A 115,343-nucleotide genomic window follows, 5' to 3' on the forward strand; every position below is an offset into this window, starting at 1 on the left:
GAGCCGCGCGTGAAAGAGCGAGCCGTCCTTGCGGCGCACGCGCAGCTCGAAGCCCGAGCTCGGCGCCTTGCCGCGCAGCGTCATGTCGAGCTGGCGCTGCATTTCCGGATACGCGTCGCGCGGCCAGTACGGAAACGGCGCCGTCTTGCCGACGAGGTCGCTTTCGTCCCAGCCCGTCATGCGGCAGAACGCGGGGTTCACGTGCGTGATGCGGCCGTGCATGTCGAGCACGCGCATGCCGATCAGCACCGAGTTTTCCATCGCGCGGCGGAAGAACGCCTCGGCGTAGAGCGCCTGCTGCGCCTCGAAGCGCTGGCGCGTGTGCTTCCAGAGACTCCAGAGGCTCCACAGCACGAAGCACGACAGACCCGCCACCAGCCACACCAGCGTGTTGTTGGTGAAGTTGGTCATCTGCGGGTACGCGTACACCCGCACTGAGACGCCCTGGCCCGGCGGATCGAGCGGCAGGTCGTAGAACTGGTCGCGCGGCAGCCGCGGGCGCGTGGAGGTGGTGGCGAGCTCGCGGTTGTTGACGTCGATGATCGAGATCTTGTACTTCGCCGAAAGCTCGGGCGGGATGTCGTGCTTCAGGATGCCTTCGATCGAGAACACCGCGGCAATCGAGCCGAGGAAGTCGCGGTCGCGATACACCGGGGTCTGTAGTGTGATGTAGCCGTTGCCGAGGTCGTCGTAGATGAGCGGCGAGTACACCTGGCGGCGCGTGCTGCGCGCTTCGCCGAAGGCTGCCTTCACGGCCTCGTCCATCTGGTTGTCGTTGGGGCGCGCGAGCCGCTGGCCGAGTACGGGCAGCGCCGTGTCGGGCCAGCGCGGCGTCTGCGCGCTCGTGTACCAGTTCATGTAGAGGATCTCGGGATGCCCCTGCATGATGTCCGTGGTCGACACCTGAAACGAATGCGGATCGGCATGGCCCGCGGCGAGGTCGCGGGCAAGCGCCTGGAGCTGCTCCTGGGCGCCTGTCATCGAGAGGCGGATCTGCTGCTGCGCCCAGGCGACGTTGCGATACAGCGTGTCTTCCTGCTGTTGCTGCTCCCGGCGGTTGAGGCTCCACAAAATGAGGCTCATGACGATCAGAAACACGAGGATCGACAGGAGCGGCGTGAGCAGATAGGAATTGGACCACCACGGTCCGTGGTGCCAGCGGGTCGGCGAAGGCTCGCTCCGGTTGCCGGGCGGCCGCGCCGAGCGTGCGAAAAGCCGATCGGTCAACATGGCAGGATTGTAGCTCAGCGTATGTCACCTAAATGACGTGAAAAAAGCAGCAAATCAAGGGCAATTCGGCGCAGACTGGCCGACGTAACGGCGTCAGACCGGCAAATCTGGCGTGCGCTGCAGCAATTTTCCGCATTGTGAGAAACGATCTCGCGATCCAAAATTTTTGTTGCGCGGGCCCGAACGCAGTCATTACAATCGCCCGAAGCTGCGCGGCGGGGCTTGCGCCCGCGTCGTCCACTCATCAGCGACCGTTACATTCAGGAGACGAGCATGTCCGCTGTACCCGACGAAGTCCTCAAATATGTTGCCGCCGACAAGGACGACGATCCCCAGGAAACCGCAGAGTGGCTCGACGCGCTCGATGGCGTGATCTCCGCGGTCGGCCCCGACCGCGCCCACTACCTGATCGAGAAGCAGATCGAATTCGCCCGCGTGCACGGCGAACACCTGCCGTTCTCGGCCAACACCCCGTACATCAACACGATTCCGGTCGCGCGCCAGGCCAAGAACCCCGGCGACCAGGACATCGAACACCGCATCCGCTCGTACACCCGCTGGAACGCCATTGCCATGGTGCTGCGCGCCGGCAAACACACCAACGTGGGCGGCCACATCGCGTCGTTTGCCTCGGCGGCTACGCTCTATGACGTCGGCTTCAACCATTTCTGGCACGCACCCTCCGCCGAGCACGGCGGCGACCTGGTGTTCGTGCAGGGCCACTCGTCGCCGGGCGTCTACTCGCGCGCGTTCCTGCTTGGCCGTCTCACCGAAAAGCAGCTCGACAATTTCCGCCAGGAAGTGGGCGGCGAGGGCATCTCGTCGTACCCGCACCCGTGGCTGATGCCGGACTTCTGGCAGTTCCCGACCGTGTCGATGGGTCTGGGCCCGATCATGGCGATCTACCAGGCCCGCTTCATGAAGTACCTGCAGGCGCGCGGCATCGCGAAGACCGAAGGCCGCAAGGTCTGGGCGTTCCTCGGCGACGGCGAGACGGACGAGCCGGAATCGCTCGGCGCGATCGGCATGGCCGGCCGCGAACGCCTCGACAACCTCGTGTTCGTGATCAACTGCAACCTGCAGCGCCTCGACGGCCCGGTGCGCGGTAACGGCAAGATCATCCAGGAACTCGAAAGCGAGTTCCGCGGCGCGGGCTGGAACGTGATCAAGGTGATCTGGGGCAGCCGCTGGGACGCGCTCTTCGCGCGTGACAAGAGCGGCGCGCTGATGCGCCGCATGATGGAAGTCGTGGACGGCGAATACCAGACCTACAAATCCGAGTCCGGCGCCTACGTGCGCGAGCACTTTTTCAACACGCCGGAGCTGAAGGCGCTGGTCGCCGACTGGTCCGACGACGACATCTGGAATCTGAACCGCGGCGGCCACGATCCGCACAAGATCTACGCGGCGTTTCACGAGGCGACCCAGACGAAGGGCCAGCCGACCGTGATCCTGGCCAAGACCATCAAGGGCTACGGCATGGGTGAGGCCGGCCAGGCCATGAACATCACCCACCAGCAGAAGAAGATGCAGGTGGACCAGCTCAAGAAGTTCCGCGACCAGTTCCGCCTGCCGATCAGCGACGAACAGATCGTCGACGTGCCGTACCTCACGTTCGAGGAGGGCTCGAAGGAACTCGAGTACATGCGCTCGCACCGCCAGACGCTGGGCGGCTATCTGCCCGCGCGCCGCGAGAAGGCCGAGTCGCTGCCGGTGCCGGCGCTCGAAGCGTTCGAGCCGCTCTTGAAGGGCACGGGCGAAGGTCGCGAAATCTCCACGACGATGGCGTTCGTGCGGATTCTCAACATCCTTCTGAAGGACAAGGCGCTCGGCAAGCGCGTGGTGCCCATCGTGCCGGACGAGTCGCGCACGTTCGGCATGGAAGGGCTCTTCCGCCAGATCGGCATCTGGAACCAGGACGGCCAGAAGTACGTGCCGGAAGATTCCGACCAGCTGATGTTCTACAAGGAATCGGAAACCGGTCAGATCCTCCAGGAAGGCATCAACGAAGCCGGCGGCATGGCCGACTGGATCGCTGCCGCGACGTCGTACTCGACGCACGGCGAGATCATGGTGCCGTTCTACATCTTCTATTCGATGTTCGGCTTCCAGCGTATCGGCGACCTCGCTTGGGCGGCCGGCGACATGCGTTCGCGCGGCTTCCTGCTGGGCGGCACCGCGGGCCGCACGACGCTCAACGGCGAAGGACTGCAGCACGAAGACGGGCACTCGCTGCTGTGGGCGGCATCGGTGCCGAACTGTGTGAGCTACGACCCGACCTTCGGCTACGAGCTTGCCGTCATCATCCAGGACGGCCTGCGCCGCATGGTGCAGGAGCAGCAGGACGTGTACTACTACGTCACGGTGATGAACGAGAACTACGAGCACCCGGCCATTCCGCAGAGCGCGAGCCTGCAGGACGTGGCAGCGGACATCGTCAAGGGCATGTACGCGTTCCGCAAGGCCGAAGCCGACAGCAAGGCGCCGCGCGTGCAGCTGATGGGTGCGGGCACCATCTTCAATGAAGTGATCGCCGCGGCTGACCTGCTCAAGAACGACTGGGGCGTTGCCGCCGACCTCTGGAGCGTGCCGAGCTTCACGGAACTGGCCCGCGAAGGTCACGACATCGAGCGCTGGAACCTGCTGCATCCCACCGAGCCGCGCCGCGTCTCGCACGTCGAGAAGCTGCTCAAGGACACGCAGGGTCCGGTGATTGCTTCGACCGACTACGTGCGTGCGCTCGCCGACCAGATTCGCGGGCTCGTGCCGCGCCGCTACGTGGTGCTCGGCACCGACGGCTTTGGCCGTTCGGACACTCGCGAAAAGCTGCGCCACTTCTTCGAGGTGGACCGCTACTGGGTCACGGTCGCAGCGCTCAACGCGCTGGCCGACGAAGGCACGATCGATCGCAAGCTGGTCGCCGAGGCCATCGCGAAGTACGCGCTCGATCCCGCCAAACCCAACCCGATGACCGTCTAAAGCCATCACCCCCCGCGTGCCACGACGCGCGCCGCTTCCCGCGACCGGTTCGCGGCCCAGCGGCGCGCGCGGCCCAGGAGACACCAACAATGAGTCAATCGATTGAAGTAAAGGTGCCGGATATCGGCGATTACAAGGACGTGCCTGTAATCGAGATTCTGGTGAAGGCGGGCGATACCGTCGAGAAGGAACAGTCGCTCGTGACGCTCGAGTCGGACAAGGCGACCATGGACGTGCCGAGCCCGGCCTCCGGCACCGTCAAGGACGTGCGGGTGAAGGTGGGCGATGCCGTGTCCGAAGGCTCGCTCATCGTCGTGCTGGAAGGCGGCGATGGCGCGGCCGCCGCGCCGAAGGCGAACGGCGCCGCAGCGCCGGCGCCCGCAGCAGCGGCGCCTCAGGCGGCTCCCGCTCAAGCGGCGGCCGCCGCACCTGCTGCCGCTGCACCGGCCGCAACGGGCGGTGTGCAGGAAGTGAAGGTGCCCGATATCGGCGACTACAAGGACGTGCCGGTCATCGAGGTCGCCGTGAAGGTGGGCGATCGCGTGGAGAAAGAGCAGTCGCTCGTCACGCTCGAATCGGACAAGGCCACCATGGACGTGCCGAGCCCCGCGGCCGGCGTCGTCAAGGAACTCAAGGTCAAGGTGGGCGATGCGGTGTCCGAAGGCACGCTGATCCTGCTGCTCGAAGCCGAAGGCGCGGCCGCGGCTCCGCAAGCTGCGCCGGCTGCGGCGAAGGCGCCGGTCGAGGCGCCCTCGGATGCGCCGCAGGTGCCGCAACGCGCGCCGGTCGCGCAACCGTCGGCGCTCGCGCAGGCTCCGTTGATTCCCGCGGGCGAAGGCGGCGCGCGGCAGGCAAGCCATGCGTCGCCGTCCGTGCGCAAGTTCGCGCGCGAACTGGGCGTCGATGTCTCGCAGGTGCGCGGCACGGGTCCGAAGGGCCGCATCACCCAGGAAGACGTCACGGCCTTCGTGAAGGGTGTGATGACCGGCCAGCGCGCGCCGGCGGCAGCCGGTGCGCCGGCAGCGGCAGGCGGCGGCGAGCTGAATCTGCTGCCGTGGCCGAAGATCGATTTCGCGAAGTTCGGCCCGATCGATCCGAAGCCGCTCTCGCGCATCAAGAAGATTTCCGGCGCGAACCTGCACCGCAACTGGGTCATGATTCCGCACGTCACGAACAACGACGAGGCGGACATCACCGAGCTCGAGGCGCTGCGCGTCCAGCTGAACAAGGAAAACGAGAAGGCGGGCGTGAAGTTCACCATGCTCGCGTTCGTGATCAAGGCCTGCGTCGCGGCACTCAAGAAGTTCCCGACCTTCAATGCGAGCCTCGACGGCGACAACCTCGTCTTCAAGCAGTACTACCACGTCGGTTTTGCTGCCGACACGCCGAACGGTCTCGTCGTGCCCGTGATCCGCGACGCGGACAAGAAGGGCCTCGTCGATATCGCGAAGGAAATGAGCGAGCTCTCGAAGCTGGCGCGCGAAGGCAAGCTCAAGCCCGACCAGATGCAGGGCGGCTGCTTCTCGATCTCGTCGCTGGGCGGCATTGGCGGCACGAACTTTACGCCGATCATCAATGCGCCCGAAGTCGCCATTCTGGGACTCTCGCGTAGCGCGATGAAGCCGGTGTGGGACGGCAAGCAGTTCGTGCCGCGCCTCACGCTGCCGCTTTCGCTGTCGTACGACCACCGCGTGATCGACGGCGCCGAGGCAGCGCGCTTCAACGCGTATCTGGCATCCATCCTGGCCGATTTCCGGCGTGTGATTCTCTGATCGTCCGGCGGGGCGCCGTTGGGCCAGGGCGAGCGGGTCGTGTTGCGCGACCCGCTCGTCCCCCCAGGTTGCCCGGCTTGCTGATGCGCCTGCCGCTGTGTCGCGGGCCCATTGCCTGCCGTTCAACGGCATGACGGCCGCGGCTCCAGACCTCGTGCTGTATGTTGCACAAGCGGTTGCACAAGCGGTTGCGCAAGCGGTTTCGCACAGCGCACCGCCACCACGATCTGCAAAAAGAAGGGGACGTGAATGAGTCTCGTCGAAGTGAAAGTGCCGGATATCGGCGATTTCAAGGATGTCGACGTCATCGAAGTCAACATCAAGCCTGGTGACGTCATCGAGAAGGAGCAGTCGTTGCTCACGCTCGAGTCGGACAAGGCGTCCATGGAAGTGCCCAGCGACGTCGCGGGTACGGTCAAGGAAGTGCGTATCAAGCCGGGCGATAAGGTGTCCCAGGGCACCGTGGTCGCACTCGTGGAAGCAGGGGCCGCGGCAACTGCGGCACCGGCCGCTCCCGCACCGGCTGCGGCGCCTGCTCCGGCCGCCGCTACCCCGCCGGCAGCACCGAAGGTCGCTGCCGCTGCGCAGGCAGGCAGCTACAGCGGCAATGCCGACATCGAATGCGACATGCTCGTGCTGGGCGCGGGCCCCGGCGGCTATTCGGCCGCGTTCCGCGCGGCGGACCTCGGCATGAGGACGGTGCTGGTGGAGCGCTATTCGACGCTTGGCGGCGTGTGTCTGAACGTGGGCTGCATTCCCTCGAAGGCGCTGCTGCACACGGCGCTCGTGATGGACGAAGCCGAAGCGCTGGCCGGTCACGGCATCACGTTCGGCAAGCCGCAGATCGACCTCGACAAGCTGCGCGCGTTCAAGGCCGGCGTCGTGAAGAAGCTCACGGGTGGCCTTGCCGGCATGGCGAAGGCGCGCAAGGTCGAAGTGGTGACCGGCGTCGGCACGTTCGTCGATCCGAACCATTTGGAAGTGCAGGGCGAGGCCGGCAAGAAAGTGGTCCGCTTCAAGCAGGCGATCATCGCGGCGGGCTCGCAGGCCGTGAAGCTGCCGTTTCTGCCCGACGATCCGCGGATCGTCGACTCCACGGGCGCGCTTGAACTGCCGCAGATTCCGCAGCGCATGCTCGTGATCGGCGGCGGCATTATCGGTCTCGAAATGGCGACGGTCTATTCGACGCTCGGCGCGCAGATCGATGTGGTCGAAATGCTCGACGGCTTGATGATGGGCGCGGACCGCGATCTCGTGCGCGTCTGGGAGAAGTACAGCGGCAAGCGTTTCGCCAAGCTGATGCTGAAGACGAAAACCACGAAGGCCGAGGCGAAGCCCGACGGCATCTACGTGTCGTTCGAGGGCGAGGCGGCGCCGGACGGTCCGCAGCGCTACGACCTCGTGCTGGTGGCGGTGGGGCGCAGTCCGAACGGCAAGAAGATCGGTGCGGAGAAAGCGGGCGTCGCGGTGACCGATCGTGGCTTCATCGAAGTCGACAAGCAGATGCGCACCAACGTGCCGCACATCTTCGCGATCGGCGACGTCGTCGGTCAGCCGATGCTCGCGCACAAGGCCGTGCACGAAGGTCACGTCGCGGCGGAAGCGGCGCACGGCGAGAAAGCGTACTTCGACGCACTGCAGATTCCGTCGGTGGCTTACACGGATCCGGAAGTGGCGTGGGCCGGCAAGACCGAAGACCAGTGCAAGGCCGAGGGCATCAAGTACGGCAAGGCCGTGTTCCCGTGGGCCGCGTCGGGCCGCGCAATCGCCAATGGTCGCGACGAGGGTTTCACCAAGCTGATCTTCGACGAAGAGACGCATCGCGTGATTGGCGGCGGCATTGTCGGTCTGAATGCGGGCGACCTCATCAGCGAGGTATGCCTCGCAATCGAGATGGGCGCGGACGCGACGGACATTGGCCGGACGATCCATCCGCACCCGACGCTCGGCGAGTCCATCGGCATGGCGGCGGAGCTGTACGAAGGCGTCTGTACCGACCTGCCTCCGCAGAAAAAGAAGTAAGCGCGTGAGGTGCCGGCGCGAGGCCGGGCTCACTAATCCGTGAGCCCGCGTTTCCCAGGATGCGGTTCCCAGTTCGAACGCGGCTTTCCACGCAGTTCGGACGCCCCTTGAACGCAGGCAAATGAAAACGGCGCACCCTTTGCAGGGTGCGCCGTTCCTGTTTCAGCGGGCTTCCGGCAGGCCGACAGCGCTTACCGCGTTGCCTGGGCGGCTCAGGCGTCGCCGCGCTCTCGCGCGCACACGCCTGTTCCCATCTGTTCCTTAGACAGCCTTCTTGGCCGATGCCGAGCGCGAAGCTTGCGCGGCAGCCTTCGACGCAGCGGCCGTAGCGGCGTTGAAGTTGCTTTCGGCGATCTCGACAGCCTGCTTGGTAGCCTTGTGAACCGTTTCGTACGTCGTGTTCGCGGCGGTGATGGCCGACTTGATCACGGCGACGGCGGTTTCCGAACCGGCCGGAGCGTTCTTGGCGACGTTGTCGACGAGCGATTGGACCTTGCGGTTCTGGTCTTCGTACTGCGCTTCGGCGACACGTGCGAATTCGGCTTGCGTGGCCGAGGCGATTTCATACAGATGACGGCCGTACGACAGCACCTTTTCGGCTACCGGCTGCGTGAGGCTGGCTTGCAGTGCGAGCAGTTCCTGCGCGTCTTTTGCCGACAGCACGCGCTGGGCGTTTTCCTGGCCTTCCGCGATGGTCGACTTCACGACCTGGAGGTTCAGCTCGACGAGTTTCTCCATGCCCTCGAACGCCTTGCCGGTCAGGCCGAAGAGGGTTTCGAGGTTGGCCTTCTGCGCAGCGACGATTTGCTCGGGGGTCAGCAGATTCATGTTTTCGCTCCTGGGAACGGCCTGTCTGGCGCAGACCGTGTTGATAAGTGGCAAGACGGTGGGACTCCGCTGCGTCGCGTGTTCCATTTGTGCGTCGCAACATTGAACGTGATTTTAGGATACGTGCACCAAAAGTCAAGCGCTTTTTGTGCGGCGCACAACGTCGATAAATTCTCGATAAAACAGTTGGTTATGCCGGGCGCATGTCACTTCGGCGGGCTGGTGGGCAGTCCGGCTTGCACCAGTCGGGTGCGCGTGCATTCGCAATAGTCTGCCGCTGGCCAACGCGGGCGACGTGCGCAGCAACCAGCATTCCGAACGTCGACATCGACCCCCTGGGATATATCCGTAGGGCATCAGGTAAACCGAATGGGTCGCGGAACGTTAAAGTTAAATTACGGTCGAACGCGCGGTCTGTGTGGCGCGACCGTGACAGTCGAAAGGCGAATGCCACAAGATCTGTCCGCATTTTCGACACGCTCGTCCCGAGCGGCCAGGCGAGGCGCCACGAGGCGGCGCTCGCCAGAGCGATCGTATTTCCCCTGATCAAGAACATCCTCGAGTCTGCCGTTAATCCGGGAAAGTCTCTCATCGGAAGGTGAGAGGGCGCCGGACGCGCCGGGGAACGCTGCGCGATTGATTGCTTTTCTGCATCAATCGGATGGTCTTTATTGTGCTTATCAATAGGACCTTACGATTCGGTTTAAGGTGCACTGATAAGTGCTTAATATTGCTAATTTTTCGTGGTTTTACTACACTTGCGGAAAAATCCTGCCGCTCCTTCCAGAACACCAATGAAAACCGACTTGCTTTCGTCGCTAAAAGTGATCCACGGCGCGGCACTCAGCACCGCACTGTCGGTGGCTGCTTCCGTGGTCATTGGCGCGGCTTTCGCCGTGCCCGCTGACGCTTTCGCAGCGTCGAGCACCGCTCCTTCCCAATCGCACCAGGGCAAATCGGCGAAAAAGCCGGGCGCAAGCCATAAGACCGTGGCCCGGTCCTCGAAGGTCGTAGCCAAATCGGCTGCGGCGACTGCGGACGTCGCTCGTCCGGTCGCGAAGAAACGGCGCGTCACGTACACGATGGGCCGCCATCACGGCGTGCGCCGCGTCGCGTTCGAACCGCGTACGCCGTCAGCCGGCCAGGCGTTCGGCCTCCACGAAACGCCCGACGCGCTCATGCTGCGTTCGAGCGTCGCGTACGTGGTGGACCAGAACACGATGGAGCCGCTCTTCGACAAGAATTCGACCGCCGTCGTGCCTATCGCCTCGATCACGAAGCTGATGACCGCGATGGTCGTGCTCGACTCGAAAGAGTCGCTCGCGGAGCAGATCGAAGTCACCGACGAGGACCGCGACTACGAGAAGAACACGGGCTCGCGCCTGGCCGTGGGGTCGGTGCTCTCGCGCGAAGACATGCTACACATTGCGCTGATGGCGTCGGAAAACCGCGCGGCAGCCGCGCTGTCGCGTTACTACCCGGGCGGCCGTCCTGCTTTTATCGCCGCGATGAACGCGAAGGCGAAGCAACTCGGCATGACGGATACGCACTTCGAGAACTCGACGGGCCTGACGAGCCTCAACGTCTCGAGCGCCCGCGATCTCGTCAAGATGGTGAACGCCGCGTACCAGTATCCGCTGATCCGCCGGTTCTCGACCGATCGCAGCTATGAGGTGTACACGGGCCGTCGTTCGCTCGCCTACAACAGCACGAACGCGCTGGTGCGCGGCGCGAATTCGACGTGGGACATCGGCCTGCAGAAGACCGGCTTCATCAACGAAGCAGGCGAGTGCCTCGTGATGCAGGCGACCATCCACGGCCGCCCGATGATCATGGTGCTGCTCGATTCGTCGGGCAAGTATTCGCGCTTCGCCGACGCCACGCGTTTGCGCACGTGGCTCGACAATGGCGGCGATCAGCCGCACATCACGAGCGCGGACGCAGGCGGCGCCGGCACCTGATCGACGTCTCTGCCTGCCGGCGCGTATAACCGTGCCGGTCGCTGCAACAAAAAGCCCGCTTCATCAAGCGGGCTTTTTTCATGGCCGCTGCGATAGACGTGTCACACGTATATCGCAGCGGTCGAGGTTCTACGAGCTTGGGTGCTTACGCCGCTTGCGAACTGCCGTGCGTACTCGCCTCGGCTGCCTCGGGATGGTAGCCGAGCGCTTCCGAAATGCTCAGCGCCGTGCGGCTCAGATGGGCGAGCCACGAGTCCTGCAGCCGGTCGGCCGGTGCCGAGAGCGACAGGCCGGCCACCAGCTTGCCCGTATCGTCGTAGATGCCCGCGGCGATGCATCGCACCCCGAGCTCCAGTTCCTCGTTGTCGCGTGCGCATGCCTGCTGGCGCACGTGCATGAGCTCGCGTTCGAGCCGGGCGAGGTCCGTGATGCTGTTCTGCGTGTGGCCCGAGAGGCCCGTGCGTGTGGCATAGGCGCGCACACGGCTGGCCTCGTCGGCGGCGAGGAACAGCTTGCCGACGGACGTGAGGTGCAGCGGCGCGCGGCCGCCGATGGCGCGCACCACCTGCATGCCGGAGCGCTCGGAATAGGCGCGTTCGATGTAGACGATCTCGTCGCCCTGGCGCACGGACAGGTTCACGGTCTGGCCCGTGAGACGATGCAGCTCGCGCATGGGTTGCAGCGCAGCATCGCGCACGGAGAGGCGCGCCTTGACGAGATTGCCGAGTTCGAGCAGCCGCATGCCGAGACGGTACGTGCCCGGATCGGACCGGTCCACGAGCCGGCACGTCACCATGTCGTTGAGAATGCGGTGGGCGGTGGAGGGGTGAAGTTCGGTGCGCTGCGCTAGCTCTTTCAGGCTCACAGGGTCGCTGTGCGCGGCCAGTGCATCGAGCAGGCGCATCATGCGTTCGATCACCTGGATCGAAGTCTTGGGATCCGGATTGGTGTCGCTCATTGGAACCAGGGCGGTTGACGCGTCAAACAACGAAGCCACGATTGTATCTCGTATAGTGAAAAAATGGGCGTATCCCGGGCGCTCGGGGTGTTCGGGGTGAATTTTCCGCTGCGACGCGGCATGTGCCGGCGGTTTTTCAGGTCGCGCGCGAACGTTGGTCGTCGACGCCAAAAGCCGCATAATCGAGGGCGTTTTTTCGGAGGAGCGCCCATGCGAGTCGGATTGTTCGTCACCTGCCTGATCGACCTGATGCGTCCCGAGATCGGTTTTTCGGTCATCAAGCTGCTCGAGCAGGCGGGCTACGAAGTGGTCGTGCCGCCGGCCCAGACGTGTTGCGGTCAGCCTGCCTACAATTCCGGCGAACGCGGCGTGGCCCGCGACCTCGCCGAGAAGATGCTGCGCGAGTTCGAGCAGTTCGATTACGTCGTGGTGCCCTCGGGCTCGTGCGGCGGCATGATCCGCGTGCATTACGGCGACCTGCTGCGCGACGACCCGGAACTCATGAGCCGTTACGGGCGGCTGCGCGGCCGCGTATTCGAACTTACGGACTTTCTCGTCAACGTCGCGAAGGTGCAGCTGCAGCCGGGCGCGTTCAAGGGGCCCGTCACCTACCACGATTCGTGTTCCGGGCTGCGCGAGCTCGGCGTCAAGGCGCAGCCGCGCGCGCTGCTTGCGCAGGAGGGCGTCGAAGTGGTCGAGATGAAAGACTGCGAGCACTGCTGCGGCTTTGGCGGCACGTTTGCCGTGAAGTACGGCGATATCTCGACCGCGATCGTCGACGAGAAGTGCGCCAACGTGCACGCGAGCGGCACAAGCACCGTGGTGCTGGGCGACCTCGGCTGCATGCTGAACATCGAAGGCCGGCTGCGCCGCACGGGCGACACGTCGACGCGCGTGCTGCACATCGCACAGGTGCTGGCGGGCGACGCCGGCAAAGACTAAGGGGCACGCATGCAAGTCCAGTCGATGCAGTTCAAGGCGCGGGCGGGGCAGAAACTCGCTGACGTTCGCCTGCAGCAGAACCTCACGAAGCTCTCGACGAAGTTCGTGTCGGCGCGTGCCGTAGCCATGACCGATATCGACTTTCCCGCCACGCGGGCCGCGCTCAAAGAGCGCCGCAACCGCGCGCTGGAGAATCTCGACGTCTGGATCGAGACCTTCGAGCGCGAGGCCGCGCGCCGCGGCGTGACCGTCCTCTATGCCGAGACGACGCGGGACGCGGCGCAACTCGTGGCCGACATCGCCCGCCGGCACGACGTGAAGAAGGTGATCAAGACGAAGTCGATGGTCTCGGAGGAAATGCGCCTCAACGAGGTGCTGGGCCAGATGGGCGTGCAGTCCATCGAGACCGATCTCGGCGAGTACATCCTTCAGATCAATCACAACGAGCCGCCCAGCCACATCATTGCGCCCGTCGTGCACAAGGATAAGGAAGAGATCGCCGACCTGTTCGCGAAGACCCACGAGCGGCCTCGCCTGACCGAGATTCCGCAGATGACGCGCGAGGCGCGCGAGGTGCTGCGTCCGCATTTCCTCTCGGCGGACATGGGCGTGACGGGCGGCAACTTCCTGATCGCGGAGACGGGTTCGGTCGCGCTCGTGACCAACGAGGGCAACGAGGGCATGTGCACCGTCATGCCGCGCGTGCACGTGGCCGTGACCGGCATCGAAAAGATCCTGCCGACGCTCGAAGATCTCGCCACTGCAATGCGGCTATTGCCGCGCTCGGCGACCGGGCAGGCGATCTCGAACTATTTCTCGGTGCTGACGGGCCCGCGTGGCGCGGACGACCAGGACGGCCCCGAGCATATGTACGTCGTACTCGTGGACGGCGGTCGCACAGGGCTCATCGGCGGCGACTTCCAGGAGATGCTGCGCTGTATTCGCTGCGGCGCCTGCATGAACCATTGCCCCGTGTACCAGAAGGTGGGCGGGCACGCCTACGGTTGGGTCTATCCTGGGCCGATGGGGTCGGTGCTCACGCCGAGCTACGTGGGCCTCGACAAGGCGCTCGACCTGCCGCAGGCCGCGACGCTCTGCGGCGAGTGCAACAGCGTGTGTCCGGTGGGCATCCCGCTCTCCGACCTGCTCCGCAAGCTGCGCGAGAAGCAGGTGGAGCGGCATCTGCGTCCGTGGCGCGAGCGGGCGGGGCTTGCTGCCTGGGGCTGGCTCGCGTTGCATCCCGAGGCGTATTCGCTCTTCACGCGGCTTGCCGTTCGTGTGCTGGAGAAACTGGGCGGCAAGAATCGGGCGATCGCGCGCCTGCCGCTAGCCGGCGGATGGACGAATACGCGCGACATGCCGGCGCCTGTCGGGCGGACCTTCCGCGAACTCTACGCGGCGCAGCGCAGCCACGTCGGGTAGGGCGAAGCGGCGGTTCGAAACTGCGGTTCTGTCGGCCCGTGCCTCAACGTGGCGCGGACGTTGCCGTGCGTTCTGTCAAAGAGTTCCGCCGCTTCGCGAGCACTGTTTATCCCGAGACAACAGAGTGTTCACTTCGGGCGGGTTTTTCCCGATTGCCGGCGCTCTTATCATTTCGACTGCCGCCCGTGCGTGCCGCGGGCCACCCGTCGAGAGAGCGCATCATGAGAAAGAAAATATCGCTTTACTGGCCACTGGCCATCGCTACGCCGCTGCTCATAGCCGTCGCTGCCGCCAGTCTGGCTAGCCTCTATGGACCACGCGATTCCGAATCGCGTGCCTCGCAACTGCCGTCGGGCAACGACCAGTTCGCCGCCGAACTCGCGCGTACGGTGTCGTACGGCCTTGTCGACAGCGAGGCGCCTGTGGCTGCGAAGACGACCGAACGGGCGGGTGCGGCCCTGGGTTCGTCGCAGGCACTCTGAGTTCGTGGCCTGCTCGTCTTTCGTCATGCCGTTGTCCTCGCGCGCGGTCGCTCCGGTCCGGCGCGTGAGGCTGCGGGCGCGATCGAGCGGGCCTTTGTATAATCGCCGCTCAGCCTTTTTTCGCCGCTCGCCCGCGCCGCTTTTTCCGATGAACACGGTCTCGATCTGTTTCGTCTGCCTCGGGAACATCTGTCGTTCCCCGACCGCGGAGGGCGTGATGCGGCATCTGGTGAACGAGGCGGGGTTCGAGGAGCGCATCCATATCGACTCGGCCGGCACGGGCGACTGGCATATCGGCGAAGCGCCGGACCCACGCGCCCAGCATGCAGCCGGCGCACGCGGCTACGATCTCTCGGCGCTGCGCGGCCGCCAGATCGGGCGTGCGGATTTCGAGCGGTTCGACTTCCTACTCGCCATGGACGAGGCGAACGTGGCGGCGCTGCACAGCGTGTGCCCGCCGACGTTGCGCCACAAGATTCGGCTGCTGATGGAATTTGCGTCGCCCGGTGCGGCGCGCGAAGTATCCGACCCGTATTTCGGCGGGGCGGAGGGTTTCGAAGCCGTCCTGGATCAGTGCGAGGCGGCCTGCGCCGGCCTGTTGGCCGTGCTGCGCGAGCGTCTTGCGGCGTGACGCAAGACGGCCGGTTGCAGTTTTGTTCCTTTTTTGCCCCTTTCGGGGCGTTCCGATAACCCGAATCATGTCATGGATACTTGACTAAAAGAGTCATGTATTTATACTTGACGAAAATTGTCGAGAATTGCGGTTCCCCATACATCATGAGACTCACCACGAAAGGCCGTTTCGCCGTCACGGCGATGATCGACCTGGCTTTGCGCCAGGAGCAGGGCCCGGTGACGCTGGCCGGTATCAGCCAGCGCCAGCACATCTCGCTGTCCTATCTCGAACAGCTGTTCGGCAAGCTGCGCCGTCATGAAATCGTCGAGTCCGTGCGCGGACCGGGCGGCGGCTACAATCTTGCCCGCCGTGCCGAGGACGTGACGGTCGCCGACATCATCATCGCGGTCGACGAGCCGCTCGATGCCACCCAGTGCGGCGGCAAGGGCACGTGCGACGGCACGAAGCAGGTCGACGGCCACTGCATGACCCACGAGTTGTGGTCCACGCTGAACCAGAAAATGGTCGAGTACCTCGACTCGGTGTCGCTCAAGGATCTCGTCGACCAGCAGCGGGCGCGCGAAGGCGCGGCCGCGGCGGTGCTGCGCGATCGCCGCACCGAAGCCAAAGCGGTCGAGCCCGTGCGGGCCACGCCGAAGGGACCGAACTCCATCTTCAACATGGCCAGTTCCTGAGCCTCGCTGCGCGTCTCGTGCGAAGCGGCTGGCGTGTCGATTCCGCCAGTTTTGCCGCGAGGCGCCGCGGGCTGGAGCATGCAAGCAACACACCGATTTCCCGGAGCGATAGATGAATAACGATATTCCCCACCTGCCCATCTACATGGACTACAGCGCGACGACGCCGGTCGATCCGCGCGTGGTGGACAAGATGATCCCGTATCTGCGCGAGCAGTTCGGCAACCCCGCCTCGCGCAGCCACGCGTATGGCTGGGACGCCGAGCACGCCGTCGAGGAAGCGCGCGAAAACGTCGCGGCGCTCGTGAATGCCGATCCGCGCGAAATCATCTGGACCTCGGGCGCGACGGAGTCGGACAACCTCGCCATCAAGGGCGCGGCGCACTTCTACAAGAGCAAGGGCAAGCACATCGTCACGGTGAAGACCGAGCACAAGGCCGTGCTCGACACCTGCCGCGAACTCGAACGCGAAGGGTTCGAAGTCACGTATCTGGACGTGAAAGACGACGGCCTGATCGACCTCGACGTCTTCAAGGCCGCGCTGCGTCCCGACACGATCCTCGTTTCCGTCATGCACGTGAACAACGAAATCGGCGTGATTCAAGACATCGCGACGATCGGCGAGATCTGTCGCGAGAAGGGCATCATTTTTCACGTGGACGCCGCGCAGGCCACGGGCAAGGTCGAAATCGACCTGCAGAAACTGAAGGTCGACCTGATGTCGTTCTCGGCACACAAGACCTATGGCCCGAAGGGTATCGGCGCGCTTTACGTGCGTCGCAAGCCGCGCGTGCGCATCGAGGCGCAGATGCACGGCGGCGGCCACGAGCGCGGCATGCGCTCGGGTACGTTGGCCACGCACCAGATCGTCGGCATGGGCGAGGCGTTTCGCATTGCCCGCGAAGAAATGGCAACGGAAAACGAGCGCATCCGCATGTTGCGCGACCGCCTGTTCGCCGGCCTTTCGCAGATCGAGGAAGTCTATGTGAACGGCGACATGGAACAGCGTGTCCCACACAACCTGAACATCAGCTTCAACTTCGTGGAAGGCGAGTCGCTGATCATGGCAGTGAAGGACGTGGCGGTGTCGTCCGGGTCGGCGTGCACGTCGGCGTCGCTGGAACCGTCGTACGTGCTGCGCGCGCTTGGCCGCAACGACGAACTGGCGCACAGCTCCATTCGCTTCACGGTAGGCCGCTTCACGACGGAGCAGGAAGTCGACTACGTGATCAATCTGCTGAAGAACAAGATCGCCAAGCTGCGCGAGCTGTCGCCGCTTTGGGAAATGCACCAGGACGGCATCGACCTGTCCACCATCCAGTGGGCCGCGCACTGAGCGCGCCGATTTCGGCGGCGACAGGCGAGAGACCCGAAACGAATCAAGGAGTGAATCATGGCATATAGCGATAAGGTTCTGGATCATTACGAAAACCCGCGCAACGTCGGTTCGTTCGCGAAAGACGACGATGCGGTCGGCACCGGCATGGTGGGCGCTCCGGCCTGCGGCGACGTGATGAAGCTGCAGATTCGCGTGGGCGCAGACGGCGTGATCGAAGACGCGAAGTTCAAGACGTACGGCTGTGGCTCGGCGATCGCGTCGAGTTCGCTCGTGACGGAATGGGTGAAGGGCAAGACGCTCGACGAGGCGCTCTCGATCAAGAACACGCACATCGCCGAAGAACTCGCGCTGCCGCCGGTGAAGATCCACTGCTCGATTCTCGCGGAAGACGCGATCAAGGCCGCGGTGGCGGACTACCGTCAGCGTCATGGCGCGCAGACGCCCGCCACGGCCGAAGCCGCGGATGCCGAAGCGAAGCACGCAGCGGCTTGAGTGGCAAGCGAGCCGCTGCGAAGCGGCCAGCAAGAGCGGCAAGCAAGAGTGGTAACCAGGCGGCAACTGAGCAGCAAAACAGCCTGTCCGGCTGACGGGCAGGGTCAGTGGCAAGTGGTTTAACGAACGGATGCAGGCAGGGTTGCGCGGCGGCGCTGATGCTGGAAACGTTCCGGAGCATTCCGGGGCGCAGCAAGGCGGCGCTTCGTGCGACGAAGACGCTATGGCTATTACGTTGACGGAAAAGGCGGCACAACACGTGCAGAAGTATCTGTCCCGGCGCGGCAAAGGCATCGGGCTGCGGCTCGGCGTGCGTACGACGGGCTGTTCGGGTCTTGCGTACAAGCTCGAGTATGTCGACGAGTTGTCGGCGGAGGACCAGGTGTTCGAGAGCAACGGCGTGAAGGTCATAGTGGACCCGAAAAGCCTGGCCTATATCGACGGCACCGAGCTCGACTTCGCACGCGAGGGCCTGAACGAAGGCTTCAAGTTCAACAACCCGAACGTGAAGGACGAGTGCGGCTGCGGCGAGTCGTTTCGCGTATAAGCGGGCGCACGCACAAGAAAGGCGGCACGGGCCGCCTTTTTTTGATTCGCGTCCGGCATGCCGCCGGATAGCCGGCCTTTTCACGACCTTGTTTCCACCCACCTGTTCCTTTTGAGCATGGCCTCGCTGACCGATAGCCACTTCGCCCTGTTCGGCCTGCCCGAGCAATTCGCCATCGAGACGAACGCGCTCGACGAGGCCTATCGCACCGTGCAGTCGCAGGTGCATCCGGACCGCTTCGCGGCGGCCGGCGACGCGCAGAAGCGCATTGCGATGCAATGGGCGACGCGCGCCAACGAGGCCTACCAGACGCTGCGCAACCCGCTGCGCCGCGCGACGTACCTGCTGCATCTGCGCGGCATCGACGTCGGCGCCGAGAACAACACGGCGATGGAGCCGGCCTTTCTGATGCAGCAGATGGAATGGCGAGAGAGCATCGAAGACGCGGCCGCGGCGAAAAACGTCGGTGCGCTGGACGCGCTCCTGGCCGAACTGCGCGACGAAGAGCGTGCCCGCCTCGACAAGCTCGCGGCGCTGCTCGACAGCGGCGCCAACCAGGCGGCGGGCGAAGCGGTGCGTCAGCTCATGTTCATCGAGCGCGTGGCGGCGGACATCGATACGCAGATCGAGCGGCTTGAAGGCTAAGCGCGCGGCCACGACACGAACACACCTACATTGACGGGCCACGCGGCCCGCGAGAGATCAGAGACACACATCACAGATGGCCCTACTGCAAATCTCCGAACCCGGCATGGCGCCCGCGCCGCACCAGCGGCGGCTCGCCGTCGGCATCGACCTCGGCACCACGAACTCGCTCGTCGCGGCCGTGCGCAACGGCCTGCCCGACGTGCTGCCCGACGAGGAGGGCCACGTGCTGTTGCCGTCGGTCGTGCGTTACCTGGAAAAGGGCGGACGCCGCATCGGCCGCGTGGCGAAGGCTGAGGCGGTGCTCGATCCGCGCAATACGATCGTGTCCGTGAAGCGCTTCATGGGGCGCGGCAAGCATGAAGTGGAGGGCGCCGAAAACGCGCCCTACGATTTCGTGGACGCGCCCGGCATGGTGCAGATCCGTACCGTGGACGGCGTGAAGAGCCCGGTGGAAGTGTCCGCGGAAATTCTGGCGACGCTGCGGCAACGCGCGGAAGACACGCTCGGCGACGAACTGGTGGGTGCGGTGATCACGGTCCCCGCGTATTTCGACGACGCCCAGCGCCAGGCCACCAAGGACGCCGCGCGTCTTGCCGGCCTCAACGTGCTGCGCCTGCTCAACGAACCCACCGCGGCGGCGATTGCCTACGGTCTCGACAACGGCGCCGAAGGCCTCTACGCCGTGTACGACCTGGGCGGCGGCACGTTCGACCTCTCGATCCTGAAGCTCACGAAGGGCGTTTTCGAGGTGCTGGCGGCGGGCGGCGACTCGGCGCTCGGCGGCGACGATTTCGATCACGCGTTGTTCCGCCACGTGCTCGGCGAAGCGGGGCTCGACGCGAAGACGCTTAAGCCCGAAGACGTGCGCATGCTGCTCGACCACGTGCGCGTGGCGAAGGAAGCGCTCTCGGCCGCGCCTACGGCGAGAATCGAGGCGACGCTCGCCAACGGCACGAAGCTCGACCTCACCGTGGACGAAGCGACCTTCGAAACGTTCACGCGCGACCTCGTGCAGCGCACGCTCGGCCCGACGAGAAAGGCCCTGCGTGACGCAAAGGTGACGCCCGCCGACATCAAGGGCGTGGTGCTTGTCGGCGGCGCGACGCGCATGCCGGTGATCCGCCGTGCGGTAGAAGCGTTCTTCGGCCAGCCGCCGCTCACGAATCTCGATCCGGACCAGGTGGTCGCGCTCGGCGCGGCGATCCAGGCCGATCTGCTCGCCGGCAATCGCGGCGAAGACGACTGGCTGCTGCTCGATGTGATTCCGCTGTCGCTCGGCATCGAAACAATGGGTGGCCTCGCCGAGAAGATCATCCCGCGCAACTCCACCATTCCGGTGGCGCGCGCGCAGGATTTCACGACGTTCAAGGACGGTCAGACCGCCATGGCGATTCACGTGGTGCAGGGCGAGCGCGAACTCGTGTCCGACTGCCGCTCGCTTGCGCGTTTCGAGTTGCGCGGCATTCCGCCGATGGCCGCCGGCGCCGCGCGCATCCGCGTGACGTTCCAGGTGGACGCGGACGGCCTGCTGTCCGTGTTCGCGCGCGAGCAGTTGTCGGGCGTGGAGGCGTCGGTCGTGGTGAAGCCCTCGTACGGCCTTGCCGACGACGACATCGCGAAGATGCTCGAAGACAGCTACACGTCGGCCGAGACCGACATGCGGGCACGCGCGCTGCGCGAAGCGCAGGTCGAGGCGCAGCGCCTGATCGAAGCAACCGGCGCGGCGCTCGCGGCCGACGGCGAATTGCTCGATGCCGCCGAGCGTGCGGAGCTGGACCGCCTCGTGGTTGGCTTGCGCGAGGTCGCGGCAGGCGAAGATGCCGATGCCATCGAGGCCGCGACCCAAGCGCTCTCCGAAGGCACCGACGAATTCGCCGCGCGCCGCATGGACAAGGGCATCAAGCGCGCGCTGGCCGGGCGTCGGCTCGACGAGATCGGGTGAGCGGGGCCTTTCGTCATATCGCTTTCGGGTCGCAACGCTCGCTTCATCGCGGCGGTCTCGGCTCGTACGCTTTCGACGTCCACGAAGTCCACTCGGCGCTGCGCGCAAGGGGGCCCGCGAGGCGACCGCAATGCGGCTGTGTACGTGCGACAAGCCCACGCCGTCAGCGATTTCCCGATGCTGCGCCGCGCGCGCCCCAGGTAAAATGATGCGGAACCCGATCGTCGACGACCGGTGGCCGCGCCCGAACCGCTAATCAAACGGAATTGGTCATGCCTCAAATCGTTGTGCTGCCCCACGTCGAACTGTGCCCGGATGGCGCCGTCATCGAAGCTACGCCTGGCAAGAGCATCTGCGATACGCTGCTCGACGCCGGCATCGAGATCGAGCACGCGTGCGAGAAGTCCTGCGCGTGCACGACCTGCCATGTCGTCGTGCGCGAAGGTTTCGAAGCGCTCACGCCGTCCGAGGAAGACGAGGACGACCTGCTCGACAAGGCATGGGGCCTCGAACCCACTTCGCGTCTGTCGTGCCAGGCGATCGTGCCGCAGAGCGAGGACCTCGTGATCGAGATCCCGCGCTATTCGATCAACCACGCGAAAGAGAACCACTGACAGGAGCGAGCCGCCATGAAATGGACCGACACGCAAGACATTGCGATGGCCCTCACGGACACCCATCCGCAGGTCGATCCGCAGTACGTGCGTTTTACGGATCTGCACCGCTGGGTGACCGAACTCGAGGGCTTTGACGACGACCCGAACCGGTCGAACGAAAAGATTCTGGAGGCGATTCAGGCGGCGTGGATCGAAGACGCCGACTACTGACGGGAAGTGGATCGTTCGCGCGATTAGGAAACGAAAAAGGCGATTCGCACATTTTGCGAATCGCCTTTTTCGTATCGGGACATCGGAGTGCTGCCAGCGAGCGCCGGGGCCGCCAGCGAGGCGCTCTCGCAGTGGGTCAGTAAGCCACCAGCGTGCCGTTCTCAACGCGTACGCGCTGGCCTTGCTGGAACGGCGGCGCCTGGTGATACGTGAAGTAGCGGGTCTTGCCGTTCTCCATGTGCACGCGCACCGAGTAGCTGGTGGTGCTGCGCAGATGCTTTTCCACCGAATTGCCGGCGAGACCGCCACCCAGCGCGCCGAGCAGCGTCATGGCCGTGCGTCCGTTGCCCGAACCGAACTGGTTGCCGACCACGCCGCCCGCAACGGCACCGCCTACTGCGCCGATACCGGTTCCGTGGCCTTCGGTGCGTACGGCCGAGATCGCTTCCACGGTGCCGCAACTCTGGCAGTACGCGGGCTGTGCCGGTTCACGCTGCGCGTAGGGCTGTTGCTGGGCATATGTCTGCGGTTGCTGTCCCGGTGCGGCTTGTTGCGCGTACTGAGCTTCCTGGCCCGGCGCGGGCTGAGCAGGGGCCCGTTGAACGGGGACCGGTTGCTGCGTCTGCGTGGGTTGTTGCGTTTGGGCGTACGTGTTGGGGTTCGCCGGCTGCGAAGAATCGACCACGGGCTGCGACGCAATGGCCGCGGACTGAACCTGATTGTTCTCGGCGCTGCCGCTCGTGGCCTTCGGGAACAGGCCGGTAATGGCTGCGGTGGCAGCGAGGCTTGCCACGATGACAGTGCCTGCGGCGACGGCGATGAGCGGATGAAGGCGGCGCGTCTGTGTGGGTTGAACGTTGGTCGGGTTATTCATTTATGGCCTCCGTCGTGACAGAGTCGGTGTTTATCAGACCAAGTGTCGCCCACTTCGATCCATCGGACTTTTTCACTTTGTAACCAAATCCGGCGGGCAGCCGGCAAGGAAAGGCGAGGCTACGCTCCGGTCCGGCAAAACCGCGTCGGTGCGGCCTCTAGCCGCGGCACCACCAGGCGGCGCGAAAACGGGATCGAATCCATTTACCGATAGTTACAACCATCGGGAAAGCCCGGGAACGCATGCTGCGTGCGCCACGCGCGTTAGGCGCAGTACAAACAAAAAGCGCCGGGCGATATGCCCAGCGCTTTCTCAGATCAACCCACCGGCGGTTCCGCCTCAATACGCCGACGGCGCCACTCTGCGATCAGTCTTCGCGACGCAGGTGCGGGAAGAGGATCACGTCGCGGATGCTCGGGCTGTCCGTGAGCAGCATGACGAGCCGGTCGATGCCGATGCCGCAGCCACCGGTCGGCGGCATGCCGTATTCGAGGGCGCGAATGTAGTCGGCGTCGTAGTACATCGCTTCCTCGTCGCCGGCGTCCTTCTGCTCGACCTGTTTCTTGAAGCGTGCCGCCTGGTCTTCCGGATCGTTGAGTTCCGAGAAGCCGTTCGCGATTTCGCGCCCCGTGATGAACAGCTCGAAACGCTCGGTGATGCCCGCCACTTTGTCCGACGCACGTGCGAGCGGCGAGACTTCCACCGGGTAGTCGATGATGTAGGTGGGCTCCCACAACTGCGATTCCGCGGTTTCTTCGAAGAGCGCGAGTTGCAGCGCGCCGAGTCCCGAGTTCAGGAACTTGGGTTCGGTGGTGTCCACGCCGAACTTCTTCAGTTCGGTGCGCAGGAACGCGTCATCGCCCAGTTGGGCCGGCGTGTAGTCCGGCGCGTACTTCTGGATGGCCTGCGTGATCGTGAGCCGATGGAACGGCTTGCCGAGGTCCAACTCGCGGCCTTGGTAGACGAGGGTGGCCGTGCCGAGCGAATCGATGGCGGCCTGGCGGATCAGCCGCTCGGTGAAGTCCATGAGCCACGTGTAGTCGGTGTACGCGGCGTAGAACTCCATCATCGTGAATTCCGGGTTGTGGCGCGGCGAGACGCCCTCGTTGCGGAAATTCCGGTTGATCTCGAACACGCGCTCGAAGCCGCCCACGATCAGCCGCTTCAGATACAGCTCCGGCGCGATGCGCATGAACATTTCCATGTCGAGCGCGTTGTGGTGCGTGATGAACGGCTTGGCCGCCGCGCCGCCCGGAATGGGGTGCAGCATCGGCGTTTCCACTTCCATGAATTCGGCGTCGGACATGAAGCGGCGAATCGACGAGATCGCCTTCGTGCGCGCGACGAAAGTCTTGCGCGCCTCGGGCGTCACGATCAGGTCGACGTAGCGCTGGCGGTAGCGCATTTCCTGGTCTGCGAGGCCGTGGAACTTGTCCGGCAGCGGACGCAGCGCCTTCGAGAGCAGGCGCAGCTCCGTGCAGCGCACGGAAAGCTCGCCCTTGTTGGTGCGAAACAGCACGCCGCGCGCCGCGACGATGTCGCCCAGGTCCCACTTCTTGAACGCGTCGTAGGTGGCTTCGCCCACGTCGGCGGGCGTGACGAAGAACTGGATCTGGCCCGAGCCGTCTTGCACCGTCGCGAAGCTCGCCTTGCCCATCACGCGCTTGAGCATCATGCGGCCGGCCACGGCCACGTCGAGCGCTTCGGCTTCGAGCGTTTCCTTGGTGGCCTCGGCGTAGGCCGATTGCAGTGCCGCGGCCTGATGGGTGGGACGGAAGTCGTTGGGGTAGGCGACGCCTTGCTCGCGCAGCGCGCGCAGCTTTTCGCGGCGCTCGGCCATGATCTGGTTGTCGTCCAGTTCGGGGGCGGCGTTCGGCTGGGTGGGTTCGGTCATGATCGGTTGATGTTCGGTAGCGGGCCGGCGCGGCTTATACGCCCTGCTTGAGGCTCGCGCTGATGAAGTCGTCGAGGTCGCCGTCGAGCACCGCTTTCGTGTTGCTCATTTCGACGTTGGTGCGCAGGTCCTTCACGCGGCTCTGGTCGAGCACGTAGGAGCGGATCTGATGGCCCCAGCCCACGTCCGACTTGCTCGATTCGAGCTTGTCCTGCTCGGCCTGGCGCTTGCGCAGTTCAGCCTCGTAGAGGCGCGACTTCAGCATGGCCATTGCTTCGGCGCGGTTGCGGTGCTGCGAGCGGTCGTTCTGGCATTGCACGACGATGCCGGTCGGAATGTGCGTGATGCGCACGGCCGAGTCGGTCTTGTTGATGTGCTGACCGCCCGCGCCCGACGCGCGGAACGTGTCGATACGCAGATCGGCGGGATTGATGTCGATTTCGAACGACTCGTCCACCTCGGGATACACGAACACCGACGAGAACGAAGTGTGGCGCCCGCCCGACGAATCGAACGGCGACTTGCGCACGAGGCGGTGAATGCCGGTTTCGGTGCGCAAAAAGCCGTAGGCGTATTCGCCTTCTACCTTGATGGTCGCGCTCTTGATGCCGGCCACGTCGCCTTCGGACTCTTCGAGCACTTCGGCCTTGAAGCCCTTGCGTTCGCAGTAGCGCAGGTACTGGCGCAGCAGCATCGACGCCCAGTCGCACGCTTCGGTGCCGCCGGCGCCGGCCTGGATGTCGATGAAGGCGTTGTTCGGGTCCGCGGGGTTCGCGAACATGCGGCGGAATTCGAGGTCGGCGACGCGCTTCTCGATGGCGGCCGCGTCGGCTTCGCAGGCGACGAGCGTGTCTTCGTCGTTTTCCTCGCGGCCCATCTCGAACAGTTCCTGCGTGTCACGCAGGTCGTTGCTGATGCCGGTGAGGGAGGTGACCACGCCTTCGAGCAGCTTCTTTTCCTTGCCGAGTGCCTGGGCGTGCTTCGCATCGTCCCAGACGTTCGGGTCTTCGAGTTCCTTGTCGACTTCGGCTAGACGCGCAGATTTGGCGTCGTAGTCAAAGATACCCCCGAAGCTCGTCTGCGCGACGGCGCAGGTCGGCGAGAGAGCTTTCGATCGCGTTCAGACGTTCCGCTTCCATGTCGGTCCTGATTTGATGCTGTAAAAACGTGAAATTATAGCCGATCGCGCGGTCACGCCGCCGCGTGTTCCACGATCAGCTGCACCCGCGAAACGCCGTTCCAGGTGTCCGAGGCGAGCCGGTAGGCGAGCATGGTGCGCGCCGGCAGCAAGTCGGTGTGGTTGAACCAGATCGCGTTGTAGCGCTGGCGGCCGCGCAGCAGTTGCAGTTTGAGATGCCGGTCCTTCACGAGCGCCTGCGAGACCACGTCGAATTCGCCCGAAAAGACCGGCGCCGGGAAGCCCTGGCCCCAGACCGCGGCATCGAGCATCTCGACGAATTGCGGCGTGAAGTACGCGTCTTCGAGTTCGCCGTCGGTCTCCACGATGCGCGCGAGCGCGTCGTCGGACAGCCATTCGCGCCCCACGGACTCGAACGCGGCGGTGAAGCGCGCCACGTCGGCACAGGCGATCGTGAGGCCGGCCGCCATGGCGTGGCCCCCGAACTTCAGGATCAGCCCCGGCTCGCGCTTCGAGACGAGGTCGAGCGCGTCGCGCAGATGAAAGCCCGCAATCGAGCGGCCCGAGCCGCGCGCGAGCACGCCGCTTTCGTCGGCGGGCGCGAAGGTGAACACCGGACGGTGGAAACGTTCCTTGAGCCGCCCCGCGACGATGCCGATCACCCCCTGATGCCAGGCGGGGTTGAAGAGCGTGATGGTGGCGGCGCCTGCGGGGTCGACGAGCGCGAGGTCGTCGAGCGCCTGTTGCTGCATGCCGGCCTCGATCTCGCGGCGCTCGCGGTTCATCGCGTCGAGCTGCTGCGCGAGTTGCCAGGCGCGGCCCACGTCGTCGGTGGTGAGGCATTCGATGCCGAGCGACATGTCCGAGAGACGTCCCGCCGCGTTCAGCCGCGGGCCGAGCGCGAAGCCGAGGTCGAAGCCCGAAGCGCTGCGCGCGTCGCGTCCCGCGGCCCGAAAGAGCGCGGCGATGCCCGGCTGCATGCGGCCGTTGCGGATGCGCTGCAGGCCTTGCGCGACGAGCACGCGGTTGTTCGCGTCGAGCTTCACGACGTCGGCCACGGTGCCGAGCGCCACGAGATCGAGCAGGCCGTCGAGCCGCGGCTCGGCGCGTCCGTCGTTGAACGTTCCGCGCCGGCGCAGTTCCGCGCGCACGGCGAGCAGCACGTAGAACATCACGCCTACGCCCGCAATGCATTTGCTCGGAAAGCCGCAGCCCGGCTGGTTCGGGTTGACGATGGCGCGTGCGGCGGGCAGCGTGTCGCCGGGCAGGTGATGGTCGGTGACCAGTACCTCGATGCCGAGCGCGTTGGCCGCCTCCACGCCCTCGACGCTCGCAATGCCGTTGTCCACGGTGATGAGCAGATCGGGCTTGCCGCCCGGCCGGGCCGCCGCGAGTGCGACGATCTCCGGCGTGAGCCCGTAGCCGTACTCGAAGCGGTTCGGCACGAGGTAGTCCACCTCGCCGCCGAACATGCGCAGGCCGCGCACCGCGACGGCGCAGGCGGTGGCGCCGTCGCAGTCGTAGTCGGCCACCACCAGCATGCGGCGTTTTGCTTCGATGGCGTCGGCCAACAGCGCAGCGGCTTCGTCGCAGCCGCTCAGCATGGCGGGCGGCGTGAGGCGCGCGAGGCCGGTTTCGATCTGGGCGGGTTCGCACACGCCGCGTGAGGCATACAGGCGCGCGAGTACGGGATGCAGGCCGTGGCGGATCAGGACTTCGACGTCAGCCATGGACGCTGCGCGGGTAACGATTCGGGTCATGCTGTTCGGTGCGTGCTGCTGCGGTTGTGGCGGTGGTCGCGGCCGTTGTCGGGGCTTCGACGCACGGCGGCCGGCCGGTGCGAATGCCTGAGCGAATGCCTGAGCGCCGCGCTCATTCGATGAAAAGCGACGCGAAGATGCGCCGGCGCCAGAATTTGCGCAGGTCGCCGCGCGTGACGGCGAGCGTGACCGAGCCCGTGTCGCCGCACAGCGTGAGTTCGAGCGCGCGCAGTTCGCCCTTTTGCAGCGCGGCGAGGGCGGGCGCGAACCAGTCGCGCTCGAGCGCCGCGAATGCCGCGTTCCAGCGTGCCCAGTCCTGTTCGACGAACGGTACGGAGAACGGATCGAGTTCGACGAGCGTTGCGCCGTCGTCCGGGCGCGGTTGCGCTTCGCGCAACGCCGCGAACGCCGCGAACGTCGCGGGCGGTGTGTCGTGCGGCGTTTGTGCCGCGAGTGCGAGGCCACGCGTAGCGACGGCATCCGAGTACACGCGAGCGAACGGGCTCGTGACGGGCTGCGCCGCGCCCTGGCCGTGGAACCAGATCGAATTGACGGCCGGCAGGCCGCGCGCCTCGCGCGCCTCGTTCACGGGATGCTCGAACCAGGCCATCTGGATCTCGTTCTGCAACTTCATCCAGAGGCGCGAGCGTTCCCCGGTATGGGCCTCGTGCGGCAGCCAGATTTCGATGTTGCGGCCGCTCGCGCGCAGCGGCGAGGCGCCCGCGAGCGTGCCGAACGCGTCGCTCGAGAGGTACCAGCGTCTTGGCGTCGGCGCCTCCATGCGTACGCCCAGTTCTTCGATGAGCGGCCGCGCGAGGTCGTGGAGCACGGCGGCTTCTTCGTCGGTCAGTTCGAGCGCGGCCGGATCGACCAGCACGAGATGGTCGTGCGCAATGCGCACGTGCACGGGTTCCACGCATGCCCACGTGGCATCGCCCGGCTTGCCGCCGTCGGCGCGCAGCATGTACGGCGCGAGCGGCGCTTCGTCCGCCGCCGCGGCGCCGGCGGGCACGGCGCCGAAGCGGCGTGCCACCCAGCGCTCGTGCGGCAGCGTGCGCTGAAAGTCTTCGCCGATCACACGCTCCACGAGCGTCGCACGCGCCACCAACTGGTCGAGCGCGGGGTGGGCGAGATGGGCAAGCGCGGTGGAAGCGTCGGCTGCGGAGGGCAGCGCGAAAGGCAGGAGCAGGTGCAGACGGTGGAGGGGTTCGACGTGCATGATGGTGCGCATTGTATGGCAAACTTCGCGGTTGATTTGATCGCCACGGCGCGCCGGGACGGCTGCGGGACGGAACCATCGGCCGCCATCCGCGGCCCAACTCGACAATGGGCTGACTGGGCTGACGATGCACGGCCGGCTCGCCACACGTTGCAGGATGGTCCGCACTGCGTCCGCCCGGCGCGTCGCAGCGCAGTCGCACGACAGGCATCACCACAGGAATCACGCGCCGGGGGCGCAAACAAGGATTCGCTTGAAACTTCCCTACGAATATCAGATCGGCCTGCGCTACACGCGCGCAGGCAAACGCACGACCGGCAACGGCTTCATCTCGTTCATCGCGCTCGTTTCCATGTCGGGCATCGCGCTCGGCGTGGCGGCGCTCATCGTGGTGCTCTCGGTGATGAACGGCTTTCAGCGCGAAGTGCGCGACCGCATGCTCTCGGTGCTTGCGCACGTCGAAATTTTTTCGCCGACGGGATCGATGCCCGACTGGCAGCTCACTGCGAAAGAGGCGCGGCAGAACCCCTCGGTGATCGGCGCGGCGCCGTATGTGGATGCCCAGGCGCTTCTGACGCGCGGCGATACCGTGAGCGGCGTGGCGCTGCGCGGCGTGGAGCCGTCGCTGGAGCCGGAAGTCTCCGACATCGGCAAGGAAATGAAGGCGGGGCAACTGACCGATCTCACGCCGGGCAGCTTCGACATCGTGCTGGGCGCGGACCTCGCGGCCAACCTCGGCGTGCAGATGGGCGACAAGATCACGCTTGTCGCGCCCGAAGGCTCCATGACTCCCGCGGGCATCCTGCCGCGTCTCAAGCAGTTCACCGTGGCGGGCGTGTTCGAGTCGGGCCACTACGAATACGACAGCACGCTTGCGCTCGTGAACATCCGCGACGCTCAAGCGCTGTACCGGCTGCCGGCGCCCACCGGCGTGCGGCTGCGCCTGAAGGACATGCAGCGCGCACCCGAAGTTGCGCACCAACTGGCGCGCAAGCTTTCGGGCGACCTCTACATCCGTGACTGGACACAGCAGAACAAGACCTGGTTCTCGGCCGTGCAGATCGAAAAGCGCATGATGTTCATCATCCTCACGCTGATCATCGCGGTGGCCGCGTTCAATCTCGTCTCGTCGCTCGTGATGACGGTCACCAACAAGCAGGCCGACATCGCGATTCTGCGCACGCTCGGCGCGCAGCCGGGCTCCATCATGAAAATCTTCGTCGTGCAGGGCGTGACCATCGGCTTCGTCGGCACGGCAACGGGCGTCGCGCTGGGCTGCCTGATCGCCTGGAGCATCCCGTGGCTCGTGCCGATGATCGAACACCTGCTCGGCGTGCAGTTCCTGCCGCCGTCCGTCTACTTCATCAGCGAGCTGCCTTCCGAGCTGGTTGCCTCCGACGTGATTCGTATCGGCGGCATTGCCTTCCTGCTCTCGGCGCTCGCTACGCTCTATCCCAGCTGGCGCGGCGCGAAGGTTCGCCCGGCGGAGGCGCTGCGCTATGAATGATCTCTCTCTTGCTACCGCGAAGGCCGCAGGCCCGGCCGGCCACTCGCCTTACGTGCTCGAAGCGAGCGGCATCTCGAAGTCGTTCGTGCAGGGCGGCCTCGACGTGTCGGTGCTCACAGACGCGGAACTCGTCGTGAAGCGCGGCGAGAAGCTCGCCATCGTGGGGGCCTCGGGCTCGGGCAAGAGCACGCTGCTGCACGTGCTGGGCGGGCTCGACGAACCGAGCGCGGGCGCCGTGTCCGTGCTCGGCAAGCCGTTCACGCAGCTTTCCGAGCGCGAGCGCAACGATCTGCGCAACCGCGCGCTCGGCTTCGTCTATCAGTTTCACCACCTGCTGCCCGAGTTTTCCGCGCTCGATAACGTCGCGATGCCGCTGCGCATTCGCCGCATGGCGACCGAGGACGCGCGCCGCGAAGCGCTCGCGATGCTCGAGCGCGTAGGGCTGGGACATCGTGCGAAGCACCGGCCGGGCGAGCTGTCGGGGGGCGAACGGCAGCGCGTGGCGATTGCGCGGGCGCTGGTGACGAAGCCCGCCTGCGTGCTCGCCGACGAGCCTACCGGCAACCTCGACGGCACCACCGCCGACACGGTGTTCAACCTGATGCTCGAGCTCTCCGAAACGCTCGAAACGAGTTTCGTGATCGTCACGCACGATCCCGACCTGGCCGGCCGTTGCGACCGCATCCTGCGGCTGCGTGACGGCGCGCTGCACGAGGAGCCGGTGGCGCATCACGGCTGAACCTGCGGCGCGTTTCGATGGTTCGATCGCAGGATCGCCGGATCGAGCAGCGGACGCGCCGCAAGCCGGGCCCGCGCCTTGCGGCGGCCCGTCGCGAGGAGGGCATTGCCATGTGGATCGATACGCACTGTCATCTCGACGCGGCCGAGTTCGACGAAGACCGCGAGACGGTGGCGCGCGCGGCGCGGCAAGCGGGCGTGGGTCGCATCGTGATTCCGGCCGTGGGGCGCGAGAATTTTGCGACCGTGCGCGAGCTTGCGCATCGCGTGGAAGGCGGCACCTACGCGCTCGGCATTCATCCGCTCTTTACGCCGCACGCGGACGAAGCGGACCTCGACCGGCTACGCATGGAAATCGAAGCAAGCATGGACGACGAGCGCTTCGTCGGCATCGGCGAAATCGGGCTCGATTTTTTCGTGCCCGGGCTCGACGAGGAGCGCCAGCAGCACTTCTACCAGGCGCAACTCGAACTGGCGCGCGCGTTCGATCTGCCCGTGATCTGCCACGTGCGCAAATCTCAGGACCAGGTGCTGAAGGGGCTCCGACGGCACGGCGTGCATCGCGGCATCGCGCATGCGTTCAACGGCAGCTTCCAGCAGGCGCAGGCTTATCTCGATCACGGCATCCACCTCGGCTTCGGCGGCAATCTGACGTTCGAGCGTGCGCTGCAGATCCGGCGGCTCGCGCAGCAACTGCCGCTCGATGCGATCGTCGTCGAGACCGATGCACCCGACATTGCGCCCTCATGGATCTATCGCGGCCGCAACACGCCGGATCAGGTCTCGCGCATCGGCGCGGTGCTGGCCGAACTGCGCGGCATGAGTGAGGACGCACTCGCCCTCGGCACAACGGCTAACGCGCATGCCGCGCTGCCGCGGCTCGCACTTTCGTCTTCATAATCGTTTCCTGTTAGAGGTGGCCTCGCGCGGCTCGCCTTCGTCTTCGTTTGGCTTTTGCGCGACGAAGGGCGAGGCGGCCGCGCGGTTGGTTTTCGATGCGCTCGAAGCAACGCGTGGCCGGATGTCGTCCCGGCCGGGCGGCGTTCGTGCCGATACAGCTTCGCATCGGAAGGGGCCGCGCTGGATCGGGAGACGGCATGCGGGCAGTGTGGTGCGGGTTTGCGTTAGGCGTGGTGGGGTTGCAGCAGCAGGCGGCGTTGCCGGGCGGGCACGTTGTCATGGCGTGTTTGCTGGTTGCGGCGATGTCGGTGGGCGCGGCGGCTGCGATGTTGCGAGGCGGCCGCAGGCGATTCGTTCGTGCTGGTGGCTGGTGCGCCATCTGGATAGCCGCAGCCTGCATCGGATTCGTCTATGCGGCATGGCGCGCCGAGACGCGGCTCGCGTACGAGCTGCCCAAGACGTGGGAAGGGCGCGACATCGACGTGCAGGGCTATATCGAGAACCTGCCCGCCGTGGACGCCAACGGTGTGCGCTTTCAATTCGCAGTGGAATCCGCGGTGCTCGTGGGCGCGGCGACCGAAGCGACCGAAGTGGCCGAAGTGGCCGAAGCGCAGCGTCTTGCCGCGCCCAAACGCTTTGCGCGGCGCCTGCAGCTTTCGTGGATCGCACGTGACGCGCCGGTGCCGACGCTGGAACCCGGGCAGCGCTGGCGCCTCACGGTGCGGCTCAAACGTCCGCATGGCACGGCGAACTTCGGCGTGCGCGACGCGGAAGCTGCGCTCATTGCGCGCAACGTGCGAGCCACGGGCTACGTGAGCGCCACGCAGAACGCGCAGCGCCTCGCCGGCGACGAACGCGGCATGGGCATCGCGCTTGAACGCGCACGCATGGCGCTGCGCGAGCGCATCGTCGCAGCACTGGGCGACGCGCCGCATCGCGGCATCGTGGTTGCGCTTGCAAACGGGGCCCAGGATCTCATCGGCGACGACGACTGGCGGCTGATGCGGCGCACCGGCACGAGCCATCTGGTGGCGGTGTCCGGTCTGCATATCGGTCTGGTGGCCGGCATGGTGGGCTGGCTCGTTGCTGCCTTGTGGCGGCGCTCGTGTTTCGTCGGACGCGGCTGGCCGCTGATCGTGCCTGCTCAGAAAGTTGCCGTGGTCGGCGGTGCACTGGCGGCGGCCTTATATGCCGGGCTGGCCGGTTTCAACGTGCCGGCCCAGCGCGCGTTGTGGATGCTTGCCGTGATTGGGCTTGCGTTCGTGAGCGGCCGTCAGGTAGCCCGGTCCACGGCGCTCGCGTGGGCGCTCGGCATCGTGCTGGTGATCTACCCGTGGGCGGTGGTGTCGGCAGGGTTCTGGCTGTCGTTCGGCGCGGTCGCGGCCATCTTCTTCGCGATGTCGCGCACGGTACGGCGACGGGAAGCGGCGTCCGCGCACGGGCTCGATGACGTAGAGAGCGACGCGGATGGACTGCGCAGCCACGACCATCGCCCGCAACGAATGGCGCGACGAATGACGCAACGAATGGCGCAACTCGCAATACGCATTCGGCGAATGAGCGGCGCAGTCGGCGCATGGCTGCGCGAAGGCGCTCACGTGCAGTTCGCCGTGACCATCGCGCTCGCGCCGCTCACGGCCTTGTGGTTTGCGCAGATCCCGCTCATCGGACCGTTTGCGAATGCGTTCGCCATTCCCTGGGTGAGCGTCGTCGTGACGCCCATCGTGCTCGCCGGGTGCGTGCTGCCCGCGCCGCTCGATGCGCTGGCTTTTCGTGCCGCGCACGAATTGCTCGTGTGGCTCGCGGTGGCGCTGCAAGGGGTCTCGCGTCCTGCGTGGGCGCTGCTTCATGTGCCGACGCCCAGCGCCTGGGCGCTCGCCGCCGCGGCGGTGGGCGTGCTCTGGTGCCTCGCGCCGCGCGGCTGGCCGTTACGCTGGGCGGCGCCGCTCGCCTTGCTGCCGTTGCTCGTGCCGCCGCCGTCCGGGCCGGCCGAGGGCGCGTTTCGTCTGACCGCGCTCGACATCGGTCAGGGTTCCTCTGTGCTGATCGAAACGGCGCGGCACACCTTGCTGTTCGACGCTGGGCCCGGGCCCGAATCGACGCGCGCCGGCGAGCGCGTGGTCGTGCCGTACCTCGATGCGAGCGGCGTGCGGCGGCTCGATACGTTGGTGGTGAGCCACGACGACTCCGATCATTCGGGCGGCGCGGCGGCGGTGCTCGACGGTGTCGAGGTGGGGCAGATGCTGGCCGCTGTCGCGCCCTCGCACCCGCTGTGGGCGGCCGCGCGTGCGGCCGGCGCGCAGACCGTGCAGTGCGCGGCGGGGCAGCGCTGGCAGTGGGATGGCGTCGCCTTCGAGATGCTGTGGCCGGATCCCGGCCCGCTGCGCGGCAAGACCAACGAGCATTGCTGCGTGCTGCGCGTGACGGCCGCGGTGCCGGAAAGTTCGGCGATGGGCGCGGCAGCAGGCGCATCGGCGCGGGCCACTTCAAACGCTACGCCAGTGCCTGACCTGCCTGTGCCATCTGCACTCCTCAGCGCGGATGCAGACGCGCAAACCGAACGCGCGCTGATCGCCCGCAACCGCGCCGCCTTGCACGCCCAGGTGCTGGTCGTGCCGCATCACGGCAGCGCGACCTCGTCTACCGAGCCGTTCCTCGATTCCGTCGAGCCGCTCGTCGCGATATTTCAGGTAGGCTATCGCAACCGTTTCCACCACCCGAATCCGCGCGTGCTCGCCCGCTACGAGGCGCGCGACGCGACGCTCACGCGCAGCGACGTGGACGGCGCGGTCAGGCTCGATGTGGCGACGGTTCGGCGCGATGACGCGGGCGCGCAGGCGCAAAACGGGTCGTCGTCGCTCGTGCCTGAGCGCTATCGCGAGACGCATCGGCGCTACTGGATGGATCGCTAGCGCGAAGGCAGGAGCGAGCAGGTGGAACGGGCCTTCAGGCGCGGCACGGGCAACGCTTCCACGACCGGCGGCGAAGCGCAGCGGGACGCGAAGCATCCGCGAGCACCGTCGAGAACCATCAAGGAGACAACACGCATTTGAAGAACGTCATCCACTTCTCGCACGCGAACGGTTTTCCGGCGCCCACTTACCGGACGCTCTTCGCCGAACTCGCCGACGACTACGAGATCCGCTTCGTCGAGCGCATCGGTCATGACCCGCGGTATCCCGTCACGCGCGACTGGCCGCATCTCGTCGAGGAGCTGCTCGCGGACGTCGAACGTTCGTACGAGCAGCCGGTATGGCTCGTCGGTCATTCGCTGGGCGGGTATCTGTCGCTCATGGCGGCGTTGCGGCGCCCGCAGTGGGTGAGGGGCGTCGTGATGCTCGACTCGCCTGTGATCGCCGGCTGGCGCAGCAGCGTGCTGCGTGTCTCGCAGTGGACCGGGCTCGACGAGCGCCTCTCGCCCGCCGCGGCAACCCGCACGCGCCGCACGCACTGGGCGAGCCGCGACGAGGCGTGGCGGCACTTCCATGCGAAGCCGGCGTTCGCGCGCTGGGACGAGCGCGTGCTGTCCGACTACATCGACTTCGGTATTCCGCAAACGGCGCCCGACGGCGGCCGCTCGCTCGCGTTCGATCGGCGCATCGAATACCTGATCTACCGCACGTTGCCGCATACGCTCGGTGCACGGCTCGCGCATGGTGCGCCGGTGCCGGTCGGGTTCATCGCGGGCACGCGCTCGAAGGAGATTCGCCAGGTGGGACTCGCGGCGACGCAGCTCGCCGCGGGCGGCAACATCGAATGGATGGAAGGCAGCCATCTCTACCCGATGGAGCGGCCCATCGATACCGCGCGCGCGGTGCTCGGCATGCTGCGCCGGCTCGAACGCGAAGGGTAGCGGCGCGTTGCTTCGCGGCACCCTTCGCCGCACCCTCGCATGGTGATTTTTGCGGGGACGGATTCCAGGAAAGGCGAGCCTTTACGGTATAATCCGTTTTTCCCGCGAGCATCCAGCGATGACCAAATATGTTTTCGTCACCGGCGGCGTAGTTTCATCCCTCGGCAAGGGTATTGCCGCCGCCTCTCTCGCCGCGATCCTCGAATCGCGCGGTCTGAAAGTCACCCTCCTCAAGCTCGATCCCTACATCAACGTCGACCCCGGCACGATGAGCCCGTTTCAGCACGGCGAAGTGTTCGTGACGGAAGACGGAGCGGAAACCGACCTCGACCTCGGCCACTACGAGCGCTTCATCAGCACGAAGATGCGCAAGGCCAATAACTTCACCACGGGCCAGATCTACGAATCGGTGATCCGCAAGGAACGCCGCGGCGATTATCTCGGCAAGACGGTGCAGGTCATCCCGCACATCACCAACGAAATCCAGGCGTTCATCGAGCGCGGTGCGGCATCGGCCACGTGTGGCGAGCCGGACGTCGCGATCGTGGAAATCGGCGGCACGGTGGGCGACATCGAATCGCTGCCGTTCCTCGAAGCGGCGCGGCAGATGAGTCTGCGCATGGGCCGCAACAACGCGTGCTTCATCCACCTCACGCTGGTGCCGTTCATCGCGACGGCGGGCGAACTGAAGACCAAGCCCACGCAGCACAGCGTGCAGAAGCTGCGCGAGATCGGTATCTATCCGAATGTGCTGCTGTGCCGCGCCGACCGCCGCATTCCCGACGACGAACGCCAGAAGATTTCGCTCTTCTCGAACGTGCCGCAGGACGCCGTGATTTCGGTGTGGGACGTGGACAGCATCTACAAGATTCCGCAGATGCTGCGCGACCAGGGGCTCGACGCGATCGTGTGCGAGGAACTGAAGCTCTCGCCGAAGCCCGCGGACCTCTCCGTGTGGTCGGAGATGGTCGAGAAGCTCGAGCATCCGAAGCATGAAGTGACGATCGGCATGGTCGGCAAGTACGTCGATCTCACTGAGTCGTACAAGTCGCTCATCGAAGCGCTCAAGCACGCGTCGATCCATACGTCGACGAAGGTCAACATCGAGTACATCGACTCCGAGCAGATCGAGACCGAGGGCGTCGAAAACCTGAAGCACCTCGACGCGGTGCTCGTGCCGGGCGGCTTCGGCCGGCGCGGCACCGAAGGCAAGATCAAGGCGATCCAGTACGCCCGCGAGGCGAAGGTGCCGTACCTCGGCATCTGCCTCGGGATGCAGCTCGCCGTGATCGAGTTCGCGCGCCACGTGGTGGGCCTCAAGGACGCCAACAGCACCGAGTTCGATCCGGAAACGCCGAACCGCGTCGTCGCACTCATCACCGAGTGGTACGACCGCGAAGGCAAGGTCGAAAAGCGCGACGAGGAGTCGGATCTCGGCGGCACCATGCGCCTCGGCTCGCAACGTTGCCCGATCAAGCCGGGCACGATGGCCTCGGAGATCTACGGCAAGGACGTCAACGAGCGTCACCGCCACCGCTACGAGGTCAACAACCGCTTCGTGCCGCAACTGGAGACGGGCGGCCTCGTCATCAGCGCGCGCACGCCGAGCGAAGATCTGCCGGAAATGATGGAGTTGCCGCGCGATCTGCATCCGTGGTTCGTCGGCGTGCAGTTTCACCCCGAGTTCACGTCGACGCCGCGTGACGGCCATCCGCTCTTCAAGGCGTATGTCGAAGCGGCGCTCGCTTGCCAACAGTCGCGCGTCAAGGAGCAGGCATGAAGCTGTGCGGGTTCGAGGTCGGTCTCGACAAGCCGTTTTTCCTGATCGCGGGCACCTGCGTGGTCGAGTCGGAGCAGATGACGATCGACACGGCCGGTCGGCTCAAGGAAATTTGCGCGAAGCTCGGCGTGCCGTTTATCTACAAATCCTCGTACGACAAGGCCAATCGCAGCAGCGGTAAGTCGTTTCGCGGGCTCGGTATGGACGAAGGGCTGCGTATTCTCGGCGAAGTGAAGCGCCAGCTCGGCCTGCCGGTGCTGACCGACGTGCATAGCGAAGCGGAAATCGAACCGGTTGCTTCGGTGGTGGACGTGCTGCAGACGCCGGCGTTTCTGTGCCGTCAGACCGATTTCATCCACGCCTGTGCGCGTTCGGGCAAGCCGGTCAACATCAAGAAGGGCCAGTTCCTCGCGCCGCACGACATGAAGAACGTGATCGACAAGGCGCGCGAAGCGGCCCGCGAAGCGGGGCTCTCCGAAGACCGCTTCCTTGCCTGCGAACGCGGCGTTTCATTCGGTTACAACAATCTCGTGTCCGACATGCGTTCGCTTGCGATCATGCGCGAGACGGGCGCGCCGGTCGTGTTCGACGCCACGCACTCGGTGCAGTTGCCGGGCGGACAGGGCACGAGTTCGGGCGGTCAGCGTGAGTTCGTGCCGGTGCTGGCACGCGCGGCCGTCGCGACGGGCGTGGCGGGGCTCTTCATGGAAACCCACCCGCGCCCGGCCGAGGCGAAGTCGGACGGTCCCAACGCGGTGCCGCTCAACCGCATGGCGGACCTGCTCGAAACGCTGCTCACGCTCGACGAGGCCGTGAAGCGCAAGCCGTTCCTCGAGCACGATTTCAACTGATGCGCGTCCCGCGCGGGCGCGCGTCGTGTGGGGTGCCCGCCGCGAGCCGCGTGCGGCAGCGATGCCCGGACGATGCCCGGGCGGTTCGAACGCCGTCGTCGCCGTAAGAATTCAACGTCATTTCCTGAGGAAACCATGAGTGCAATCGTAGACATCATCGGTCGTGAGATTCTGGATTCGCGAGGCAATCCCACTGTCGAATGCGACGTGTTGCTCGAGTCGGGCACGATGGGGCGCGCGGCGGTGCCGTCGGGCGCGTCCACCGGCTCGCGCGAGGCGATCGAACTGCGCGACGGCGAAACCGGCCGCTACGGCGGCAAGGGCGTGCTGAAGGCGGTCGAGCACATCAACACCGAGATTTCCGAGGCAATCATGGGCCTCGACGCGTCGGAACAGGCGTTCCTCGACAAGACGCTGCTGGAGCTCGACGGTACCGACAACAAGTCGCGTCTGGGCGCGAACGCACTGCTCGCGGTGTCTATGGCCGTGGCGAAGGCCGCCGCAGAAGAAGCAGGGCTGCCGCTCTACCGCTATTTCGGTGGATCGGGCGCGATGCAACTGCCGGTTCCGATGATGAACATCGTCAACGGCGGCGCGCACGCGAACAACAGCCTCGACATCCAGGAATTCATGATCGTGCCGGTGAGCCAGCCGACCTTCCGCGAAGCGCTGCGTTGCGGCGCGGAAGTGTTCCACGCGCTCAAGAAGATTCTGTCGGACCGCGGCATGAGCACGGCCGTGGGCGACGAAGGCGGTTTCGCGCCGAACTTCGGCAGCAACGATGAATGCCTCTCCACGATTCTCCAGGCCATCGAGAAGGCCGGCTACCGTGCCGGTGAAGACGTGCTGCTCGCGCTCGATTGCGCAGCGAGCGAGTTCTATCACGACGGCAAGTATCAGCTCGCGGGCGAAGGCCTGCAGCTATCGTCAGCGGAGTTCACCGACTACCTCGCCACGCTGGCCGACAAGTTCCCGATCGTCTCGATCGAAGACGGCATGCACGAAGGCGACTGGGACGGCTGGAAGCTGCTGACCGAGCGCCTCGGCAAGAAGATCCAGCTCGTGGGCGACGACCTCTTCGTTACCAACACGCGCATCCTGAAGGAAGGCATCGAGAAGGGCATCGCGAACTCGATCCTCATCAAGATCAACCAGATCGGCACGCTGACCGAAACGTTCGCCGCCATCGAGATGGCCAAGCGCGCGGGTTACACGGCTGTGATCTCGCACCGCTCGGGCGAAACCGAAGATTCGACCATCGCCGACATCGCGGTGGGCCTGAACGCCGGTCAGATCAAGACCGGTTCGCTCTCGCGCAGCGACCGCATCTCGAAGTACAACCAGCTGCTGCGTATCGAAGAAGACCTCGGCGACATCGCGAGCTACCCGGGCAAGTCGACGTTCTACAATCTGCGTTGATGAACGTCAGCGCCGTTCCTGGTTTTTGATCCTTCCCCGTCGCCCTGCGTATAGCGCAGGGCGACTTGTATTGTCCGGCTCCTTTCATGCGGCTTGTCACTGTCGTTCTGATCATTCTGCTGGTGTTGATCCAGTACCCCCTCTGGTGGGGGCATGGCGGCTGGCTGCGTGTCCATGAACTGCAGCAGCAACTGGCCGAGCAGCAGAAGAAAAACGCAGACGAAAAGCTGCGCAACGAGCGCATTGCCGGCGAGGTGCAGGATCTGCAGAGCGGGACGTCCGCTGTCGAAGAGCGGGCACGCTACGAAATGGGCATGGTGAAGGACAGCGAGGTATTCGTGCAGTTCGTCTCGCCGAATGCGCCGCTGCCTGCATCGAACAACGTGGCGCCGAATACTTCGACGCGCGGGGAAGTTTCGGCGGCGCCCGTGCGTGTGGTGCCGAACCCGGAATCCCGTGCGAAGCCCGACAAGAAACATGCGCGCGCCGCAAAGGACGCGCACGGCAAGAACGTCAAGCCGAAGAGCACTGGCTGAACACCGGCATCGGTGACGCCATCCGTATTGTCACCATCCCCATCCCCAGCCCGGATAGCCGTATCCGATTCCCGTCCCCCAGCCGTGTCCCCACCCGCCGTCGTAGTAGCTGCCGTAGACCGTCATGGGCGCCGGCGGCGAGTAGTAGCGCGACCACGTTTCGGCCGCCTGTTCGGCGGCGATGGCGCGGTTCTGGTCGGCGAGCACCTGCTTGTCGATCGCGTCGTAACGTTGTCGTTCTTGTGGCGTCAATGCCTGGGCGCCTGTTGGCACGCCGGACTGGTCGGCGGGCAGGCGGCTATAGATGGGCGAGGGGCCCGGCGGGTCCATCATGCAGCCGCTCAAGGCGACTGCCACGCCCAGCGTCGACAGGGCGAAGCGCGTACGCAGCGCGAGCGAGGGACGGTTGTGAGCATTCATGGCGACCTCCATCGGTCGGACGCCTAAACAAGATCACCCCGCGAGGCGCCGCCGTTTAACACTTTCTGTTGCTTCCGCGGTGTCCTGACGGACTGAGCGGAAGCGATGCGCATTCGTGCCGGTTCAGCGCAGCAGTTCAGTGCCGCTGTCCGGCCGCGGGCGCGACTCCTTCTGAGAGACCGCTCGCGACGAAAAGTTGCGCGACGTCCACCGGGTCGAATTCATACCGCTGATTACAGAAGTCGCAATGAATTTCGACGTGGCCGCGTTCCTCGATCACGCTGTCCACTTCCGGGCGGCCCAGCATCTTGAGCATGGCGCCCACCTTTTCGCGAGAACACGAACACTCGAAGCGCGCCGGCGCCGGATCGAAATGGCGCACGTTCTCCTGCCAGAAGAGCCGGCGGAACACCGTCTGCGGCTCTTCCTTCAGCAGTTCTTCCTGCGAGAGCGTATTGCCGAGCGTGCACACGCGCTCCCACGTGTCGGCGTCGAGTTCGCCGGGATGCGGCACGATCCCGCCGTCGCCGGGCAGTTTCTGCAGCAGCATGCCGACCGCGCGTTCGGTGTTCGCTGCGAGCCACAGGCGTGTGTCCAACTGCTCGGAGTGGTGCATGTAGTGCTCGAGCACGGCCGCGACAGACTGCAGCGGACCGTCTTCGCCGTTGAGCGGCACGATGCCCTGATAAGGCTGCTGTCCTGGCACCTTGTTGTGCGGATCCAGCGTGATCACGCAACGGCCGTTGCCGTTGACGTTCACGAGATCGACAAGGCTTGCTTCTTCGCCGATTACATTTGGCGTGGCGTCTCCGTAGCGTGCCGTGGCACGCATCGACAACTCCGAATTGCACTGCACGACCAGCATCTTGACGGGCCCGTCGCCGAAGATCTGCATGATCAGCGTGCCGTCGAACTTCAGATTGGCGCACAGCAGCGCGCACGCGGCCATCATTTCGCCAAGCACGGTCTGCACGGGCGCAGGGTACGTCCGGCGCGTCAGTACTTCCTGCCACGTATTGCGCAGCGAGACGATCTCGCCGCGCACCGGGGCCGCACTGAACATGAATTTCTGCAACTGGTCGCTCACAATATTTCCTTCGCTGAATTACACGGCGTTGCGCTGCCTGCGCGCGGTGCCGTTGTCTTGCCTGTTCCTTGCCGGCGAGGCCTGCGGGATGCCCCGGACACGGATGATGTGTCGTGGTCAGGCGGCCCGCATCGGCACTAGCCGATCCGCACGAGGTTCGCCTTGAACCAGGCGCGGCGTTCCGCATAGTTGTCTGCGTTGCGGCGCAGCTTTGCGATGTCTTCCTCCGTTAGCTCGCGCACCACCTTGGCGGGCGCACCGAGGATGAGCGAGTTGTCGGGGAACACCTTGCCTTCCGTCACCACGGCCCCGGCACCCACCAGACAGTTGCGGCCGATCACCGCGCCATTCAAGACCACGGCCTGAATGCCGATCAGCGCGCCTTCCCTGATCGTGCAGCCGTGCAGCATGGCCTGGTGGCCGACCGTCACGCCGGCTTCGATCGAGAGCGGATAACCGGGGTCGGTATGCAGCACCGCGCCTTCCTGGACATTGCTGCCGCGGCCGATCGTGATCGGTTCGTTGTCGCCGCGGATAGCCGCGCCGAACCAGACGCTCGAATTTTCGTCCAGCGTGACTTTGCCGATGACGGTCGCCGTGTCCGCGACGAACACGCTTTCGTGGATGGTCGGGGCGGCGTCGCCAAGCTTGTAGATTGCCACGGGAAACTGTCTCCTTCAGATGGGATGGGGGCGCCGCTGGTTGGATGCGCGGGGCGCTGCAAGGTCAATCCCGTATTGTAAATGGATGCGTGAAGAGGCCGTCTGGCACAATGCCGCCGTGCGCCGCCGCGCCCGTTTTCCATCTTGCTGCCGTATGAATTCCGCCCGTCCCGACTCAAATTCCCCGGCCGTCGTCGCTGCGAGCCATGGCGAGGAAGCGGCTTTGCCGGCTGTTTCCCGCTCCGCCCCTTGCGCCAGCGGGCAGGGTGGGGCCGCCTGCTCGGCCGCCGCGAATGCTTTCGGCTCCGGGCTTCAGGTGACGTGCGCCCGCGCTGTTGCGCTGACTGTACTGACCGAGTGCGACCCGGCGACGAAGGCCCGGGCAGCAAGCGCGCTGTACGCAAGCGTGCTTGCCGGTACCGCCCAATGCGACCCGGCGCGAACGTTCGACGAACCGGCTGTGCTGCCGGGCCGCCCCGCACGGCCCGAACTGGTCGAACCGCGGTTACTCCAGCGGCGCAGCATGCGCACCGTAGAGGGGCGGGCGGCCCTGCTGCACGCGCTTGCGCATATCGAGTTCAACGCGATCAATCTTGCGCTCGATGCTGTCTGGCGCTTTGCCGGCATGCCCGAGCGCTTTTATCGCGACTGGCTGAAGGTTGCTGCCGAAGAGGCGCATCATTTTTCGCTGCTTGCCGCGCGGCTAGCCGACTTCGGTGCGACCTACGGCGACTTTCCCGCACACGACGGTCTGTGGGAAATGTGCGAACGCACGCGCGACGATGTGCTGGCCCGCATGGCGCTCGTGCCGCGCACGCTGGAGGCGCGCGGCCTCGACGCGTCGCCGCCCATTCGCGCGCGCCTCGTCCAGGCGGGCGACCATGCCTCCGCCGCCATCCTCGATGTGATCCTGCGCGACGAAGTGGGGCACGTTCTGATCGGAAACCATTGGTTCCGGCACCTGTGTGCGGAGCGGCGGCTCGATCCGCACGAGACCTGGCTCGCGCTGGCCGAGCGCTACAAGGCCCCGCGCCTGCGTGGTCCATTCAATTTCGACGCCCGGCGCGAGGCCGGATTCGACGAGGCGGAGCTGACCGCGCTGACAAAGCTCGCCGCCGGTGAAGACGCTGCTGGCGGAGATGGCTGAAAAAAGCGACGGGCAACCGGCGCAGCAGTACATCGAAGCCACAAAAAAGCGGTGCCCGGCGCCGGCTACTCGCTACCGCTATAATCGAACGATCATTCTTTTTTGCGGCAGGCGCACATGAATACTCCCCAGTCCGATTTCGTCATCGTCCGTGGCGTCCGTTTGCACACCTTGCGCTGGGGCCGCCCCGACGCCCCAACGCTGTTCATGTTGCACGGCTGGATGGACGTCGCCGCGTCGTTCCAGTTCGTCGTCGATGCCCTGGGCGGCGACTGGCAGGTCATCGCTCCCGACGCGCGCGGATTCGGTCTCTCCGACTGGCCGGTCGCCGAGCGCGGGGGCGGCACTTACTGGTTCCAGGAGTATCTCGCCGACCTTGACGCGTTGCTCGATCACTACGCGCCCGAGGGGCAGGTGAATCTCGTCGGGCACAGCATGGGCGCCAACGTGGTGTGTCTGTATGCGGGCGTGCGGCCCGAACGCGTGCGGCGCGTCGTGGATCTGGAAGGCTTCGGTCTCGCGCCGGCCCGTGCCGCGCAGTCGCCGGGACGGCTGCGGGCCTGGCTCGACGATCTGCGTGAGCCGTCAGCGCTGCGCCGCTACGCGTCGCTCGACGACGTCGCTGCGCGCCTCATCAAGACCAATCCGCGTCTGCACCCTGCGCGCGCGGGTTTTCTCGCGCGCCACTGGTCGAAGCCGGACGGCGAGGGCGGCTACATGCTGCTCGCCGACCCCGCCCACAAGCTGCGTGGGCCGCTGCTGTACCGGCTCGACGAAGTCACGGCGGTGTGGTCGAAGGTCGCCGCGAAGGTGCTTCATGTGGAGGCCGCTGCGTCGCCCACGCTCGCGCAATTGGCAGGCGACATTCCGCTCGACGAATTCAAGGCGCGTTTCCGCGCGTTTCCCGACTGGCGCGAGAAGATCATCGACGACGCCGGTCATATGGTTCATCACGATCAGCCCGAACAGGTCGCCGCGCTGATCGAAGCGTTCTGCGCGTGAGGCGGGGAATACGAGTTTGTGCGCATAAGGATTGCTTCTCGGACCGAGGTGGCACGATGGAGGCATATCGGGGCACCGCCCGCCTCGCGGCGGAGCCTGCCTTGCCTCAACCGCGCTTACTGCATTGCAGTAGAATGATTGCTTAACTTTTTTCCTTCCCAATGAACGCTGACCTGCACTGCCATTCGACCGTTTCAGACGGCCAGCTCGCGCCCGCCGTCGTGGCGCAGCGTGCGCACACGGGCGGTGTCACGCTGTGGTCGCTGACCGATCACGACGAGGTGGGCGGCCAGGCGCAGGCGCGCGAAGCTGCCGCGGCGCTCGGCATGCGGTATCTGTCTGGTGTGGAGATATCGGTCACCTGGGCATCGCGCACGGTGCACATCGTGGGGCTCAACATCGATCCGCAGAACGTTGATCTCGTGGCGGGCCTTGCGCGCACGCGCAACGGACGCGCGGCGCGTGCCGAAGCCATCGCCGAGCGGCTCGCCGAACTCGGCATACCGGACGCCTACGCGGGCGCACTCGAATTCGTCTCGAATCCCGATCTGATTTCGCGTACCCACTTCGCGCGCTTCATGGTCGAGAAGGGCTATGCCGCCTCGACTCAGGACGCGTTTACCCGCTTTCTCGGCGACGGCAAGCCCGGTTACGTACCGCATCGGTGGGCCAAACTCGAGGACGCCCTCCGGTGGATCAAAGGCGCGGGCGGTGAGGCCGTGATCGCGCACCCGGGCCGCTACGCCTATTCGCCGCTGGAGTTCGACGCGCTTTTCGGCGAATTCATCGACTTGGGCGGTAAGGCCATCGAAGTGGTGACCGGCAGCCACACGCCGGACCAGTACGCCGAATACGCCGCCGTGGCGCGTCGTTACGGTTTCGAAGCGTCGCGCGGGTCGGACTTCCACGCGCCGGGACCGGACAGCATCGAACTCGGCAGCCTGCCGCCGTTGCCCGACTACCTGACACCGGTCTGGGAACGCTGGCTGTGATGGCGCGCTGCGAACGGCGCGCCCGTTCGTCCGTCTTTGCCCATCGTTGCCTGTCTTCAGCCGGCGCGCTCGCCCATCGGTCCGGCCGACACCAGTCGGCACGGCTGGGGAGCGTCCCGCAGCGGACTTCCTGAACTCCGACCCATGTCCCAATACTTCCGGCTTCACCCCGACAATCCGCAGCCGCGGCTCGTCAAGCAGGCGGTGCAGATCATCAACGACGGCGGCCTCGTCGCGCTGCCTACCGATTCGAGCTACGCGCTCGCCTGCCATCTCGACGACAAGCAGGCCGTCGAGCGCCTGCGGCGCATTCGTGGACTCGACGAACGTCAGCTGCTTTCGCTGCTCGTGCGTGATCTCTCGGAACTCGCGAACTTCGCCATGGTGGACAACCGCCAGTACCGGCTGATCAAGTCGGTCACGCCGGGCCCGTATGTGTTCGTGCTGCAGGCGACGAAGGAAGTGCCGCGGCGGCTCTCGCATCCATCGCGCAAGACCATCGGCCTGCGCGTGCCCGATCACGCGATTACGCTCGCGATCCTCGAAGAATTGGGTCAGCCGCTCATCGGCTCCACGCTGATCGTGCCGCCCGACACCGCGCCGCTCAACGATCCCGAGGAAATCCGCGAGCGGCTCGAAAAGCAGATCGATCTCGTCATCGACGGCGGCGCGTGTCCGTGCGAGCCGTCCACGGTGATCGATCTGACGGGCGAAACGCCGGTGCTCGTGCGCGCGGGCCGCGGTAGTCTCGCGCCGTTCGGGCTCGAAGAGACGGCATGAGGGCGCCGCCCGGATACAATAGCCCGCTATGGATTCTTCCTTGATACAGACCATCGTCGTCTACGCGCTGCCCGTCATCTTCGCCATCACGCTGCACGAGGCGGCCCACGGCTACGTCGCGCGCCTGCTGGGCGACAACACCGCCTACATGATGGGCCGCGTGTCGTTCAACCCGATGCGGCACATCGATCCGCTCGGCACCATCGCGATCCCGCTCGTGCTGTATTTCCTGACCAGCGGCGCATTCATGTTCGGCTATGCCAAGCCCGTGCCCGTCACGTTCCGCAATCTGCGCGATCCGCGCTGGGGTAGCCTGTGGGTCGCACTCGCGGGGCCCGCGTGCAACTTCATCCAGGCGCTCATCTGGGGCGTGTTCGGCGTGGTGCTCGCGGTGCTGGCCGTCGACGAGCCGTTCTTCACGCGCATGGCCGCGGCCGGCGTGGGCGTCAATCTCGTGCTCGGCGTGCTGAACCTGTTTCCGCTGCCGCCGCTCGACGGCGGCCGCGTGCTCGCCGCGCTGCTGCCGGCGCGCTCGTCGATTGCGCTTTCGCGCCTTGAGCCTTATGGCTTTTTCATCGTGATGGCGCTCGTGGTCACCGGCGTGCTGACGAGGTTCTGGCTTCAGCCGCTCGTCGCGCTCGGCTACGCCGCGATCACCGCAATTCTGACTCCCCTTGTTTCGCTCTTTTCATAACACCATGTTCCCAGACCGTATCTTCTCCGGCATGCGACCCACGGGGTCGCTGCACCTCGGCCACTACCACGGCGTGCTGAAAAACTGGGTTCGGCTGCAGTCCGAGTACCCGTGCTTCTTTTGCGTGGTCGACTGGCACGCGCTCACCACGCACTACGAAACGCCGGAGGTGATCGAGGGGAACGTCTGGGAAGTGCTGATCGACTGGCTCGCTTCGGGCATCGATCCGGCCCAGGCCACGCTCTTCATCCAGAGCCGGGTGCCCGAACACGCGGAACTCGCGCTTCTGCTCGGCATGAGCACGCCGCTCGGCTGGCTCGAACGCGTGCCGACCTACAAGGAGCAGATGGAGAAGCTCAAGGACAAGGACCTCTCGACCTACGGCTTTCTCGGCTATCCGGTGCTGATGGCGGCGGACATTCTGCTGTACCGCGCCTCGCTCGTGCCCGTGGGCGAGGACCAGGTGCCGCACGTCGAGATGACGCGCGAGATCGCGCGCCGCTTCAACTACATGTACGGCCGCGAGCCGGGCTTCGAGGAGAAGGCGCTCGAAGCGGCGAAGAAGCTCGGCGGCAAGCGCGCCAAGCTCTACCACGAACTGCGCAACGCGTACCAGCAAGAGGGTGACGACGAGGCGCTCGAACAGGCGCGCGCCATGCTGCAGGAGTCGCAGAGCCTCTCGATGAACGACCGCGAGCGGCTGTTCGGCTATCTGGAAGGCGCACGCAAGATCATCCTGCCCGAGCCGCAGGCGCTGCTCACCGAAGCGTCGCGCATGCCGGGTCTCGACGGCCAGAAGATGTCGAAGTCGTACGGCAACACCATCGGCCTGCGTGAAGATGCCGAAACGATCACGAAGAAAGTGCGTACCATGCCGACCGACCCGGCGCGCGTGCGTCGCACCGACCCGGGCGATCCGGACAAGTGCCCGGTCTGGCAACTGCATCAGGTCTATACGGACGAGACGACGCACGAATGGGTGCAGAAGGGCTGTCGCTCAGCGGGCATCGGTTGCCTGGAGTGCAAGCAGCCGGTGATCGAAGGCATTCTGCGCGAGCAGCAGCCGATGCTCGAGCGCGCACAGAAGTACATGGACGACCCGTCGCTGCTGCGCGCGATTGTCGCCGACGGCTGCGACAAGGCCCGCAAGTTCGCCACCGAGACGATGCGCGACGTCCGCGAGGCCATGGGTCTCGCGTACAGCTGATAAATGGCTTCGATGTCCGGCTGTGGGGCGAATCCCGGTGGCGCGAGCGGCGGCCGCGCGTCTGGCGACGGCTCGCTGGCCGCAGCGCCCGAGCCATCGCGCTGGGTGCGCCGCTGGGCGCATCTCGTGAGCCCCGGTGGCCCGGTGCTCGACGTTGCATGCGGCAGCGGACGGCACGCGCGCTGGTTCGCCTCGCGCGGCCATCCTGTCGTCGCCATCGACCGCGACGCCGCGGCGCTCGCCGCCTTGCGCGATGAGGCCGGCATCGTGACCGTGCAGGCCGACATCGAGAACGGCCCATGGCCCCTCGACGATGGCCGGAAGTTTGCCGCCGTGATCGTCACGAATTATCTGCACCGGCCGCTCTTCGCGCGCTTGCTGGATTCGCTTGCGCCGGGCGGGGTGCTGCTCTACGAAACTTTCGCGCAGGGCAACGAGACGGTGGGCAAGCCGTCGAATCCCGCGTTTTTGCTCGCGCCGGGGGAACTGCTCGATGTGGTGCGGCCGCGTCTGCGCGTGGTCGCGTTTCAGGACGGTTTTCTCGCCACGCCTAGGCCGGCGTTCGTGCAGCGGATCTGCGCAGTTCTGGTGCCAGAACGGCACGCCGACTCCGCGGAATCCTTACCTCCCGCTCGTTACGATCTGGCTGGCTAATCCGTTACAATCCCGGTTTATCCGATTAATTTGACTGGCGTTTCATGGCTAACGGCACTCAGGACGGCATTATTTTCCGCGGCAGCATCCCCGCGATCGTCACCCCTATGCACGAAGACGGCAGCCTCGACCTGCCGGCGTTCCGCAAGCTGATCGACTGGCATGTGGAAGAGGGCACGGATGCGCTGGTAGTCGTGGGGACGAGCGGCGAATCCGCCACGCTGTCGGTCGAAGAACACATCCTGATGGTCAAGACCGCGGTGGAGCACACGGCGGGCCGCATTCCCGTGATCGCGGGCTCGGGCGGCAATTCGACGGCCGAGGCCATCGAGCTGACCGAGCGGGCCAAGGCCGTAGGCGCCGACGCCACGCTGCAGGTGGTGCCGTACTACAACAAGCCCACGCAGGAAGGCATCTATCGCCACTTCCGCAAGATTGCTGAGACGGTGGACCTGCCGGTCATCCTGTACAACGTGCCGGGGCGTACGGTGGCCGATATGTCGAACGAGACGATTCTGCGTCTCGCCGACGTGCCCGGCATCGTGGGCGTGAAGGACGCGACGGGCAATATCGACCGCGCGGCGCATCTCATCAAGGCCGCGCCGGCCGGTTTCTCGATTTTCAGTGGTGACGACCCCACCGCGATCGCGCTGATGCTGCTGGGCGGCCACGGCAATATTTCCGTGACGGCCAACGTGGCGCCGCGCGCCATGAGCGACCTGTGCAAGGCCGCGCTTGCCTGCGACGTCAAGACGGCACGCGCCATCCACCTGAAGCTGCTTTCGCTGCACAAGAACCTGTTCATCGAATCGAACCCGATTCCGGTGAAGTGGGCACTCGAGGCGCTCGGGCGCATCGAAGGCGGTATCCGGCTGCCGCTCACGCCGCTCGACGCCCGCTATCACGAGGTCGTGCGCGCCGCGCTGCGTGAGGCCGGACTTTCCGGCGTGTCCGGCGCATTGGCCTGAACCCGGCCGCAGGTAGCGTAGCCCAGGTTGCGTGGTATTCCCCGCCCGGCATTCCTCTAACCGACGTCGACACCGCTCTCGTTCCGTATCGAGCAAGGCACCGCGTTCCAGCATCACGAAGGACCCCATGAAACGTTCCGTATTTTCTCTGAACGCAGCCCGCATGGCGGCGCTGGCGCTCGCCCTTGGTTCGCTCGCCGGTTGCGAGTCGCTGAACGACTGGTTCGCGTCCGACCGCGTCAACTACAAGGACACGCCTAGCGCGCCCGCGCTCAGCGTGCCGAAGGACCTGTCGGCTGCGCAGCAGGATCAGCGCTACGTCGCGCCGCCCGCGAGCCTTGCGCTCGGCGGCGCACCGCAACGCGCCGTCACGGCGGCCGGCAACGCCACAGAAGGCACGCCGAACGCGCAGGATCCGCTCGGCATGCACGTGGAGCGCGACGGCGACCGCCGCTGGCTCGTGGTGGACGGGCGCACGCCGGAACAGCTGTGGCCGCAGCTTCAGGCGTTCTGGCAGGAGAACGGTTTCACGCTGACCACGGACGCGCCGGCCACCGGCATCATGTCGACCGACTGGGCGGAAAACCGCGCGAACATTCCCGACGACTGGTTCCGCCGCACGATTGGCCGCGTGATCGACTTCGCCTATTCGTCGGGCACGCGCGACCGTTTCCGCACCCTCGTGTCGCGCGGACCGAATGGCGCAACCGACATCTCCATTACGCACAGCTCGATGGAAGAAGTGCTGACGGGCCAGGACAAGACCTCGTCGCGCTGGGTGGAGCGTCCGCGGGATCCGGCACTCGAAGCCTCGTTCCTCTCGAAGCTGATGCAGAAGTTCGGTCTGACCGATGCACAGTCGAAGCAACTGCTGACGGACGCCCGCACCAGCACGGCGCCGGCGCAGCTCGACAAGAGCGCGGGTGCCGCGACGCTCGATCTGGCCGAATCGTTCGACCGCGCCTGGCTGCGCGTCGGCCTGGCGTTGGACCGCACCAATTTCACCGTGGACAACCGCGATCGCACGAAGGGCATCTACTACGTGCGCTACGCGGATTCGATGGAGGAACTCAAGGGCGAGGGTCTCCTTGGCAAGCTGTTCTACAGCGGATCGAAGTCGAGGAAGCCGGGCCAGGAGTTCATGGTCAACGTGCGAGCCAAGGGCGACGCGCTGACGCAAGTGGCCGTGGTGGACGCCAATGGCCAGGTCGACACGTCGTCGGAAGCGCAGCGCATCGTGTCGCTGCTTCACGCGCAACTCAATTAAGCCCGCCCGTGCGCTTCGCCAGTCTTGGAAGCGGCAGCGAGGGCAATGCACTGATCGTCGAGGCATCGAGCGGCGCGACCGTCACACGCGTGCTGCTCGATTGCGGTTTTTCGGCGCGCGAGATGGAGCGGCGCCTCGCGCGCGTCGGCTTCGAGGCCGGGCAGCTCGACGCCATTCTGATTACCCACGAGCATAGCGACCACATTGGCAGCGCCCTGACGCTTGCCCGCAAGTGGTCGATTCCGCTCTACACGAGTTGGGGCACCGCGCGCGCCGTGGGTGCCGACGAGGCCGACGTCGAGCTCAACGTGTTGTGGGGCGACGAGGCGGTGGCGATCGGCGACGTGCATGTCTTGCCATACACCGTTCCGCATGACGCGCGGGAGCCGTTGCAGTTCGTGTTTTCGGACGGTGCGAACCGGCTCGGTGTGCTCACCGACGTCGGCACATCGACGCCGCACATCGGCACGGTGCTCAGCGGCTGCGACGCCCTCGTGCTGGAGTGCAATCACGACTTGCAGATGCTGGCCGCGAGTCGCTATCCGCCTTCGCTGAAGGCCCGCATAGGCGGCGCCCATGGGCATTTGAACAACGAGGCGGCGGCCGGCATCCTCGCGTCGCTCGACCGTTCCCGGCTTCGTCATCTGGTGGCCGCGCATCTGAGCCAGGAGAACAATACGGCGGAACTCGCGCGGACAGCGATGGCGACGGTGCTCGGCAACGCGGCGACGGAAATAGGTATCGCGACGCAGGCCGACGGCTTCGACTGGCTGACGCTCTGAGGATCGCGTCCGCGCGACGCGTCGCCGCTTAAGCCCCAAATCAAAACGCCCATGACCGTCAGGCCATGGGCGTTTTGATTGTTGCTGAAGATTGCTTAATTGCGGTTGCCGCCGAAGATGCCCAGCAGTGCCAGCAGGTTCGTAAAAACGTTATAGAGATCCAGATAGATCGCGAGCGTGGCAGTGATGTAATTCGTTTCCCCGCCGTTCACGACACGCTGGACGTCGAACAGCATGTAGGCGGAGAAGATCACGATAGCCAGCACGGACACCGTCAGCATGAGCGCGGGCAGATGCAGGAACATGTTGGCGATGCCTGCCAGCAGGATCACGATGACGCCCATGAACAGCCACTTGCCGAGGCCCGAAAAGTCGCGCTTGCTGACCGTGGCGATGGTCGCCATGGCCGTGAAGATCACACCGGTGCCACCGAACGCGAGCATGATCAGCGACGGCCCGTTGGAAAAGCCGAGGATGAAGGCGAGTAGCCGCGACAGCATCAGGCCCATGAAGAAGGTGAAACCGAGCAGCACGAACACGCCGGCGGCGCTGTTCTTGGTGCGCTCGATGGCGAACATGAAGCCGAACGCGATTGCGAAGAATGCGAGCAGGCTCATGGCGGGGCTGGTGGCCGCGAACAGCGAGAAGCCGGTCGCCACGCCCACCCACGCGCCGAGTACGGTGGGCACCATCGACAGCGCGAGCAGCCAGTAGGTGTTGCGCAGTACGCGGTTGCGGGTTTCGGCCGCTACAACGGTACCGCTGCGGCCGAAATTGTAGGGATATTCGTTCATGGTTTCTCCTTGCGTCAGACGCGGATGTTGCGCGGTGGTCCCGGTGAAAGGGCGGCGGCGGGCGGTTTTTGTGCGCCGCACGCCAGGTCACATTCCTAAGATAAGCGCGGCGCCCCGGAGTTTCAACGCGCTGCCCGGGCGCTGCGTTTCTTTGCGGATTAAATCCCTGGATCCTTTCGGATATGTAAGGGTTCAATCGCAATCATACATGGGATCATGCTACAATTGCAGATTCGTTTGAATTTGTAACCTCTTAATTTTCTGGAGTTTTTATGGCGATCGAACGCACCCTGTCGATTATCAAGCCGGACGCAGTGGCCAAGAATGTGATCGGTCAGATCTACAGCCGCTTTGAAAATGCCGGCCTGAAGATCGTCGCTGCCCGTATGGTCCAGCTGTCGCGCGCCGACGCTGAGAAATTCTACGCCGTGCACGCTGGCCGCCCGTTCTTCAAGGACCTCGTCGACTTCATGGTGTCCGGTCCGGTGATGGTACAGGCTCTGGAAGGCGAAAACGCCATCGCGAAGAACCGCGAGCTGATGGGCGCCACCGACCCGAAGAAGGCCGAGAAGGGCACGATCCGTGCGGACTTTGCCGACAGCATCGACGCCAATGCCGTCCACGGTTCGGATGCGGCCGAAACGGCGCGCGTGGAAATCGCGTTTTTCTTCCCGGAAGTCAACGTCTACTCGCGCTAAGCTGGTAAACGTTCACCGGCAGCAATACGGTCGCGAACGGCGCGGTTTTCAGGCAGCACGGCAATGGTGTCGCCGGAAGGCCGCCTCGCACTGAAATGGCAGGATTCGACATGACGAGCAGTTCAACCGTCAACCTTCTCGATCTCGACGCCCAAGGCCTCGTCGCATACTGCGAGCGCCTCGGCGAGAAGCCGTTTCGCGCCAAACAGCTTCAACGCTGGATTCACCAGTACAACGCCGCCGACTTCGACGGCATGACGGATCTCGCCAAATCGTTGCGCGAGAAGCTGAAAGGCCGTGCCGTCATCAGCATGCCGCACATTCTGTCGGACCATGTTTCGGCCGACGGTACGAGAAAGTGGCTGATCGACGTCGGCAACGGCAATGCCGTCGAAACCGTGTACATCCCGGAAGAGACGCGCGGCACGCTCTGCGTGTCGTCGCAGGCAGGATGCGCGGTGAATTGCCGGTTCTGTTCCACTGGCAAGCAGGGTTTTTCGCGCAATCTCACCACGGGCGAGATCATTGGCCAGTTGCGCATGGCCGAGTTCGCGCTGCGCGCCTCGCGGGGCGCCGAAGCAGGCGGCCGCGCCGTGGGTGGCGAGGGCAAGGGCGAACGTGTCGTCACCAACGTGGTCATGATGGGCATGGGCGAGCCCTTGCTCAACTACGATGCGGTCGTGCCGGCCATGCGGCTGATGCTCGACGACAACGCCTACGGCCTGTCGCGCCGCCGCGTCACGTTGTCGACCTCGGGTGTCGTGCCGATGATGGATCGACTCGGCGCCGATCTGCCGGTCGCGCTCGCGGTGTCGCTTCATGCTCCGAACGATCCCTTGCGCGACGAACTCGTGCCGCTGAACCGCAAGTACCCCTTGCGCGAGCTGATGGCCGCCTGCGAGCGCTACCTGAAAGTGGCGCCGCGCGATTTCATCACGTTCGAATACTGCATGCTGGACGGCGTCAACGATACTGAAGCGCATGCACGCGAACTGCTGGCCGTGACGCGCGACGTGCCGTGCAAGTTCAACCTGATTCCGTTTAATCCGTTCCCCGAATCCGGGCTGATCCGTTCGAAGCCGGAACAGATCAAGCGGTTCGCTCAGGTGTTGATGGATGCGGGCGTCGTGACCACGGTGCGCAAAACGCGCGGCGACGATATCGACGCGGCCTGCGGCCAGCTCGCGGGCGCGGTGAAGGACCGCACGCGACTTGCGGAGCGCACAGGCCGCGGTGCTGGGAAAGTGATCGAGGTACGTGCGGTTTGAAGGAAGTGGTAAAAGGCGCGGCGACGCATGGCGTCGCGGCTGCCGATGTCGTCGGCCTGCGGGGAACGGGCCGGAGAGTTGCGGGAAAACAGGTGAAAAGCGGGGCGGCGAGTCGAACACGATCTGTCGCGACACGTCGCAATTGCGATCGGATGCGGCACACAGGCCGCGCATTTTGTTATAAACGGTCTGCACATCCGGTACGGCCGGGTGGCATAAACAAGAATCGACGCAAGGATTTGGGATGAGCGAGCCGCAGCAGCCATACGGGTCAGACAGGAACATGGCGCGTCCGCTACCAGGCGCGACGCCAGAGCCGGCTCCGGCGCAGCCTGCGGTGCAGCCGGTGCCCGATTCCCTCGCAGCACTGGGGGCAAGACTCGCGCAACTGCGCGAAGCGAAGGGCTGGACCATTGACGACGTGTCGGCCCGGCTCAAGGTTTCCGCGGCCAAGCTGCGAGCCCTGGAAGCCGGCGACGTCAGCCAGTTGCCCGATACGACCTTCGCGCTCGGCGTCGTGCGCAGCTACGCGAAGATGCTGGGGGCGGACCCCGCGCCATTCACCCAGGCGCTGCGGCGCGAAAAGGGCGTGCCGCAGCCTGATCTCAGCATGCCCGCGTCGGCAGGCGCTGATCTGCCGCGGGGACGCGTGTCGCTGTCGCTCGGCGGCAGCCAGTCGCGCCATCGTTCGTGGCTTTGGGGCATCGCGGCGCTGGTAGTCGCCGTGATTGCGCTCGCGATGTGGCACAACAACGGCGGTGAGTCGTCTGCGTGGCTCGCGCGGCTGAAGGCAAGCGCCAACGGCGCGACGGCAACCGGCCCGCAGGTGGCGTCGGCCACGGTCGCGCAAGGCGAAACGGCTGGGGCACAGCAGGCGTCCGGCGCGGAGGCGGCAGCGGCAGCGTCGAACGATCAATCCGCCGCTGCGGGCAGCGACGCGCAAGCCGGGCAATCGCCGGGCGGTGCGTCGGCAGCTTTGCCGGCGGTCGCGTCGCCGGGTGTCCAGCCCGGCACGGCCGCCAGCGCAGCGCCCAGCACCGCGGTAGTGCAGACGGCAAGCGCCCCTGCAGTTACGACGGCATCCGGCGCCTCCGCGGCGGCCTCTCCGGCGGCCGGGCAGTCCACCGTCGCTGTGCGCGTGACGCAGGACAGCTGGTTCAGCGTCCGGCAGAAAGACGGCAAGGAAGTGTTTTCCGGTATCGTTCGCGCTGGCGAATCGCGTGAGATCGCCGGCGAGCCGCCACTGAAGGTGACCATCGGCAACAAGGCCGGTCTCGAGTCGATCACGCTCGACGGCCAGCCGGTCGATACGGCCAAATATGCGGCGGCGCGGGGCAATGTGGCACGCTTCGTCCTGCCCTGATCCTGTCAAGGCATGCGCCGCGGTCGCTCGTGCCGCGACGCCTTTTCAATTCGCGCGTCCTGTCCATTGCGGGGCGCGTGCGGCGTAAATGGGTCTTTTGATGCAATCCGAACCGCAAGTCCAATCCTGCAGCCAGATTTCGTCGTCGGAACCGATCGTGGGCGGCCACGCGGCACGTCGTAAATCACAGGCCGTGCACGTGCGCTGGGGCGGCCAGCTCGTGACGATCGGCGGTGATGCGCCGGTGCGCGTGCAGTCGATGACGAACACCGACACCGCCGATGCCATCGGCACGGCCATCCAGATCAAGGAACTCGCCCAGGCCGGTTCCGAACTCGTGCGCATCACGGTCAACACGCCGGAAGCAGCGGCGGCCGTGCCGGCCATCCGCGAGCAGCTCGACCGCATGGGCGTGACTGTGCCGCTCGTGGGCGACTTCCATTACAACGGTCATCTGCTGCTGCGCGACTACCCCGGCTGCGCGGAGGCGCTGTCGAAGTACCGCATCAATCCGGGCAACGTCGGGCAGGGTGCCAAGCGCGACACCCAGTTCGCCCAGATGATCGAGGCAGCCGTCAAGTACGACAAGCCGGTGCGCATCGGCGTGAACTGGGGCAGCCTCGACCAGGATCTGCTCGCGCGAATGATGGACGAGAACGGCGCGCGCGCTGAGCCGTGGGACGCGCAGAGCGTGATGTACGAAGCGCTGATCCGGTCCGCCATCGGCTCGGCCGAGCGCGCAGTGGAACTCGGCTTGGGTCGCGACCGCATCGTGCTGTCGTGCAAGGTGAGCGGCGTGCAGGACCTGATCGCCGTGTACCAGGAACTCGCGCGCCGTTGCGATTTCGCGCTGCACCTCGGGCTCACCGAGGCGGGCATGGGTTCGAAGGGCATTGTGGCCTCCACGGCCGCGCTGTCGGTGCTGCTGCAACAGGGCATCGGCGACACGATCCGCATTTCGCTCACGCCGGAGCCGGGCGCCTCGCGCACGGGCGAAGTGGTGGTAGGTCAGGAAATCCTGCAGACCATGGGTCTGCGCTCGTTCACGCCGATGGTGATTGCATGCCCGGGCTGCGGTCGCACCACGAGCACGCTGTTCCAGGAACTGGCCTCGCAGATCCAGACGTACCTGCGCACGCAGATGCCGGTGTGGCGCGACAAGTACCCCGGTGTCGAAGAAATGCACGTGGCCGTGATGGGCTGCATCGTGAACGGACCGGGCGAATCGAAGCACGCGAACATCGGCATCAGCCTGCCGGGGTCGGGCGAGAACCCGGCCGCGCCGGTGTTCATCGACGGCGAGAAGGTCAAGACGCTGCGCGGCGAACACATCGCGCAGGAGTTCCAGCAGATCGTGAGCGATTACGTCGAGCGCACCTATGGTCGTGCCGCCGCGCTCAACTGAATAAACGTCTACGCAGACAGATGACAGAACAGAAAAGAAAGCTCGAGAAGCTGGCCGGTGTGAAAGGCATGAACGACGTCTTGCCGCAGGACGCCGGTCTGTGGGAATTTTTCGAATCGACCGTGAAGTCGATGCTCCGTTCGTACGGATACCAGAACATCCGCACGCCGATTGTCGAGCATACGCAGCTCTTCACGCGCGGTATTGGCGAAGTGACCGATATCGTCGAAAAGGAGATGTACAGCTTCACCGACGCGCTCAACGGCGAGAACCTCACGCTGCGTCCCGAGAACACGGCCGCGGTCGTGCGTTCGGCCATCGAGCATAACCTGCTGTACGACGGTCCGAAGCGGCTGTGGTACATCGGGCCGATGTTCCGCCACGAGCGTCCGCAGCGTGGCCGCTACCGGCAGTTTCATCAGGTGGGTATCGAAGCGCTTGGCTTCGCCGGCCCCGATGCCGACGCCGAAATCATCCTCATGTGCCAGCGGCTGTGGGATGACCTCGGCCTGACCGGCATTCGCCTGGAACTCAATTCGCTGGGCCTCGCGCACGAGCGGGCCGCCCATCGCGTCGAGTTGATCGCGTACCTCGAACAGCACAAGGACGTGCTCGACGAAGACGCGAAACGGCGTCTCTATACGAATCCGCTGCGCGTGCTGGACACGAAGAATCCGGCACTGCAGGAAATTGCGCAGAACGCGCCGAAGCTGATCGATTTTCTCGGCGAGGAGTCGCGCGCGCATTTCGATGGGTTACAGCGCATCCTCAAGGCGAACAACATTCCGTTCACGATCAATCCGCGTCTCGTGCGCGGGCTCGATTACTACAATCTCACGGTTTTCGAGTGGATCACCGACAAGCTGGGCGCCCAAGGCACGGTTGCCGCGGGCGGCCGCTACGACCCGCTGATCGAGCAACTGGGCGGCAAGCCGACCGGTGCATGCGGCTGGGCGATGGGCGTTGAACGGATTCTGGAGCTTCTCAAAGAAGAGGACCTCGTGCCCGAGGACGAAGGCTGTGACGTCTACGTCGTGCATCAGGGCGAACCGGCGCGCGCGCAGGCGTTCGTCATTGCGGAGCGTCTGCGCGACACGGGTCTCGACGTCATCCTGCATTGCAGCGCCGACGGCCAGTCCGCGAGCTTCAAGTCGCAGATGAAACGGGCGGATGCCAGCGGTGCGGCGTTCGCCGTGATTCTCGGCGAAGACGAGATCGCAAACGGTACAGCCGGTGTCAAAGCGCTGCGCGCCGCGGCTCAGCAAGACGGTAAGGGAGAGCAGCAAACGGTGCCGGTCGAAGACTTGACCGAATTTCTAATCGGTGCCATGGTTGCAACCGCCGAAGACGGCGAGGACTGATCGCGGGATCGCGCGACAACAAAAGCACGCACGCAATAAAGAGGAAATCGCTTCGCGATGAGTTATCACGACGAACAGGAATCGATCGAAAGCCTGAAGGCATGGTGGGCGCAATGGGGTAATGCGACCACGTGGGTGGTGCTGGTGGTGCTGCTCGCCGCTGCGGCCTGGAACGGCTGGAATTTCTGGCAGCGTCGCCAGGCGGCTCAGGCCGCCGTGCTGTACGACCAGGTGCAGCAGGCGGTTCAGTCGGGCGACAAGGCGACGGTCGGCCGCATCGCCTCCGACATGGAGGACCGCTACGGCAGCACGGCCTACGCGCAGATGACAGCGCTGGAAGCAGCCAGGGCGCTCTACACGGCAGGCGACACAGCGGGCGCGAAGGCACAACTCCAGTGGACCATCGACCACGCGAAGGACGACGAATTCCGCCAGATCGCGAAGCTGCGTCTCGCGTCGCTGCTGCTCGACGAGAAAGCCTACGATCAGGGCCTCGCGTTGCTCGCAACACCGGAATCCGACGCATTCAAGGGCGTGGTGGCCGACGGCCGGGGCGACCTGCTCGCTGCCGCCGGCAAGCGTGACGATGCGCGGGCGGCGTACAAGCTCGCGCTCGACTCGCTGCCCCAGAGCGATACCTCGTCGCGTCAGCTGATCCAGTTCAAGCTGGACGCGCTTGGCGGCTGAGTCCGTCACACGAGAGCGGCGGTCAGAACCGCTTCATTTGATTAATTTCCATACATGTTTCGTCCACCGATGAATCTGCTGAAACGATACGCTGTGCCCGTTGCCTGCGCGATGACTGTCCTTACGATGGCGGCCTGCTCATCGACGAAAGACGAGCGCCGCGTGCCCACGCCACTCACGGACTTCAAGCCCGTGCTCGAAGTGCAACAGGCGTGGAAGGCAAGCGTCGGCAAGAGCGGACGTTACCTGTTCTCGCCGGTCGCGGTGGGTGACGCGGTCTATGCCGCGGGCACGAATGGCTCGGTTGCCAAGTTCGATGGCAAGACCGGCAAAGAAATCTGGCACACGAAGGTGGACAGCAACCTGTCCGCAGGCGTGGGCAGCGACGGCACGCTGACGGCTGTGGGCGCGCTGAAGGGCCAGGTCTACGTGCTCGGAGCAGAGGGCAAGCTGCTCTGGAAGGCGACCGCGCCGGGCGAAATCATTTCGCCGCCGCTCGTCGGCAACGGTTTCGTCGTGGTGCGCACGGTCGACGGCCAGATCACCGCGTTCAATGCCGAAACGGGCGAGCAGAAGTGGGTGTATCGCAACCGTGCCGTGCCGCTTAACCTGCGCGTGTCGGCCGGCATGACGTTCGCGGGCAATGCCGCGGTGCTGGCGGGCTTCCCGGGCGGCACGTTTGCGGCCATTAACCTGCAGACGGGCGACGCCTTCTGGGAAACGCCGGTTTCGTATCCGAAGGGCGTGACGGAAGTCGAACGCATCAACGATGTGACGGGCGCGCCGACGCTCGTGGGCGCGGCGACCTGCGCCGTGACGTTCCAGGGCCAGCTTGGTTGCTTCGATGCGAACTCCGGCCATCCAATCTGGGAAAAGCCGTTCTCGAGCACGAGCGGCATCGCGCAGGACGACCGCGTGGTCGTGGGCGGCGACGACTGGTCGGTGGTGGACGCGTTCGACGCATCGAGCGGCGCACTGCTGTGGCGCAGCGACAAGCTCAAGAACCGCGAGGTCAGCGTGCCGTACCTGCTCGGCCATGCGGCGGTGGTGGGCGACTACCAGGGTTACGTGCACTTCCTGTCGCGTGACGACGGCAGCCTGATCGCCCGCGTGAAGACGGACGGCAGCCCGATCACGGCGGCCCCGGTTCTAGCCGGCGACACGCTAGTCGTCCAGACGCACGACGGCGACCTGTACGGGTTCCGTCCGCGCTGATTCTCGAGTCTTTCGTGTCTTGCGCCCGCCCGCAACACACGTCTCTTCTCTTCAAGGCCGGCGGCCGACGAAGGCTGGAAACAAGAGCGGGGCGAGCGGTATCGACGAGACGATTGCCCTCGTCCTCAGGCGCCCCGACGTAAGCCGCGGTTTGCCTACATCGAAATGCGAACATGCGGGCCGGTCTCATACCGGCCCGGCGTGTTTTTCGTACTGCACGATCGGCGGTTTGCCGGGCAACGCCCGATCGCGCCCGGATCGTGATAATTTGCATCAAGTGCGGCCGCGCGGCTGCACAGCGTGACCTTGCCGTGCCGGTTCGGCGGCCGGTGCAGCGCTTCACCGTGAACGACATCAGATGAAACCCGTAATCGCCCTCGTTGGGCGCCCCAATGTGGGGAAATCCACCCTGTTCAACCGGCTCACGCGTTCGCGCGACGCACTTGTCGCGGACCTGCCGGGCCTCACGCGCGACCGTCACTACGGCGAAGGGCGGGCGGGCGATCGTCCGTACCTGGTCGTGGACACGGGCGGCTTCGAGCCGATCGCCAAGGACGGCATTCTCCACGAGATGGCCCGGCAAACGCGCCAGGCCGTGGAAGAGGCCGACGTCGTCGTGTTCATCGTGGACGGCCGCAATGGTCTCGCGCCGCAGGACAAGAACATCGCCGACTATTTGCGCAAGACCGGCCGGCCGATTTTCCTCGTCATCAACAAGGCCGAGGGCATGAAGTACAGCGCGGTGGCTGCTGACTTCTACGAACTGGGGCTCGGCGACCCGCGTGCCATCTCGGCGGCGCATGGCGACGGCGTGACGGAAATGATCAACGAGGCGCTCGGCGTCGCGTACGCGGGATACCCCGAAGAAACGGAAGAAGAGAAGGAAGCGCACGGCGTCAAGATCGCGATCGTGGGGCGCCCGAATGTGGGCAAGTCCACGCTCGTCAACACGCTGATCGGCGAAGATCGCGTGATTGCGTTCGACATGCCAGGCACGACACGCGACTCCATCTACGTCGACTTCGAACGGCAGGGCAAGAAGTACACGCTCATCGACACCGCTGGTTTGCGCCGTCGCGGCAAGGTGTTCGAGGCCATCGAAAAATTCTCGGTGGTGAAGACGTTGCAGTCCATCGCCGACGCCAACGTTGTGATCCTGTTGCTGGACGCGCGCCAGGACATCTCGGACCAGGACGCGCACATCGCGGGCTTCGTTGTGGAGCAGGGTCGCGCGCTCGTGGTGGGCGTGAACAAGTGGGACGGGCTCGACGAGCATGTGCGAGAGCGCACGAAGCACACCTTGCAGCGCAAGCTAAAATTTCTCGAGTTTGCGAAGTTCCACTTCATTTCGGCTACCGAGAATTTCGGCATCGGCGCATTGATGCGTTCTGTGGATGCTGCCTACGCGGCCGCGATGTCGAAGCTGCCCACACCGAAACTCACGCGTGCTCTCATCGACGCCGTGGAGTTCCAGCAGCCGCGCCGCCGCGGGCCGGTGCGTCCGAAACTGCGCTACGCACACCAGGGGGGACAGAACCCGCCCATCATCGTGATTCACGGCAACGCCCTCGACGCGGTCACCGATACGTACAAGCGGTACCTCGAAAATCGCTTCCGGGAAACTTTCGCGCTAACCGGGACTCCATTGCGCATAGAGTTCCGATCGTCCAAGAACCCGTACACCGACAAAGGCTGAGACCCATGTGTGGCACGGGTTTGGCCGGATGGCCGGGACTCGCGCCGAAATGAAAATCGGCTATAGTGTAGCGATTGGCGGCGAATTTCTTTTTCCTCGCCGTCAATCTGGACAACCTGCAAAAAAATACGGAGTTTGCTATGAGCAACAAAGGGCAATTGTTACAAGACCCGTTTTTGAACGCACTGCGTAAAGAGCATGTGCCGGTTTCGATCTATCTCGTCAACGGCATCAAGCTTCAAGGGAACATCGAATCGTTCGACCAGTACGTTGTGTTGCTCCGGAACACGGTGACCCAGATGGTGTACAAGCACGCCATCTCGACGGTCGTGCCTGCGCGCCCCGTGAATTTCCACCCGGATACCGAATCCACCTGATCCCCGTCGCGGCCGGCGCAGCGTCGCCAGTCGGCGACACGAACCGGCCGTTTCTATTTTGACATCCTCCAATTTGATCAACGCAGCGCTCGTCGGCATCGACTTCGGCAAGATCGATTTCGAAGCCAGCCTCGAAGAACTCAGCCTGCTCGCGCAAAGCGCGGGCGCCCATCCCGCCGTTACACTCACCGGTCGCCGTTCCAGTCCCGATGCCGCCATGTTCGTCGGCAGCGGTAAGGCGGAAGAGTTGCGCCTCGCGTGCGAGGCGAACGACGTCGAAATCGTCATCTTCAATCACGCGCTCGCGCCTGCGCAGCAGCGTAATCTGGAGCGAACGCTTAACCGGCGTGTGGTGGACCGCACGAGCCTCATTCTCGACATCTTCGCGCAACGCGCCCGCAGCCACGAAGGCAAGCTGCAGGTCGAACTTGCACAGTTGCAGTATCTGTCTACGCGGCTCATTCGAGCGTGGACCCACCTCGAGCGCCAGAAGGGCGGTATCGGTCTGCGCGGCCCCGGTGAGACGCAGCTCGAAACCGACCGTCGCCTCATCGGCGAGCGCATCAAGATGTTGCAGTCGCGTCTTGCGAAGCTGCGCCGTCAGCATGGCACGCAACGCCGGCAGCGAGAGCGCAACCGCACCATGTCGGTATCGCTCGTGGGCTACACGAACGCGGGCAAGTCGACGTTGTTCAATGCGCTGACGAAGGCACAGGCCTACGCGGCAAACCAGCTCTTTGCCACGCTCGACACCACCTCGCGCCGCGTCTATTTGGGCGACGAGGTGGGGCAGGTGGTGGTTTCCGACACGGTAGGGTTCATTCGCGAACTGCCTCACCAGCTCGTGGCGGCGTTTCGCGCCACGCTCGAAGAAACGGTTCACGCTGACTTGCTGCTTCACGTCGTCGACGCGTCGAGTGCTGTGCGGCTCGACCAGATCGAACAGGTGAACGGCGTGCTGCACGACATCGGTGCGGACTCCATCCGCCAGGTGCTCGTGTTCAACAAGATCGACGCGGTGCCTGAGCTGGCGGCCCGCGGCAGTGCTGTCGAGCGTGATGAGTATGGTAATATTTCGCGCGTCTTTTTGAGCGCGCGCACGGGCCAGGGGCTCGATGCATTGCGCGCCGCCATCGCAGAAATCGCTACTGCCGAATATCTTTCGGACGAAGTGCGTGACGTACGAGGCGTACATGACGTACTTGACGTACGTAATGAGCCACAAGACGGGCCGCAACACGAGTGGCCCGTGGCACCGCACGATTCCCGCAAGGTCCCGGAACACGGGCACTGACTCGCTCCCGTCCGCATGAACACGCAACGACCCGCTGTCTACACTGGCGAACGAACACAGGTGAACGATTACAAGAAGCGGATTGGCTGGCTGCGATCACGTGGCATTTTTTCGCTGAACGATCCCCGCTGGGGACGCGGCGAGGGCAATGGTGGCGGTCAGCGTTCGGACGAATCGCGCCGTCCGCAGAATGGCAAGAACGGCGGTGACGGCCCTCCCGATCTCGACGAAATGTGGCGCGACTTCAACCGGCGTCTGTCGGGGCTGTTCGGCCGTAAAGGATCCGGCGGGCCTGGGCTGGGCGAGCGTCGGCCCGATAACGGCCGCGGTGCGCGCATTGGCGTGGGCATCGTCATCGGCGTGCTGCTTGCGGTGTACCTTGGCAGCGGCGTGTTCGTCGTGCAGGAAGGGCAGGCCGCCGTGGTGCTCCAGTTCGGCCAGTATCGCTACACGGCGCAGCAGGGCGTGCACTGGCGGCTTCCGTATCCGTTCGAAACGCACGAGACCGTCAACGTCGGGCAGATCCGTTCGGTCGAGATCGGCCGCAGCAATGTGGTGCGTCAGGCCAACGTCAAGGACGCGTCCATGCTTACCCGTGACGGCGACATCCTCGACTTGCGCTTCGTCGTCCAGTATCAGATCCGCCAACCCAACGACTATCTCTTCCAGAGCGCTGATCCCGATCTGAGCGTGACGCAGGCGGCGCAGGCGGCCGTGCGCGAAATCGTGGGTGCGCGCAGCACCAGCGACGTGCTCTATCAGGATCGCGAAGCGATTCGCCAGCAGCTGACCGATTCCATCCAGCGGTCGCTGGATGCGTACAAGACCGGTCTGGCAGTGGTCGGCGTGACGATCCAGGGTGTTCAGCCGCCGGAGCAGGTGCAGTCCGCGTTCGACGACGCCGCGAAGGCCCGTCAGGACCGCGAGCGCGCGAAGCGCGACGCGAAGGCCTACGCTGACCAGCTGCTCCCGCGTGCCCAGGCTGACGCTGCACGCATGATCGACGATGCGAAGGCTTACAGCGACCGCGTCGTTGCCGAAGCGCAAGGCGACGCCGACCGCTTCACGCAGGTCTACGAACAGTACGCGAAGGCGCCTGCGGTGATTCGCGAACGTCTGTATCTGGACACCATGCAGCACATCTACTCGAACACGACGAAGGTGTTCGTCGACAGCAAATCGGGCAACAACGTGATCTATTTGCCGCTCGACAAGATCGTCGACGAAACGCGCCGCCGGGCGGCGGAAGCCGCGTCGGCTTCGTCCGGAGCCGCGGCGATGCAGGCCGCGCCGGCCCCTGCCGCGTCGGCTGCCTCTTCGGCCTCTGCACCTGCGCCGGCCAGCGCCGCCAGTCCGGCGGCCGCGTCGGACGACGCACTGCGCTCGCGCGACGCGTTCCGCAGCCGCGGCCGCGAAGACGATCTGCAGTAAGGAGCGCCGACATGAATCGAATCATTGCGCTCGTCATCGCTATCGTCGTTGTATTGCTCGTGGCGTCGTCCACGGTATTCGTGGTCGATCCGCGCCACGTGGTCGTGGTCTCGGGCCGTGGCGGCGGCGTGCCGGCCGTCGTCGGCGCGGGGCTGCACGTGAAGTTGCCACCTCCGTTGCAGACGGCGACGTGGATCGATACGCGCGTGCGCAGTTTCGATGCGCCCGATGCCGACAAATACACGACGTCCGACAAGACCGACCTGCTCGTGAATCCCGTCATCAGGTATCGCGTGAGCGAGCCGCTCAAGCTGTTCGCCGCGACGAAGGGCGACACGCAGACGCTCACGGACCGTCTCGCTTCGCTGTCACGTGACGTGCTGGGCGACACGTTCTCGAAATACACGTTGACCGATGCACTCGCGAAGCAGCAGGACATCGCCGCCACGGCGCGCGACGAATTGCAGAAGGCGGCCGCGCCGCTGGGCGTCGATGTGCTCGACATCACGCTCACGCGCGTCGACTTTCCAGCTGCCATGGCCGACACCGTCTATAAGCGCATGATCGCGGCGCGCGAGCAGCAGGCGAGCGACGAGCGCGCACAAGGTGCATCTGAGGCCGAGCAGATCAAGGCTGACGCCGAGCGTCAGCAACAGGCGGTCGTGGCCGACGCATATCGCGAGGCGCAGTCGATCAAGGGCGAGGGGGACGGCAAGGCTGCGGCGATTGCGGCACAGGCATTCAGCCGCGACCCGCAGTTCTATCAGTTCTATCAGAGCATGCAGGCGTACCGGGCGAGCTTCAAGCCGAACGACGTCGTGGTCGTCGATTCGTCGAGCGAGTTTTTCCGCTTCATGCGTGGTCCCGGTGGTACCAGCCCTTCGGATACCCCCGCTCCCCCGCGCAAACACTAACGAACGCCGCGCATTGCACGCGGCGCCTTGCCCCCATGGACATAGCCGGCTCGTTGTTGCTCGCGATCGCCCTCATGCTGATCATCGAGGGCATGTTCCCGTTCGTGTTTCCGTCGGCGTGGCGTGACACGTTTCGTAGAATAGCGGAGCGTCCGGTGCATCACATTCGCATCGGCGGCCTGATCGTGATGGGGCTCGGGCTCGTGCTGCTGCTGATCGCCACGTAGGCTGTGCGGCAGTCGGAACGAACGCCCGAAGGCACGCCCAACGCACGCGATACGTGCCGTGATGCCGGCAAGGCGCCAGAGTGCTATCACTCCATTGCGCTGCCGTTTTAGCGGTACGCAAGCGCCGTTTTCAATGTTGTAGGACTCAACCGATGTCGACCTGGTTACTTCCCGAGAATATCGCCGACGTGCTGCCCGCCGAGGCGCGCAAGATCGAAGAGTTGCGGCGCCGCCTGCTGGACCGCTTCCGCTCGTATGGCTACGAGATGGTCATGCCGCCGCTGCTCGAATATATCGAGTCGCTTCTGACGGGCGCCGGCAGCGATCTGAACCTGCGCACGTTCAAGCTCGTGGACCAGTTGTCGGGCCGCACGCTGGGTCTGCGTGCCGACATGACGCCGCAGGTGGCACGCATCGATGCCCATTTGCTCAATCGCCAGGGCGTGACGCGGCTGTGCTACGCCGGAAACGTGCTGCATACGCGTCCCCGTGGGCTGCACGCGACGCGTGAGCAGATTCAGATCGGCGCGGAAATCTACGGTCATGGCGGCCTCGAGGCCGACGTCGAGATCCAGCAATTGATGCTGGACGCGCTGCGGCTTGCGGGCCTTGCGAAAGTGCGGCTCGACCTGTGCCATGCCGGTGTGCTCGCTGCACTGATGGACGGCCAACCGGCCGTGACGGCACTCGGCGAGACTTTGTATGAAGCGCTTGCGGGCAAAGACGTCCCGCGGCTTGCGGAACTCACCGCGTCGCTGGAGCCCGTGATGCGCGACGCACTGCGCGCATTGCCCATGCTGTACGGTGACGCATCGGTGCTCGCCGAAGCCCGCGCACGGCTGCCGCAGCGGCCCGAGATCGGGCGCGCGCTCGACGACCTCGAGTTCCTCGCGGGCCAGGTCGAAGGCGCCGAAGTCATGATCGATCTCGCTGACCTGCGCGGCTACGCGTATCACAGCGGCGTGATGTTCTCCGCGTATGTCGATGGTGTGCCGAATGCGGTGGCTCGCGGTGGCCGCTACGACCAGATCGGTCAGGCCTACGGGCGTGCCCGCGCCGCAACCGGTTTTTCGCTGGACCTGCGCGAAGTCGCGCGTGTCTCGCCAGTGGAGGCGCGCAGCAGTGCGATTCTCGCGCCGTGGCAGCACGGCGATGCGCTGCGGGCGAGTGTCGCCGCGCTGCGCGACGCAGGCGAAGTCGTGATTCAGGCGCTGCCCGGACACGAGCACGATCTCGACGAGTTCGCGTGCGACCGCGTGTTGGTCGAGCGCAACGGCGCCTGGGTCGTTGAAGCACGACCCTGAAGCACGGCCCTGAGGCGCGGCTCCGAACATTGTCTTCACGATCGGCGAAAGCTGGCGCTCGAAGTGGCGCGGGACGCTTTTGTCAGCGTCGAAGCGGGTTGTCCAATGGGCAGTCGGATCGCGCCATATCGTTGAGCGCAAAAGGAAAATTCGGGAAAAAACTCGGAACCCTGCGCGAACCCAGGTAAAATACGTTTTTAACCAGCTTACGAAACACCATGTCTGCCAGCGCAGTGAATGTGAATCCCGGGCGCAACGTCGTTGTCGTAGGGACCCAGTGGGGAGATGAGGGCAAAGGCAAGATCGTCGACTGGCTGACGGACCACGCTCAGGGCGTCGTGCGTTTCCAGGGCGGCCACAACGCGGGCCACACGCTCATCATCGGCGGCAAGAAAACCATCCTGCGTCTGATCCCGTCGGGCATCATGCGTCCCGGCGTGGCGTGCTACATCGGCAATGGTGTCGTGCTGTCGCCCGAAGCCCTGTTCAAGGAAATCGACGAACTCGAAAGCGCTGGCATCGACGTCGTAAAGCGTCTCTTCATTTCCGAAGCGGCCACGCTGATTCTCCCGTATCACATCGCAATCGACCAGGCACGTGAAGCGCGCCGCGGCGCCGGCAAGATCGGCACGACGGGGCGCGGCATCGGGCCGGCCTACGAAGACAAGGTGGGCCGCCGGGGGCTGCGCGTGCAAGACCTGTTCGAGCCCAAGGCCTTCGCGGATCGTCTGCGCGAAAACCTCGACTTCCACAATTTCGTGTTGACCCAGTACCTGGGTGCGCCCGCAGTCGACTTCCAGCAGACGCTCGATACGATGCTGAGCTATGCCGACCGTCTCGCGCCTATGGTGACGGACGTATCGCGCCGCCTCTACGACGAAAACCACGAAGGGCGCAATCTGCTGTTCGAAGGTGCGCAGGGTACGCTGCTCGACATCGATCACGGCACCTATCCGTTCGTCACTTCGAGCAACTGCGTGGCCGGTGCGGCCACTGCGGGTGCGGGCGTGGGTCCGCAAAAGCTGAACTACATTCTCGGCATCACGAAGGCGTATTGCACGCGTGTGGGTTCGGGCCCGTTCCCGAGCGAACTGTACGACGCCGACAATCCGGAGCGTCAGGAACAGGTGGGCGTGACGCTCGCCAACGTGGGCAAGGAATTCGGCTCGGTGACGGGTCGTCCGCGCCGTACGGGCTGGCTGGATGCCGCCGCGCTGCGCCGCTCCATCCAGATCAACGGCGTGTCCGGCCTGTGCATCACGAAGCTCGACGTGCTCGACGGCCTCGACGAGGTCAAGCTGTGCGTCGGCTACAAGATGGACGGTAAGGACGCGGACATCCTGCCGCGCGGCGCGTCCGAAGTCGCGCGTTGCGAACCGGTCTACGAAACCTTCGGCGGCTGGAAGGAAAGCACGATCGGCATTACGGAGTGGAACAAGCTGCCGGCCAACGCGCAGGCTTATCTGCAGCGCGTGCAGGAGGTGGCGGGCGTGCCAATCGACATGGTGTCCACCGGTCCCGATCGCGACGAAACGATCCTGCTGCGCCATCCGTTCAAGGTCTGACTGGCGAGGTACGGACATGATTCAGATGACGGATCCGCGCAACGACGACCGGAACCTGTGGGTCAACTGGGATGAGTACCACCGCCTGATCGAACTGCTGGCGCTCGCCGTCCATGACTCAGGCTGGAAGTTCGACAAGATCCTGTGTCTTGCGCGAGGCGGACTGCGCGTGGGTGATCAGCTGTCGCGCATCTACGATCTACCGCTCGCGATCCTCGCCACGAGTTCGTATCGCGAGGCGGCGGGCACACAGCAGGGCGACCTGGATATCGCCCAGTACATCACGATGACGCGTGGTGAGCTGTCGGGCAACGTGCTGCTGGTCGACGACCTCGTGGACTCCGGCGTGACGCTGGCACGCGTGCAGCAGCATCTGAAAGATCGCTATCCGGCGGTCGAGACGGTGCGTTCGGCGGTGCTCTGGTACAAGGCCTGCTCGAAGGTGAAGCCCGATTATTACGTGCAGCACCTGCCCACCAATCCGTGGATTCATCAGCCGTTCGAAGAGTGGGACACGGTCAGGCCGCACAACCTCGGCGCATGGATCAAGCGCGGCACGGGCAAGCAGCCGTAACGCCGCAAGTAGAGCGACACGTGAGCAACGGTCGCCAGGCTGACGATCGGCATGGCCGGCAAACTGCACGTGTCGCGAATCGAAACGGAGCCACTATCGGCTCCGTTTTTCATGCAAGCTACGCGTTCGTGCGAAACGCAGGCGTCGGCTGACGCCACCAGACTGCGAACGACCGGTCGTTTCGATGACGAACTAACCCATCGGGAAGTCGGCATGCCGCCACTGCCGTGGCGTCTGTAACAGTGCGGCGCCAGACTGTCCAGTCTGACTACGTGGTGCTGCCACAACGAGCACGGGGCCAGATTTGGAGGCCCGGTTTAGAATAGCGCACGTTTTTCGCCCCGACACGCAAACCGCTTATGAACGATAGCAATCACGCGGGCAAGCATTCGTTGCCGTCTCTCGCGCTCGCCGCCATCGGCGTCGTCTTCGGTGACATCGGCACCAGCCCGCTGTATGCGCTGAAAGAGGCGTTCAGTCCCTCCCACGGCATTCCGCTGAACGAAACGTCGATTCTCGGCGTCGCCTCGCTGCTGTTCTGGGCAATCATCATCGTGGTCAGCATCAAGTACGTGCTGTTCGTGATGCGGGCCGACAACAACGGCGAAGGCGGCGTACTCGCGTTGATGGCGCTCTCGCTGCGTCCGTTCGGCACGAAGACCAAAGCGGCGGGGGTGCTGATGATGCTCGGCATCTTCGGTTCCTGCATGTTCTATGGCGACGCGGTCATCACGCCGGCCATTTCGGTGATCTCGGCCGTCGAGGGTCTGGAAGTCGCCGCGCCCAAGCTGGCGCATCTGGTGGTGCCGCTCACCATCGTCATCCTTATCGCGCTGTTCTGGATCCAGCGACACGGCACGGCCGTGGTCGGCCGTCTTTTCGGGCCCATCATGCTGGTGTGGTTCGCCACCATTGGCGCGCTCGGCGTCTGGCACGTCGCGCAGTCGCCTGGCATCATCGCCGCGCTCAATCCGTGGTATGCCGTCGCGTTCATGTCTGCGCACATGCTGCAGGCCTACGTGGTGCTCGGTTCTGTTGTGCTGGTGCTCACGGGCGCCGAAGCGCTTTACGCAGACATGGGTCACTTCGGCGCGAAGCCGATTCGCGTGGCCTGGTATGTGCTCGTGATGCCGTCGCTCGTGCTCAATTACTTCGGGCAAGGTGCACTGCTCATGCACAACCCGAAGGCCATCGAGAATCCGTTTTTCCTGCTCGCGCCCGAATGGGCATTGCTGCCGCTCGTCGTGCTCTCGACGGTCGCCACGGTGATTGCGTCGCAGGCCGTGATTTCAGGCGCGTATTCGCTGACGAGCCAGGCGATCCAGCTCGGCTACGTGCCGCGCATGAAGGTTCTCCATACGTCCGAGCTTGCCATCGGGCAGATCTATGTGCCCGTCGTGAACTGGCTGCTGCTGGCCGTGATCCTGTGCATCGTCATCGGATTCAAGAGTTCGGACAATCTCGCTGCCGCATACGGCATTGCCGTGACCGCCACGATGGTCATTACCACCGTGCTCGCCTGTGTCGTCATGGTCAATGTGTGGAACTGGAACAAGGTGCTGGTCGCTGTCATCATCGCGGTCTTCATGACAGTGGACCTCGGCTTCTTCGGCGCCAATCTGCTGAAGGTCGAGGAGGGCGGCTGGCTGCCGCTTGGTGTCGGGGCACTGCTGTTCTTCCTGCTGATGACCTGGTACAAGGGGCGCATGATCGTCAAGGAACGCACGGCGGCCGACGGTATTCCGCTCATGCCGTTCCTGCAGGGCCTGCTCGCGCATCCGCCGCATCGCGTGTCGGGTACCGCGATCTATCTGACGGGCAGCGCGGCGCTCGTGCCGGTCAGCCTGCTGCACAACCTCAAGCACAACAAGGTGCTGCACGAGCGCACCATCTTCCTCACGTTCGTCACGCGCGATATTCCTTACGTGAAGGACGAGGAGCGCATGACGGTCAAAGACATTGGCGGCGGACTTTTTCTCGTGAAGGCGGACTATGGCTTCAACGAGACGCCTGACGTGAAGGCCGTGTTGCTCCATATGGGCGAGCAGCACAACATGACCTTCGACATGATGGACACGTCGTTCTTCCTCGCGCGCGAAACCGTGGTGCCGACACAGTTGCCCGGCATGTCGCTGTGGCGCGAGCGTGTGTTCGCCTGGATGCATCAGAACGCTGCGAAGCCGACCGACTTCTTTGCGATTCCCGCCAACCGCGTGGTCGAACTGGGTACGAAGATCGAGATCTGATCGGCGCAGGCTGCGTCATAGAAAAACGGGGATCCCTTGGATCCCCGTTTTTGTTTTGGCCTGTGCGTGCCCTTCTGCGCCAACACACGAACGCGCACGATGTGCACGACGCGCGGCACTCTCGCATGCCGTCTGCGCCGTGTCTCCGGGTGATTAGCCGCGCTGCTTCAGCTTCGCGAAGGCGGCCGCCATGGCGCCCGCTGCTTCGGGCTCGCGCGAGCGCGGCTGAGGTCTTGCGCCGCCGCCATTGCGTCCCTGCGTGGCGCGGTCGTCCCGAGCGCCGCTGCGCTGCCCTGAGGCCGTGCCAGGAGCGACGTCGTCGTCCATCCGCATGGTGAGCGAGATGCGTTGGCGTTTCACGTCGACCTCGAGCACCTTGACCTTGACGATCTGGCCGGCTTTGACCACCTCGTGCGGGTCCTTGATGAACTTCGTCGACATGGCCGACACGTGCACGAGACCGTCCTGATGCACGCCGACGTCCACGAACGCGCCGAACGCCGCGACGTTGGTGACCACGCCTTCCAGCACCATGCCCGGCGAAAGATCGGAGATCTTCTCGACGCCTTCGCGGAACGTCGCCGTCTTGAATTCGGGACGCGGGTCGCGGCCGGGCTTTTCCAGCTCGGTGAGGATGTCGCGCACGGTGGGCAGGCCGAACCGGTCATCGACGAACTCGGTGGGCGAGAGTCCGGACAGCGCGTCGCGGTTACCCAGCACTTCGCCGATGCCGCGGCGAATCTTCGCCAGAATCCGTTCGACGACGGGATACGCTTCCGGGTGCACCGACGACCGGTCGAGCGGATTCTCGCCGCCATTGATGCGCAGGAAGCCGGCGGCCTGCTCGAAGGTCTTGTCGCCAAGGCGCGGCACCTTGCGCAGATGCTCGCGCGAGGGGAACGGACCGTTCGAGTCGCGGTAGTCGACGATATTGCGTGCAAGCGTAGCGTTGAGACCGGACACGCGCGCGAGCAGCGCGACCGACGCCGTGTTCGCATCCACGCCCACGGCGTTCACGCAGTCTTCGACCACCGCGTCGAGCGAGCGTGCCAGTTCGCGCTGATTTACGTCGTGCTGATACTGTCCCACGCCGATCGCCTTCGGCTCGATCTTGACGAGTTCGGCGAGCGGGTCCTGCAGGCGTCGTGCGATCGATACCGCGCCGCGCAGCGAAACGTCCAGATCGGGGAATTCCTTCGCGGCGAGTTCCGAAGCCGAGTACACCGAGGCACCCGCTTCGGAGACCACGATCTTCTGCAACTTCAGTTCGGGATGGCGCGCGATCAGCTCGGCCGCGAGTCTGTCGGTTTCGCGCGAGGCCGTGCCATTGCCGATGCTGACCAACTCTGCCTGCGTCTCGCGGGCAATGCGTGCGAGTTTCGCGAGCGAGCCATCCCAGTCGCGGCGCGGCTCGTGCGGGTAGATTGTGTCGGTGGCGAGCAGCTTGCCCGTGCGATCCACCACGGCGACCTTCACGCCGGTGCGCAGCCCCGGGTCAAGACCGATCACGGCGCGCGGACCCGCAGGCGCCGCGAGCAGCAGATCCTTGAGGTTGCGCGCGAACACGCGGATCGCCTCCGTTTCGGCCTGCTCGCGCAGGTTCGTGAGCAACTCGTTTTCGATGTGCGGCTGCACCTTCACGCGCCAGCACCAGCGGCAGACATCGGCGAGCCATTTGTCGGCGGGACGGCCCTGATTCGCGATACCGAAGTGCCGCGCGATCATCGCCTCGCCGGGATGCGGCACCTGCGCGTCGAGTTCTTCGCCCAAGCCGAGCTTTACCAGCAGCACGCCGGCGTTGCGGCCGCGGAAGAGGGCGAGCGCGCGGTGCGACGGCACGGTTTTGATCGGTTCGTCGTAGTCGTAGTAGTCGCGGAATTTCTCGCCTTCTTCGCCTTCCTTCCCTTCGATCACGCTGGACGAGACCACGCCCTGGTTATAGAGGTAGTCGCGCAGCTTGCCGAGCAGCTCGGCGGTTTCGCCGAATTGCTCGGAGAGGATGTCGCGCGCGCCGTCGAGCGCAGCCTTCACATCGGCCACGCCCTTTTCGGCATCGACGTACTTCGCCGCTTCGGTCTGCGGATCGAGCTGCGGATCGAGCTGCGGATCGGCGAGCAGTGCGTCTGCGAGCGGTTGCAGTCCTGCTTCGCGCGCGATCTGGGCGCGTGTGCGGCGTTTCGGCTTATAGGGCAGATAAAGGTCTTCGAGCACCTGTTTGCTATCGGCGCCTTCGATCGCTGCACGCAGTTCGTCCGTGAGCTTGCCCTGTTCGTCGATGCTGGCGATGATCGCCGCACGGCGCTCTTCGAGCTCGCGCAGATAAAGGAGCCGCTCTTCGAGCGTACGTAGCTGCGTATCGTCCAGGTTCCCCGTCACTTCCTTGCGGTAGCGGGCGATGAACGGAACGGTCGATCCCTCGTCGAGGAGTTGTACGGCGGCCGCCACCTGACGTGGCTGGACCGACAGTTCGTTGGCGATGCGCTGTACGATCTTGAGTGCTACGGTGTCCGTCATAAGCTGTTCGATGCTCCTGCGAGGCCCGCGCCGCGGCGCGGAAAGCCGCGCGCCGGCGGGCTGGGCGCCTTGCGCGGCGGATTGCTGAAGCGGGGCATTTTGCCATAAATGCCCGAGCGCTCAAGCTCAGGGTGATAGAATTTCGGGCATGTTCCGTTGCCCTGTGATGACGTTGACAAACTTGCGTTTTTTCCCCGTTTTGCCCGGTATGGGCAGGGCTACCGCGGCACGGGATGTCGCGCCTGGCGCTGCACTTGTGATGGCTGCGTCGATCGCGATTTTTTTCGCGTCACCTGTTGCTGCGCAGACGCAGCCGGCGGGGCCTGCGGCCGGTGCCTTCGCTCCTGTTTCCAACGGTTCCGATACCGCCCCCGCGGCGCAAAGCGACTTCGACGTGCGGCAAAAGGAGCTCGACCGGCGTGGGGCGGAGAACAACTATCGTTATGCCGTGGCGCAGCACAATTGCTACAGCACCTTCTTCGTCAATCACTGCCTTGGCAAGGCGCGCGATCAGATGCGCGCGGTCCAGGCGGATATCCGCAAGGAACAGCTCGCGCTCGACGACGAACAGCGTGCCGTGCGGGCGCAGCAGCGCGACCAGCAGGCGGCGCTCAGGCGTGCTCAGGACGAAGCCGACGCGCCGCAGCGGGCCGCAGACGAAGCACGCAATCAAGAGACCTACGAGGAAAAGCAGCGCCAGCATGCGCTGGACGAAGCCCAGCGCGCCGCCGAAGCGCCGCAGCGCGCGGCGAATGCCGCAGCGTTCGAGCAGAAGCAGCAGCAACACGCAGTCGATCAGGCGCGCCGTGGTCCGGACGCGGCACAAAAGGCGGCAAACCAGGCCGCGTACGACCAGAAGCAGGCCGACTTCCAGCGGCAACTCGACGAGGCGCGTCGCGAAGGCCAGCAGAAGGCCGTGGAGCGGCAGGAGAAGGCTCAGCGTTTCGAGCAGAAACAGGAAGACGCAACAAAGCATAAGGCTGACGTGGAAGAGCGCCAGCGCCAGGCTGCCGAAAAGGCGCAGCAGAAGCAGCAGGACCAGTTGAAGCAACAGCAGGGCCAGCAGCAGTCGCAGTAAGGCAGGAAGAGCGGCAGCAGCACCTGCGCTGCCGCTTGTCAGTCGGACGGCAACCTCAGGCGGAACCGCGCACGCGGCGCGGCGTTCGCCGCATCGGTGAGGAGGCGAGCATGCGCGATCAACATCATGTCAAGACCGAGGTCATTCGCGACCGCATTCTGCAACTGGAATCGGAGCACGGTGATCTGGACCGTTTGATCGAGAGGATGTCGGACGACCCCGGCTCCGATGACCTGGAGCTGCAGCGTCTCAAGAAGCGCAAGCTGAAGGTCAAGGACAACATCATCCTGTTGCAGCTGCAACTGGAACCCGATTCATTGAGTACATCCGACAGGCGCGTGTAACCGCGCCCTGGCAGGCGCCGGGGCCTATGCGCACGCCGGACTTTGCAGGAAACCGCTTGCCTTGAATTCATCGCCTGTTTCTCTTTCCGGTGCAGCGCCCGACGGCGACGCACCGGTGTCCGCGTTGCGCGCCAACGCCGGCGCGCCTGTGCTGAACGCCCGGCGCGTGTCGGAGCTCGACGCCATCTTCGCGGCCGACGGCGTGCTTGCGCGCGAAATCGAGGGCTACCGGCCACGTGCCTCGCAGATCGAGATGGCGCGGGCCGTAGCGGCTGCCATGGAAGCCTCGGGGCGTGCCATGCCCGATCCGGCCATGTTCGAGACGCAGAAGCGCCCGGCGCGGCGCCTGCAAGGCGCGAGCACGTCCGGTGCGGATAACGGCACGGCCAGCTCCGGTGACGGCGAGCAGGCGGGTATCGACGGCGGCGAGAACACGCTGATCGTGGAAGCCGGCACGGGCACGGGCAAGACGTACGCCTACCTCGTGCCCGCCATGCTCTGGGGCGGCAAGGTGGTCGTGTCGACCGGCACCAAGCATCTTCAGGACCAGCTGTTTCAGCGCGACATTCCGACCGTGCGCGATGCGTTGGCCGTGCCGGTTTCGGTCGCGATGCTCAAGGGGCGCGCGAACTACCTTTGCCACTACTACCTGCAGCGCACCGCCGACAACGGACGCCTGCCGTCGCGCCAGGAAACGGCGTGGCTTCAGGAGATCGTGCGGTTCGCGAAAATAACGAAGTCGGGCGACAAGGCTGAACTCGCGAGCGTGCCGGAAACAGCTGCCGTATGGTCGATGGTGACCTCGACGCGCGAGAACTGCCTCGGCCAGGAATGTCCGAATTACAAGGACTGCTTCGTGATGCAGGCGCGCCGCGAAGCACAGCAGGCCGACATCGTGGTGGTCAATCACCATCTCTTCTTCGCTGACATCATGCTGCGCGACACGGGCATGGCGGAGTTGCTGCCCACGGCCAACACGATCATCTTCGACGAAGCGCACCAGTTGCCCGAGACCGCGACGCTTTTCTTCGGCGAGACGCTTTCCACCGCGCAACTGCTCGAACTGGCACGAGACTGTGTTGCCGAAGGGCTCAGTCATGCGCGTGATGCTGTCGAATGGGTGAAGCTCGGCGCGGCGCTCGAGCGCGCAGCGCGCGATGTGCGGCTGGCGTTCAAGGAAGACTCGGTGCGACTGTCGGTGGCGCAACTGCCGGAGGACCATCCGCTTTTCCCTGCGCTCGTTGCGGTCGAAACAGAACTTGCGGCACTCGCCACCGCCCTGGCCGGTCAAGCCGAACGAGCGGAGTCATTGGGTGCCTGCCTGCGCCGCGCACGCGAGTTGCAGGACACGCTTGCAGGATGGACGGTGCCCGAACCCGCGAACGCATCTTCGAAGCCGCAGGAGACGGCGCAGAACCCATCGGGTACGCAGGCCGCAACGGATCCTGAAGAGAAGGTCCGCTGGGTCGAGGTGTTTTCGCACACGGTTCAACTGCACGAGACGCCGTTGTCGGTGGCGCCTATCTTCGCGAAGCAGCGCGCCGGCGTACCGCGTGCGTGGGTTTTCACATCGGCAACACTGTCGGTGCGCGGCGATTTCACGCACTATGCTGCGCAGATGGGGCTGAACGCGCGCCGCTCGATGACGCTGCCCAGTCCGTTCGATTATCCGACGCAAGGCTTGTTATACGTGCCGCGCAATTTGCCGCAGCCATCGTCGCCGGCATTCACGGACGCGGTGTTCGACGCGGCGCTGCCCGCCATCGAAGCTTCCGGCGGTGGCGTGTTCATGCTCTGTACGACGCTGCGTGCCGTGGACCGCATCGCGGCGAAATTGCGCGACACCATTGACGCTCGTGGATGGAATACACCGTTGCTCGTGCAAGGCGATGCGAGCCGCACGGAACTGCTGGAGCGATTCCGCGCCTACGGCAACGCCATTCTCGTGGGCAGCCAGAGCTTCTGGGAAGGGGTGGACGTGCGCGGCGATGCGCTGTCGCTCGTCGTCATCGACAAGCTGCCGTTCGCGCCGCCCGACGATCCGGTTCTGGCTGCGCGCCTCGACGCACTAGCAAAGAAAGGGCTGAGCCCGTTTGCTGTCCATCAGTTACCGCAGGCTGTCATCACGCTCAAGCAGGGGGCGGGGCGGCTCATTCGCGCAGAGACGGACCGCGGCGTGCTGATGATCTGCGACACACGACTCGTGGATAAGCCATATGGACGTCGGATCTGGCAGAGCTTGCCGCCGTTCAAGCGCACACGCGAGATCGAAGTCGTTCGGGAGTTTTTCGACGAAGGAAAGCAGACCGGCTGATTGCCGGCATCAGAGACACCGTGCAAAACAAAACGCCACGAAGCGAACTTCGTGGCGTTTTGTTTTTGCCTGCCGGAAGCCGGACTTGCGTGTAGCGCATCTGGCTTCTGGCAGACGTTCGCCCGAAGGCGAACTCGCGCAACAACGACTTACTGGCTTGCGCCCGAAGCCGGAGCAGCAGCCGAAGCGGCAGCGCCTGCGTCCGAAGCACCCGTCGTAGCCGAAGCAGCACCCGTGTCGCTCGCAGCGGCGGCGCTCGAAGCAGCACCCGTGTCGCTTGCAGCAGCAGCCGGTGCCGAAGCAGCCGACGTGTCGCTAGCGGCCGGGGCAGCGGCTTGATCGCTGCTCTTGTTGCAAGCAGCCAGTGCAACGGCTGCCAACAGGGATGCTACGAGGAGGGATTTCTTCATGATCACGTCCTTTTATGGTTAAAGGTAAGCAACAGCGCAAAATAATACCGGTAATGTGCTCCAACACCGACCCGGGCCGCTGGTGGAGACGCACTTCATGAGCGTGAATCTTCCCTACGGCTTGGGCGGAAATTATATGCACTTTCGTACCGACCGTCGACAAATGCGGGGTCAATACGTTGTCTTTCTCATACAGACGTTTCCGTAACGGTATAGCAGCTGGAAGGGCTTATGCAAGCCCGCCCAACTCTATCCAGCCCGCACAATACCACTCGTGCAGTAGTGCTGTCACCGACGAATCGTGTGAGAGTGTTACAAAGCGTTTCGCACTCAGCGTGCGACAATTCGCGAGATCGAGCAGCCACTTTTTGCTCGATGGAAGAGAGTTTTCCTCGCCATTCAGGAAATATGAGTGAATATCGTATAGCAGAACTGTTTTGCGGTGCAGGCGTACGCCGTCGTGTGAAGCGCGGTTCACAAACGCGGCTTCGTTGAGCGGACGCGCGGGCGGCTCGAACACCACATTTGACTTCGGTTCGCTTAGCCAGGCACCGAGAAATCCGGACACGTCGGCCTGGTTCCAGCGGATCTTCGTAAGGATCGCGCCGACTCGTTCCACCAGCGCTGCCGGCAATTGGGCAGGCTCGCCCACGGCGGGCTGTTTCGGATCGCTGTAGAGCGCGTCCTGCCCGCGGTGGGCGCCACCGCGTTCGGCCAGGTAGTAGAGGAACTGCGCGGCGAGTTCGCTTGCCGACGGTGCCCTGAAGCCGACCGAGCAAGTCATGCATTCACCGATCGCGATGCCGTCGTGTGCAATATGCGGCGGCAAATAAAGCATGTCGCCTGGTTCCAGGATCCATTCCTCTTCGGGTTCGAAGTGCGCGAGTACTTTCAATGGCAGGTCTTCGCGCAACGACAGATCGCGTTGTGCGCCGATACGCCAATGTCGCTTGCCATGTACCTGCAGCAAAAACACGTCGTATGAATCAAAGTGTGGCCCGACACCGCCGCCATCAGTCGCGTAGGAGATCATCAGATCGTCGAGCCGGGCGTCCGGCACGAAGCGGAACCTGTCGAGCAGCGCTCGGGCACGGTCGTCGTGCAGGTCCACGCCCTGGACGAGTAGCGTCCAGTCGCGTTGAGCGGTGCGCGGCAACGCAGTAGTGTCGAAGGGACCGTGGTCCAGTTTCCAGCGCCGCCGAAAATGCGTGACGAGACGGGACTCGACGTCGTCGTTCCCGGCCAGCTTGAACAGCTCATCGCGTGTAACCGGCGACGCAATGCCGGGCACTGCCTGACGGATCAGGAACGGCTTTTTCTGCCAGTACCGGCGCATGAATTGCGTCGGAGTGAGGCCGCCGAGCAATGGCGTGGGCTGGTCGGGGGAGGGCAGGCCGGAAGCCGGGGCTGGCATGCGCGATGGGGTCGCGCGTTGGCCGGCCGGATGGTCGGAGGGCCGCTTGGGCATCGTATAATGTGATTTGTATTCTGGAGAATCGAATGAAAATCGCAAAGGACACTGTCGTTTCGGTCGCTTATAAGCTGTCGGATGCGCAGGGCAATCTGATTGAGGAAAGCGACGAGCCGATGGTCTATCTGCACGGCGGCTATGATGGCACGTTCCCCAAGATCGAGGAAGTGCTTGATGGGCAGGAGCCTGGCTTCGAAACCCAGATTCAACTTGAGCCGCAAGACGCGTTCGGCGAGTACGATCCCGACTTGGTGAAGATCGAACCGCGCAACCGCTTTCCCGAGCCGCTCGAAGTCGGCATGCAATTCGAGGGCACCCCCGAAGAGGGCGACGAAGACCTCGACACGCTCATCTACACAGTGACAGATGTTGCCGAAGACAAGGTCGTCCTCGATGGCAATCACCCGCTCGCTGGCATGGCCTTGCGGTTCGCGCTGACCGTCACGGAAGTGCGTCAGGCCACGGACGACGAGATCCAGCACGAGCACGCGCACGGCGCGAATGGCCTCGAAGTTGTCGACGAAGATGAAGACGATGACGAGGGCGAAGGGGATTCAAAACCCACGTTGCACTGAGCCCTGCGGTATGCCGGCGTCGCCTGACGCCGGCTCAAGGCTCAAGGCTCAAGAAGGCTCAAGGCGCGGTGCCCGTGCCACCCGGCGCCGGAACGGCATAACCTGGATGAGTCGTATTGTTGCCGTTACCTGTGCCGGAGTCGGGCGGCTGACTCGCAGGCTCGGCGAATGCCGACGAAGGAGCAGGTACATCGGGCGCGGACGATACTTCGGGCACAGTGGGCATGGCCGGAACCGGCGGCGCGCTGTCCCCTCCGGGTACGAGGGCCGGCGGCTGCGGCAGGGGCAAATCTTTCGGTACATCACGCACGCTGACGCGAAACGGCGGGTGGCGTGCCATGTCCGCATCGACCTCTATCCACTGCATAAGCTTGTTTCGCGGCGCAAATGCGATGCGCGTCAGATTGGCGACTCGCGCGCCTTTGTCGTTGCGTAGCGGCTGGTCGATCTGAAAACCGCCGGCTGGCCGGCCGTCGTCTTCGTGGATCACCACAACGGGGCCGCGAAATGTTTCGGCAAGTTTGACCAGACTCCGCTTGAACTCCAGATACCCGTCGCGCCGTTCGTGGCGTGCAAAGCGCAGCCATGCGAAGCGGTCCGGCCGCTCGTAGCGCTCAGGGTCCGGGTCGCCTTGAATGAATATCACGATTGCGCGCGCGCCATGGCGCCGCGCGTACTCGCCTGCATGTTCGAGCCAGAAGGCATTGGCGATCGTGCGATCCTCGAATTCACCATTGCGGCCGCCGGCGGTCAGGTAATGATTGTTGCCACCCGGCACGTTGAGTCCGATGAAGATGGTGTCATCCACCTGCCAGCGCACGTTTTCCCGGTATGGCCTGAAGCGCGACACCTCGCTTTCACGAGTGAGTGGTAGGCGCGTCTGTCCCATCGAGGTGGGGTCCGCGAACAGCGTTTGCCGCAACCGGTCGAGCCGCTCCACCGGATCGAAGTCACCCGCGTCGTGCGCTGAGCAGCCGACCCAGTCGTATTGGCCGGGTACGAATATCAGCGCCGGCCGCGCGGTTTCCAGCACCGCCTCGCGACGCTCGTAAAGCGCATCGCTGCAGGCTTCAGTGGGACCCTTGAGATTGCCGTCATAGACGATGAACGCCACGTTCCTGTTCAGTCCAGCGGCTTCGATCAGTCGCTGTGTAGCGGCTTCGTCGGCCGGGCCTCGTATTGCCCCTGAAACGACGGCAAACGAATAGCGCTGCCCCGCTGCTTGAGCCGGGACGCAGACAAGCCCAAGCACCGTGGCGACGAAGGCCACCGCTGCGAGTGCTCTACGACACGCACGCCCGTATCGCACAGCGTGCGCAGAACACTCAGCGTTTCTCATGCGGCGCCATCGCGAGCCCGTGCAATTCATAGAGCAGATCGAGTGCCTCGCGTGGCCGCAGTTCATCCGGGTCGATGGAACGAAGCCGTTCAGCAAGCGCTTCTGAGGCCGGATCGATCGATGATGCTTCGCGATACTGATCGTCTTCGTCCCGCACTTCATGGAGTGGCGCCGTTTCGTCGTCGACTTCTGTCATTGGTGGCGGAGCAAACAGATCGAGCTGTGGCGTTGGCTGTGCTGCCGACTGTTGCTCCAGCAGCGCGAGGTGCTTGCGTGCCGCACGGATGACGGCAGACGGCACGCCGGCAAGCTGCGCCACCTGAAGGCCGTAACTCTGGCTCGCCGGACCTTCGTTGACCGCGTGCAGGAACACGATCACATGCCCGTGCTCCACGGCCGACAGATGAACGTTGGCGGCCTGGGGGAACTCCGCTGGCAACTGCGTGAGTTCGAAGTAATGGGTGGCAAAGAGCGTATAGCAACTGTTGTGCGACAGCAGATGACGGGCAATGGCCCACGCGAGCGCCAGTCCATCGAAAGTCGAAGTGCCGCGACCGATTTCGTCCATCAGCACGAGACTTTGCGACGTCGCGTCGTTGAGGATCGCGGCGGCCTCGGTCATTTCCACCATGAACGTGGAGCGGCCGCCCGCGAGGTCGTCGGCGGCGCCGATGCGCGTGAAGATACGGTCGATCGGACCGAAGCGCGCGCGTCGCGCCGGCACGTAGCTGCCCACGTAAGCCAGCAGCGCGATGAGCGCCGTCTGGCGCATGAATGTCGACTTGCCGCCCATGTTCGGGCCCGTGATGAGCAGCAGCTTGCGTTCGGCGTCGAGCCGGCAGTCGTTCGCGATGAACTGCTCGACCTGGGCTTCGACGACGGGATGCCGTCCCTGTTCGATCTCGATGCCCGCGCTTTGGTCGAACGCAGGCGCGACCCAATCGAGCGCTCGCGCGCGTTCCGCGAAGGTGGCGAGTACGTCCAGTTCCGCGAGCGCGGCCGCAACACGCTGGCAGTCGGGAATGAACGGGAGCAGCGATTGCAGGAGCGCGTCGTAGAGCGCGCGCTCGCGCGCGAGCGCACGTTCCTGGGCCGACAGTGCCTTGTCTTCGAATGTCTTCAGCTCGGGCGTGATGTAGCGCTCGGCATTCTTGAGTGTTTGACGCCGCCGATAGTCGTCGGGCACCTTGTCGGTTTGCCCGCGCGTCACTTCGATATAGAACCCGTGAACCTTGTTGTACTCGACCCGCAGATTGTTGATGCCGGTGCGCTCGCGTTCGCGCGTTTCGAGTTCGAGCAGAAACTGGCCGCAGTTTTCCGAGATGTCGCGCAACTCGTCGAGTTCGGCGTCGTAGCCGCGCGCGATGACGCCGCCGTCGCGCACCATGGCTGCGGGCTCCGGCGCGACCGCGCGAGTCAACAACTCCACGCAGGGAGCAGGCGGCTCCAGCATCGCTTCGATGTGGGAAAGCATAGGTGAGGCGCTGCTGACAGCAGCCATCTGCTCGCGCAGCGACGGCAATGCGATGAACGTGTCGCGCAAGCTCGAAAGGTCACGCGGACGTGCCGAGAGCAGGGCAAGCCGCCCCGTAATCCGCTCGACATCCGCGATCTGGCGCAGTGCGGTACGCAGGGCATCCAGACTGGCTGGCGGCGGCGCCTCCAGGAGCGCGCCGATGGCCTGCTGGCGCGCGCCGGCAATCGACGCGTCGCGCGGCGGATGATGCAGCCAGTGACGCAGCAGCCGGCTTCCCATCGTCGTACTGCACGTGTCGAGCAACGAGCACAGCGTCGGCGATTCGGTGCCGCGCAGCGTTTCCGTGAGTTCGAGATTACGACGCGTGGCGGGATCGAGCCCGATGTACTCGGACTCGTATTCGACCTTGAGACTGCGCACGTGCCGCAATTGCTGGCCTTGCGTAGCGGCAGCGTAAAGCAGCAGGGCGCCCGCGGCGCCGCATGCGCTCGTCATCGTCTGAGCACTGAAGCCGTCCAGACTGGCCACTTCCATTTGTTCGCAGAGCCGCTGCGTGCCAGCTGCCACATCGAAGTGCCACGCCGGAACACGCGTCAACGCACCGGAGCCGGGTGGCGGCGACCACGCGTTTGCGTCAGCGGGAGCATCGGCGACCAGGATTTCGGCGGGACGAATGCGCTCGAAGGCAGCCGCCACCTGGTCGGGTGCCACTTCCGCAAGGCGCAGTGCACCGCTCGCGAGATTGAGCCACGCGAGCCCCACGTTGACGACCACGCCGCGCCGGTTGTGTCCGGCGCACACGGCCATCAGGTAGACGTCGCTCTTGTCGGCGAGCAGTGCCGCGTCGGTGAGCGTCCCGGGAGTAACCACGCGAACCACCTTGCGCTCCACCGGTCCTTTCGAGGTAGCCGGGTCGCCGATCTGTTCGCAAATGGCCACGGACTCGCCGAGCTTCACGAGCTTCGCGAGATATTGCTCGACAGCGTGATGCGGCACGCCAGCCATCTTGATGGGGATGCCGGCCGAAGCGCCACGCTGCGTCAGCGTGAGATCGAGCAGGCGTGCGGCTTTTTCGGCGTCGTCGTAGAAGAGCTCGTAGAAGTCACCCATCCGGTAGAACACGAGTGTGCCGGGATGCTCGGCCTTGATGCGCAAGTACTGCTGCATGTAGGGCGTGTGCTTCGCGAGGGTCTGGTCGGGCGCGGCTGCGACGCTGGATTCTGTTTTCATTCAAAGAGTTGCTGAAGAACGTGTTCGGACATTTGCGGACATTCGCTCCCATTTTTCGCCATGTTCCCCGCTGTCAAGGGGGAGCAAACGGGGACCTTTAGCGGTCGTTCGTTGACTATACTTCGAGCGCGGTCCCCCGGGGATCGGCCGAACGGCCAAATCCATATGCAGCAGGGGATTGACGGTGATTCGCCAGTCCCCCTTGCTCGACGGCGTTCATACACTCGAAGCGAGCAACAACCGTGAAAGCAGACCTGAATTTGGCGCTGATAAAGCGCTTGAAGATCAGCGAGAGGCCGGTCGGGCTCGACGCCAAGGGCGCGCTGGTCTTCGAAGCGAACGTCGGAAACAAGCCCTACATTCTATGGGATTCGAACCGCGACGCGCCGCCCGGATTTGGGGTCCGTGTCGCCGGGAAGAAGACCTACATCGTTCGCCGGAAGGTGAACGGCGTGTCCATCATGCCCACGGTGGGCAACGTCAGTGACTTTCTCGACTTGGGGCTGGCGCGCAAGAAGGCCGCAGAGCTCGCGAGGGCGATGGGCGAGACGGGTAGAACCCGAACAAATCAAGGCGGGAGGCCAGCGCCTTGGAGCCCACCTTGGGCGATGTCATCGCGGCTTACCGCAACCACCTTGCGACGCGCGTGAAGCGTCGCGCGAGCGCGGAGACGCTTCGCGCTGTTGACCGCGCGGCCAACAAGTTCAAGGAATGGAATTGGGCGCCGCGCAAGCTCAAAGAGCTCAGGACCGACGAGATCATTGAGCAGTTCCAGAGCGGCGCGGCGACGCCCACAGCGACGGAGCAAACGTTTCGCTTGGCGTCGACCGCGACGAAATGGGCGATTGGCAAGGAGATGCTAGACGCGACACACGAGGGGCGTGCGCCGGCTTTGACGGTCAATCTGTTCACGATTTTGACGTTGAACGGAGTGTATCGTTCGCGCGCGCAGATCGCGCGCGAACGCGAGGAGCGCGGCGCTCGGCCTTTTCCTCGAAGCAGCCTGGAGCAAAAGGCTCGAGAACGATAACCGCACCGGCGTCGACTTCCTCATCACCATGCTCTTGCTCGGCTGTCGGAAGTCAGAGCACTCGAAGTGCAAATGGGCCGAACTGTTACCGTATGGCCCATGTCGAGCACTGCGCCGAGCGCATGCATCCGTTCCTGACTGCCTTCGAATTTCGGCACGAGAGCTGGTTCAACGAGAAGCACCGCGAGTCGACTCTCGCGATGGAGCGCGAGCGCGGCATTGTGCACGTGATCGTTGATGCGCCAGAAGGCGTAACGGGGCGCGCGCATACCGTACGGGAGGTCACGTCCCCTGAGCTGGCGATAGTGCGTCTGCATGGGCGCAACGCGGAGACGTGGAGCGGCGCGGAGTCGGCCGCAGAGCGATTCAATTACGAGTACAGCGACGAAGAACTGCGAGAGCTTGCTGCCCCCATTCAGGCGATTGCGAAGCGCGCAGGCCGCACGCATGTCCTTTTCAACAATTGCTGGCGCGACGTCGCGCAGCGCAACGCCCAGACCTTTTTGTCATTGACTGTTCCCGCTGTGCACGCGGATTGACTCTACCGGGCAGCGAGGCATCCTCCCGACCGGCGGTGGGCACTGTAGTGGAGATTGGGTGTCGCGGCTGACACGGTGACGTTTACCGTCGCCTCTGTGACTGCCAACCCCACAGCCCACAGCGCCGCGATCAATCCTTTGCTCGCGGCTTGAGAGGTCGATAGTGTTCGCCGTCGTAGGCGGTCGTGACCGTATAGCCGTCGCGCTTGCGGATCTTCAGGAAGAACAATGTGGGTGAAACGCCTGCGGCGCCGCCACAGGCGTCCGTATGGTTCTCACGCACGCGCACGAGAAGGTACGTTCCCTTGTCGGCGGTGTCGAACAGCAGACACTCGGTCTTGTCCTTCGACAGACCGTAGTTCTGCGTGATTTCGGCCGCCTTCGTCGCGGCATCGTCGCCGGTGGTGACTGCGGGACCGCCAGCCCATGCGCAGCTGCAGACCACAAACGTGGCCGCGACAATTGCCCGTCGCATCATCGATCCGCCCGCTGGTTGTCGTACTGGTCGAGCTTGTGGCTGCGAATGATCGCGTTGAGCTTCGCGAAGTAGGCGGGGTCGGTGGCGTAACCATTTTGCGCCAGCGCCACGGCGAACTTCGCGCTGCTGGTATAGAGAAAGCAGGAACGGAACCGCGGTCCGTTCCGCAACATCTGGGCGTCGTCCTCGGCCGAGTCGTCTTAACTGCTGTATGCCCGGAACCCGTCCTGAATCGTGATGGCCTTGCTGCTGATGACTTCGTGCGTCGTGAACGTCGTGCTGTCGCCCTATGACCGACCGCCCGCGCTTTTCTACTTGGACCCGCCACGCTGGAAAAAGGGTGATAATCACTTTACCCGAAACATTTTATGCTGACTTCCGCTGGATGACTGGGGGCGGTGAGAACGGCAGCCCACCCGACATGGACAATCAAATTGTAAAATTTGTAAGAAAAAAGGACTTCGTCTTGGAGAAGCGCTTAGGGCAAGGCGCGACTGGCAATACAGTATTGCTGTTTGACAGTACCATCAATGAGCGCTTTGCGTGCAAAAAATATGCACCGGCTAATCCGGCACATGCTGATAGGTTTTTTGATGCCTTCCTGAAGGAAATAAAATTACTTCATCTAATGAACCATACAAACGTGGTTCGTGTATTCAACTACTATCTATTTCCGGAGAGGAAAACTGGTTACATACTGATGGAGTATGTGGATGGCGAGGATATTGGCTTTCATTTGCTTATTAATTCCGATAAAATCAATAATATTTTCTCTCAGGTAATTAGTGGGTTCTCTTATCTGGAGGAAAATGAAATTCTGCATCGTGACATCCGTGAGAGCAATATTCTTGTGAATGACAAGGGTGTTGTCAAGATTATAGATTTCGGTTTTGGGAAGCAAGCTCAGCAACCAAAGGATTACGCGAATAGCATTTTTTTGAACTGGTGGTGTCCGCTCCCGAATGAGTTGAGGCAATCAATTTATGATTTTCGGACCGAAGTCTACTTTGTCGGGAAGCTTTTTGAGAAACTCATTGCGGATCACGGAATTGAGAATTTTGAGCACTCGCAACTGCTGGAGCGTATGTGTGCAATCGATCCAGAAGATCGAATCACGTCCTTCTCGGAGGTGCGTGGGGTCCTATTGCAAGCCGGATTTGGCGGCGTAGATTTTTCGTGGGAAGAGAAGCACGTCTATCAAGAGTTCGCCTCGGCTCTGTCTGAGATCGTTAGTTCCATTGACAAAGGGGCGAAATATCACGCGGACGCGGCAACCTTGCTATCTAGGCTTGAAGAACGTTATCGCAGCGTAATGCTGGAGGATAGGATTCCAAATCCGAATATGATTGCGCAATGTTTCATCAATGGCGCTTACAGGTACCTCAAGCGGCCCACAATTCGCGTCGAGACACTGAAGGAATTCATTGACATGTTCAGGAGGGTTTCCACGGAAAAGCAAAACATCATCTTGGCGAACCTGCATGCTCGCTTGGATAGCAAGGATCGTTACCAGGTCGACATGGATGATGACATACCATTCTGACGCTCTTGTAAATTAGTGCAATAGAGATCAAATTCACATTTGAGTTGAGTTCTTTTTCCGTAAGCGATATTCGGCGATTTTTCTTACCGGCAGTATATTGCCAATGGACGCGAGCTCTCGTCGGACGTTAACTTTCCCGACATGGTGCGAGGGATTGCCTGTTAGTCAAGGTGAGTGCAAGACTGGGGGCGAAAGACGTACGGAATCTAATCAACGAGCTTACAGTCTCTATCGATCGCGATTGCTTTCGGTATGATGGCAGTATAGTCTTCCGACCGCCATTTGATAATCGGCTTCGGGATGTGATGTTGAACGGCGTTAGCGTCGTTACGCGGGGTGCCAGAGAAGGCGAATACGATTGCCTGCTCGCGGTCATCACTCCGGAACACGACCTTCTTCGTTTTGTTGTCAGGTAGTCCGGTGCACGCAGACTCTGGAAGAAGATCGGTTTCGAACGCCACTCGCGCGATAGTAGCGCTGACGGGCTGGCTGTTAAAGGCCAGAACTGAGGCAGCATTAAGTGAAAATGCTGCGGACAGCATAACCGCAAATGTGTTGAAGAGGGCAATCCATCCTTGAGCACGTGACGTTTCATTTTCGGGCAAGGATTTCCCGAAAATTCTTTCGAAGCCAAGGTACAGGAGGACGGCGGACCCTTCAGCAAGAAGCATAACGACGGCCATAGCCAGCGATACATGCCCAAAGGCCCTCAGGAAGACGCCGACGTTGTAAGCAGAGGGTAGCTTGTCTGACACCGCGCCGAATGTAACCGCAAGGTCTGTTTGGGTGCGGGCCCGGCCAAACCATATTGCAATTAGGATAAGGAGTCCCCACAGCCACTGGCATCCCGGGCAGGCGATGATCGAACTATGGGAAAGCACACGGCAACCGAAGTAAAGGGACGCGGCAACTCCCACGAATGATACGATGAACAACCATTGAACACCGTCCTCGACAGTGGTCGCATGGCGCCAATTGATGGATCCTGCAACTTGCAGAAGCGTCGCGGCTACGACGGCCACCGTGATTCTTCCGGACGATGCATTGGTCGCATGCTCGCGTAGACGGGCGATTGCCTTTTCTTTCGCCTTTACTGTTGCTCCCCACTTCGGAAGCCCAGACACCGCGAACCACGATGCGATGATGGGAATCGCCATAACAAGTACAGCCGCCCAGAATATCTTGAAAATCAGGTACATATGATTAGACAGTATGCGATGTATGTCCGGGGAAGCTTGAGATTGAAGGTTGCCGTTAGAGGTTATCAGAGTACGTGGGATACGGCGAACGGTTCAATGCAATTACGAAGAAGGGGTGTTTCGGGATGCGTATTTTGACAATTTTAGGACAGAACCGTTCTAGCGCGCTGAGTCCATTCTTCGCGCTTTTTCCAAGCTGTCAATGCGACCTGTCAAGGCATCAATGAGGAAATCGAAAGTGTGAATCTCAATATTCGCCTCGCGACTAATCTGGCGACGCATGCGTCTCGTGTCTGCCATTTCGGTAGCACGGCGTCCCATGAGGATTAGCCCCGGCACCTCCGCGTCGATATCGGTAAGGCCCAAACCGGCTTCGCTGCGCAGGCGCGCTGCGTAGTTTTGGTTAAGGGATAGCCATATACGCCAGTCGCGAATTTGCCGTATAGCATGATTCAGTGCGGCGGACGGATCGCCCGCTTTCGTAAACATCTTTGACAGCGGGCTTTCGAGTTCAACGGCAGTCCAGCGGAAGCCCATCGAATCGGCTTCCCCGATCATGAAGTCGGTCACGTGCTCGCTACCAAGCCGCTGCTTCGGAATGATCCATCGACCATGACCACCTCCGAGGTGTTGAATTAGAAATTTGGGGTTATCTTGCAGAAATTGTTGAACGTGTTCCTCGCGTTTCGCGCTGTCCAGCATTCCGCGGAGTGCGTCGATGTCGGAGCGGGCAACGCAATCCCAATTACTGAAATAATCGTTTAAGGGATCGCGGCGCCGGAGTTCTGCGTACCAATCACACGCTGGTCTGAGTTCCATCGTCGGGAATCGCTGAGTTGGGTGTGGTGATTTTAACCATTCGCTATCGCGAATGGCGCATGCTGAAGCAACCCTCTGAAACTCGTACACCGCCTCTCACTTAAACTAGCGGGTAGGCATGACACTGTGTTTTGACTAACATCAGGCAGAAAGTGATAGATGTGTTAACGGGCAAGGAGCGTCGGCGGCGCTGGACGGCAGAGCAAAAGCTGGCGATGGTGCGAGAAAGCTTCGAACGCGAGACCGCGCACGTCATTGGCCTTGTGCGATTGTTGGTTCCTTCGCAACTCGCCGTACAGGTGCGAATCCGCTAGTTTTTGGATCTCGGCGAAATGGGCGGGGGCTAGTGGGGCACGATCGTGCATATGAACCGGGGCGGAAAAATACTGTGTAAACGTACAGTTTCCGTTCGACCGTATCGGCGCGGGCAGCAGCTTGAAAAGTTTAATTCAATCCCAAATCTACCGCAGGCCGTTACCGTCGACGGGGCTTCGGGGAAATCGAATGAACCTTTACTGTATTACTGCGGTGAAACACGACGATCCTAACAATCAGGTTGCGTCAAAGTTCAAGTTGTGGATGTTCAACGACAAAGACAAAACGTGGAATCCACAGACTACGGTGGTGTCCAAAAAAGCGATCGTGGATCTAATCCAGAAGGGTCACAAGGTGATAACGGCTCAACAGGAAGACAACGGCATACGCCGAGGTGAAGCGGTTGAAATCGTTCTTCGCGTGGCTAAGAACGACAAAAACTTCCCCATCAGCGAGATGCCGGAGTTTTGATCGGGTCGCCAGCGACGCCCTGCCGCAACCCAAGCTCGAGGCGTCGCTGGCAGGGCGTCGCTGGTTTGCCTATCGAACTACTTTGTGATTCGATAGGCAAAGATGTCTGGTAGGCGTTCGCCCATCACCCAGTTGCCGATCAACTTTAGTCGGTTTATCCCAGGCGCTTGGATGGTTCGAGACAGCCTTGTGTAACTCGGGTCGTCCTTGTCTACCAGCGAGATATCGGTTAACAGCATTCCCGCGATGTGGTGCCGCCTGATTGCACCCAAGATGTGGCGATACGCTAATCTTGGGCCATCGCGCCTGATGTTCGGCATGGCGAGGCAGAGCACCCACTTATCTCGTTCCGGTTGCAGTTGCCAAAACGCGCCGTTCACTGGACGGCGTGCCTTGAATCGCTTGTTATCCGAGTCCAGCGCCGCGAGGAGCTTTTCGCCGCGTTCGATGTCCTCGGTCGTCAAGGTTGCCGCTGCGTTGCTCATGCTCACCAAAACTGTTTGATCCACTTCAACACTCCGTGCTGGCGAGCTGTCGTCGCTGTGTAAAGGTCGCGCGCTTGAGGCCTTCCGATCGTTAGCTCGTAACGGCGCGTCTCAGCCCAGTCCTTCGCGATCGCCCAGTTGGTGGCAAATTGCGGGTTCTTGCTGACCTGCGCATTTAGCTGCGATTGCAGTCCAGCAACCTTTACCAGTTGTACGAGATCATGGGAATAGGCGCTTGTGGCGAGCGCTTTGTCCGGGAAGTCGTACTTCGCTGTTTTCGCTGCTATGCATGCTTTGATTGCGCATTCGATCGAATAGCCGCAAAGGTAATAAGCGGCAGCATAGCGCCGCACGGTGAGTAGCGCTCGCGCGTCGCGAACCCTCTCTCGCGAGAGGACCATCAAGTCGTCTCGATTCATGTTGGAGTTTAGATGTCCGGCACCAGTAGAGTAGGTTGCGACAGACAGAGTTGATTAGTCTACTGGATCGTCTGGACGAGCGGGGAGCAGTTTGCTTATGGAGCGTAACTCTTGGCGTAGGTCAGTCTACAGGACACCATTCTAAGGCGCAGGCACTGCTGCATCATCGGCGTATGGGCAGCGAAGCTCTGCTCGGGCACGGTTTCGACGCTGGTTTCTGTTTTCATTCAATCGATTGCTGAAAGGCGTGTTCGGACATTTGCAGACATTCGCTTCCGTTTAGGCCGTGTCCTCATTGTTGACAGGGCGCGAACGGGGACCTGCAGCTTCGGTTCGACGACTATACTTCGCGCCCCATCGCCGGGCTATAGGCCAGCCGGCCAAAGCGTTCCGCACTGAGGGGCCGACGGTTGATCGCGCGTCCCGCCTGCCGGAGGCCTGCACCCGCTTCGGTGAACGGCAGCCGTATGGCCGAACCTCGACCCGGCGGCAGTCGGACGGGCAGTCGCCTGAAACGCAGCGAAAGGCCGTCGAGGTCAATGCGAAGCAGGCTCGGTTAGCTAAGGCGAATGTCGAAAACAAGCCCTACATTCTAGGGGATTCGTAGCGTGGCACATGTGTCCCGCTACGATGCAGCGGCGCGCCCGCCTCATTCCTCCACCAGTGCCCGCATGTCGACTTCGCGGCTGTTCGCCGCGCTGCGTCGTTTCGCAAGCCAGATCAGCAACGTGACGAATGATCCAAACACGACGATGATCCATTGCACCGGCAACTTCGCAATGAGCAGCAGGGCATAGGCGCCCAGCATCAGCAGCACCGCCAGGTTCTGGTTGAAGTTCTGTACGGCGATGGAGTGGCCCGCCGAGAGCAAAGCGGCGCCCCGGTGCTGGAGGACGGCGTTCATCGGCACGATGAAAAAGCCCGCCAATGCGCCGAGCCCGATCATCAGCGGCCACGCGAAGAGCATGTAGAGCGGCACCGTGAAATTCGCGAAGCGGATGCCGGCGCCCGCTGGAAAAAGTCCCTTGCTGTAGAACGCCATGGCGACTGTGACGATGCCGGTCAGCATGCCGATCGGCAGTACGCGAAGGGACGTGCGCAGCGAAATCCACGCAGCCGCAGCAGCGGCACCCAACGCGACGCCAAGTCCTGTCACGCCCTGCATGATGGCGGCCTTCGAAAGCGATAGCCCAAGGTTCGCATCGGCCCACTTGAGTACGAGCAATTGCAGCGTCACCGCAGCGCCCCACATCAACGTGGTCACCCACAGCGCGATCTGCGCGAGCTTGTCGGCCCACAGCACGTGGAAGCAGTGCAGAAAATCGCCGGTCAGCTTTGCCGGCTGCATGAGCCGATTGGGATAGCGCGCGCCGGTATCCGGTATGCCGATGTTGATGATCGCCGCGGCCGCGTAGACCAGCATCACGGCGAACATGGCGAGGTCTGCGGCGGTGCGGATGACCGGCAGATCAAGGTGTGCCACCAGTTTCCCCGCATAGGCGCTCACGAGCGCGCCGCCCAGCATCGTGCCGACGATGGTCGAGAGCACTGTGGCCGACTCGAGCCACGCGTTCGCCGCGACGAGCCGCTCGGCCGGCAGCAGTTCGGTGAGAATGCCGTACTTGGCGGGCGAATAGGCCGCCGCGCCGAAGCCGACCACGCCATAAGCAACGATGGGATGCACGCCCACGAGCATCAGCAGACAGCCGCCGGCCTTGAGCGCGTTGGAGATGAACATCACGTGGCGCTTTTGCAGCGCATCCGCGAAGGCGCCGACGAACGGCGCGAGCAGCACGTACGAAATCGTGAAGAATATCTGCAGCAGCGGCGTGATCCACGACGGCGAACGGATGACCGCGAGAAGCGCGATGGCGGCGATGAGCAGCGCATTGTCCGCAAGCGACGAAACGAACTGCGCGGCAATGATCGTGTAGAAGCCTTTTTTCATGGAGCGGGCGGAGAAACCGTCGGATACGTGCACTGCTGGCAAGCCATCACGTGGCTAGCGCGAGAACGCCAGAACATTGGGCTCGCGAGACAGGGCGCGGCTCGCGAGCTTGCAGGCGGGCCATGCAATCGCCGCGCCAAACAAAAAAAGCGGCCGAAGCCGCTTTGCGATCATAGCGCGTGCGCGAAAGGCGCGTCACGAAGCGCCCCGCACGCAGCGCGGCGCGGCGCGGTGTGCCGCGCCGGCGTGTGCGTCCGGTCAGGCCGTTTTGGTGCGGCTGTACTTCGAAAGGATCGGCACCATCTGCGCGTAGATCTTCGGGTTGGCCGCCACGATCTCGCCGAGATTCAGGAAGTTCGAGTCGCCCGTGTAGTTGCCCACCAGTCCGCCCGCTTCGGTCACGAGCAGGCTGCCCGCGGCCATGTCCCACGCGCTGATGCCTTGCTCGAAGAAACCGTCGACGCGGCCCGCAGCAACGTTGGCGAGGTCGAGCGCGGCGGCGCCGGGCCGGCGCAGGCCGGCGCAGGCGTTCGTCATTTCGGCGAACAGGCGGCAGTAAGCGTCGAGCGTGTCCTTTTCGCGGAACGGGAAGCCGGTGCCGATCAGGCCGTCTGCCAGGCGGTCGCGCCGGCCAACGCGAATGCGGCGGTCGTTGAGGAACGCGCCGCGTCCGCGCGACGCCGTGAAGAGGTCGTTGCGCGTCGGATCGTAGACCACGGCCTGGGTGACGATGCCGCGATGCGCGAGCGCAATCGACACGCAGTAGTACTGGAAGCCGTGAATGAAGTTGGTGGTGCCGTCGAGCGGATCGATGATCCACTGGTACTCCGACTCGTTTTCCGAACGGCCGGACTCTTCGGCGAGGATCGCGTGATCGGGATAGGCGGTTTTCAGCGTGTCGATGATGGCGGCTTCGGAGGCCTTGTCGACTTCGGTGACGAAGTCGTTGTGCTGCTTCTTGCTCACCTGGATGAGGTCCAGATCGAGCGATGCGCGGTTGATGATCTGTCCGGCGCGGCGAGCGGCCTTGACAGCGATGTTGAGCATGGGATGCATGAGACAGGATCCTTATGCCGGCGCCACGGGAGCGGTCCGCCGGATGTAACGAAAGTGGGCGATACAGCTTGAAGCGGCCGGCCCGGCGCGCCTCGCAGCCGTCCTGCCAACGACACACGAATTGAAGAAGAGCGATGCGCACCGGCAATGGCGCGCGCGAAACAGCGTGATTTTACCCGAGTCGGCGTGCGTGTTGGAGGATGGAGCGTTTGAGGTCTGCCGCGGATGGCTGTGCGAGGAGTTTGCGGGACGGTCGTCGCTGTTGGCCACCTGGCCAGGGCACGTCCCGCGCGGCCTCGCGCTACCATACCCTTTTTCGCATGGTAGGTAGCCAGCCGATCGTGGTCTCGTCTCGAACATCTTCTTCTGTAGCAACGCCGGAGGCCGCAGCCGAAGGCATCAGTCCCGTGCGCGGCGGTTTTACCTCGACACGCTTCGTGCTTGTGGAGCCCAGCCATCCGGGCAATGTCGGTGCGGCGGCGCGCGCGCTCAAGACCATGGGTTTTTCGCGCCTCGTGCTGGTCGCGCCGCGCGTCGCGCAGGTGCAGACCGATCCGGAAGCCATTGCCATGGCGAGCGGGGCCGACGACGTGCTTGCCAGCGCGCATGTCGTGCCGACACTTGCCGAGGCGCTGGCCGGCGTGCATTGGTCGCTTGCGCTTACCGCTCGGTCGCGCGAATACGGTCCACCGCCCGGGGCGCCGCGCGCCATGGCCGGCGAGGCCTGCCGGCTGGCCGCCACGGGCGACATCGCGCTGGTTTTCGGCAACGAGCGAACGGGGCTGTCGAACGAAGACGTCGAACGCTGCACCGCGTTGGCGCACATTCCTGCCAATCCGGCCTACAGTTCGCTCAACCTGGCTCAGGCGGTCCAGGTGCTGTCGTACGAATTGAGGATGGCCTACCTCGATGCGGGCGGCGAGGCTGCGTCAGCGCCGGGGCGACCGGCGCAAACCGTGGGGACGCTCGCCGCGAACGATGAAATCGAGCGGATGTACGTGCACCTGGAGAACGCGCTCATCGCGCTCGAGTTCCTCGATCCCGCGAACCCCAAGAAACTGATGTCACGCCTGCGGCGCCTCTTCAGCCGCTCGGGGCTGGAGCGCGAAGAGGTCAATATCATTCGAGGTATCGCGAAGCGCATCCTGTTGCTCAAGTCGCGGGAACCGGGCGAAGGGCCGTCGTGACCGTGTTGTGACGGGCAACCCCGCAGCGAAAGGGGTTACCCGACGGGCGGCGGCCGATCGCCTACAATCCATGAACCGTTAGAAGTAAAGCAGGAAAAATGCGTTGGCGGCAGTCGTTGCTGCGGTTGCCGCCCGCGGTTGTCGTTGCAGCTGTCCTTGCTGTCATCGAATCCGTTGTTGTCGCCGTTCGCCGCTGCGCGTTGCCCGCCGTGCGCAGCCGTTGCCCACCTGTCCGAGCGTCACTGCCATGTTCACGAGACTTCGCGAAGATATCGCCACGATCCGCGAGCGCGATCCCGCTGCACGCAGCGCCTGGGAAGTGCTCACGTGCTATCCGGGACTCCACGCGCTCGTATTGCATCGTGTCGCGCACGCATGCTGGCGCGCAAAGCGCCGTTGGATGGCCCGTTTCGTTTCACAGATGGCGCGCTTTCTGACCGGCATCGAGATTCATCCGGGCGCGACTATCGGCCGGCGCGTGTTCATCGACCACGGCATGGGCGTTGTGATCGGCGAAACGGCCGAGGTCGGTGACGACTGCACGATCTACCAGGGCGTGACGCTCGGCGGCACGTCGCTTACGCGTGGTGCGAAGCGCCATCCCACGCTCGAGCGCGGCGTGATCGTGGGCGCGGGGGCAAAGGTGCTTGGCGGCTTCACCATCGGCGCGGAAGCCAAGATCGGCTCGAACGCGGTCGTGATCAAGCCCGTACCGGCGGGCGGTACGGCCGTGGGCAATCCCGCGCGCGTGATCCTGCCGGCGAAAACCGAGCCCGCGCGCGGTAAACCCCAAGGCCAGACCGGGGCACGCCCGGGCTTTTGCGCCTACGGCATTACACCCAACGCAGACGATCCGGTCTCGCTCGCCATTCACGGACTCATTGACCACGCGGCGACGCAGACGCAGCGCGTCGACGAAATCGTCGCGGCGCTGGAACGGCTCGGCGCAAAGCTGGAGGCCCTGCATGGTGCCGATGCGGCGCTCGTGGACCTGCGGCGGCTGTCCGCCGTGATCGAAGGAAGCGAAAGTGGCGAGCGTGCGAAGCGCAGCAGTCAGCAGGCCGATCAGGCCGATAGCACTGCAGCCGAATATGCCGAAGTTGCGGCAACGGCGCCCCGCGACTGACGGTGGGCTCGCCCGGCTCCGGGCGAGCGGAGCAAGCTGACCGCCGGCGAACCCTTCGTCAATCGAGCGGCATCATCTTGAAGCCTTCGGCGTCGACGCGCAGGTAGCCGCCACGCGGTGCGCCGTGGTCGAGTTCCCAGTCGGGCAGCACCCAGCGTGTACCCGCCGACTCGCGATGTTTCGCGGGCCGGTGTGTGTGCCCGTGAATGAGCACGGCCGCGCTGCTCAGCTTGAAGAGCGCATCCACACCTTTTTTCGTGACGTCATAGCGCGGCAACGGCGGACGTTCGCGTCCCGCCTCGCTCGACCTGCGCATGCGTTCGGCCAGTGCCTGACGCCAGCTGAACGGCCACGCGAGGAACAGTAGTTGCAGCAGACGGTTGCGTGCGAAGCGCCTGAAAATCTGATAGCCGCGGTCGGCCGTGCATAAGGCGTCGCCGTGCGCGAGCGCGATGCGTGTGCCGAAGGCGGTAATGGCGATGGGGTCCGGCAGCCAGATCGCGCCGGCCGCCTTCATGAAACGCTTGCCCAGCAGGAAATCGCGATTGCCGTGCATCACGTAAAGCGCGATGCCGCGCTCGGAGAGGGTGTGCATCAGTTCGACCATGCGCTTCACGAACGGGTCGGCGAGCATGTCGTCGCCCACCCAGTACTCGAACAGATCCCCGAGGATGAACACGGAGTCGGCCTGATCCGCGGTGACGCGGATGAAATGCTCGAAGGCGGCGACCGTGCGCGGAATCGCGTCGCTCAGATGCAGATCCGAGACGAACAGAAAGGGGCGTGCCGCGTGTGGGCGTTTGCCCTCGCCGGGCACGCCCGCAGCGGCGTTTCGTAATGATTTTTCCTGCAGCATGGGGCGTCAGTCGGTACCCGGTTGGCGCCTCATCGAATGCGGGTCGACGAGGCGCTATCGACACGCGTTGAACGCTTATTCGACAATGACGGCCTTTTCGATCACGACGTCGTCGACCGGCACGTCCTGGTGAAAGCCCTTCGAGCCGGTCTTCACCTTCCTGATCTTCTCGACCACGTCGAGCCCGTCCACCACCTTGCCGAACACGGCGTAGCCCCAGCCTTGCGGCGTCGGCGACGAGTGGTTCAGGAAGTCGTTGTCGTTCACGTTGATGAAGAACTGGGCCGTGGCCGAGTGCGGATCGTTCGTGCGCGCCATCGCGATGGAGCCGTTCACGTTCTTCAGGCCGTTGTTGGCTTCGTTGTCGATCGGCGCGTCGGTGGGCTTTTGCTTCATGCCGGGCTCGAAGCCGCCGCCCTGGATCATGAAGCCGTCGATCACGCGGTGAAAGATCGTGTTGTCGTATTGACCCTTGCGGACATAGTTCAGGAAATTCTCGACCGTCTTCGGCGCCTTTTCGGCGTCCAGTTCGAGCTTGATGACGCCGTGGTTCGTATGCAGTTCGACCATGATGGGATCCTTGCGAGGGGAGGGGTGAAAGAGCGGTGCGGCACCGCGGCGTGAAAGCTGCCGGGCAGTGCCACACCGGGTGCGGGGGTGGTCTGGATGGCGCAGGCCGTTTGCTCTGGTGAAGAGCGGGCGGCCTGCCGCTTCCTGCGTGCTGCTTGCTCGCTTCTTACTTGCCGACGACCGTGGCCGATTCGATCACGATGGGCTTTTGCGGCACGTCGCCCATCGGACCGCGCGTGGTGGTGGGCGAGGCTTCGATCTTCTTCACGACGTCCATGCCCGACGTCACCTTGCCGAATACAGCATAGCCGTTGCCATCCGGATTCGGATAGTCGAGACCGGCGTTGTCCACGGTGTTGATGAAGAACTGCGCGGTGGCCGAGTTCGGGTCGCTCGTGCGTGCCATCGCGATCGTGCCCGTCACGTTCTTCAGGCCGTTCTGGCTTTCGAGCGGGATGGGTGCGCGGGTCGGCTTCTCAGCAAAGCTCGTCGTGTAGCCGCCGCCCTGGATCATGAAGCCGCGAATCACGCGATGGAAAATCGTGCCGCTGTACTGGCCGGACTTCACGTAGTCGAGAAAGTTCGCGACCGTTTTCGGCGCCTTCTCGGGATAGAGTTCGACGCGGATGTCGCCGTCAGACGTGTGCAGCAGGACCTGCGGATGGGCCGCCGTCTGCGCGGATTGCGCGAAGGCGGGAGCGTTCGCAATCAGGGCGGCGCTGCCGAGCGCCAGCATCAACCATTTCATGAAGATCCTCGGAGGGGGATGCGTTGAAAAAAACAGGTTGGAAAAAGCGGGTTGGAAAAGCGCGTCACGGACGTTGGCGTGGTGCGCCGCTCATTGCGACGGCGCCATGTACGGCGGCACGGCGAGCGAACCGGTAGGCCCGCCGAAGGTGAAGGCGGGATTGTTCGTCAGATCGGACGACGCGCGGTTCGTATAGTCTTCGACGGGAGTCTTCTTCGCACGCCGCGGCGCGGCAGGCGGCGAGACGATCTTCTGCAGGTCGGCAAGACGCTGCTGTGTCACCGCGCTCGCACGTCCCAGCGATTGCGCGCGGCGATACGATGCGTCGGCAAGACGCAGGTACAGGTCGCCGAGATTTTCGTAGGCGAGGCCATAGGACGGATTGGTCTTCACCGCCGTTTCGAGCGCGACACGCGCCTCGTCGTAACGACCGTGCTTCGCGTAAAGCGCCGCGAGATTGTTGTACGGCTCGGGCAGCTCGGGGTACATCTGCGTGAGTTCGGTGAAGGCGGTGATGGCTTCGTCGTCGCGATTCAGACGCGCGAGCACGGTGGCTCGCTTGAATCGTGCCTGCGCATCGCGAGGATTCGATGCAATGCGCGCGTCGAGATCTTTGAGCGCGCCCGCCCAGTCTTTCTGCGCGATGGCCGCGTCGATCTGCGGCGTACCGTCGGTCACGGCCCTCGTCTGTGCATGGATGGGCGTGCTGCCAAGCGCGAACGCGAAGCCCGCGAAGGCCGTCGCGGCGAGGGTTGCAGCGTATCGCGCGCGGCCGCTGGAAGATTTCATAGGGAGAGGTCGGGGTGTTATACTCCGAGCCATTCTAACAAAAGGTCTGCGCGTTTTCGCCTAACCGCAGACTCATTGTTCGTCACCCTCGGTCGTCTCCGCCTGATCGCAATCCCGCACAACACCGGCTGTACCAGTTTGCGGTGTTTGTCCCCGGCGCCGTCGCACGGCCCGCGGCTTGCATGATTTGCCACGCGGACGTCTTTCGGCCCACGCATCGTCTCTATGGAATCACTGCGCATCTACAACACGCTTGCCCGTGACAAGCAACCTTTCGTGCCGCTTCAGGAAGGCTCCGTGCGGATGTACGTCTGCGGCATGACGGTGTACGACTATTGTCATGTGGGTCACGCGCGCGTAATGGTGGTGTTCGATATCGTCCAGCGGTGGCTGCGTACGCTCGGCTACAAGGTCACGTATGTGCGCAACATCACCGACATCGACGACAAGATCATTCGTCGCGCCGTCGAAAACGGCGAGACGATCAAGTCGCTCACGAGCCGCTTCATCGATGCGATGCACGAAGACGCCGACGCGCTCGGCGTCGCGCGGCCCGACATCGAACCGCGCGCAACCGACTTTATCCCGCAGATGCTCGGCATGATCGAGACGCTCGAAGCGAACGGCTACGCGTATCGCGCCGCGGACGGCGACGTGAATTACGCGGTGCGGCGTTTTGCGGGCTACGGCAAGCTCTCGGGCAAATCACTTGAAGACCTGCGCGCGGGCGAGCGCGTAGCTGCGAACGACGCGAAGCAGGATCCGCTCGACTTCGTGCTCTGGAAGCAGTCGAAGCCCGACGAGCCCGCCGACACCGGATGGGATTCGAAGTACGGGCGCGGGCGTCCCGGCTGGCATATCGAATGCTCGGCGATGGGTTGCACGCTGCTCGGCGAACACTTCGACATTCACGGCGGCGGACAGGACCTGCAGTTTCCGCACCACGAGAACGAAATCGCGCAGAGCGAGGGCGCAACGGGCCAAACGTTCGTCAATTACTGGATGCACAACGGCTACGTGCAGATCGACAACGAGAAGATGTCGAAGTCGCTCGGCAACTTCTTCACGATCCGCGAGGTGCTCGCGAAGTACGACGCCGAAGTCGTGCGTTTTTTCATCGCGCGTGCGCACTATCGCTCGCCGCTCAACTACAGTGACGTTCATATCGACGACGCGCGCAATGCGCTCACGCGTCTTTACACGGCGTTGAAAGACGTGGCGCCGGACGCGGGCGAACTCGACTGGAACGAAGCGTATGCCGCGCGTTTTCGTGCGGCGATGAACGACGACTTCAATACGCCGGTGGCGGTCGCGGTGCTGTTCGAACTGGCCACCGAGGTGAACCGCACGCGCGACGCAGCGCTTGCGCGGCAGCTCAAGCAGCTTGCTGCCATCGTCGGTCTGCTGGGTCGCGATCCGCGTGCGTATCTGCAGCAGGCAGCGGGCGCGTTGGAGGCTGGCGGTCTCGATGCAGCCGCGATCGAAGCAAAGATCGCCGAGCGTGCGGCAGCCAAGAAGGCGAAGCATTACGCCGAAGCGGACCGGATCCGGGCGGAACTGCTCGAAGCCGGTGTCGCACTCGAAGACAAACCGGGCGGGTTGACCGAGTGGCGCCGCGTTTAAGCGCCGTCGACTACCCATTGATCGACTCGCCAGGCAGGAGGCAGGATGGCAACGGCCACGAAGGCGGCGGCTAAACGAGCCGCGTCGCAGAGCGCTCAGGCCGCAGGGAAGGCGGCGCGGGCAACGCGTGCAGCGCGCACGGCAGGCAGTACCGCCGCGAAGACCTCGATGAAGGCCGCGGCGAAGGTCGCATTGAAAAAGACCGCAAAAACGGCTGCGGGCGCGGCGAACGGCGAGGCGCCAGGCGCTCCGTCGAAGCGCAGGCTCAACGGTTCCGCAGGTGCGCCGCACGTCGCGAAGCCGACGCAAAAGGAAACGCGCGTATCGAGCACCGCGGGAAAGACCGCCCGCCCGAAGGCGAATGGCGCACTCGGCGTTCAGCACGTCGACAACGATCGCCTGACCAGTCAGCTCGTCGTCGATACCGCTCACGAGGGCGAGATTGTCCGCAAGAGTCGCGCATCCACCGCAACGGAAGCTGCGGTGCCCGTGCAGATCGGCAGCCTCGCGCCCGAGGTCACGCGGCCCGCGTATTGGGACAAGGCCTGCGCCGATCTCGTGAAGCGCGATCGCATTCTCAAAAAACTGATTCCGAAATTTGGCCCCGTCCATCTGCTTTCACGCGGCGATCCGTTCGTTACGCTCGCGCGTTCGGTGGTGGGGCAGCAGATTTCCGTCGCCGCGGCCCAGGCCGTCTGGCAGCGTATCGAAGACGCCTGCGCGAAGCTCGTGCCGCAGCAGTTCATCAAGCTGGGACACGAACGCCTCACGGCGTGCGGGCTCTCCAAACGCAAGACCGAATACATCCTGGATCTCGCGCAGCACTTCGTGTCGGGTGCGCTGCACGTGGGCAAGTGGGCGTCGATGGACGACGAGCACGTGATTGCCGAGCTGACGCAGATTCGCGGTATCGGCCGCTGGACGGCCGAGATGTTCCTCATCTTCAACCTCTCGCGCCCCAACGTGCTGCCGCTCGACGATCTCGGGCTCATTCGCGCCATCAGCGTCAACTACTTCAGCGGCGAGCCGGTCACGCGCAGCGAGGCGCGCGAGGTCGCGGCGAACTGGGAACCGTGGCGTACGGTCGCGACCTGGTACATGTGGCGCAGTCTCGAGGCGTTGCCCGCCGGGGCGTGAGTCGCGCCGGGCAAGGCGCGCTCGCCTTTGATGTGGCGCCGTTTTCCATCGACGCTATTGGGTGATGGGATTTAATAGTTGCGAGCCGATTTTGATGGCGTTGGGCGCGGTTAGAATACGCGCTGCCGGTAAGTCCAAGGATTACAACCAATGAAGACCACGTTTCTGGATTTCGAACAGCCGATCGCGGAGCTCGAAGCAAAGATCGAAGAACTGCGCTTCGTCCAGGACGATTCGGCCGTCGATATTTCGGAAGAGATCGAGCGGCTGTCGAAGAAGAGCCAGCAGCTCACCAAGGATCTATACGCCAATCTGACGCCGTGGCAGGTTTCGCAGATCGCGCGTCATCCGCAGCGTCCCTACACGCTCGATTACGTCAACGAACTCTTCACCGATTTCCACGAATTGCACGGCGACCGCTCGTTCGCCGACGACCTGTCGATCGTAGGCGGCCTTGCCCGCTTCAACGGTCAACCCTGCATGATCATCGGTCACCAGAAGGGCCGCGATACGAAGGAACGCGCCGCGCGCAACTTCGGCATGCCGCGTCCTGAGGGTTATCGCAAGGCTGAGCGCCTCATGCGCCTTGCCGAGAAGTTCGGCCTGCCCATCTTCACGTTCATCGACACGCCCGGCGCCTATCCCGGCATCGGCGCGGAAGAGCGGGGCCAGTCCGAGGCAATCGGGCACAACCTCTATGTGATGGCCGAGTTGAAGACCCCGATCATCGCCACCGTGATCGGCGAAGGCGGTTCGGGCGGTGCGCTCGCCGTCGCCGTGGCCGATAGCGTGCTGATGCTCCAGTTCTCGACCTATTCGGTGATCTCGCCGGAAGGGTGCGCGTCGATTCTCTGGAAGAGCGCGGCGAAAGCCCCCGAGGCCGCCGAAGCGCTGGGGCTGACGGCTCACCGCCTGAAGGCGCTCGGCCTCATCGACAAGATCATCAACGAGCCGCTCGGCGGCGCCCACCGCGACCCGAAGGGCATGGCCGCGCTGCTGCGCCGCGCGCTGGCCGATACGCTGCGGCAGTTCCAGGGCATGAGCATCGCGGACCTGCGCGAGCGCCGCTTCGACCGGCTGATGTCCTATGGCAAGTACAAGCAGACCACGCCGGGCGCGTGAGTTTGACGCCGGCCCGGATCGTTCTTCCTGAGAGGCGCGCCAGCGCCGCCCAATCGTGGTGAAACCCGCTGAATCGAGTGCCGACCGCGTCGTTCTCGACGCGGTCCGCGCCGCGCTTGCGGCGCTGCCGTCCCACGCGTGCGTGGGCATCGCTTTCAGCGGCGGCCTCGATTCCACCGTTTTGCTCGATGCTGCCGTGCGCGTGGCGGGCGCCTCGCGTTGCGTCGCGCTTCATGTGCATCACGGACTCAGCGCCAACGCCGATCAGTGGCTCGCTCATTGCAAGGCGTTCGCGAAATCGAACGGCGTGCGCTTCGATGTCCGTCACGTCGACGTGCCGCGCGAGGCGGGCGTCAGCATCGAGGCGCGCGCGCGCGAACTGCGCTACGAAGCACTCGACGAGATGTGCGCCCAGCATCGCGTGAACGCACTCTGGCTCGCGCAGCACGCCGACGATCAGGCCGAGACGGTGCTGCTGCAGTTGCTGCGCGGCGCGGGTCTCGCGGGGCTTTCGGCCATGGCGCCGTCCCGCGAGGGTGCACAGGGGCCCGTGCGTGTGCGCCCGTTGCTGCACCTGCTGCGAGCCCAACTGGAGCAGTACGCCGAGGCGCACGCCTTGCAGTGGATCGACGACGAATCGAACGCGGACACGCGCTATGCGCGCAATGCGCTGCGCCACGAAGTTCTGCCGGCGCTCGCCGTCCGCTTTCCGGGCTTTCGCGACGCGCTTGCGCGCACTGCCGCACACGCCGCTTCCGCCCAGCGGCTGCTCGACGAACTCGCCCGCATCGACCTGCGCGACGCGGCTCGCGACGAGGGTCGCGCGCTGGCACGCGAAGCCCTGCTCGCACTCGACGACGACCGCGCCTCGAACCTGCTGCGCTACTGGATGCGCACGTTGGGCATGCCGGCGGCGTCGGCTGCGCGTCTTGCCGATGCATTGCGGCAACTGCGCACCGTAGATGGCGACCATCAACTGCGCGTGGACCATGCGGGCCAGACGCTGCGCAGCTATCGCGGTCTCGTGTTCTGGGAAGCGGGCGACAGCGCCGAACCTGCCGACGAAACGTCGTTGTCCGGGCGCGCGCCTGCGGTGCTCGTGTGGCGCGGCGAGGCCATCTGGCGTCTGCCGCAATGGCGCGGGACATTCGTGTTCGTACCGGCCGCCGAGGGCGAGGCCGATGCAATACCGGAAGCTGCGCTGCTGCACGCGCCGTTATCGGCGCGTTCGCGTGCGGGCGGCGAGCGTATGCGCACGAGCCCGGACGGCCCGAGCCGTACGCTGAAAAATCTCTTCCAGGAGCGCGGCGTGCCGGCATGGAAACGCGACGTGCCGTTGATCTTCTCCGGCGATACGCTGCTCTTCGTGCCGTGGCTCGGGGTGAATCACACTGCGCTCAAACGTGCGGCTGCGAGTGACCGCGACCGCACACGTTCGACTCGCCACTTTCGTATCGAGTGGCGCGTGGATCTTCTGATCGCGTGAACGGCGCATGCGGCGCAGCGCCGCATGGCATGTGCCGGGGTCGCGCGTGATTTTCGCCTCATCGCGGTCTCTCGCCGCGTTCTGCCGCTTTATGAGGCGAGGCCGCAAATCATTGCCACATAAGCGTTTTCGGCCGTGCGCGCGGTCCGTTTGGCTTGTCTTTTTGCTACCGATCGGGTAGGGTAATGCGTTTGCCCAACCCGCTTTTGTCGCCACGAGCGTCGGCCGCGGACCTGTGCCTGGCAGCATCCGGCAGGCGTCAGGGCCGTCACGCGGGCAGGGCACGCGGCGCCGGAACGGCTGCGCCGCGTGCAAGGGCAAAATCCGCGCGTGCTGCACGCGCTGCATTTACGCCGCCGGTCGTGCGGCGTCATCAGCACCAAAGTGTGACACGCGCCGCTTGCCGCGCTTGGGTGCCGATCACGCCGGCTCCCGCGGCACTTCCACAGTGCGCCAGCGCGGTTATCTCTCCAGTTCAGAACGACAATGGCACTCATCGTACATAAATACGGCGGCACTTCGATGGGCTCGACCGAGCGCATCAAGAACGTCGCGAAGCGCGTCGCGAAATGGCACAAGGCCGGTCACCGCATGGTCGTCGTGCCGTCGGCGATGTCCGGCGAAACCAACCGGCTGCTGGGTCTCGCCAAGGAAATTTCGGCTCGTCCGAGCCCGCGCGAACTCGACATGATCGCCGCCACCGGCGAGCAGGTGAGTGTGGGGCTGCTTGCGATTGCGCTCCAGGAAGAAGGGGTGGAGGCGGTCAGCTATACGGGCTGGCAAGTGCCCGTCAAAACGGACAGCGCGTTCACGAAAGCGCGCATCAGCGACATCGAGAGCGAACGCGTAACGGCGGATCTCGATGCCGGCAAGGTGGTCGTGATCACGGGCTTTCAAGGCATCGACCCGGACGGCCATATCACGACGCTGGGCCGCGGCGGTTCGGACACGTCCGCGGTCGCAGTGGCCGCTGCGCTGAAGGCCGACGAATGCCTGATCTACACCGACGTGGACGGCGTGTACACGACGGACCCGCGTGTAGTGGAAGAGGCGCGCCGGCTCGACCGGATCACCTTCGAGGAAATGCTGGAAATGGCGAGTCTCGGCTCCAAGGTGCTGCAGATCCGCTCGGTCGAATTCGCCGGCAAATATCAGGTGAAGACGCGGGTGCTGTCGAGCCTGACCGATCCGCTCATGCCGCTCGAAGATGAAATGACCTCGGGCACCCTGATTACTTTTGAAGAAGACGAGACCATGGAAAAAGCAGTCATCTCGGGTATCGCGTTCCAGCGCGACGAGGCCCGCATCGCCGTGATGGGTGTGCCCGACAAGCCGGGCATCGCGTATCAGATTCTCGGCCCGGTGGCGGACGCGAACATCGACGTCGACATGATCATCCAGAACCAGAGCGTGCAGGGCAAGACCGACTTCACGTTCACGGTGGGCCGCGGCGATTACCAGCGCGCAATGGACATCCTCACCAACCAGGTGAAGGGTCACGTGAACGCGGAGCAGGTGCTTGGGGATCCGAAGGTTTCGAAGGTCTCGGTGGTGGGCGTCGGCATGCGTTCACACGTGGGTATCGCGAGCAAGATGTTCCGCACGCTGTCGGAAGAGGGCATCAACATCCAGATGATTTCGACCTCGGAAATCAAGATCTCCGTGCTCATCGACGAGAAGTACATGGAGCTTGCGGTACGTGCGCTGCACAAGGTGTTCGAGCTCGATCAGGCGTGATGTGACGTGTCCGCTGTGCCAACCACAGCGGGTTCTCACGGAACGCCGCTTCACGCCACGATTGCCGCGTAAAACGGAACGGCGTGCGAATGGCGCAAATGAGAATGGACATGACAGGTTGGTGACGCGCACGCAAAAACCGTGCGCAACAAATTGACCTGTGAGCACGGAACCGCTATCATCTTGGCTTCGTCGCGCTGCCTCCCTGGCGCGAGCGAAGGGTTCGGGAGACGTGGCCGAGAGGTCGAAGGCACTCCCCTGCTAAGGGAGCATCTGGGCCAAAACCTGGATCGAGGGTTCGAATCCCTCCGTCTCCGCCAAAAGCGGTGACAAAGCCCCGTGAGTTTGACGACTCACGGGGCTTTTTCTTTTGCTGGAATATTGCTGGCGCACCCGACGGGAATATCGCCGAACGACAATGCGTAGGTCTCGTTGTGCGTGGCCCCGCAGTTCCGCCGCTCGTGCCCTTTGTCCGTGCGAATGAGCTCGGTGCAATTGAAGCGCTGGCTCGGGAGCGAACGTGGTGTGGCCGCCGCTGCATGACCTGTCGTCGATTTTGTATCTTCACGCAACTTTGCTACTCTTCGCGGTTCTCTTTACGTTGTGGCTCGAGAAGTCCGATGCCTGAACCCCATTCGCCTGCGAGACTGAAGCTGGGCGCCGCGCACGAGCGTCCGCGCTCGCGCTCCTTCCTGGAGCAGCCGCCCGCACTGACGCTCTCGGCCGCCTGGCATGCGGCCGCCGTGACTGGATGCGCGCTCGATCCGGCTGCCTGGCCATGGTGGCTCGCCGGCACGTTCGCGAATCACGCCATTGTCACGGCGGCGGGTTTGTGGCCGCGCTCGTCGATACTGGGTCCGAACTGGACGCGGTTGCCGGCGGCCGCAAGCAAACGCCGCGCGATCGCATTGACGATCGACGACGGCCCGGACCCGCAAGTCACACCGCAGGTGCTCGATCTCCTCGACCGTCATGGCGTGCGCGCCACGTTCTTCTGTATCGGCGAGCACGCACGCCGGTATCCGGCGCTCACGCGCGAGATCGTGGCACGCGGCCACGCCGTGGAAAACCACTCGCAAAGGCATCGGCACACCTTCTCGGTCAGCGGGCCCGGCGTGCTGGCTCGTGAGATCGAAGCGGCCCAGCAGACGCTTGCCGACCTGACCGGAGAGTGGCCGCGATTCTTCCGGGCGCCGGCGGGCCTGCGCAATGTGTTTCTCGAACCGGTTTTGCAGCGCTTCGACCTGCGCCTCGCGTCATGGACGAGGCGGGGGTTCGATACGCGCGAGACTCGCGCTGATGTAGTCGCGCAACGTCTCGTCCATCAGCTTGCCGCGGGCGATATACTGCTTGCCCACGACGGCAACGCCGCGAACGGGGTGGACGGCTTGCCCGTTATCCTCTCCACGCTTCCGCAGGTATTCGTCGCGGCCCAAAGCGAGCAATTGCATTTCATTACGTTGCGCGAAGCATTGCTCGCGGCGTAGGTATTTGGTCGATCGCGTGGGCGCGTTCTGGCCGATGTTTGGCGATACCCGTTCACGTCATCACGAATTGACTAAGTGTGCGAACCTGGTTTAGTCATTCAAATTCGTTACCGTTTTTGTGGATTATTTTGACAAGATTTGACAGATTTTCAGGGTGGCCCGGCAGATAATCGGCCGCTTATTGCTGGTCATTAGATGGGATGGGCGAGAACTGGACGCGAACATGCCCCGTAGCAAGCGGGTTTGCGCAAAGCACGGTGTGGCGGCCAGCAAAGCATGCGCTCTGAATTGAAGGAGACGATACCGCGCAGTAGTCGTTGCACTGATTCTTTCAAACCTTTCGTCAAAAAAGAAGTTGGCGATGCTTAACGTGCACTGCCGCCGCTTTTGATTTTGATCTAAATAATCCGCGCCAGATGCCGTTAATGGGCTGTAAGAGAAGGCCCCGTTGCGCCGACGTGCGCGGGTGAAAACGCTTCCATGCGTCGTTTCGGTGTGTAGCCTGGACGATGCGGCTACCCCACACCGAATGTCGATATGCCCGATTTGTCGTGGACCTTGCCGGTGGCCCGGTGGTCTTTCTGGTCTCCTGCCGTTGCAGAAACAGCTGAAGTCGCCTTCATCGATCCGATGATGCGCCGCCGGCTGAGTTCGCTTTCCCGGATGGCGTTGAAGGTCGCCCACGATTGCGTGCAGAACGTGCCGCAAGCGCGGGTGGTATTCGCATCGAGGCACGGCGAACTACGGCGTACCACCGACATCCTGCACGGCATCGAGGCCGGCAAACCGGTCCTGCCGAATGCCTTCAGCCTCTCGGTGCTCAACGCCATGTCGGGACTCTTCGGTATCGCGCGGCAGGACCGCTCGCCCGCGAACGCCATTTCAGCCGGCCCCGAAACGCTCGGTTACGCGTTGCTCGAAGCGTATGCGCAGTACACCGAAGAACCCACTGTGCCGGTGCTTCTCGTCTATGCGGACGAACCGGCCGACGGCGCATACGGCGAGGTCGATCACGAGGTGCAGCAGGGCGCCCTCGCGCTGCTGCTCGACGCGGGACAGGTCGCGCAAGGACATCTCGCGTGTACCGTCTGCGAAATCGAACACGAGACCGAACACGAAATCGAACATGAAGCAGGCAAGGCAGGCGTGACGCATTTCGCGACGCAAAGCGCAGCGCTGCATCACTGTCTCGATACGCAATCGGCCGCCGCGTGGCAACACGCCGGCGCGATCTGGCAGTGGGGGTGGCATGTCAGTGCGGTCTAGTCGTGGCTGGCGTCTTTTCGCTACCGGCCTCAGCTTCACGGTGTTCGGGCTGAGCGGCCTGCTTTTCTCGGTTCTCGTTTTTCCGTTCGCGAGCCTGTGGCCACATCGCGCCTCGCGCCAACGCGCGGTCACGACCGTGATCCACTGGTTCTTTCGCGCGCTCGTCGACGCCTTGAAGCGCATGGGCGTGATGGAACTCGACGTGGCGGGCGCCGACGCCTTGCGTTCGGGCGCGCCGGCCATCGTCGTGGCGAACCATCCGACTTATCTCGATGTCGTGGTGCTGCTTTCGCTCATGCCGCGTGCCTGCTGCGTCGTGAAGAACGCCCATTGGGGCAACCCATGCTTCTGGGGTATCGTGCGGGCTGCCGAATATGTGAGCAACGTCGATCCCGCCGGTTTCGTGAAGGATTGCCGGCAGCAGATCGCCGCGGGCTACACGATGATCATTTTTCCCGAGGGGTCGCGCAGCCCGGCGCCCAACCGGCTGCGCGCCTTCTCGCGCGGCTTTGCGTATATCGCGCTCGAAGCCGGCGCGCCGATCGTCCCCGTTCTCATGCATTGCGATCCACCCGCTTTCACGAAGCAGATGCGCTGGTATCACGTACCGGAGCGTCCTTTCCGCATCACCGTGAACGTGCTCGATCCCATGGGCGTCGGGCAGCTCGCGTCGCACGAAATGCCGCCGGCGCTCGCCGCGCGCAGCGTCACCCGCGCCGTTGAGGCACACATTACCCAGCACCTGTTCGATCATGGATTCTTTAAAACTGGAAATTAAGCAGCTTCTGATCGAAGCGTTCGATCTGGAACACCTGACGCCCGACGATATCGACGACGACGCGCCGTTGTTCGACACCAACGGAGTCGGGCTCGACTCGATCGACGCGCTCGAGATCGGCATCGTGCTGCGCCAGCGCTACAAGCTCACCATCGCCGCCGACGACGCGCGCGTGCGCGAGTATTTTCGTTCCGTCAACACGCTCGCCGAGCTGGTTGCGTCTCAGCGTAAAGACGCGGCGGTGCTGGAAGAAACTGCAGGCAAGGGGGATTGAATCGTGACCGAGGCAGACATTCTCGAGCGCATCCGCGCCATCTTCCACGAAAACTTCGCGATCGATCCGGCGCGCGTGACGCCGGAGGCGCATCTGTTCGAAGAACTGGATCTGGACAGCATCGACGCTGTCGATCTCGCCATCAAGCTGCAGGAAATGACCGGCCGGCGCATCAAGCCGGAAGAGTTCAAGTCGGTTCGCACGGTGGGCGACGTGATCGCCGCTGTGGAATCGCTGCTCGCGGCTCAGGCTTGATGCCATCCACGCCTTCGTGCGACGCGCAGGCAGCGGGCGACCCGGCCACGCGTCGCATGACCGACGCGAGTCACGCAGTGCCCGCCGCGACCGAAGCACCGCCCGCATACGGTCGCGCGCGCCGCATGGTGCGCCTCGCGGCGAACCTGGCCTATCCGGTCGTGATTCTGTGCGCCTGGCGTTGGGACTCGCCGCGCTACGTGGGCTGCATGCTGCTCGCGCTGCTGTGGCTGCAACGCGTGGCGGGCACGGGGGCATTCGCGGCCTCGCTGCGCAAGCTGAGCCTCGTGGACTGGGCCGTGGCCGGCGCGCTCAACTGTGCGTCGGCGGCGATCGTCGCGACCAACAGTGAGCTGCTGCTACGCCTCTATCCGTCGCTTGTGAATATCGGGCTGCTCGTGGCGTTCGGCGCGACACTGGCAAACGGACCGTCGATGATCGAACGGTTCGCGCGCTTCACGTATCCGGATCCGCCTGATCACGTGGTGCGCTACACGCGTCGCGTCACGCAGCTGTGGACGGCATTCTTCGCCGCGAACGGCATCTTCTCCGCCTACACGGCGCTGTGCTGGTCGCGCGAGTCGTGGTCGCTCTACAACGGCGCCATCGCGTATGGCGTGGTGGGCGTGCTGCTGGTTGCCGAGGTGGTGTGGCGCAAGTACATCATGCTGCCGAGGGCGCAGCGCACGGGGGCATTGTGATCGCGCTGCACGAGCTCTTTGCCGCACCGCGCGCGGCGGTTGATACGCAGACAGTCGCCGCGGTATGTCGCGACGGCGCCGATACGATCCGTTTTCCCGCATTCCGTACGCGTGTGCTGGCCATTGTCGCCCACCTGAACCCACGCGCGGAGCAGCGCTTCGCGCTGTGTGCCGACGATCCCTATACGTTCGCGTGCGCGCTCTTCGGCCTCTTCATTGCCGGCAAGGAGCCGGTGATTCCGGCGAGTTCCGCGCCGGGCTATCTTGCGGACCTGAGCGAGGCCTACGACGCGGTGCTGACCGACGCCGACATCGTCGCCATGTCGATTGACGCACCGGCCACCGCAACGACCACCGCATCGGCCACCACAACGGCCACCTGCACCATCGACCCCAACGCGCCGCTGACGCTCTACACATCCGGCAGCAGCGGCGTGCCGAAGCCCGTACGCAAGACGCTCGCCCAGTTCAACGCCGAAGTGCACACGCTTGAAGCGCAGTGGGGCGCGCTCGCCGGCGATGCAACGGTGCTCGCGAGCGTGCCGCATCATCACATCTACGGCCTGCTGTTTCGCGTGTTCTGGCCGCTCGCGGCGGGCCGCGCGTTCGACCGCTCCACCTGCGTCGACCCGCAGCAGTTGCAGGCGCGCATCGCGCAGTGCGGGGCGACGGTGGTCGTTTCCACGCCCGCGCAGTTGTCGCGCTGGCCCGATCTGCCCGGCTTCGATGCATTCGATCCCGCGCCTCGCGCGTTCTTCTCGTCGGGCGGGCCGCTCGCGTTCGACACGGCCCGGCGCTTTGCTGCCGTGCTCGGCCACGCGCCGCTCGAAATCTACGGCAGCACGGAAACGGGTGGCATTGCGTGGCGGATGCAGACCGGCTCCGACGCGTGGCGTCCCATGCCCGGCATCGACGTGCGCCGCGCGGACGACGGCGCACTGGAACTGCGTTCGCCGCATCTGGACCACGACGGCTGGCATCGCACCGACGACGCCGTGGCGTTCGACACGCGTGGTGGTTTTAACCTGCTGGGTCGGCTCGACCGCGTCATCAAGCTGGACGGCAAGCGCGTGGCGCTGGCGGAACTCGAAGGCCGCCTGCGGCTGCATCCGTTCGTGGCCGAGGCCGCGACCACGGTGCTCGACGGTGCGTCGCGCAAGCGCGTCGGTGCGCTCGTGGTGCTGTCGGGCGAAGGCAACGCCGCGCTGCGCCGCGAGGGCCGCGTGCAGCTCGTGAAGACGCTGCGGCGCCATCTCGCCGGCTATTTCGACATGACGGTCCTGCCGCGTCACTGGCGCTTTCGCAAGGCGTTGCCGTTCGATGCGCGCGGCAAGCTGCAGGCAGCGGCCATTGCACGCGCGTTCGGGGCCCACGAAGACGGCTTCGAACTACTTGCCGAAGCAGGGGACGCCAACGAGCGGTTCTACGAGCTGCACGTGCCGCCCACGCTCGTGCATTTCGCCGGCCACTTTCCCGGCCTGCCGATTTTGCCCGGCGTCGTGCAGATCGATTGGGTCGTGCGGCTCGCGAGCGAGTACGTGCCCGGCGTGCGCACGCTCACGTCCATCGACAAGCTGAAGTTCATGGCCCCTGTGCCGCCCGGCGCTGTGCTCAAGCTCGTGCTGACGCACGACGCGTCGCGCCGCCGCCTGCAATTCGCGTATCACCTGGGCGAACGCGACTGCGCGTCGGGCGTCGTCGTCTACGGGGAGCCTGCATGAGCATGGCTGCCTGTGCCGTCATTCCGATCTACAACCACAAGGATGCGATTGGCGCAACCGTCGCGAACCTGATTCCGCACGGGTTGCCGCTCTTCGTGGTCGACGACGGCAGCGACGAGCCGACCCAGGCCGTACTGGCCGCACTCGCTCGGCGTTACGCCGGCCAGCTCACACTGCTGCGCCTGCCCGTGAACGGCGGCAAAGGCGCAGCGGTGATGGCCGGTCTGCGCGCCGCACGCGCAGCGGGCTTCACGCACGCCCTGCAGATCGACGCCGACGGGCAGCACGACGCAGCCGACGTGCCGCGCTTTCTCGACGCTGCGCATGCGAAGCCGCACGCGGTGATTCTCGGTCGGCCGGTGTACGACGCGAGCGTGCCGAAATCGCGGCTGTATGGACGCTATCTGACGCACGTGTGGGTCTGGATCGAAACGCTTTCGTTCACCATTCGCGATTCGATGTGCGGCTTCCGCCTGTATCCGCTCGACCTGGCTTGCGATCTGATCGACGGCGTGAAGCTGCCCACGCGCATGGACTTCGACATCGAGATTCTCGTGCGGCTCTCTTGGCGGCGCGTCGAGTTCGTCTCGATTCCCACCGCGGTTCGATACGCGACGGACGGCGTCTCGCACTTCGACGTGCTGTGGGACAACGTGCGCATCAGCCGCAGCCACACGCGACTCGTGGCGGGCATGCTGATGCGCTCGCCGTTGCTGCTCGCGCACAAGTTCATGCCGCGCCGCGCAGCGCAAGAGCAGGGTGAACGCACGACGCCATGGTGGCGCATGGCTGAGCGCGGCAGCCGCCTCGGCATGGCGCTGCTCGCGCTGGGCTGCCGCACGATCGGGCCCCGCCTCACGTCGCTGTGGCTGTACCCGATCGTTGCGTATTTCCTGCTGACGGGACGTGCCGCACGCAAGGCATCGACCTGCTATTTTGCGCAACTCCAACGCTTCAGACCGAACGAGTCGACGCCGCGGCCGGGCTGGCTCACCGCGTATCGGCACATGCTCACATTCGCGCAATCGGGTTTCGACAAGCTCGCCGCCTGGTCCGGCCAGCTCGATTTCGCCAACGTGAAGTTCGACGATGCCGGCACGCTCGACGCCTTGCTCGCCAGCGGGCGCGGCGCGCTCGTCATCGGTTCGCATCTCGGCAATCTGGAGATGGCGCG

103 protein-coding genes, 1 tRNA gene and 3 pseudogenes (2 of these 107 running past the window's edge) are annotated in these 115,343 nt (G+C 64.2%); 78 read left to right on the forward strand and 29 right to left on the reverse strand.

What is annotated here, in order from left to right; genetic code table 11:
- On the reverse strand, positions 1-1,230 hold the 5' portion of the coding sequence (gene fixL, locus PXJ20_RS11570) for an oxygen sensor histidine kinase FixL (protein ID WP_017777978.1). Its footprint begins 1,284 nt before the window's first position; 1,230 of the gene's 2,514 nt are visible here — the first part of the coding sequence; it begins with the start codon at positions 1,228-1,230; its stop codon lies off the left edge, out of view.
- 273 nt (positions 1,231-1,503) lie between these two features.
- Between fixL and aceE the strand changes: the two genes are divergently transcribed.
- The 3 genes from aceE (at position 1,504) to lpdA (ending at position 8,003) form a co-directional block, all read left to right on the forward strand.
- A complete protein-coding gene (gene aceE, locus PXJ20_RS11575; RefSeq protein WP_277597804.1) occupies positions 1,504-4,209 on the forward strand; it encodes a pyruvate dehydrogenase (acetyl-transferring), homodimeric type in 2,706 nt (901 codons plus the stop codon).
- An 89-nt stretch (positions 4,210-4,298) separates the two neighbouring features.
- Positions 4,299-5,981, forward strand: coding sequence for a dihydrolipoyllysine-residue acetyltransferase (gene aceF / locus PXJ20_RS11580; RefSeq protein WP_413213659.1), 1,683 nt, complete (start codon positions 4,299-4,301; stop codon positions 5,979-5,981).
- Positions 5,982-6,230: 249 nt separating this feature from the next.
- The gene (gene lpdA / locus PXJ20_RS11585; RefSeq protein ID WP_421030766.1) at positions 6,231-8,003 is read left to right on the forward strand and encodes a dihydrolipoyl dehydrogenase; all 1,773 of its coding nucleotides are present in this window, start codon (positions 6,231-6,233) and stop codon (positions 8,001-8,003) included.
- Positions 8,004-8,264: 261 nt separating this feature from the next.
- Here lpdA and PXJ20_RS11590 read toward each other — a convergent pair whose 3' ends face one another.
- Complete coding sequence (locus tag PXJ20_RS11590; RefSeq protein WP_017777983.1) at positions 8,265-8,831, reverse strand: phasin family protein; 567 nt, start codon at positions 8,829-8,831, stop codon at positions 8,265-8,267.
- A 794-nt stretch (positions 8,832-9,625) separates the two neighbouring features.
- Here PXJ20_RS11590 and pbpG point away from each other — a divergent pair.
- Positions 9,626-10,792 carry a D-alanyl-D-alanine endopeptidase gene (pbpG, locus tag PXJ20_RS11595; RefSeq protein ID WP_017777984.1) on the forward strand — a complete coding sequence of 389 codons (1,167 nt, stop codon included), beginning with the start codon at positions 9,626-9,628 and terminating at the stop codon, positions 10,790-10,792.
- A gap of 145 nt (positions 10,793-10,937) precedes the next feature.
- On the opposite strand, the gene PXJ20_RS11600 is transcribed toward pbpG, so the two are convergent.
- Positions 10,938-11,750 (reverse strand): IclR family transcriptional regulator, encoded by an 813-nt coding sequence (locus PXJ20_RS11600; protein ID WP_017777985.1) that lies wholly within the window; start codon positions 11,748-11,750, stop codon positions 10,938-10,940.
- Positions 11,751-11,960: 210 nt separating this feature from the next.
- On the opposite strand from PXJ20_RS11600, the gene PXJ20_RS11605 reads away from it, so the two are divergent.
- The 12 genes from PXJ20_RS11605 (at position 11,961) to iscX (ending at position 21,702) form a co-directional block, all read left to right on the forward strand.
- Positions 11,961-12,692 carry a (Fe-S)-binding protein gene (locus tag PXJ20_RS11605; RefSeq protein WP_421030767.1) on the forward strand — a complete coding sequence of 244 codons (732 nt, stop codon included), beginning with the start codon at positions 11,961-11,963 and terminating at the stop codon, positions 12,690-12,692.
- A 9-nt stretch (positions 12,693-12,701) separates the two neighbouring features.
- Positions 12,702-14,114, forward strand: coding sequence for a lactate utilization protein B (locus tag PXJ20_RS11610; protein ID WP_277597807.1), 1,413 nt, complete (start codon positions 12,702-12,704; stop codon positions 14,112-14,114).
- Between the two features lie 221 nt (positions 14,115-14,335).
- Positions 14,336-14,596: a hypothetical protein gene (locus tag PXJ20_RS11615; RefSeq protein ID WP_413213662.1), complete on the forward strand. Its 261-nt coding sequence runs from the start codon at positions 14,336-14,338 to the stop codon at positions 14,594-14,596.
- 148 nt (positions 14,597-14,744) lie between these two features.
- Positions 14,745-15,227 carry a low molecular weight protein-tyrosine-phosphatase gene (locus PXJ20_RS11620; protein WP_421031006.1) on the forward strand — a complete coding sequence of 161 codons (483 nt, stop codon included), beginning with the start codon at positions 14,745-14,747 and terminating at the stop codon, positions 15,225-15,227.
- A 146-nt stretch (positions 15,228-15,373) separates the two neighbouring features.
- Positions 15,374-15,907, forward strand: a complete 534-nt coding sequence (gene iscR, locus PXJ20_RS11625; protein ID WP_017777990.1) for a Fe-S cluster assembly transcriptional regulator IscR — start codon at positions 15,374-15,376, stop codon at positions 15,905-15,907.
- Between the two features lie 112 nt (positions 15,908-16,019).
- Positions 16,020-17,243: an IscS subfamily cysteine desulfurase gene (locus PXJ20_RS11630; protein ID WP_126875741.1), complete on the forward strand. Its 1,224-nt coding sequence runs from the start codon at positions 16,020-16,022 to the stop codon at positions 17,241-17,243.
- A gap of 57 nt (positions 17,244-17,300) precedes the next feature.
- Complete coding sequence (gene iscU, locus PXJ20_RS11635; protein WP_017777992.1) at positions 17,301-17,738, forward strand: Fe-S cluster assembly scaffold IscU; 438 nt, start codon at positions 17,301-17,303, stop codon at positions 17,736-17,738.
- A gap of 223 nt (positions 17,739-17,961) precedes the next feature.
- Positions 17,962-18,285 (forward strand): iron-sulfur cluster assembly protein IscA, encoded by a 324-nt coding sequence (gene iscA, locus PXJ20_RS11640; protein ID WP_042301183.1) that lies wholly within the window; start codon positions 17,962-17,964, stop codon positions 18,283-18,285.
- A 117-nt stretch (positions 18,286-18,402) separates the two neighbouring features.
- Complete coding sequence (gene hscB, locus PXJ20_RS11645) at positions 18,403-18,930, forward strand: Fe-S protein assembly co-chaperone HscB (protein WP_017777994.1); 528 nt, start codon at positions 18,403-18,405, stop codon at positions 18,928-18,930.
- Between the two features lie 76 nt (positions 18,931-19,006).
- Entirely contained in the window at positions 19,007-20,875 is a 1,869-nt protein-coding gene (gene hscA / locus PXJ20_RS11650) for a Fe-S protein assembly chaperone HscA (protein WP_421030768.1), read from the forward strand.
- 272 nt (positions 20,876-21,147) lie between these two features.
- Complete coding sequence (gene fdx, locus PXJ20_RS11655; protein ID WP_017777996.1) at positions 21,148-21,489, forward strand: ISC system 2Fe-2S type ferredoxin; 342 nt, start codon at positions 21,148-21,150, stop codon at positions 21,487-21,489.
- 15 nt (positions 21,490-21,504) lie between these two features.
- On the forward strand, positions 21,505-21,702 hold the full coding sequence (gene iscX, locus PXJ20_RS11660) for a Fe-S cluster assembly protein IscX (protein ID WP_017777997.1): 198 nt from the start codon (positions 21,505-21,507) through the stop codon (positions 21,700-21,702).
- A gap of 136 nt (positions 21,703-21,838) precedes the next feature.
- Here the strand turns inward: iscX and PXJ20_RS11665 are convergent, their stop codons facing one another.
- The 5 genes from PXJ20_RS11665 to PXJ20_RS11685 form a co-directional block, all read right to left on the reverse strand.
- On the reverse strand, positions 21,839-22,576 hold the full coding sequence (locus PXJ20_RS11665) for a glycine zipper 2TM domain-containing protein (protein ID WP_421030769.1): 738 nt from the start codon (positions 22,574-22,576) through the stop codon (positions 21,839-21,841).
- Between the two features lie 367 nt (positions 22,577-22,943).
- Positions 22,944-24,470 (reverse strand): lysine--tRNA ligase, encoded by a 1,527-nt coding sequence (lysS, locus tag PXJ20_RS11670; protein WP_421030770.1) that lies wholly within the window; start codon positions 24,468-24,470, stop codon positions 22,944-22,946.
- 34 nt (positions 24,471-24,504) lie between these two features.
- Positions 24,505-25,609 (reverse strand): peptide chain release factor 2 gene (prfB, locus tag PXJ20_RS11675; RefSeq protein WP_126875737.1). Its coding sequence is split into 2 segments (ribosomal slippage): positions 24,505-25,527 and positions 25,529-25,609, totalling 1,104 coding nucleotides; the frame shifts between segments, so codons are not numbered across the junction.
- A 52-nt stretch (positions 25,610-25,661) separates the two neighbouring features.
- Positions 25,662-27,368 carry a single-stranded-DNA-specific exonuclease RecJ gene (gene recJ / locus PXJ20_RS11680; RefSeq protein WP_421030771.1) on the reverse strand — a complete coding sequence of 569 codons (1,707 nt, stop codon included), beginning with the start codon at positions 27,366-27,368 and terminating at the stop codon, positions 25,662-25,664.
- A gap of 112 nt (positions 27,369-27,480) precedes the next feature.
- Positions 27,481-28,599: a regulator gene (locus tag PXJ20_RS11685; protein ID WP_421030772.1), complete on the reverse strand. Its 1,119-nt coding sequence runs from the start codon at positions 28,597-28,599 to the stop codon at positions 27,481-27,483.
- A gap of 241 nt (positions 28,600-28,840) precedes the next feature.
- On the opposite strand from PXJ20_RS11685, the gene PXJ20_RS11690 reads away from it, so the two are divergent.
- The 9 genes from PXJ20_RS11690 (at position 28,841) to ftsB (ending at position 40,171) form a co-directional block, all read left to right on the forward strand.
- The gene (locus tag PXJ20_RS11690; RefSeq protein WP_421030773.1) at positions 28,841-30,094 is read left to right on the forward strand and encodes a lipoprotein-releasing ABC transporter permease subunit; all 1,254 of its coding nucleotides are present in this window, start codon (positions 28,841-28,843) and stop codon (positions 30,092-30,094) included.
- A complete protein-coding gene (gene lolD, locus PXJ20_RS11695; protein ID WP_421030774.1) occupies positions 30,087-30,833 on the forward strand; it encodes a lipoprotein-releasing ABC transporter ATP-binding protein LolD in 747 nt (248 codons plus the stop codon). The genes PXJ20_RS11690 and lolD overlap by 8 nt, the downstream gene beginning before the upstream one ends.
- A gap of 110 nt (positions 30,834-30,943) precedes the next feature.
- On the forward strand, positions 30,944-31,732 hold the full coding sequence (locus PXJ20_RS11700; protein ID WP_421031007.1) for a TatD family hydrolase: 789 nt from the start codon (positions 30,944-30,946) through the stop codon (positions 31,730-31,732).
- Positions 31,733-31,929: 197 nt separating this feature from the next.
- Positions 31,930-34,644 carry a ComEC/Rec2 family competence protein gene (locus tag PXJ20_RS11705; protein ID WP_421030775.1) on the forward strand — a complete coding sequence of 905 codons (2,715 nt, stop codon included), beginning with the start codon at positions 31,930-31,932 and terminating at the stop codon, positions 34,642-34,644.
- Between the two features lie 137 nt (positions 34,645-34,781).
- Entirely contained in the window at positions 34,782-35,585 is an 804-nt protein-coding gene (locus PXJ20_RS11710; RefSeq protein ID WP_017778009.1) for an alpha/beta fold hydrolase, read from the forward strand.
- Positions 35,586-35,703: 118 nt separating this feature from the next.
- On the forward strand, positions 35,704-37,365 hold the full coding sequence (locus tag PXJ20_RS11715; protein WP_421030776.1) for a CTP synthase: 1,662 nt from the start codon (positions 35,704-35,706) through the stop codon (positions 37,363-37,365).
- A complete protein-coding gene (gene kdsA / locus PXJ20_RS11720; RefSeq protein WP_126875731.1) occupies positions 37,362-38,216 on the forward strand; it encodes a 3-deoxy-8-phosphooctulonate synthase in 855 nt (284 codons plus the stop codon). Before PXJ20_RS11715 ends, kdsA begins: the two co-directional genes overlap by 4 nt.
- Positions 38,217-38,351: 135 nt before the next feature.
- Entirely contained in the window at positions 38,352-39,635 is a 1,284-nt protein-coding gene (eno, locus tag PXJ20_RS11725; RefSeq protein WP_017778012.1) for a phosphopyruvate hydratase, read from the forward strand.
- Positions 39,636-39,721: 86 nt separating this feature from the next.
- A complete protein-coding gene (gene ftsB, locus PXJ20_RS11730) occupies positions 39,722-40,171 on the forward strand; it encodes a cell division protein FtsB (protein ID WP_126875730.1) in 450 nt (149 codons plus the stop codon).
- A 30-nt stretch (positions 40,172-40,201) separates the two neighbouring features.
- On the opposite strand, the gene PXJ20_RS11735 is transcribed toward ftsB, so the two are convergent.
- The 3 genes from PXJ20_RS11735 to PXJ20_RS11745 all read right to left on the reverse strand — a co-directional run bounded on the left by PXJ20_RS11735 (position 40,202) and on the right by PXJ20_RS11745 (position 42,340).
- Positions 40,202-40,591, reverse strand: a complete 390-nt coding sequence (locus tag PXJ20_RS11735; RefSeq protein ID WP_017778014.1) for a hypothetical protein — start codon at positions 40,589-40,591, stop codon at positions 40,202-40,204.
- A 136-nt stretch (positions 40,592-40,727) separates the two neighbouring features.
- Complete coding sequence (hslO, locus tag PXJ20_RS11740) at positions 40,728-41,678, reverse strand: Hsp33 family molecular chaperone HslO (RefSeq protein ID WP_042301048.1); 951 nt, start codon at positions 41,676-41,678, stop codon at positions 40,728-40,730.
- A 137-nt stretch (positions 41,679-41,815) separates the two neighbouring features.
- Entirely contained in the window at positions 41,816-42,340 is a 525-nt protein-coding gene (locus tag PXJ20_RS11745; RefSeq protein ID WP_413213671.1) for a gamma carbonic anhydrase family protein, read from the reverse strand.
- Positions 42,341-42,656: 316 nt separating this feature from the next.
- On the opposite strand from PXJ20_RS11745, the gene PXJ20_RS11750 reads away from it, so the two are divergent.
- From PXJ20_RS11750 to PXJ20_RS11795, 10 genes are all read left to right on the forward strand, one after another.
- Entirely contained in the window at positions 42,657-43,487 is an 831-nt protein-coding gene (locus tag PXJ20_RS11750; RefSeq protein WP_421031008.1) for a ferritin-like domain-containing protein, read from the forward strand.
- Positions 43,488-43,604: 117 nt separating this feature from the next.
- Positions 43,605-44,489, forward strand: coding sequence for an alpha/beta fold hydrolase (locus PXJ20_RS11755; RefSeq protein ID WP_421030777.1), 885 nt, complete (start codon positions 43,605-43,607; stop codon positions 44,487-44,489).
- A gap of 161 nt (positions 44,490-44,650) precedes the next feature.
- Positions 44,651-45,481 carry a 3',5'-nucleoside bisphosphate phosphatase gene (locus PXJ20_RS11760; protein WP_421030778.1) on the forward strand — a complete coding sequence of 277 codons (831 nt, stop codon included), beginning with the start codon at positions 44,651-44,653 and terminating at the stop codon, positions 45,479-45,481.
- 144 nt (positions 45,482-45,625) lie between these two features.
- Complete coding sequence (locus PXJ20_RS11765; RefSeq protein ID WP_277597818.1) at positions 45,626-46,261, forward strand: L-threonylcarbamoyladenylate synthase; 636 nt, start codon at positions 45,626-45,628, stop codon at positions 46,259-46,261.
- 28 nt (positions 46,262-46,289) lie between these two features.
- A complete protein-coding gene (locus tag PXJ20_RS11770) occupies positions 46,290-46,955 on the forward strand; it encodes a site-2 protease family protein (protein WP_421030779.1) in 666 nt (221 codons plus the stop codon).
- Positions 46,956-46,959: 4 nt separating this feature from the next.
- On the forward strand, positions 46,960-48,162 hold the full coding sequence (locus PXJ20_RS11775) for a tryptophan--tRNA ligase (RefSeq protein WP_026122090.1): 1,203 nt from the start codon (positions 46,960-46,962) through the stop codon (positions 48,160-48,162).
- 3 nt (positions 48,163-48,165) lie between these two features.
- Positions 48,166-48,816 (forward strand): class I SAM-dependent methyltransferase, encoded by a 651-nt coding sequence (locus PXJ20_RS11780; RefSeq protein WP_421030780.1) that lies wholly within the window; start codon positions 48,166-48,168, stop codon positions 48,814-48,816.
- Positions 48,817-48,860: 44 nt separating this feature from the next.
- Complete coding sequence (dapA, locus tag PXJ20_RS11785) at positions 48,861-49,784, forward strand: 4-hydroxy-tetrahydrodipicolinate synthase (RefSeq protein WP_199541469.1); 924 nt, start codon at positions 48,861-48,863, stop codon at positions 49,782-49,784.
- Between the two features lie 127 nt (positions 49,785-49,911).
- Positions 49,912-51,051 (forward strand): outer membrane protein assembly factor BamC, encoded by a 1,140-nt coding sequence (gene bamC / locus PXJ20_RS11790; RefSeq protein WP_026122092.1) that lies wholly within the window; start codon positions 49,912-49,914, stop codon positions 51,049-51,051.
- Positions 51,052-51,059: 8 nt separating this feature from the next.
- The gene (locus PXJ20_RS11795; protein ID WP_126875723.1) at positions 51,060-51,833 is read left to right on the forward strand and encodes an MBL fold metallo-hydrolase; all 774 of its coding nucleotides are present in this window, start codon (positions 51,060-51,062) and stop codon (positions 51,831-51,833) included.
- A 95-nt stretch (positions 51,834-51,928) separates the two neighbouring features.
- Here PXJ20_RS11795 and PXJ20_RS11800 read toward each other — a convergent pair whose 3' ends face one another.
- Positions 51,929-52,627 (reverse strand): Bax inhibitor-1/YccA family protein, encoded by a 699-nt coding sequence (locus PXJ20_RS11800; protein ID WP_017778027.1) that lies wholly within the window; start codon positions 52,625-52,627, stop codon positions 51,929-51,931.
- Positions 52,628-52,899: 272 nt separating this feature from the next.
- On the opposite strand from PXJ20_RS11800, the gene ndk reads away from it, so the two are divergent.
- The 17 genes from ndk to PXJ20_RS11885 all read left to right on the forward strand — a co-directional run bounded on the left by ndk (position 52,900) and on the right by PXJ20_RS11885 (position 72,252).
- On the forward strand, positions 52,900-53,325 hold the full coding sequence (ndk, locus tag PXJ20_RS11805) for a nucleoside-diphosphate kinase (RefSeq protein ID WP_017778028.1): 426 nt from the start codon (positions 52,900-52,902) through the stop codon (positions 53,323-53,325).
- Positions 53,326-53,435: 110 nt separating this feature from the next.
- The gene (gene rlmN / locus PXJ20_RS11810) at positions 53,436-54,593 is read left to right on the forward strand and encodes a 23S rRNA (adenine(2503)-C(2))-methyltransferase RlmN (protein WP_126875722.1); all 1,158 of its coding nucleotides are present in this window, start codon (positions 53,436-53,438) and stop codon (positions 54,591-54,593) included.
- A gap of 244 nt (positions 54,594-54,837) precedes the next feature.
- The gene (locus PXJ20_RS11815; protein WP_421030781.1) at positions 54,838-55,956 is read left to right on the forward strand and encodes a helix-turn-helix domain-containing protein; all 1,119 of its coding nucleotides are present in this window, start codon (positions 54,838-54,840) and stop codon (positions 55,954-55,956) included.
- Between the two features lie 88 nt (positions 55,957-56,044).
- Positions 56,045-57,361 carry a flavodoxin-dependent (E)-4-hydroxy-3-methylbut-2-enyl-diphosphate synthase gene (gene ispG, locus PXJ20_RS11820; RefSeq protein ID WP_421030782.1) on the forward strand — a complete coding sequence of 439 codons (1,317 nt, stop codon included), beginning with the start codon at positions 56,045-56,047 and terminating at the stop codon, positions 57,359-57,361.
- Between the two features lie 20 nt (positions 57,362-57,381).
- Positions 57,382-58,722: a histidine--tRNA ligase gene (gene hisS / locus PXJ20_RS11825; protein WP_277597824.1), complete on the forward strand. Its 1,341-nt coding sequence runs from the start codon at positions 57,382-57,384 to the stop codon at positions 58,720-58,722.
- Positions 58,723-58,779: 57 nt separating this feature from the next.
- Positions 58,780-59,409, forward strand: coding sequence for a tetratricopeptide repeat protein (locus tag PXJ20_RS11830; RefSeq protein ID WP_421030783.1), 630 nt, complete (start codon positions 58,780-58,782; stop codon positions 59,407-59,409).
- Positions 59,410-59,478: 69 nt separating this feature from the next.
- Positions 59,479-60,624: an outer membrane protein assembly factor BamB gene (gene bamB, locus PXJ20_RS11835; RefSeq protein WP_026122096.1), complete on the forward strand. Its 1,146-nt coding sequence runs from the start codon at positions 59,479-59,481 to the stop codon at positions 60,622-60,624.
- Between the two features lie 358 nt (positions 60,625-60,982).
- The gene (gene der, locus PXJ20_RS11840) at positions 60,983-62,320 is read left to right on the forward strand and encodes a ribosome biogenesis GTPase Der (RefSeq protein WP_017778035.1); all 1,338 of its coding nucleotides are present in this window, start codon (positions 60,983-60,985) and stop codon (positions 62,318-62,320) included.
- Positions 62,321-62,460: 140 nt separating this feature from the next.
- The gene (gene hfq, locus PXJ20_RS11845) at positions 62,461-62,697 is read left to right on the forward strand and encodes an RNA chaperone Hfq (protein WP_033352116.1); all 237 of its coding nucleotides are present in this window, start codon (positions 62,461-62,463) and stop codon (positions 62,695-62,697) included.
- Positions 62,698-62,755: 58 nt separating this feature from the next.
- Positions 62,756-63,991 (forward strand): GTPase HflX, encoded by a 1,236-nt coding sequence (hflX, locus tag PXJ20_RS11850; RefSeq protein ID WP_421030784.1) that lies wholly within the window; start codon positions 62,756-62,758, stop codon positions 63,989-63,991.
- 60 nt (positions 63,992-64,051) lie between these two features.
- Positions 64,052-65,422 (forward strand): FtsH protease activity modulator HflK, encoded by a 1,371-nt coding sequence (gene hflK / locus PXJ20_RS11855; protein WP_421030785.1) that lies wholly within the window; start codon positions 64,052-64,054, stop codon positions 65,420-65,422.
- An 11-nt stretch (positions 65,423-65,433) separates the two neighbouring features.
- Positions 65,434-66,336 carry a protease modulator HflC gene (gene hflC / locus PXJ20_RS11860; RefSeq protein ID WP_421030786.1) on the forward strand — a complete coding sequence of 301 codons (903 nt, stop codon included), beginning with the start codon at positions 65,434-65,436 and terminating at the stop codon, positions 66,334-66,336.
- A 35-nt stretch (positions 66,337-66,371) separates the two neighbouring features.
- Entirely contained in the window at positions 66,372-66,563 is a 192-nt protein-coding gene (locus PXJ20_RS11865) for a DUF2065 domain-containing protein (RefSeq protein WP_017778040.1), read from the forward strand.
- Positions 66,564-66,715: 152 nt separating this feature from the next.
- Complete coding sequence (locus tag PXJ20_RS11870; RefSeq protein WP_421030787.1) at positions 66,716-67,867, forward strand: ATP phosphoribosyltransferase regulatory subunit; 1,152 nt, start codon at positions 66,716-66,718, stop codon at positions 67,865-67,867.
- Between the two features lie 218 nt (positions 67,868-68,085).
- Positions 68,086-69,432, forward strand: coding sequence for an adenylosuccinate synthase (locus PXJ20_RS11875; RefSeq protein ID WP_017778042.1), 1,347 nt, complete (start codon positions 68,086-68,088; stop codon positions 69,430-69,432).
- A 16-nt stretch (positions 69,433-69,448) separates the two neighbouring features.
- Positions 69,449-70,006 carry a phosphoribosyltransferase gene (locus PXJ20_RS11880; RefSeq protein ID WP_017778043.1) on the forward strand — a complete coding sequence of 186 codons (558 nt, stop codon included), beginning with the start codon at positions 69,449-69,451 and terminating at the stop codon, positions 70,004-70,006.
- A 359-nt stretch (positions 70,007-70,365) separates the two neighbouring features.
- Complete coding sequence (locus PXJ20_RS11885) at positions 70,366-72,252, forward strand: potassium transporter Kup (protein WP_017778044.1); 1,887 nt, start codon at positions 70,366-70,368, stop codon at positions 72,250-72,252.
- Between the two features lie 153 nt (positions 72,253-72,405).
- Here PXJ20_RS11885 and PXJ20_RS11890 read toward each other — a convergent pair whose 3' ends face one another.
- Positions 72,406-74,766: a Tex family protein gene (locus PXJ20_RS11890; RefSeq protein WP_421030788.1), complete on the reverse strand. Its 2,361-nt coding sequence runs from the start codon at positions 74,764-74,766 to the stop codon at positions 72,406-72,408.
- Between the two features lie 166 nt (positions 74,767-74,932).
- Here PXJ20_RS11890 and PXJ20_RS11895 point away from each other — a divergent pair, with 166 nt between their 5' ends.
- From PXJ20_RS11895 to PXJ20_RS11905, 3 genes are all read left to right on the forward strand, one after another.
- Complete coding sequence (locus PXJ20_RS11895; protein ID WP_421030789.1) at positions 74,933-75,844, forward strand: colicin transporter; 912 nt, start codon at positions 74,933-74,935, stop codon at positions 75,842-75,844.
- A 110-nt stretch (positions 75,845-75,954) separates the two neighbouring features.
- Positions 75,955-76,188, forward strand: a complete 234-nt coding sequence (locus PXJ20_RS11900) for a DUF465 domain-containing protein (protein WP_017778047.1) — start codon at positions 75,955-75,957, stop codon at positions 76,186-76,188.
- A gap of 61 nt (positions 76,189-76,249) precedes the next feature.
- Positions 76,250-78,502, forward strand: a complete 2,253-nt coding sequence (locus PXJ20_RS11905; RefSeq protein ID WP_421030790.1) for an ATP-dependent DNA helicase — start codon at positions 76,250-76,252, stop codon at positions 78,500-78,502.
- A gap of 149 nt (positions 78,503-78,651) precedes the next feature.
- Here the strand turns inward: PXJ20_RS11905 and PXJ20_RS11910 are convergent, their stop codons facing one another.
- The gene (locus PXJ20_RS11910) at positions 78,652-78,912 is read right to left on the reverse strand and encodes a hypothetical protein (protein ID WP_081601951.1); all 261 of its coding nucleotides are present in this window, start codon (positions 78,910-78,912) and stop codon (positions 78,652-78,654) included.
- 229 nt (positions 78,913-79,141) lie between these two features.
- Positions 79,142-80,380: a JmjC domain-containing protein gene (locus PXJ20_RS11915; RefSeq protein ID WP_421030791.1), complete on the reverse strand. Its 1,239-nt coding sequence runs from the start codon at positions 80,378-80,380 to the stop codon at positions 79,142-79,144.
- A 32-nt stretch (positions 80,381-80,412) separates the two neighbouring features.
- On the opposite strand from PXJ20_RS11915, the gene PXJ20_RS11920 reads away from it, so the two are divergent.
- Positions 80,413-80,958, forward strand: a complete 546-nt coding sequence (locus tag PXJ20_RS11920; RefSeq protein WP_126875710.1) for an FKBP-type peptidyl-prolyl cis-trans isomerase — start codon at positions 80,413-80,415, stop codon at positions 80,956-80,958.
- Between the two features lie 58 nt (positions 80,959-81,016).
- On the opposite strand, the gene PXJ20_RS11925 is transcribed toward PXJ20_RS11920, so the two are convergent.
- Together PXJ20_RS11925 and mutS are read right to left on the reverse strand one after the other, a co-directional pair.
- Entirely contained in the window at positions 81,017-82,327 is a 1,311-nt protein-coding gene (locus PXJ20_RS11925; protein WP_421030792.1) for a hypothetical protein, read from the reverse strand.
- Positions 82,284-85,004, reverse strand: coding sequence for a DNA mismatch repair protein MutS (mutS, locus tag PXJ20_RS11930; RefSeq protein WP_421030793.1), 2,721 nt, complete (start codon positions 85,002-85,004; stop codon positions 82,284-82,286). Before mutS ends, PXJ20_RS11925 begins: the two co-directional genes overlap by 44 nt.
- A 242-nt stretch (positions 85,005-85,246) precedes the next feature.
- On the opposite strand from mutS, the gene PXJ20_RS11935 reads away from it, so the two are divergent.
- From PXJ20_RS11935 to PXJ20_RS11945, 3 genes and pseudogenes are all read left to right on the forward strand, one after another.
- Complete coding sequence (locus PXJ20_RS11935) at positions 85,247-85,654, forward strand: hypothetical protein (protein WP_421030794.1); 408 nt, start codon at positions 85,247-85,249, stop codon at positions 85,652-85,654.
- Positions 85,606-86,034 (forward strand): hypothetical protein, encoded by a 429-nt coding sequence (locus tag PXJ20_RS11940; RefSeq protein ID WP_421030795.1) that lies wholly within the window; start codon positions 85,606-85,608, stop codon positions 86,032-86,034. The genes PXJ20_RS11935 and PXJ20_RS11940 overlap by 49 nt, the downstream gene beginning before the upstream one ends.
- Positions 86,035-86,129: 95 nt before the next feature.
- Positions 86,130-86,573 (forward strand): annotated as a pseudogene (locus PXJ20_RS11945) (DUF72 domain-containing protein); the annotation flags it as partial.
- A gap of 130 nt (positions 86,574-86,703) precedes the next feature.
- Here PXJ20_RS11945 and PXJ20_RS11950 read toward each other — a convergent pair.
- Positions 86,704-87,051, reverse strand: coding sequence for a hypothetical protein (locus tag PXJ20_RS11950; RefSeq protein WP_421030796.1), 348 nt, complete (start codon positions 87,049-87,051; stop codon positions 86,704-86,706).
- Positions 87,048-87,236 (reverse strand): annotated as a pseudogene (locus PXJ20_RS11955) (glucosaminidase domain-containing protein); the annotation flags it as partial. The gene PXJ20_RS11950 and the pseudogene PXJ20_RS11955, both read right to left, overlap by 4 nt.
- A 104-nt stretch (positions 87,237-87,340) precedes the next feature.
- Between PXJ20_RS11955 and PXJ20_RS11960 the strand changes: the two are divergent.
- Positions 87,341-88,594: a protein kinase family protein gene (locus tag PXJ20_RS11960; protein WP_421030797.1), complete on the forward strand. Its 1,254-nt coding sequence runs from the start codon at positions 87,341-87,343 to the stop codon at positions 88,592-88,594.
- Between the two features lie 206 nt (positions 88,595-88,800).
- Here the strand turns inward: PXJ20_RS11960 and PXJ20_RS11965 are convergent, their stop codons facing one another.
- Both PXJ20_RS11965 and PXJ20_RS11970 read right to left on the reverse strand, forming a co-directional pair.
- Positions 88,801-89,793: a hypothetical protein gene (locus PXJ20_RS11965; RefSeq protein WP_421030798.1), complete on the reverse strand. Its 993-nt coding sequence runs from the start codon at positions 89,791-89,793 to the stop codon at positions 88,801-88,803.
- 159 nt (positions 89,794-89,952) lie between these two features.
- Positions 89,953-90,612: a Shedu anti-phage system protein SduA domain-containing protein gene (locus PXJ20_RS11970; RefSeq protein WP_421030799.1), complete on the reverse strand. Its 660-nt coding sequence runs from the start codon at positions 90,610-90,612 to the stop codon at positions 89,953-89,955.
- Between the two features lie 155 nt (positions 90,613-90,767).
- Here PXJ20_RS11970 and PXJ20_RS11975 point away from each other — a divergent pair.
- Together PXJ20_RS11975 and PXJ20_RS11980 are read left to right on the forward strand one after the other, a co-directional pair.
- A pseudogene (locus PXJ20_RS11975) lies at positions 90,768-90,860 on the forward strand (transposase); the annotation flags it as partial.
- A 256-nt stretch (positions 90,861-91,116) separates the two neighbouring features.
- A complete protein-coding gene (locus PXJ20_RS11980; RefSeq protein ID WP_421030800.1) occupies positions 91,117-91,398 on the forward strand; it encodes a hypothetical protein in 282 nt (93 codons plus the stop codon).
- A 77-nt stretch (positions 91,399-91,475) separates the two neighbouring features.
- Here the strand turns inward: PXJ20_RS11980 and PXJ20_RS11985 are convergent, their stop codons facing one another.
- The 4 genes from PXJ20_RS11985 to PXJ20_RS12000 all read right to left on the reverse strand — a co-directional run bounded on the left by PXJ20_RS11985 (position 91,476) and on the right by PXJ20_RS12000 (position 95,306).
- A complete protein-coding gene (locus tag PXJ20_RS11985) occupies positions 91,476-91,907 on the reverse strand; it encodes a hypothetical protein (RefSeq protein ID WP_421030801.1) in 432 nt (143 codons plus the stop codon).
- Positions 91,886-92,302 (reverse strand): hypothetical protein, encoded by a 417-nt coding sequence (locus tag PXJ20_RS11990; protein WP_421030802.1) that lies wholly within the window; start codon positions 92,300-92,302, stop codon positions 91,886-91,888. Before PXJ20_RS11990 ends, PXJ20_RS11985 begins: the two co-directional genes overlap by 22 nt.
- 649 nt (positions 92,303-92,951) lie before the next feature.
- On the reverse strand, positions 92,952-94,250 hold the full coding sequence (gene lplT, locus PXJ20_RS11995) for a lysophospholipid transporter LplT (protein WP_421030803.1): 1,299 nt from the start codon (positions 94,248-94,250) through the stop codon (positions 92,952-92,954).
- A 258-nt stretch (positions 94,251-94,508) separates the two neighbouring features.
- Positions 94,509-95,306, reverse strand: a complete 798-nt coding sequence (locus PXJ20_RS12000; protein WP_017778054.1) for an inositol monophosphatase family protein — start codon at positions 95,304-95,306, stop codon at positions 94,509-94,511.
- Positions 95,307-95,626: 320 nt separating this feature from the next.
- Here PXJ20_RS12000 and PXJ20_RS12005 point away from each other — a divergent pair, with 320 nt between their 5' ends.
- Together PXJ20_RS12005 and cysE are read left to right on the forward strand one after the other, a co-directional pair.
- The gene (locus PXJ20_RS12005; protein ID WP_421031009.1) at positions 95,627-96,493 is read left to right on the forward strand and encodes an RNA methyltransferase; all 867 of its coding nucleotides are present in this window, start codon (positions 95,627-95,629) and stop codon (positions 96,491-96,493) included.
- 247 nt (positions 96,494-96,740) lie between these two features.
- Positions 96,741-97,619, forward strand: coding sequence for a serine O-acetyltransferase (gene cysE, locus PXJ20_RS12010; RefSeq protein WP_421030804.1), 879 nt, complete (start codon positions 96,741-96,743; stop codon positions 97,617-97,619).
- Between the two features lie 58 nt (positions 97,620-97,677).
- Here the strand turns inward: cysE and PXJ20_RS12015 are convergent, their stop codons facing one another.
- The 4 genes from PXJ20_RS12015 to PXJ20_RS12030 all read right to left on the reverse strand — a co-directional run bounded on the left by PXJ20_RS12015 (position 97,678) and on the right by PXJ20_RS12030 (position 100,582).
- The gene (locus PXJ20_RS12015; RefSeq protein WP_413213692.1) at positions 97,678-98,475 is read right to left on the reverse strand and encodes a UDP-2,3-diacylglucosamine diphosphatase; all 798 of its coding nucleotides are present in this window, start codon (positions 98,473-98,475) and stop codon (positions 97,678-97,680) included.
- A gap of 75 nt (positions 98,476-98,550) precedes the next feature.
- Positions 98,551-99,045 (reverse strand): peptidylprolyl isomerase, encoded by a 495-nt coding sequence (locus tag PXJ20_RS12020; RefSeq protein ID WP_017778058.1) that lies wholly within the window; start codon positions 99,043-99,045, stop codon positions 98,551-98,553.
- A gap of 166 nt (positions 99,046-99,211) precedes the next feature.
- A complete protein-coding gene (locus PXJ20_RS12025; RefSeq protein WP_026122101.1) occupies positions 99,212-99,793 on the reverse strand; it encodes a peptidylprolyl isomerase in 582 nt (193 codons plus the stop codon).
- Between the two features lie 90 nt (positions 99,794-99,883).
- A complete protein-coding gene (locus PXJ20_RS12030; protein ID WP_421030805.1) occupies positions 99,884-100,582 on the reverse strand; it encodes a tetratricopeptide repeat protein in 699 nt (232 codons plus the stop codon).
- 225 nt (positions 100,583-100,807) lie between these two features.
- Between PXJ20_RS12030 and cysS the strand changes: the two genes are divergently transcribed.
- The 14 genes from cysS to PXJ20_RS12100 all read left to right on the forward strand — a co-directional run.
- On the forward strand, positions 100,808-102,205 hold the full coding sequence (gene cysS / locus PXJ20_RS12035; RefSeq protein WP_413213693.1) for a cysteine--tRNA ligase: 1,398 nt from the start codon (positions 100,808-100,810) through the stop codon (positions 102,203-102,205).
- Between the two features lie 45 nt (positions 102,206-102,250).
- Entirely contained in the window at positions 102,251-103,342 is a 1,092-nt protein-coding gene (locus PXJ20_RS12040) for a DNA-3-methyladenine glycosylase family protein (protein ID WP_126875701.1), read from the forward strand.
- Positions 103,343-103,492: 150 nt separating this feature from the next.
- A complete protein-coding gene (locus tag PXJ20_RS12045) occupies positions 103,493-104,464 on the forward strand; it encodes an acetyl-CoA carboxylase carboxyltransferase subunit alpha (RefSeq protein ID WP_017778063.1) in 972 nt (323 codons plus the stop codon).
- Positions 104,465-104,519: 55 nt separating this feature from the next.
- Entirely contained in the window at positions 104,520-105,950 is a 1,431-nt protein-coding gene (tilS, locus tag PXJ20_RS12050) for a tRNA lysidine(34) synthetase TilS (protein WP_421030806.1), read from the forward strand.
- A 486-nt stretch (positions 105,951-106,436) separates the two neighbouring features.
- Positions 106,437-107,687, forward strand: a complete 1,251-nt coding sequence (locus tag PXJ20_RS12055; RefSeq protein WP_017778065.1) for an aspartate kinase — start codon at positions 106,437-106,439, stop codon at positions 107,685-107,687.
- Between the two features lie 226 nt (positions 107,688-107,913).
- Positions 107,914-108,007, forward strand: a tRNA-Ser gene (locus PXJ20_RS12060).
- A gap of 300 nt (positions 108,008-108,307) precedes the next feature.
- Positions 108,308-109,174: a polysaccharide deacetylase family protein gene (locus tag PXJ20_RS12065; protein WP_421030807.1), complete on the forward strand. Its 867-nt coding sequence runs from the start codon at positions 108,308-108,310 to the stop codon at positions 109,172-109,174.
- Positions 109,175-109,711: 537 nt separating this feature from the next.
- Positions 109,712-110,440 carry a beta-ketoacyl synthase chain length factor gene (locus PXJ20_RS12070; protein WP_421030808.1) on the forward strand — a complete coding sequence of 243 codons (729 nt, stop codon included), beginning with the start codon at positions 109,712-109,714 and terminating at the stop codon, positions 110,438-110,440.
- Positions 110,424-111,218, forward strand: a complete 795-nt coding sequence (locus tag PXJ20_RS12075) for a lysophospholipid acyltransferase family protein (protein WP_413213697.1) — start codon at positions 110,424-110,426, stop codon at positions 111,216-111,218. Before PXJ20_RS12070 ends, PXJ20_RS12075 begins: the two co-directional genes overlap by 17 nt.
- Positions 111,193-111,492 carry a phosphopantetheine-binding protein gene (locus PXJ20_RS12080; protein WP_017778069.1) on the forward strand — a complete coding sequence of 100 codons (300 nt, stop codon included), beginning with the start codon at positions 111,193-111,195 and terminating at the stop codon, positions 111,490-111,492. The genes PXJ20_RS12075 and PXJ20_RS12080 overlap by 26 nt, the downstream gene beginning before the upstream one ends.
- Before the next feature lie 3 nt (positions 111,493-111,495).
- The gene (locus tag PXJ20_RS12085) at positions 111,496-111,747 is read left to right on the forward strand and encodes an acyl carrier protein (RefSeq protein WP_017778070.1); all 252 of its coding nucleotides are present in this window, start codon (positions 111,496-111,498) and stop codon (positions 111,745-111,747) included.
- Complete coding sequence (locus PXJ20_RS12090) at positions 111,747-112,448, forward strand: hypothetical protein (RefSeq protein WP_421030809.1); 702 nt, start codon at positions 111,747-111,749, stop codon at positions 112,446-112,448. Before PXJ20_RS12085 ends, PXJ20_RS12090 begins: the two co-directional genes overlap by 1 nt.
- Complete coding sequence (locus PXJ20_RS12095) at positions 112,445-114,169, forward strand: AMP-binding protein (RefSeq protein ID WP_421031010.1); 1,725 nt, start codon at positions 112,445-112,447, stop codon at positions 114,167-114,169. The genes PXJ20_RS12090 and PXJ20_RS12095 overlap by 4 nt, the downstream gene beginning before the upstream one ends.
- Positions 114,166-115,343: the 5' portion of a glycosyltransferase family 2 protein gene (locus PXJ20_RS12100; protein WP_421030810.1), read on the forward strand. It continues 538 nt past the right edge of the window; 1,178 of the gene's 1,716 nt are visible here — the first part of the coding sequence; its start codon is at positions 114,166-114,168; its stop codon lies off the right edge, out of view. Before PXJ20_RS12095 ends, PXJ20_RS12100 begins: the two co-directional genes overlap by 4 nt.

It is taken from the genome of Paraburkholderia sp. A1RI_3L (assembly GCF_048957895.1).
GTDB lineage: Bacteria > Pseudomonadota > Gammaproteobacteria > Burkholderiales > Burkholderiaceae > Paraburkholderia > Paraburkholderia kururiensis.

Coding starts and splice junctions, on each gene's coding strand:
- PXJ20_RS12030 (WP_421030805.1), bottom strand. CDS start 100,582: ATGAAATCTTCCAGCGGCCGCGCGCGATACGCTGCAACCCTCGCCGCG.
- PXJ20_RS11605 (WP_421030767.1), top strand. CDS start 11,961: ATGCGAGTCGGATTGTTCGTCACCTGCCTGATCGACCTGATGCGTCCC.
- PXJ20_RS11705 (WP_421030775.1), top strand. CDS start 31,930: ATGCGGGCAGTGTGGTGCGGGTTTGCGTTAGGCGTGGTGGGGTTGCAG.
- hfq (WP_033352116.1), top strand. CDS start 62,461: ATGAGCAACAAAGGGCAATTGTTACAAGACCCGTTTTTGAACGCACTG.
- PXJ20_RS11865 (WP_017778040.1), top strand. CDS start 66,372: ATGGACATAGCCGGCTCGTTGTTGCTCGCGATCGCCCTCATGCTGATC.
- PXJ20_RS11830 (WP_421030783.1), top strand. CDS start 58,780: ATGAGTTATCACGACGAACAGGAATCGATCGAAAGCCTGAAGGCATGG.
- PXJ20_RS11870 (WP_421030787.1), top strand. CDS start 66,716: ATGTCGACCTGGTTACTTCCCGAGAATATCGCCGACGTGCTGCCCGCC.
- PXJ20_RS12055 (WP_017778065.1), top strand. CDS start 106,437: ATGGCACTCATCGTACATAAATACGGCGGCACTTCGATGGGCTCGACC.
- hscA (WP_421030768.1), top strand. CDS start 19,007: ATGGCCCTACTGCAAATCTCCGAACCCGGCATGGCGCCCGCGCCGCAC.
- PXJ20_RS12070 (WP_421030808.1), top strand. CDS start 109,712: ATGCCCGATTTGTCGTGGACCTTGCCGGTGGCCCGGTGGTCTTTCTGG.
- lpdA (WP_421030766.1), top strand. CDS start 6,231: ATGAGTCTCGTCGAAGTGAAAGTGCCGGATATCGGCGATTTCAAGGAT.
- PXJ20_RS12045 (WP_017778063.1), top strand. CDS start 103,493: ATGAAGACCACGTTTCTGGATTTCGAACAGCCGATCGCGGAGCTCGAA.
- hisS (WP_277597824.1), top strand. CDS start 57,382: ATGACAGAACAGAAAAGAAAGCTCGAGAAGCTGGCCGGTGTGAAAGGC.
- PXJ20_RS11960 (WP_421030797.1), top strand. CDS start 87,341: ATGACCGACCGCCCGCGCTTTTCTACTTGGACCCGCCACGCTGGAAAA.
- PXJ20_RS11800 (WP_017778027.1), bottom strand. CDS start 52,627: ATGAACGAATATCCCTACAATTTCGGCCGCAGCGGTACCGTTGTAGCG.
- hscB (WP_017777994.1), top strand. CDS start 18,403: ATGGCCTCGCTGACCGATAGCCACTTCGCCCTGTTCGGCCTGCCCGAG.
- PXJ20_RS11965 (WP_421030798.1), bottom strand. CDS start 89,793: ATGTACCTGATTTTCAAGATATTCTGGGCGGCTGTACTTGTTATGGCG.
- pbpG (WP_017777984.1), top strand. CDS start 9,626: ATGAAAACCGACTTGCTTTCGTCGCTAAAAGTGATCCACGGCGCGGCA.
- PXJ20_RS11755 (WP_421030777.1), top strand. CDS start 43,605: ATGAATACTCCCCAGTCCGATTTCGTCATCGTCCGTGGCGTCCGTTTG.
- fdx (WP_017777996.1), top strand. CDS start 21,148: ATGCCTCAAATCGTTGTGCTGCCCCACGTCGAACTGTGCCCGGATGGC.
- PXJ20_RS12080 (WP_017778069.1), top strand. CDS start 111,193: ATGGATTCTTTAAAACTGGAAATTAAGCAGCTTCTGATCGAAGCGTTC.
- dapA (WP_199541469.1), top strand. CDS start 48,861: ATGGCTAACGGCACTCAGGACGGCATTATTTTCCGCGGCAGCATCCCC.
- lysS (WP_421030770.1), bottom strand. CDS start 24,470: ATGACCGAACCCACCCAGCCGAACGCCGCCCCCGAACTGGACGACAAC.
- der (WP_017778035.1), top strand. CDS start 60,983: ATGAAACCCGTAATCGCCCTCGTTGGGCGCCCCAATGTGGGGAAATCC.
- bamB (WP_026122096.1), top strand. CDS start 59,479: ATGAATCTGCTGAAACGATACGCTGTGCCCGTTGCCTGCGCGATGACT.
- PXJ20_RS12005 (WP_421031009.1), top strand. CDS start 95,627: ATGGTAGGTAGCCAGCCGATCGTGGTCTCGTCTCGAACATCTTCTTCT.
- iscX (WP_017777997.1), top strand. CDS start 21,505: ATGAAATGGACCGACACGCAAGACATTGCGATGGCCCTCACGGACACC.
- PXJ20_RS11685 (WP_421030772.1), bottom strand. CDS start 28,599: ATGCGCACCATCATGCACGTCGAACCCCTCCACCGTCTGCACCTGCTC.
- lolD (WP_421030774.1), top strand. CDS start 30,087: ATGAATGATCTCTCTCTTGCTACCGCGAAGGCCGCAGGCCCGGCCGGC.
- aceF (WP_413213659.1), top strand. CDS start 4,299: ATGAGTCAATCGATTGAAGTAAAGGTGCCGGATATCGGCGATTACAAG.
- PXJ20_RS12065 (WP_421030807.1), top strand. CDS start 108,308: ATGCCTGAACCCCATTCGCCTGCGAGACTGAAGCTGGGCGCCGCGCAC.
- PXJ20_RS11620 (WP_421031006.1), top strand. CDS start 14,745: ATGAACACGGTCTCGATCTGTTTCGTCTGCCTCGGGAACATCTGTCGT.
- PXJ20_RS11910 (WP_081601951.1), bottom strand. CDS start 78,912: ATGAAGAAATCCCTCCTCGTAGCATCCCTGTTGGCAGCCGTTGCACTG.
- PXJ20_RS11765 (WP_277597818.1), top strand. CDS start 45,626: ATGTCCCAATACTTCCGGCTTCACCCCGACAATCCGCAGCCGCGGCTC.
- PXJ20_RS11735 (WP_017778014.1), bottom strand. CDS start 40,591: ATGAATGCTCACAACCGTCCCTCGCTCGCGCTGCGTACGCGCTTCGCC.
- eno (WP_017778012.1), top strand. CDS start 38,352: ATGAGTGCAATCGTAGACATCATCGGTCGTGAGATTCTGGATTCGCGA.
- PXJ20_RS11630 (WP_126875741.1), top strand. CDS start 16,020: ATGAATAACGATATTCCCCACCTGCCCATCTACATGGACTACAGCGCG.
- ndk (WP_017778028.1), top strand. CDS start 52,900: ATGGCGATCGAACGCACCCTGTCGATTATCAAGCCGGACGCAGTGGCC.
- PXJ20_RS11925 (WP_421030792.1), bottom strand. CDS start 82,327: ATGAATTGCACGGGCTCGCGATGGCGCCGCATGAGAAACGCTGAGTGT.
- PXJ20_RS12020 (WP_017778058.1), bottom strand. CDS start 99,045: ATGGTCGAACTGCATACGAACCACGGCGTCATCAAGCTCGAACTGGAC.
- PXJ20_RS12075 (WP_413213697.1), top strand. CDS start 110,424: ATGTCAGTGCGGTCTAGTCGTGGCTGGCGTCTTTTCGCTACCGGCCTC.
- iscR (WP_017777990.1), top strand. CDS start 15,374: ATGAGACTCACCACGAAAGGCCGTTTCGCCGTCACGGCGATGATCGAC.
- iscA (WP_042301183.1), top strand. CDS start 17,962: ATGGCTATTACGTTGACGGAAAAGGCGGCACAACACGTGCAGAAGTAT.
- bamC (WP_026122092.1), top strand. CDS start 49,912: ATGAAACGTTCCGTATTTTCTCTGAACGCAGCCCGCATGGCGGCGCTG.
- PXJ20_RS11950 (WP_421030796.1), bottom strand. CDS start 87,051: ATGATGCGACGGGCAATTGTCGCGGCCACGTTTGTGGTCTGCAGCTGC.
- ftsB (WP_126875730.1), top strand. CDS start 39,722: ATGCGGCTTGTCACTGTCGTTCTGATCATTCTGCTGGTGTTGATCCAG.
- PXJ20_RS11600 (WP_017777985.1), bottom strand. CDS start 11,750: ATGAGCGACACCAATCCGGATCCCAAGACTTCGATCCAGGTGATCGAA.
- iscU (WP_017777992.1), top strand. CDS start 17,301: ATGGCATATAGCGATAAGGTTCTGGATCATTACGAAAACCCGCGCAAC.
- PXJ20_RS11700 (WP_421031007.1), top strand. CDS start 30,944: ATGTGGATCGATACGCACTGTCATCTCGACGCGGCCGAGTTCGACGAA.
- kdsA (WP_126875731.1), top strand. CDS start 37,362: ATGAAGCTGTGCGGGTTCGAGGTCGGTCTCGACAAGCCGTTTTTCCTG.
- PXJ20_RS12025 (WP_026122101.1), bottom strand. CDS start 99,793: ATGAAATGGTTGATGCTGGCGCTCGGCAGCGCCGCCCTGATTGCGAAC.
- PXJ20_RS11980 (WP_421030800.1), top strand. CDS start 91,117: ATGAACCTTTACTGTATTACTGCGGTGAAACACGACGATCCTAACAAT.
- mutS (WP_421030793.1), bottom strand. CDS start 85,004: ATGAAAACAGAATCCAGCGTCGCAGCCGCGCCCGACCAGACCCTCGCG.
- ispG (WP_421030782.1), top strand. CDS start 56,045: ATGGGTCTTTTGATGCAATCCGAACCGCAAGTCCAATCCTGCAGCCAG.
- PXJ20_RS11780 (WP_421030780.1), top strand. CDS start 48,166: ATGGCTTCGATGTCCGGCTGTGGGGCGAATCCCGGTGGCGCGAGCGGC.
- lplT (WP_421030803.1), bottom strand. CDS start 94,250: ATGAAAAAAGGCTTCTACACGATCATTGCCGCGCAGTTCGTTTCGTCG.
- rlmN (WP_126875722.1), top strand. CDS start 53,436: ATGACGAGCAGTTCAACCGTCAACCTTCTCGATCTCGACGCCCAAGGC.
- PXJ20_RS11890 (WP_421030788.1), bottom strand. CDS start 74,766: ATGACGGACACCGTAGCACTCAAGATCGTACAGCGCATCGCCAACGAA.
- PXJ20_RS11815 (WP_421030781.1), top strand. CDS start 54,838: ATGAGCGAGCCGCAGCAGCCATACGGGTCAGACAGGAACATGGCGCGT.
- PXJ20_RS12040 (WP_126875701.1), top strand. CDS start 102,251: ATGGCAACGGCCACGAAGGCGGCGGCTAAACGAGCCGCGTCGCAGAGC.
- PXJ20_RS11970 (WP_421030799.1), bottom strand. CDS start 90,612: ATGGAACTCAGACCAGCGTGTGATTGGTACGCAGAACTCCGGCGCCGC.
- PXJ20_RS11715 (WP_421030776.1), top strand. CDS start 35,704: ATGACCAAATATGTTTTCGTCACCGGCGGCGTAGTTTCATCCCTCGGC.
- PXJ20_RS11590 (WP_017777983.1), bottom strand. CDS start 8,831: ATGAATCTGCTGACCCCCGAGCAAATCGTCGCTGCGCAGAAGGCCAAC.
- recJ (WP_421030771.1), bottom strand. CDS start 27,368: ATGACCCGAATCGTTACCCGCGCAGCGTCCATGGCTGACGTCGAAGTC.
- cysE (WP_421030804.1), top strand. CDS start 96,741: ATGTTCACGAGACTTCGCGAAGATATCGCCACGATCCGCGAGCGCGAT.
- PXJ20_RS11775 (WP_026122090.1), top strand. CDS start 46,960: ATGTTCCCAGACCGTATCTTCTCCGGCATGCGACCCACGGGGTCGCTG.
- PXJ20_RS11760 (WP_421030778.1), top strand. CDS start 44,651: ATGAACGCTGACCTGCACTGCCATTCGACCGTTTCAGACGGCCAGCTC.
- PXJ20_RS11615 (WP_413213662.1), top strand. CDS start 14,336: ATGAGAAAGAAAATATCGCTTTACTGGCCACTGGCCATCGCTACGCCG.
- PXJ20_RS11915 (WP_421030791.1), bottom strand. CDS start 80,380: ATGCCCAAGCGGCCCTCCGACCATCCGGCCGGCCAACGCGCGACCCCA.
- PXJ20_RS11770 (WP_421030779.1), top strand. CDS start 46,290: ATGGATTCTTCCTTGATACAGACCATCGTCGTCTACGCGCTGCCCGTC.
- cysS (WP_413213693.1), top strand. CDS start 100,808: ATGGAATCACTGCGCATCTACAACACGCTTGCCCGTGACAAGCAACCT.
- PXJ20_RS12015 (WP_413213692.1), bottom strand. CDS start 98,475: ATGCTGCAGGAAAAATCATTACGAAACGCCGCTGCGGGCGTGCCCGGC.
- PXJ20_RS11895 (WP_421030789.1), top strand. CDS start 74,933: ATGACGTTGACAAACTTGCGTTTTTTCCCCGTTTTGCCCGGTATGGGC.
- hflC (WP_421030786.1), top strand. CDS start 65,434: ATGAATCGAATCATTGCGCTCGTCATCGCTATCGTCGTTGTATTGCTC.
- PXJ20_RS11880 (WP_017778043.1), top strand. CDS start 69,449: ATGATTCAGATGACGGATCCGCGCAACGACGACCGGAACCTGTGGGTC.
- PXJ20_RS12000 (WP_017778054.1), bottom strand. CDS start 95,306: ATGCATCCCATGCTCAACATCGCTGTCAAGGCCGCTCGCCGCGCCGGA.
- PXJ20_RS11610 (WP_277597807.1), top strand. CDS start 12,702: ATGCAAGTCCAGTCGATGCAGTTCAAGGCGCGGGCGGGGCAGAAACTC.
- PXJ20_RS11875 (WP_017778042.1), top strand. CDS start 68,086: ATGTCTGCCAGCGCAGTGAATGTGAATCCCGGGCGCAACGTCGTTGTC.
- PXJ20_RS11920 (WP_126875710.1), top strand. CDS start 80,413: ATGAAAATCGCAAAGGACACTGTCGTTTCGGTCGCTTATAAGCTGTCG.
- PXJ20_RS11665 (WP_421030769.1), bottom strand. CDS start 22,576: ATGAATAACCCGACCAACGTTCAACCCACACAGACGCGCCGCCTTCAT.
- PXJ20_RS12090 (WP_421030809.1), top strand. CDS start 111,747: ATGCCATCCACGCCTTCGTGCGACGCGCAGGCAGCGGGCGACCCGGCC.
- aceE (WP_277597804.1), top strand. CDS start 1,504: ATGTCCGCTGTACCCGACGAAGTCCTCAAATATGTTGCCGCCGACAAG.
- PXJ20_RS11900 (WP_017778047.1), top strand. CDS start 75,955: ATGCGCGATCAACATCATGTCAAGACCGAGGTCATTCGCGACCGCATT.
- PXJ20_RS11990 (WP_421030802.1), bottom strand. CDS start 92,302: ATGAATCGAGACGACTTGATGGTCCTCTCGCGAGAGAGGGTTCGCGAC.
- PXJ20_RS11885 (WP_017778044.1), top strand. CDS start 70,366: ATGAACGATAGCAATCACGCGGGCAAGCATTCGTTGCCGTCTCTCGCG.